The 114,136-nt window shown below is 72.9% G+C and carries 93 protein-coding genes, 4 tRNA genes and 1 pseudogene (2 of these 98 cut by a window edge); 54 read left to right on the top strand and 44 right to left on the bottom strand.

The genetic code is table 11. From position 1 onward, the window contains the following. From ACIGEZ_RS05175 to ACIGEZ_RS05155, 5 genes are all read left to right on the top strand, one after another. Positions 1-445 carry the 3' portion of a winged helix-turn-helix transcriptional regulator gene (locus tag ACIGEZ_RS05175; RefSeq protein ID WP_399825835.1) on the top strand. It extends 86 nt beyond the left edge of the window, so the window shows 445 of its 531 coding nt (coding positions 87-531); the start codon falls outside the window, past its left edge; its stop codon occupies positions 443-445. A gap of 74 nt (positions 446-519) precedes the next feature. Then, positions 520-849, top strand: a complete 330-nt coding sequence (locus ACIGEZ_RS05170) for a DUF6412 domain-containing protein (RefSeq protein WP_399825833.1) — start codon at positions 520-522, stop codon at positions 847-849. Positions 850-936: 87 nt separating this feature from the next. Beyond that, positions 937-1,656 (top strand): YidC/Oxa1 family membrane protein insertase, encoded by a 720-nt coding sequence (locus tag ACIGEZ_RS05165; RefSeq protein WP_399825831.1) that lies wholly within the window; start codon positions 937-939, stop codon positions 1,654-1,656. A gap of 137 nt (positions 1,657-1,793) precedes the next feature. Then, entirely contained in the window at positions 1,794-2,651 is an 858-nt protein-coding gene (locus ACIGEZ_RS05160) for a fumarylacetoacetate hydrolase family protein (RefSeq protein ID WP_399825828.1), read from the top strand. A gap of 23 nt (positions 2,652-2,674) precedes the next feature. Further along, entirely contained in the window at positions 2,675-3,232 is a 558-nt protein-coding gene (locus tag ACIGEZ_RS05155; protein ID WP_399825826.1) for a Uma2 family endonuclease, read from the top strand. A 21-nt stretch (positions 3,233-3,253) separates the two neighbouring features. On the opposite strand, the gene ACIGEZ_RS05150 is transcribed toward ACIGEZ_RS05155, so the two are convergent. Continuing rightward, the gene (locus tag ACIGEZ_RS05150; RefSeq protein ID WP_399825824.1) at positions 3,254-4,345 is read right to left on the bottom strand and encodes a Gfo/Idh/MocA family oxidoreductase; all 1,092 of its coding nucleotides are present in this window, start codon (positions 4,343-4,345) and stop codon (positions 3,254-3,256) included. A 56-nt stretch (positions 4,346-4,401) separates the two neighbouring features. On the opposite strand from ACIGEZ_RS05150, the gene ACIGEZ_RS05145 reads away from it, so the two are divergent. The 6 genes and pseudogenes from ACIGEZ_RS05145 (at position 4,402) to ACIGEZ_RS05120 (ending at position 9,581) form a co-directional block, all read left to right on the top strand. After that, a complete protein-coding gene (locus ACIGEZ_RS05145) occupies positions 4,402-5,544 on the top strand; it encodes an ROK family protein (protein ID WP_399825821.1) in 1,143 nt (380 codons plus the stop codon). 117 nt (positions 5,545-5,661) lie between these two features. Beyond that, on the top strand, positions 5,662-6,714 hold the full coding sequence (locus ACIGEZ_RS05140; RefSeq protein ID WP_399825818.1) for a hypothetical protein: 1,053 nt from the start codon (positions 5,662-5,664) through the stop codon (positions 6,712-6,714). Between the two features lie 165 nt (positions 6,715-6,879). Beyond that, positions 6,880-7,248, top strand: a pseudogene (locus ACIGEZ_RS05135) (nucleotide pyrophosphatase); the annotation flags it as partial. Between the two features lie 80 nt (positions 7,249-7,328). Then, positions 7,329-8,108, top strand: a complete 780-nt coding sequence (locus ACIGEZ_RS05130; RefSeq protein WP_399825815.1) for an HAD-IIA family hydrolase — start codon at positions 7,329-7,331, stop codon at positions 8,106-8,108. Positions 8,109-8,270: 162 nt separating this feature from the next. Continuing rightward, a complete protein-coding gene (locus ACIGEZ_RS05125) occupies positions 8,271-8,903 on the top strand; it encodes a hypothetical protein (RefSeq protein WP_399825813.1) in 633 nt (210 codons plus the stop codon). A 36-nt stretch (positions 8,904-8,939) separates the two neighbouring features. Next, positions 8,940-9,581, top strand: a complete 642-nt coding sequence (locus ACIGEZ_RS05120) for a class F sortase (RefSeq protein WP_399825811.1) — start codon at positions 8,940-8,942, stop codon at positions 9,579-9,581. Positions 9,582-9,826: 245 nt separating this feature from the next. Here the strand turns inward: ACIGEZ_RS05120 and ACIGEZ_RS05115 are convergent. Then, a tRNA-Lys gene (locus tag ACIGEZ_RS05115) sits at positions 9,827-9,900 on the bottom strand. A 183-nt stretch (positions 9,901-10,083) separates the two neighbouring features. Here ACIGEZ_RS05115 and ACIGEZ_RS05110 point away from each other — a divergent pair. The 6 genes from ACIGEZ_RS05110 (at position 10,084) to ACIGEZ_RS05085 (ending at position 19,428) form a co-directional block, all read left to right on the top strand. Further along, a complete protein-coding gene (locus ACIGEZ_RS05110; protein WP_399825809.1) occupies positions 10,084-11,706 on the top strand; it encodes a peptidoglycan-binding protein in 1,623 nt (540 codons plus the stop codon). A 1,740-nt stretch (positions 11,707-13,446) separates the two neighbouring features. Then, complete coding sequence (locus ACIGEZ_RS05105) at positions 13,447-14,889, top strand: SPFH domain-containing protein (RefSeq protein WP_399825807.1); 1,443 nt, start codon at positions 13,447-13,449, stop codon at positions 14,887-14,889. Between the two features lie 174 nt (positions 14,890-15,063). Then, complete coding sequence (locus ACIGEZ_RS05100) at positions 15,064-15,654, top strand: lytic polysaccharide monooxygenase (RefSeq protein ID WP_399825804.1); 591 nt, start codon at positions 15,064-15,066, stop codon at positions 15,652-15,654. Between the two features lie 61 nt (positions 15,655-15,715). Continuing rightward, positions 15,716-17,401, top strand: a complete 1,686-nt coding sequence (locus tag ACIGEZ_RS05095) for an AMP-binding protein (RefSeq protein ID WP_399825802.1) — start codon at positions 15,716-15,718, stop codon at positions 17,399-17,401. Positions 17,402-17,473: 72 nt separating this feature from the next. After that, positions 17,474-18,835, top strand: coding sequence for a sensor histidine kinase (locus ACIGEZ_RS05090; RefSeq protein WP_399825800.1), 1,362 nt, complete (start codon positions 17,474-17,476; stop codon positions 18,833-18,835). Further along, complete coding sequence (locus tag ACIGEZ_RS05085) at positions 18,766-19,428, top strand: response regulator (RefSeq protein ID WP_399825798.1); 663 nt, start codon at positions 18,766-18,768, stop codon at positions 19,426-19,428. The genes ACIGEZ_RS05090 and ACIGEZ_RS05085 overlap by 70 nt, the downstream gene beginning before the upstream one ends. Before the next feature lie 63 nt (positions 19,429-19,491). On the opposite strand, the gene ACIGEZ_RS05080 is transcribed toward ACIGEZ_RS05085, so the two are convergent. Together ACIGEZ_RS05080 and ACIGEZ_RS05075 are read right to left on the bottom strand one after the other, a co-directional pair. Then, positions 19,492-19,565: transfer RNA gene (locus tag ACIGEZ_RS05080), tRNA-Lys, on the bottom strand. Between the two features lie 105 nt (positions 19,566-19,670). After that, the gene (locus ACIGEZ_RS05075; protein WP_399825796.1) at positions 19,671-20,429 is read right to left on the bottom strand and encodes an IclR family transcriptional regulator; all 759 of its coding nucleotides are present in this window, start codon (positions 20,427-20,429) and stop codon (positions 19,671-19,673) included. Positions 20,430-20,757: 328 nt separating this feature from the next. Between ACIGEZ_RS05075 and ACIGEZ_RS05070 the strand changes: the two genes are divergently transcribed. Then, complete coding sequence (locus ACIGEZ_RS05070; RefSeq protein ID WP_399825793.1) at positions 20,758-21,867, top strand: LLM class flavin-dependent oxidoreductase; 1,110 nt, start codon at positions 20,758-20,760, stop codon at positions 21,865-21,867. Between the two features lie 255 nt (positions 21,868-22,122). After that, the gene (locus ACIGEZ_RS05065) at positions 22,123-23,826 is read left to right on the top strand and encodes a glycosyl hydrolase family 18 protein (protein ID WP_399825791.1); all 1,704 of its coding nucleotides are present in this window, start codon (positions 22,123-22,125) and stop codon (positions 23,824-23,826) included. A gap of 196 nt (positions 23,827-24,022) precedes the next feature. Here ACIGEZ_RS05065 and ACIGEZ_RS05060 read toward each other — a convergent pair whose 3' ends face one another. Continuing rightward, entirely contained in the window at positions 24,023-25,870 is a 1,848-nt protein-coding gene (locus ACIGEZ_RS05060) for a putative bifunctional diguanylate cyclase/phosphodiesterase (protein WP_399825788.1), read from the bottom strand. Between the two features lie 324 nt (positions 25,871-26,194). Here ACIGEZ_RS05060 and ACIGEZ_RS05055 point away from each other — a divergent pair, with 324 nt between their 5' ends. After that, positions 26,195-27,484, top strand: a complete 1,290-nt coding sequence (locus ACIGEZ_RS05055; RefSeq protein WP_399825786.1) for a M6 family metalloprotease domain-containing protein — start codon at positions 26,195-26,197, stop codon at positions 27,482-27,484. A gap of 68 nt (positions 27,485-27,552) precedes the next feature. Here ACIGEZ_RS05055 and ACIGEZ_RS05050 read toward each other — a convergent pair. From ACIGEZ_RS05050 to ACIGEZ_RS05020, 7 genes are all read right to left on the bottom strand, one after another. Beyond that, a tRNA-Lys gene (locus ACIGEZ_RS05050) sits at positions 27,553-27,626 on the bottom strand. Beyond that, positions 27,617-28,249, bottom strand: a complete 633-nt coding sequence (locus tag ACIGEZ_RS05045; RefSeq protein WP_399825784.1) for a bifunctional DNA primase/polymerase — start codon at positions 28,247-28,249, stop codon at positions 27,617-27,619. Before ACIGEZ_RS05045 ends, ACIGEZ_RS05050 begins: the two co-directional genes overlap by 10 nt. 132 nt (positions 28,250-28,381) lie before the next feature. After that, positions 28,382-28,738, bottom strand: coding sequence for a hypothetical protein (locus ACIGEZ_RS05040; protein ID WP_399825782.1), 357 nt, complete (start codon positions 28,736-28,738; stop codon positions 28,382-28,384). A 210-nt stretch (positions 28,739-28,948) separates the two neighbouring features. Continuing rightward, positions 28,949-30,292 (bottom strand): AAA domain-containing protein, encoded by a 1,344-nt coding sequence (locus tag ACIGEZ_RS05035; protein ID WP_399825780.1) that lies wholly within the window; start codon positions 30,290-30,292, stop codon positions 28,949-28,951. Continuing rightward, positions 30,289-31,878 (bottom strand): hypothetical protein, encoded by a 1,590-nt coding sequence (locus tag ACIGEZ_RS05030; protein ID WP_399825778.1) that lies wholly within the window; start codon positions 31,876-31,878, stop codon positions 30,289-30,291. Before ACIGEZ_RS05030 ends, ACIGEZ_RS05035 begins: the two co-directional genes overlap by 4 nt. After that, positions 31,869-32,990, bottom strand: coding sequence for a hypothetical protein (locus tag ACIGEZ_RS05025; protein ID WP_399825775.1), 1,122 nt, complete (start codon positions 32,988-32,990; stop codon positions 31,869-31,871). Before ACIGEZ_RS05025 ends, ACIGEZ_RS05030 begins: the two co-directional genes overlap by 10 nt. Then, positions 32,923-33,780: a phosphatase PAP2 family protein gene (locus tag ACIGEZ_RS05020; protein WP_399825773.1), complete on the bottom strand. Its 858-nt coding sequence runs from the start codon at positions 33,778-33,780 to the stop codon at positions 32,923-32,925. Before ACIGEZ_RS05020 ends, ACIGEZ_RS05025 begins: the two co-directional genes overlap by 68 nt. A 165-nt stretch (positions 33,781-33,945) precedes the next feature. On the opposite strand from ACIGEZ_RS05020, the gene ACIGEZ_RS05015 reads away from it, so the two are divergent. Further along, a complete protein-coding gene (locus ACIGEZ_RS05015; protein ID WP_399825771.1) occupies positions 33,946-34,539 on the top strand; it encodes a histidine phosphatase family protein in 594 nt (197 codons plus the stop codon). A gap of 58 nt (positions 34,540-34,597) precedes the next feature. Here the strand turns inward: ACIGEZ_RS05015 and ACIGEZ_RS05010 are convergent, their stop codons facing one another. After that, the gene (locus ACIGEZ_RS05010) at positions 34,598-35,884 is read right to left on the bottom strand and encodes a tetratricopeptide repeat protein (RefSeq protein ID WP_399825768.1); all 1,287 of its coding nucleotides are present in this window, start codon (positions 35,882-35,884) and stop codon (positions 34,598-34,600) included. Positions 35,885-36,106: 222 nt separating this feature from the next. Between ACIGEZ_RS05010 and ACIGEZ_RS05005 the strand changes: the two genes are divergently transcribed. Both ACIGEZ_RS05005 and ACIGEZ_RS05000 read left to right on the top strand, forming a co-directional pair. Next, complete coding sequence (locus tag ACIGEZ_RS05005) at positions 36,107-36,544, top strand: hypothetical protein (protein ID WP_399825766.1); 438 nt, start codon at positions 36,107-36,109, stop codon at positions 36,542-36,544. Between the two features lie 88 nt (positions 36,545-36,632). Further along, positions 36,633-37,499: a spermidine synthase gene (locus ACIGEZ_RS05000; protein ID WP_399825764.1), complete on the top strand. Its 867-nt coding sequence runs from the start codon at positions 36,633-36,635 to the stop codon at positions 37,497-37,499. 150 nt (positions 37,500-37,649) lie between these two features. Here the strand turns inward: ACIGEZ_RS05000 and ACIGEZ_RS04995 are convergent, their stop codons facing one another. Then, a complete protein-coding gene (locus ACIGEZ_RS04995; RefSeq protein WP_399825761.1) occupies positions 37,650-38,180 on the bottom strand; it encodes a hypothetical protein in 531 nt (176 codons plus the stop codon). A gap of 43 nt (positions 38,181-38,223) precedes the next feature. On the opposite strand from ACIGEZ_RS04995, the gene ACIGEZ_RS04990 reads away from it, so the two are divergent. The 3 genes from ACIGEZ_RS04990 to ACIGEZ_RS04980 all read left to right on the top strand — a co-directional run bounded on the left by ACIGEZ_RS04990 (position 38,224) and on the right by ACIGEZ_RS04980 (position 41,976). Then, complete coding sequence (locus ACIGEZ_RS04990; RefSeq protein ID WP_399825758.1) at positions 38,224-38,925, top strand: response regulator transcription factor; 702 nt, start codon at positions 38,224-38,226, stop codon at positions 38,923-38,925. After that, the gene (locus ACIGEZ_RS04985; RefSeq protein ID WP_399825755.1) at positions 38,922-40,322 is read left to right on the top strand and encodes an ATP-binding protein; all 1,401 of its coding nucleotides are present in this window, start codon (positions 38,922-38,924) and stop codon (positions 40,320-40,322) included. Before ACIGEZ_RS04990 ends, ACIGEZ_RS04985 begins: the two co-directional genes overlap by 4 nt. Before the next feature lie 160 nt (positions 40,323-40,482). Continuing rightward, positions 40,483-41,976, top strand: coding sequence for a cellulose binding domain-containing protein (locus ACIGEZ_RS04980; RefSeq protein ID WP_399825752.1), 1,494 nt, complete (start codon positions 40,483-40,485; stop codon positions 41,974-41,976). Positions 41,977-42,058: 82 nt separating this feature from the next. Here the strand turns inward: ACIGEZ_RS04980 and ACIGEZ_RS04975 are convergent, their stop codons facing one another. The 5 genes from ACIGEZ_RS04975 to ACIGEZ_RS04955 form a co-directional block, all read right to left on the bottom strand. Then, positions 42,059-42,856 carry an alpha/beta fold hydrolase gene (locus ACIGEZ_RS04975; RefSeq protein WP_399825749.1) on the bottom strand — a complete coding sequence of 266 codons (798 nt, stop codon included), beginning with the start codon at positions 42,854-42,856 and terminating at the stop codon, positions 42,059-42,061. 85 nt (positions 42,857-42,941) lie between these two features. Then, positions 42,942-43,014: transfer RNA gene (locus tag ACIGEZ_RS04970), tRNA-His, on the bottom strand. A 131-nt stretch (positions 43,015-43,145) separates the two neighbouring features. Then, positions 43,146-43,748: an oligoribonuclease gene (gene orn, locus ACIGEZ_RS04965; protein WP_399825747.1), complete on the bottom strand. Its 603-nt coding sequence runs from the start codon at positions 43,746-43,748 to the stop codon at positions 43,146-43,148. Positions 43,749-43,869: 121 nt separating this feature from the next. Next, entirely contained in the window at positions 43,870-45,039 is a 1,170-nt protein-coding gene (locus ACIGEZ_RS04960; protein WP_399825745.1) for a helix-turn-helix domain-containing protein, read from the bottom strand. Positions 45,040-45,346: 307 nt separating this feature from the next. Next, positions 45,347-45,787: a hypothetical protein gene (locus ACIGEZ_RS04955; protein ID WP_399825742.1), complete on the bottom strand. Its 441-nt coding sequence runs from the start codon at positions 45,785-45,787 to the stop codon at positions 45,347-45,349. Positions 45,788-46,128: 341 nt separating this feature from the next. Here ACIGEZ_RS04955 and ACIGEZ_RS04950 point away from each other — a divergent pair, with 341 nt between their 5' ends. Both ACIGEZ_RS04950 and ACIGEZ_RS04945 read left to right on the top strand, forming a co-directional pair. Then, a complete protein-coding gene (locus tag ACIGEZ_RS04950; protein ID WP_399825740.1) occupies positions 46,129-46,650 on the top strand; it encodes a universal stress protein in 522 nt (173 codons plus the stop codon). A 204-nt stretch (positions 46,651-46,854) separates the two neighbouring features. Beyond that, on the top strand, positions 46,855-47,418 hold the full coding sequence (locus ACIGEZ_RS04945) for a GPR1/FUN34/YaaH family transporter (RefSeq protein WP_399825737.1): 564 nt from the start codon (positions 46,855-46,857) through the stop codon (positions 47,416-47,418). A 173-nt stretch (positions 47,419-47,591) separates the two neighbouring features. On the opposite strand, the gene glmS is transcribed toward ACIGEZ_RS04945, so the two are convergent. Beyond that, positions 47,592-49,409: a glutamine--fructose-6-phosphate transaminase (isomerizing) gene (gene glmS / locus ACIGEZ_RS04940; RefSeq protein ID WP_399825735.1), complete on the bottom strand. Its 1,818-nt coding sequence runs from the start codon at positions 49,407-49,409 to the stop codon at positions 47,592-47,594. A 33-nt stretch (positions 49,410-49,442) separates the two neighbouring features. Next, positions 49,443-49,718: a hypothetical protein gene (locus tag ACIGEZ_RS04935; RefSeq protein WP_399825733.1), complete on the bottom strand. Its 276-nt coding sequence runs from the start codon at positions 49,716-49,718 to the stop codon at positions 49,443-49,445. A gap of 185 nt (positions 49,719-49,903) precedes the next feature. Between ACIGEZ_RS04935 and ACIGEZ_RS04930 the strand changes: the two genes are divergently transcribed. Further along, entirely contained in the window at positions 49,904-51,511 is a 1,608-nt protein-coding gene (locus ACIGEZ_RS04930; RefSeq protein WP_399825730.1) for a beta-N-acetylhexosaminidase, read from the top strand. Between the two features lie 76 nt (positions 51,512-51,587). On the opposite strand, the gene ACIGEZ_RS04925 is transcribed toward ACIGEZ_RS04930, so the two are convergent. From ACIGEZ_RS04925 to ACIGEZ_RS04880, 10 genes are all read right to left on the bottom strand, one after another. Next, positions 51,588-53,357, bottom strand: a complete 1,770-nt coding sequence (locus tag ACIGEZ_RS04925; RefSeq protein WP_399825727.1) for an IucA/IucC family protein — start codon at positions 53,355-53,357, stop codon at positions 51,588-51,590. Further along, positions 53,354-53,893 (bottom strand): GNAT family N-acetyltransferase, encoded by a 540-nt coding sequence (locus ACIGEZ_RS04920; protein WP_399825724.1) that lies wholly within the window; start codon positions 53,891-53,893, stop codon positions 53,354-53,356. The genes ACIGEZ_RS04925 and ACIGEZ_RS04920 overlap by 4 nt, the downstream gene beginning before the upstream one ends. Next, complete coding sequence (locus ACIGEZ_RS04915; protein WP_399826231.1) at positions 53,890-55,158, bottom strand: lysine N(6)-hydroxylase/L-ornithine N(5)-oxygenase family protein; 1,269 nt, start codon at positions 55,156-55,158, stop codon at positions 53,890-53,892. The genes ACIGEZ_RS04920 and ACIGEZ_RS04915 overlap by 4 nt, the downstream gene beginning before the upstream one ends. 1 nt (position 55,159) lies before the next feature. Beyond that, a complete protein-coding gene (locus ACIGEZ_RS04910) occupies positions 55,160-56,599 on the bottom strand; it encodes a pyridoxal phosphate-dependent decarboxylase family protein (protein WP_399825721.1) in 1,440 nt (479 codons plus the stop codon). A 165-nt stretch (positions 56,600-56,764) separates the two neighbouring features. After that, positions 56,765-57,664 carry a siderophore-interacting protein gene (locus ACIGEZ_RS04905; protein ID WP_399825719.1) on the bottom strand — a complete coding sequence of 300 codons (900 nt, stop codon included), beginning with the start codon at positions 57,662-57,664 and terminating at the stop codon, positions 56,765-56,767. 4 nt (positions 57,665-57,668) lie between these two features. Further along, on the bottom strand, positions 57,669-58,718 hold the full coding sequence (locus ACIGEZ_RS04900) for an ABC transporter substrate-binding protein (RefSeq protein ID WP_399825716.1): 1,050 nt from the start codon (positions 58,716-58,718) through the stop codon (positions 57,669-57,671). 161 nt (positions 58,719-58,879) lie between these two features. Continuing rightward, positions 58,880-60,040: an acyl-CoA dehydrogenase family protein gene (locus ACIGEZ_RS04895; RefSeq protein ID WP_399825714.1), complete on the bottom strand. Its 1,161-nt coding sequence runs from the start codon at positions 60,038-60,040 to the stop codon at positions 58,880-58,882. Positions 60,041-60,048: 8 nt separating this feature from the next. Then, entirely contained in the window at positions 60,049-60,981 is a 933-nt protein-coding gene (locus tag ACIGEZ_RS04890) for a hydroxymethylglutaryl-CoA lyase (RefSeq protein WP_399825712.1), read from the bottom strand. Then, the gene (locus tag ACIGEZ_RS04885) at positions 60,978-62,912 is read right to left on the bottom strand and encodes a biotin carboxylase N-terminal domain-containing protein (protein ID WP_399825709.1); all 1,935 of its coding nucleotides are present in this window, start codon (positions 62,910-62,912) and stop codon (positions 60,978-60,980) included. Before ACIGEZ_RS04885 ends, ACIGEZ_RS04890 begins: the two co-directional genes overlap by 4 nt. 14 nt (positions 62,913-62,926) lie before the next feature. Then, a complete protein-coding gene (locus ACIGEZ_RS04880; RefSeq protein ID WP_399825706.1) occupies positions 62,927-64,534 on the bottom strand; it encodes a carboxyl transferase domain-containing protein in 1,608 nt (535 codons plus the stop codon). A gap of 87 nt (positions 64,535-64,621) precedes the next feature. On the opposite strand from ACIGEZ_RS04880, the gene ACIGEZ_RS04875 reads away from it, so the two are divergent. Beyond that, positions 64,622-65,224 carry a TetR/AcrR family transcriptional regulator gene (locus tag ACIGEZ_RS04875; RefSeq protein ID WP_399825703.1) on the top strand — a complete coding sequence of 201 codons (603 nt, stop codon included), beginning with the start codon at positions 64,622-64,624 and terminating at the stop codon, positions 65,222-65,224. A 46-nt stretch (positions 65,225-65,270) separates the two neighbouring features. Further along, positions 65,271-66,053 (top strand): phosphatase, encoded by a 783-nt coding sequence (locus tag ACIGEZ_RS04870; RefSeq protein ID WP_399825701.1) that lies wholly within the window; start codon positions 65,271-65,273, stop codon positions 66,051-66,053. Positions 66,054-66,155: 102 nt separating this feature from the next. Here the strand turns inward: ACIGEZ_RS04870 and ACIGEZ_RS04865 are convergent, their stop codons facing one another. The 3 genes from ACIGEZ_RS04865 to ACIGEZ_RS04855 form a co-directional block, all read right to left on the bottom strand. Continuing rightward, positions 66,156-67,025 carry an acyl-CoA thioesterase gene (locus ACIGEZ_RS04865; protein WP_399825699.1) on the bottom strand — a complete coding sequence of 290 codons (870 nt, stop codon included), beginning with the start codon at positions 67,023-67,025 and terminating at the stop codon, positions 66,156-66,158. Next, on the bottom strand, positions 67,026-68,183 hold the full coding sequence (locus ACIGEZ_RS04860; protein WP_399825696.1) for an acyl-CoA dehydrogenase family protein: 1,158 nt from the start codon (positions 68,181-68,183) through the stop codon (positions 67,026-67,028). A 73-nt stretch (positions 68,184-68,256) separates the two neighbouring features. Next, entirely contained in the window at positions 68,257-69,723 is a 1,467-nt protein-coding gene (locus tag ACIGEZ_RS04855; RefSeq protein WP_399825693.1) for a PucR family transcriptional regulator, read from the bottom strand. A gap of 185 nt (positions 69,724-69,908) precedes the next feature. On the opposite strand from ACIGEZ_RS04855, the gene ACIGEZ_RS04850 reads away from it, so the two are divergent. The 6 genes from ACIGEZ_RS04850 to ACIGEZ_RS04825 all read left to right on the top strand — a co-directional run bounded on the left by ACIGEZ_RS04850 (position 69,909) and on the right by ACIGEZ_RS04825 (position 80,182). After that, a complete protein-coding gene (locus ACIGEZ_RS04850; protein WP_399825691.1) occupies positions 69,909-71,390 on the top strand; it encodes a sodium:solute symporter in 1,482 nt (493 codons plus the stop codon). An 87-nt stretch (positions 71,391-71,477) separates the two neighbouring features. Then, positions 71,478-72,449 carry an agmatinase gene (speB, locus tag ACIGEZ_RS04845; protein ID WP_399825689.1) on the top strand — a complete coding sequence of 324 codons (972 nt, stop codon included), beginning with the start codon at positions 71,478-71,480 and terminating at the stop codon, positions 72,447-72,449. A gap of 111 nt (positions 72,450-72,560) precedes the next feature. Then, a complete protein-coding gene (locus ACIGEZ_RS04840) occupies positions 72,561-74,243 on the top strand; it encodes a thiamine pyrophosphate-binding protein (protein WP_399825686.1) in 1,683 nt (560 codons plus the stop codon). 163 nt (positions 74,244-74,406) lie between these two features. After that, entirely contained in the window at positions 74,407-78,153 is a 3,747-nt protein-coding gene (locus ACIGEZ_RS04835; protein WP_399825684.1) for an ABC transporter ATP-binding protein, read from the top strand. 132 nt (positions 78,154-78,285) lie between these two features. Beyond that, positions 78,286-78,675: a hypothetical protein gene (locus tag ACIGEZ_RS04830; protein ID WP_399825682.1), complete on the top strand. Its 390-nt coding sequence runs from the start codon at positions 78,286-78,288 to the stop codon at positions 78,673-78,675. A gap of 88 nt (positions 78,676-78,763) precedes the next feature. Beyond that, a complete protein-coding gene (locus ACIGEZ_RS04825) occupies positions 78,764-80,182 on the top strand; it encodes an aminopeptidase (protein ID WP_399825679.1) in 1,419 nt (472 codons plus the stop codon). A 66-nt stretch (positions 80,183-80,248) separates the two neighbouring features. Here ACIGEZ_RS04825 and ACIGEZ_RS04820 read toward each other — a convergent pair whose 3' ends face one another. Then, positions 80,249-82,036 (bottom strand): glycoside hydrolase family 3 protein, encoded by a 1,788-nt coding sequence (locus ACIGEZ_RS04820; protein WP_399825677.1) that lies wholly within the window; start codon positions 82,034-82,036, stop codon positions 80,249-80,251. 475 nt (positions 82,037-82,511) lie between these two features. Here ACIGEZ_RS04820 and ACIGEZ_RS04815 point away from each other — a divergent pair, with 475 nt between their 5' ends. Beyond that, positions 82,512-83,069, top strand: a complete 558-nt coding sequence (locus tag ACIGEZ_RS04815) for an AAA family ATPase (RefSeq protein ID WP_399825674.1) — start codon at positions 82,512-82,514, stop codon at positions 83,067-83,069. Positions 83,070-83,129: 60 nt separating this feature from the next. Here ACIGEZ_RS04815 and ACIGEZ_RS04810 read toward each other — a convergent pair whose 3' ends face one another. Next, positions 83,130-84,851, bottom strand: a complete 1,722-nt coding sequence (locus ACIGEZ_RS04810; RefSeq protein WP_399825671.1) for a hypothetical protein — start codon at positions 84,849-84,851, stop codon at positions 83,130-83,132. 231 nt (positions 84,852-85,082) lie between these two features. Further along, a complete protein-coding gene (locus ACIGEZ_RS04805; protein ID WP_399825668.1) occupies positions 85,083-86,252 on the bottom strand; it encodes a LacI family DNA-binding transcriptional regulator in 1,170 nt (389 codons plus the stop codon). A gap of 130 nt (positions 86,253-86,382) precedes the next feature. Here ACIGEZ_RS04805 and ACIGEZ_RS04800 point away from each other — a divergent pair, with 130 nt between their 5' ends. The 3 genes from ACIGEZ_RS04800 to ACIGEZ_RS04790 are packed head-to-tail and all read left to right on the top strand — an operon-like array spanning position 86,383 to position 89,557. Next, complete coding sequence (locus tag ACIGEZ_RS04800) at positions 86,383-87,534, top strand: Gfo/Idh/MocA family protein (protein WP_399825665.1); 1,152 nt, start codon at positions 86,383-86,385, stop codon at positions 87,532-87,534. Continuing rightward, a complete protein-coding gene (locus ACIGEZ_RS04795) occupies positions 87,531-88,757 on the top strand; it encodes a dihydrodipicolinate synthase family protein (protein ID WP_399825663.1) in 1,227 nt (408 codons plus the stop codon). Before ACIGEZ_RS04800 ends, ACIGEZ_RS04795 begins: the two co-directional genes overlap by 4 nt. 26 nt (positions 88,758-88,783) lie before the next feature. Continuing rightward, positions 88,784-89,557, top strand: a complete 774-nt coding sequence (locus tag ACIGEZ_RS04790) for a sugar phosphate isomerase/epimerase family protein (RefSeq protein WP_399826228.1) — start codon at positions 88,784-88,786, stop codon at positions 89,555-89,557. A gap of 49 nt (positions 89,558-89,606) precedes the next feature. Here ACIGEZ_RS04790 and ACIGEZ_RS04785 read toward each other — a convergent pair whose 3' ends face one another. Next, on the bottom strand, positions 89,607-90,068 hold the full coding sequence (locus ACIGEZ_RS04785; protein ID WP_399825661.1) for a DUF937 domain-containing protein: 462 nt from the start codon (positions 90,066-90,068) through the stop codon (positions 89,607-89,609). A 108-nt stretch (positions 90,069-90,176) separates the two neighbouring features. On the opposite strand from ACIGEZ_RS04785, the gene ACIGEZ_RS04780 reads away from it, so the two are divergent. From ACIGEZ_RS04780 to ACIGEZ_RS04770, 3 genes are all read left to right on the top strand, one after another. Continuing rightward, on the top strand, positions 90,177-90,323 hold the full coding sequence (locus tag ACIGEZ_RS04780) for a hypothetical protein (RefSeq protein WP_399825658.1): 147 nt from the start codon (positions 90,177-90,179) through the stop codon (positions 90,321-90,323). Between the two features lie 54 nt (positions 90,324-90,377). Next, a complete protein-coding gene (locus ACIGEZ_RS04775) occupies positions 90,378-92,681 on the top strand; it encodes an ATP-dependent RecD-like DNA helicase (protein WP_399825656.1) in 2,304 nt (767 codons plus the stop codon). A 133-nt stretch (positions 92,682-92,814) separates the two neighbouring features. Then, on the top strand, positions 92,815-94,104 hold the full coding sequence (locus ACIGEZ_RS04770; RefSeq protein WP_399825653.1) for a citrate synthase: 1,290 nt from the start codon (positions 92,815-92,817) through the stop codon (positions 94,102-94,104). A 426-nt stretch (positions 94,105-94,530) separates the two neighbouring features. Here ACIGEZ_RS04770 and ACIGEZ_RS04765 read toward each other — a convergent pair whose 3' ends face one another. From ACIGEZ_RS04765 to ACIGEZ_RS04755, 3 genes are all read right to left on the bottom strand, one after another. Then, positions 94,531-96,768: a heavy metal translocating P-type ATPase gene (locus tag ACIGEZ_RS04765; protein WP_399825651.1), complete on the bottom strand. Its 2,238-nt coding sequence runs from the start codon at positions 96,766-96,768 to the stop codon at positions 94,531-94,533. A gap of 72 nt (positions 96,769-96,840) precedes the next feature. Next, positions 96,841-97,074 (bottom strand): heavy-metal-associated domain-containing protein, encoded by a 234-nt coding sequence (locus ACIGEZ_RS04760; RefSeq protein ID WP_399825649.1) that lies wholly within the window; start codon positions 97,072-97,074, stop codon positions 96,841-96,843. Between the two features lie 205 nt (positions 97,075-97,279). Beyond that, a complete protein-coding gene (locus ACIGEZ_RS04755) occupies positions 97,280-97,933 on the bottom strand; it encodes a TetR/AcrR family transcriptional regulator (RefSeq protein ID WP_399825647.1) in 654 nt (217 codons plus the stop codon). Between the two features lie 162 nt (positions 97,934-98,095). Between ACIGEZ_RS04755 and ACIGEZ_RS04750 the strand changes: the two genes are divergently transcribed. Continuing rightward, positions 98,096-100,336 carry an MMPL family transporter gene (locus ACIGEZ_RS04750; protein WP_399825645.1) on the top strand — a complete coding sequence of 747 codons (2,241 nt, stop codon included), beginning with the start codon at positions 98,096-98,098 and terminating at the stop codon, positions 100,334-100,336. A 76-nt stretch (positions 100,337-100,412) separates the two neighbouring features. Here the strand turns inward: ACIGEZ_RS04750 and ACIGEZ_RS04745 are convergent, their stop codons facing one another. Both ACIGEZ_RS04745 and ACIGEZ_RS04740 read right to left on the bottom strand, forming a co-directional pair. After that, positions 100,413-100,610 carry a helix-turn-helix transcriptional regulator gene (locus ACIGEZ_RS04745; protein WP_399825642.1) on the bottom strand — a complete coding sequence of 66 codons (198 nt, stop codon included), beginning with the start codon at positions 100,608-100,610 and terminating at the stop codon, positions 100,413-100,415. Between the two features lie 213 nt (positions 100,611-100,823). Beyond that, positions 100,824-101,732, bottom strand: a complete 909-nt coding sequence (locus tag ACIGEZ_RS04740) for a sugar phosphate isomerase/epimerase family protein (RefSeq protein ID WP_399825640.1) — start codon at positions 101,730-101,732, stop codon at positions 100,824-100,826. 165 nt (positions 101,733-101,897) lie between these two features. Between ACIGEZ_RS04740 and iolC the strand changes: the two genes are divergently transcribed. The 7 genes from iolC (at position 101,898) to ACIGEZ_RS04705 (ending at position 109,964) form a co-directional block, all read left to right on the top strand. Continuing rightward, complete coding sequence (gene iolC, locus ACIGEZ_RS04735; protein ID WP_399825637.1) at positions 101,898-102,899, top strand: 5-dehydro-2-deoxygluconokinase; 1,002 nt, start codon at positions 101,898-101,900, stop codon at positions 102,897-102,899. Next, a complete protein-coding gene (locus ACIGEZ_RS04730) occupies positions 102,896-103,918 on the top strand; it encodes a deoxyribose-phosphate aldolase (RefSeq protein WP_399825635.1) in 1,023 nt (340 codons plus the stop codon). Before iolC ends, ACIGEZ_RS04730 begins: the two co-directional genes overlap by 4 nt. Positions 103,919-103,936: 18 nt before the next feature. Continuing rightward, positions 103,937-104,761 (top strand): 5-deoxy-glucuronate isomerase, encoded by an 825-nt coding sequence (iolB, locus tag ACIGEZ_RS04725; protein WP_399826225.1) that lies wholly within the window; start codon positions 103,937-103,939, stop codon positions 104,759-104,761. Further along, positions 104,758-106,629: a 3D-(3,5/4)-trihydroxycyclohexane-1,2-dione acylhydrolase (decyclizing) gene (iolD, locus tag ACIGEZ_RS04720; RefSeq protein ID WP_399825633.1), complete on the top strand. Its 1,872-nt coding sequence runs from the start codon at positions 104,758-104,760 to the stop codon at positions 106,627-106,629. Before iolB ends, iolD begins: the two co-directional genes overlap by 4 nt. Positions 106,630-106,651: 22 nt before the next feature. Beyond that, positions 106,652-108,154, top strand: a complete 1,503-nt coding sequence (gene mmsA / locus ACIGEZ_RS04715) for a CoA-acylating methylmalonate-semialdehyde dehydrogenase (protein ID WP_399825630.1) — start codon at positions 106,652-106,654, stop codon at positions 108,152-108,154. A 73-nt stretch (positions 108,155-108,227) separates the two neighbouring features. Next, positions 108,228-108,830 carry a DUF4291 domain-containing protein gene (locus ACIGEZ_RS04710; RefSeq protein ID WP_399825627.1) on the top strand — a complete coding sequence of 201 codons (603 nt, stop codon included), beginning with the start codon at positions 108,228-108,230 and terminating at the stop codon, positions 108,828-108,830. 36 nt (positions 108,831-108,866) lie between these two features. Then, complete coding sequence (locus tag ACIGEZ_RS04705) at positions 108,867-109,964, top strand: magnesium and cobalt transport protein CorA (protein WP_399825625.1); 1,098 nt, start codon at positions 108,867-108,869, stop codon at positions 109,962-109,964. Positions 109,965-110,042: 78 nt separating this feature from the next. Here ACIGEZ_RS04705 and ACIGEZ_RS04700 read toward each other — a convergent pair whose 3' ends face one another. Further along, the gene (locus tag ACIGEZ_RS04700; protein WP_399825622.1) at positions 110,043-111,221 is read right to left on the bottom strand and encodes a S8 family serine peptidase; all 1,179 of its coding nucleotides are present in this window, start codon (positions 111,219-111,221) and stop codon (positions 110,043-110,045) included. 237 nt (positions 111,222-111,458) lie between these two features. Between ACIGEZ_RS04700 and ACIGEZ_RS04695 the strand changes: the two genes are divergently transcribed. Further along, the gene (locus tag ACIGEZ_RS04695) at positions 111,459-114,104 is read left to right on the top strand and encodes an alpha/beta fold hydrolase (protein WP_399825619.1); all 2,646 of its coding nucleotides are present in this window, start codon (positions 111,459-111,461) and stop codon (positions 114,102-114,104) included. After that, positions 114,101-114,136: the start of an ABC transporter permease gene (locus ACIGEZ_RS04690; protein WP_399825617.1), read on the top strand. The gene runs 822 nt beyond the window's last position; 36 of the gene's 858 nt are visible here — the first part of the coding sequence; its start codon is at positions 114,101-114,103; its stop codon lies off the right edge, out of view. Before ACIGEZ_RS04695 ends, ACIGEZ_RS04690 begins: the two co-directional genes overlap by 4 nt.

Genomic DNA, 114,136 nt, shown 5'->3' with positions numbered 1-114,136 from the left:
CGTGCGGGACGCCTTCTACGGCGTGCGCCGCTACAACGACTTCCTCGTCCACCTCGGCGCCCCCCGGGCCGTCCTCGCCACCCGCCTCCAGGCGCTCGTCGAGGCCGGGGTCCTGGACAAGCGCCGCTACCAGGAGTCGCCGCCGCGCGACGAGTACGTGCTCACCGAGCGCGGCGTCGCCCTCTGGCCGGTCATCCGCTCGCTCGGTCTGTGGGGGCGCGAGAACGTGCCCGGCACCCTGCCCATGCGGCACTTCCACCACGCCGAGTGCGGTACCGAGGTCGGCTCGTACGGCGAGTGCCCGGCCTGCCGGCTGCCCGTCCACCCCGCCGACATCGAGATGCGGCCCGGCGCCGGCCTCGACCCCGACCCCGCCGACCCCGTCAGCCGCGCCCTCCTGGCCCCCCGCCGGCTCCTCGTTCCCTTGGAGGGCGACCGGGTGTGAGCGATCCTGTATAACGGTCGGAAGGCCGGAAGACGCCAAACGGTCGACGTGAACGGATGGGAAAGGAGGAAGGCATGCCCCGCGGACTCAGCGCACTCGGCGGCCCCGGCGGGCTCCTGCTGCGCGTCCTCGCGCCGCTCCTCTTCCTCCTCGCCCTCGCCGACCTGCTGCTCTCCGACGGCTCCGCCGGCGGCGGCCTCTCCGCCGCGTTCGCCATGGCCGCGACCGCCTTCGTCTGCACCCTGATCGGCGCCCGTACGGCCCTGCCCGTACCGCCCACCCGGGTCCGCACCGCCCTGCGCGACCGCGCGCGGCGCACCGCCTTCCTGCCGCAACGCGACCCCGACGCCTCGGGTCGTCGCAGGCCCCGGGCACCCGGCCGTCCCCTCCCGACGGCCGCGTAGGGGCACCACCACCGAGCGCTCTCCACGCGGTTCCGTCCTGCCGAGCTCCTGCATCTTTGGCACGACGAGACCCCTCGGAGGGCTCCCATGTCCGTTTTCGCGTCCCTGGTCGAGCGCATCGCCGACCTGCTCCACCCGCTCTTCGGCGCCACCGCGACCGCCGCCGCGATCGTCCTGTTCACGATGGCCGTACGGCTGGCCGTCCACCCCCTCTCCCGGGCCGCCGCCCGCGGCCAGAAGGCCCGTACCCGGCTCGCCCCGCAGCTCGCCGAGCTGCGCAAGAAGCACGCCAAGAACCCCGAGCGGCTGCAGAAGGCGGTCATGGAGCTGCACGCGGCGGAGAAGGTCTCGCCGTTCGCCGGCTGCCTGCCGAGCCTGCTCCAGGCGCCCGCCTTCTTCCTGATGTTCCACCTGTTCTCCAGCGGGCGGATGGCCGGCCACAGCCTCTTCGCCGCGCCGCTCGGCGACCACTACGCCGACGCCCTCGCCCACGGGGGCGTGCTCGGCCCGGCCGGCCTGGTCTACCTCGTGCTCTTCGCGATCGTCGCCGCCGTCGCCACGTACAACTTCGTCCGCGCCAAGCGGCAGCCCGCCCCGACCGTGGACACCGACCAGCCCGGCGCCGGAGCCGTCGCGGGCCTGGTGCGGTTCATGCCGCTGCTCTCCTTCGCGACCCTGATCTCGGTCGCCGTCGTGCCACTGGCCGCCGCGCTCTACATCGTCACCAGCACCACCTGGACCGCCGTCGAGCGGGCCTTCCTCTACCGGGACATGCCCGCGGCCGGCGGACTGGTTACCGCCGCGTAAGGGTCCAGGGTGTGAACGGGGTCTTGCAGAGTGCCCCTTTGTCTTGGAGGATCGACCAATCCTCCGATGGCCGCACTCCATCGGCCGGGGCTCACCACGGCCCGCCCCCGGGCCACCTCGACCACAGGGAGAAGACCATGAAGCTGCTGCGTGTCGGCCCGGCGGGGGCCGAGCGGCCCGCCCTCCTCGATGAGGACGGAACGCTGCGGGACCTGTCCGCGCTGGTCGACGACATCGACGGCGGTCTGCTCGCCGACGCCTCCGCGCTCGACCGCGTCCGCGCCGCGCTCAGCGCGGGCGTGCTGCCCGCGCTCGACGCGACCGGGCTGCGCGTCGGGCCGCCGGTCGGCCGGATCGGCAAGGTCGTGTGCATCGGGCTGAACTACCACGGCCACGCCGCGGAGATCGGCGCCGCGACCCCGGAGGAGCCCGTCGTCTTCCTCAAGGCCCCGGACACCGTCGTCGGGCCGGACGACACCGTGCTCGTACCGCGCGGCTCGGTGAAGACGGACTGGGAGGTCGAGCTCGCCATCGTCATCGGCCGCACCGCCCGCTACCTGGAGACCGACGAGCAGGCCCTCGCCCACGTCGCCGGGTACGCGCTCGCCCACGACGTCTCCGAGCGGGAGTTCCAGATCGAGCGCGGCGGCACCTGGGACAAGGGCAAGAACTGCGAGACCTTCAACCCGCTCGGCCCGTGGCTGGTCACCGCCGACGAGGTGCCCGACCCGCAGGACCTCGGCCTGAAACTGTGGGTCAACGGGGAGCTGAAGCAGGACGGCCACACCTCGGACCAGATCTTCCCGGTCGCCGAGGTGGTCCGCTACGTCAGCCGGTTCATGACCCTCTACCCCGGCGACATCATCAACACCGGCACGCCGGCCGGCGTCGCCATGGGCCAGCCCGAGCCCAAGCCGTACCTCCGGGCCGGCGACGTCGTCGAGCTGGAGATCGAGGGCCTGGGAAGGCAGCGGCAGGAGCTGAAGGACGCGTAGGCTGGTGCCCCGAGGAGGGCACCATGACCGTTACGCAGTCCGGAGTGACACTCGACGAGTTCGAGGCGTTCGATGCCGCGTCGCCCGAGGGCCTTCACGTCGAGCTGATCAACGGGAGGCTCTTGGTGACTCCGGCTCCGGACGGGGACCACGACGAGAACGTGATCTCGATCGGTGACCAGGTGCGCGCTCATGATGCGGGCCTGCGTATCTACCAGGAGCGCGGTCTCGCGGTGCCCGCGTACCGTGCGGGGCGTGCGCGCGTCGACGGCGCCGTTGCTCCCGTCGGATACTTCCGAGGGCAGCCGTCCTGGTCGGACCCCTCGGGAGTGCTCCTCGTCGTCGAGGTGACGTCGGGGCGGGAAGCGGACGCCGAAGTCGACCGGATCGACAAGCGCGACGCCTACGCCCAGGCCGGGATCCCGGCCTACCTGCTCATCGACCGGCACCGGGGCGAGGCAGTCGTGCACTGGGAGCCTTCGGCAGGCCGCTATCTGCACGAATGCCGTGCGGTGTTCGGCGCGAAGCTCGCGCTGCCCGAGCCGTTCGGGTTCGACCTGGACACGTCCGAGCTGGCGTAGGTCTCTCAGGCGTAGGGCCTCTCAGGAGAGCCGGACCGCTACGCCCTCGCGGGCGGACCGCTTCGCCGCCTCCAGGACGTCGAGCGCGGCGGCCGCCTCCCGTGCCGTCACCGGGTTCTCGCCGGTGCCGCGCAGGGCGGCGGCGACGGCCGTGTAGTAGGCGGGGTAGTCGCCCGGCAGGGTCTCGACCGGGGCGCCGCCGCCGGTCAGCGGGGACTCGCCCGAACCGATCCGGCCCCACACGCCCTCCGGCTCCAGGCCCCAGACGGCGCCGGGCTCCGGCCGCAGGCCCTCGCGCAGCGCGGCCTCCTGGGGGTCGAGCCCGTACTTGACGTAGCCGGCGGTGCTGCCGAGGACCCGGAAACGGGGGCCGAGCTGGGCGGTGGTGGCGCTCACCCAGAGGTGCGAGCGCACGCCGTTCGCGTGGGTGATCGCGAGGAAGGTGTCGTCGTCGGCGGTGGCGCCCGGGCGGCGCACGTCGGACTCCGCGTACACGCGGACGGCCGGGCCGAAGAGGACCAGGGCCTGGTCGACGACGTGGCTGCCGAGGTCGTAGAGGAGCCCGCCGATCTCCTCCGGGGCGCCGGATTCGCGCCAGCCGCCCTTCAGCTGCGGACGCCAGCGCTCGAAGCGGGACTCGAAGCGCTGGACCTCGCCGAGCGCGCCCTCCGCGATGAGCGAGCGCAGCGTGCGGAAGTCGTTGTCCCAGCGGCGGTTCTGGAAGACGGAGAGCAGCAGACCGCGCTCGTCGGCGAGGGCGGCGAGGGTGCGCGCATCGGCGGCGGTGCCGGCCAGCGGCTTGTCGACGACGACCGGCAGGCCGGCCTCCAGGGCGGCGGTGGCGATCGGGACGTGGGTCTTGTTGGGGGAGGCGACCACGACCAGGTCGAGCTCGTCCGCGCGTGCCCACAGCGCCTCGGGCGAGTCGTCGACCCGAACGCCCGGGTGCTCGGCGCGGGCCTGGGCGGCGCGCTCCGGGTTGCCGGTGGTGACCGTGTCGAGGACGAGGTCGGGGGAGGCGGCGATCAGCGGGGCGTGGAACACGGAGCCCGCGAGGCCGTAGCCGACGAGTCCGACGCGGAGGGGGGCGGGTTCGGAGGTGGTGCCAGTCATGCCCACCACTTTGGCAACGCTGTTGCCAAAGTGCAAGCGACGGGGACAATGGCCTGGTGAGGACTGATACGAGTGGGGTGAACCTGCCGGCCCTGCGCAGCCACAACGCGGCGCTGGTGCTCGATCTGCTGCGCGTGGCGGGGGAGGACGGGCTCAGCCGCCCCGAGCTGGCGGAGCGGACCGGCCTCACCCCGCAGGCGGTCAGCAAGATCACCGCACGGCTGCGGGCCGAGGGCCTGGCGGCGGAGGCCGGACGGCGCGCGTCGACGGGCGGCAAGCCGGCCACGGCACTGCGGCTCGTGCCGGCGGCGGCGTACGCGATCGGCCTCCAGCTCGACCGCGACGAGCTGACCGCCGTCCTGCTCGACCTCGCGGGCGAACGCGTCGCCGCCCGCCGGACCCCGCTGGACCTCGGCGGGGGCGCGGAGCCGGTCCTCGCCACGGCACAGGCGGAGGTGGCGGCCCTGCTGGCGACGGCGGCCGCGACCGGAACCGCCGTCGGCGGTGTCCTCGGCGGCGTCCTCGGTGTCGGCGTCGCCATGCCCGGGCCGCTCGACCACCGGTCCGGAACCCCCGGCCGCGTCACCGGGTTTCCCGAGTGGGACGGCTACCCGCTGCGCGACGAGCTGGCGCGGCGGCTCGGCCGGCCGGTCGTGCTCGACAAGGACACCAACGCCGCCGCCCTGGGCCTCGCCCTGCGCCCCGGCGCGCCCGGCTCCTTCGCGTACGTCCACCTCGGTACGGGCCTGGGCGCGGGCCTCGTCCTCGGCGGGGCGGTGCTGCGCGGCGGCAGGACGGGCGCCGGTGAGCTCGGGCACCAGACGGTGCAGCTCGACGGGCCGCCCTGCGACTGCGGCGGGCGCGGCTGCCTGGAGGTGCTGTGCCTGGCGGCGCTGGCGCGCGGGGACCTCGGCGGGGCCGCCCGCATCCTCGGCACCGGCGCAGCGAACCTGGTCCGGCTGCTCGACATCGACCGGGTCCTGCTCGGCGGCCGGGCGGTCCTCGCGGACCCGGAGGCGTACGCGCGCGGCGCCCGGGAAGTCCTGGGCGAGCTGGGGCTTCCGGCGGACGTGGCGGTGGCGGCTGCCCCGTACGCGGTGGCGGAGGGCGCGGCCCAGCTGATCCTCGCCCCGGTCTTCGGCAAGGAACCCCCGGTCGCGGAGCCCACGCCCCCATCCGACCATCCGAAAATAGTCTGATCGGGCGGAATGTCCGGGTGTACGGGGTGCCCGGCCGCGTCGCTGCCGCCCCCACCCCGCCCCGCGTGGCAGCGTCGCGGCCATCCGCACGTCCGCGAGCAGCAAAGGCACCGCCCCATGCGACTGCGCAAGGCCCTCGCCCTCGCCGCCCTGACCACGGGCGCCACCGTCCCGGTGGCCCACGCCCTGGCCGCCCCCGGCCTCGCCGCCGCCCCCTTCCCCGTACCGGCGGTCCGCGCGCCCGCGCCCAGCTGCGGCCAGGAGGACGCCCCGGACTTCCCCCTCGGGACCCGGATCCACGGTGGGCCCGAGGCGTACACGGCGGGCGCGGACTTCCGTACGTGGAACCTCGACCTCACCAACACCACCGCCGAGCCCTGCCGGGGCATCCACCCGGTGCTCGTCCTCGTCGACCGCGAGCGGACGCTTCGGCCCGCCCAGATCCGGGCGGAGTTCTTCGACGCGGCGGCGGGGCTGTGGCGGCCGGTCGCGTTCGAGGGGACCGAGCAGGCGGAGAGCGTGGGCGTGTTCAGCGCCGCCCCCGCCGCCCCGAGCGCGTCGGCCGCACCGGGAGCGTCTCCCCAACCGCCCCCCGCCCCCGCCTTCCCCGGCTTCGCCGTGCCCGCCGGCGGCACCCTCACCGTGCCCGTACGGCTCGCCTTCAGCGCCGACACCGCGCCCGACGAGGTGACCGTCAACGCCGCCGTCGTGCAGCGGCGGGGCGACGACGGGGACTGGGTCGGCGAGTCGGGCGACTACCTGCTGACCGTCGGCCCCGCCGACCCGGACACCGCCCCGGACACCGACCCGCCCCCGACCACCACGCCCCCCAAGGACCCCGCCCGCCCCACCGCCCCAAGCGCGACCCCCGGCCCGAGCCTGCCCGAACTCGCCGGTACGGGAGCCGACACGGGAGCCGACTGGGGCGACGGCCCGGGAGCCGGTGGCGCGGCCGGCCCGGGAGCCGGCGCCGGACGCGGCCCCGGAGCCGGCGCCACAGCCGGCCCGGCCCCCGACACACGGGCCGACCCGGGTCCCGGCGCCGAAGCCGACACCAGAGCCCGTACGGGCCGCGAGACCGCCCTCCGCCTCGCCCCCCTCTCCGCGGCCCTCCTCCTCGCGGGCGCGGCGCTGCTCTACGTCGCCCGCCGTCGCCGACGGCACCCGTAAGCCATGCCGCGTACACCCTCCCGTTCATTCCGGTCTGCATCGATCATCGGGTGAACAACCCGAGCAGCCACAGCAGTTCCGGCCACCCCGGCGCCCCGATCCGCTCCGGCATCCCCGAGCACGGCCGCATCCCCAAGTACTACGCCGTCAAGGCGAAGGTCGCCGCTCAACGTCCGCTCCCGTGGCGTCTTCGCCGTCGCCGACTCCGACGAGTGGGCGGACAAGTCCTTCTCCGGCACGCACGACTCCACGCTGGTCACCCCTGCGTACGGCGTCTCCGGCGCGGCCCGGGTCACCCTGGACTTCACCACCTTCTACCGCCAGGAGGGCAGCCAGCGCGCCGAGATCCTGGCGAGCTTCAACGGCGGTACGCCGACGGTCGTGAAGAGCTACACCGCGGACGTGATCTCCCGTCCCCAGTCGCTCACGCTCGACGTCCCCACCGGCGCGTCCAGCGTGAGCTTCCGCTTCCGCTACACCGGTTCCAACAACTGGTACTGGGTGATCGACGGGGTCAAGGTCAGCACTTCCTGATTAGGCTGGGGGCGTCGCCACAGCGCTGTCGCGTCGCCCCCAGCACACCGCACGTCTTGTACGGCAGGAGTCCCGCACCCATGGCAGAACGCAAGCCGATCGAATCCTGGCTCACCGACATGGACGGCGTCCTCATCCACGAGGGCGTGCCGATCCCCGGCGCCGACGCGTTCATCACGAAGCTGCGGGAGACCGGGAAGCCCTTCCTGGTCCTCACCAACAACTCGATCTACACCGCCCGCGACCTCCACGCGCGCCTCGCCCGCATGGGCCTCCAGGTCCCGGTCGAGAACATCTGGACCTCCGCGCTCGCCACCGCCGAGTTCCTCGACGACCAGCGCCCCGGTGGCACCGCGTACGTCATCGGCGAGGCCGGCCTCACCACCGCGCTGCACGACATCGGCTATGTGCTCACCGACCACGACCCGGACTACGTGGTGCTGGGCGAGACCCGTACGTACTCCTTCGAGGCCATGACCAAGGCGGTCCGGCTGATCAACGCCGGTGCCCGCTTCATCTGCACCAACCCCGACGAGACCGGCCCGTCCCTTGAGGGCCCGCTGCCCGCCACCGGCTCGGTCGCCGCGCTGATCACCAAGGCGACGGGCAAGGAGCCGTACTTCGCGGGCAAGCCGAACCCGCTGATGATGCGCACCGGCCTGAACGCGATCGGCGCCCACTCCGAGTCCAGCGCCATGATCGGCGACCGGATGGACACCGACATCCTGGCCGGCCTTGAGGCGGGCATGCAGACCTTCCTGGTGCTGACCGGGCTGACCACGCAGGCCGATGTGGACCGCTACCCGTTCCGCCCGTCCAAGATCGTCAAGTCGATCGCGGACCTGGTCGACCGCGTCTGAGGCGGGCGGCGCCTGAGGCCGGCGGCGTCTGAGGCCGGCGGCGTCTGAGCCGACGGCGCCGAGGTCGACCCCAGCGGAATCCCGGGGCCGGCCTCCCGGTCGGACCCCTGCGGATGCGAAGCGAGCGGAACCGGGTGACCCTGCCAGTACCAGGAGGTCACCATGCGTTCAGGTCCCATCGCTCTCCGTGCCGCGGGAGCGGCAGTGGTGCTGGTGCTCGCGCCCACGGCGGGCACCGCCCTCGCCGACGACGGGGTGAAGGCCGCCGTCACCCCGTCCACCGCCTCGCCCGGCGCCGACGTCGACATCCGCGTCGACGGCTGCAAGGGCACCACCGGCTCCGCCAAGTCCCACGCGTTCGTCGCGGACGCCGAGCTCACCGGCCGTGACGGCGGGAAGTCCCCGCTGTTCGGCGACACGACCCTCAAGGTGGGCCTCGACGAGGGCACGTACCACGTCAGCGTGACGTGCGACGGCCGCAAGCACGCCGACGTCGGCACGGTGCACGTGAAGCGCCACCACGAGCCCACGCACGAGCCCACGCACCAGCCGACCCACCAGCCGGCCCACCATCCGTCGCCGATCGCGCCGGTGCGGGCCGGCGGCGGTGGCACGGCCGCCTTCGCGGCCCCCGCGGCGCCCGGCGTCGCTCAGACCGCCGACGAGGCGGGCCTTGGCACCCCGTACACCCTCCTGGGCCTCGGCCTGGCCGCGGTCGCCGCGGTGGCCGTCGCCTTCCGCAGCGCGCGCCGACGCGGCAGTGACGGCGCGGGTGCGGGCCAGGGCGCGGACTGACCGCATGGGCCACGGACCGGCGCACGGAGCGATCGCGTGACGTCGGGGCGGGCGCTGACCGGAACGGCCTGGGCGGTGCTGCTGCTCGGCCTGTGGGTCTGGGGCCGGGACGGCGATCTCCCGTCCGGCGGCTCGGCGCCCACGACCGGCGACGTCGCCGCCGTCGGCCGCCCCCTCGGCGTACCCCTGCCCCCGGCGCACGCCGCCCTGAAGCCCGCCGAACCACGCCGCGTGGAGGTCCCGTCCCTGGGCCTCAGCGCCCCCGTGGTGGCCCGCGGCCTGGACGCCGAGGGGGCGATCGACCCGCCGCCGTACGAGATGCCGCAGACCGTCGGCTGGTACGGCGCGGGCACCCGCCCCGGCGCGGACGGCGCCGCCCTGTTCGTCGGCCACGTCGACACGAAGACCGGCCCCGCCGTGTTCTACGGTCTGAGCGCGGCCCGGCCCGGCGCCACGGTGAACGTGACCCGTTCGGACGGAAGCGTCGCGGAATTCACGATCGATGACGTCCAGGTGGTGGAGCGGACGGCGTTCGACGCCCGGAAGGCGTACGGCCGGCACCGGCCGGCGGGGGCGGAACTGCGCTTGATCACGTGCGGGGGGACGTTCGACCGGGAGGCGGGGGCGTACACGGCGAATGTGGTGGTGTCGGCGTACCTGACGGGGGTGCGGGGCTGAAGGCGCGGGCTGTTGCCGCCGACCGGGCTCCGGCCGGCGGGCCTTGTCCCTCCGTCCGCCGGCCGGACCGGTCCTCGACCGCGGGCTCACGGGCCGCGGGAGGAGCCCGGCGCCGACGCGGGAGGTCGGGATTCCGCTCACTGTAGGACCCTGGGGCTCGCTGTGGACCGCTGTGGACCGGGGAAACGACGACCGACGACACGACTGAGGCCCTTCACCTGATGGTGAAGGGCCTCAGTTTCGCGTGCGCCGCCAGGGACTCGAACCCCGGACCCGCTGATTAAGAGTCAGCTGCTCTAACCAACTGAGCTAGCGGCGCCTGCTGACCTGCATAACTCTACAGGACCCCGAAGGGTGCTCCTGACCATTTACGGTCCCGCCCGGCCTGTCGGATGGTCGTATTGAGACTTCGATCCGTCAAAATGCGATTTGTCCAGACAGTTGAGAAACTGGCGCCCGTGCAAGAGCGCCAAAAGATCTTGACGAGTGTGGAGGGGAACGCATGAGTGTGCCGGTCTTCGAAGAAATCGAACCCGCTGCCGACTGCGGCTGCGCGGGCTGCGCCCAGCATCGGCGCGATCTCGCCCTGGGCCTCCCCGTACGCGCGGGAGGTCACCCGGCAGCGCACGGGGCCCGCCGCGCGCTGGTCCTGGTGACGGCAGCGGGGGTGGTCCTGGGCGGAGGTACGGGAGTGTCGTCGGCGCTGGACGGGGCGCCGGAGGCGGAGGGCGGTGGGGGTGCCGGACTGGCGACCGCCCTGGCCGCGCCGCCGGTGGCGGAGGGCGGCGCGACCGCGAGGCCGGAGCCGGGGATCCCGGGCGGCGGCCCGGAGGCGACCGCGCTTGAGGAGCAGCCGGTCAGGGTCGAGGACCTGGAGGCGACCGGCCTTGTGGAGCGGAACGTCACGGGGCGGACGGTCACGGGGCCGGACTCAGAGGCGACCGCGCCTTGGGAGGGGGCCATCACCGGCCCGGGCCGCCCGGAGGCGTCCTCGGCTCGGGAGCGGGCCGTGACCGGCCCCGGCCCGGAGACCCCGCAGGGCGGCACGGGCCCGCTCCACGGGGCGCCCGGCCCCGGCTCGTCGCCGTCCCCCGACGCGACCCCGACGACCAGTCAGATCTCCACCCAGGCCCTGCGGAAGACCACCCGGGCCGAGATCATCAACCGGGCGAAGACCTGGATCTCGGCGCAGGTCCCGTACTCGATGGAGAGGTACTGGAGCGACGGCTACCGCCAGGACTGTTCCGGCTACATCTCCATGGCCTGGAACCTGCGGAGCAACGAGTGGACCGGCAGCCTGGACCGCTTCGCGGACCGGATCGACCGCGACGAGCTGCAGGCCGGCGACATCCTGCTCTTCCACAACCCGGCGAACCCGACGCGCGGCTCGCACGTCACGATCTTCGGCGGGTGGACGGACTACACCCACACCTCCTACATCGCGTACGAGCAGACGAAGCCCCGCGCGCGGAAGCAGGCGACGCCGCTCGCGTACTGGGAGAACTCCGACCGTTACGTGGCCTACCGCTACAAGGGCGTGGTCAGCGGCGCGATCGGTGGTACCGGCGCCGGCGGCGCCGGTACCACCGCCACGGCGACGCCCTACCCGGGTTCGTCGAGCTTCGGCAAGGGCGCGAACAACGCGTACGTGACGCAGCTGGGGACGCTCCTGGTGGAGCGCGGTGGCAAGAGGTTCTACAGCCAGGGCCCCGGCCCCCGCTGGGGCGAGGCGGACCGCAGGGCGACCCAGGCCTTCCAGCAGGCCCAGGGCTGGAAGGGCAGCGAGGCGGACGGCATGCCGGGCCCGCGGACGTGGGCGCTGCTGGTGAACGGCCAGGGCAAGGACATCGGCGGTTCGAGTGGTTCGGGCGGGTCGAGCGCATCTGCGAGCGGGTTCCCCGGGCGTGGCTACTTCCGTCCGGGCCAATCCAACGCATATGTGGAGAAGCTGGGCAAACAACTGGTGAAGCGCGGCTTCGGCAAGCACTACACGTCGGGCCCCGGTCCGCGGTGGACGGAGGCGGACCGTCGCAATGTCGAGGCCTTCCAGCGGGCCCAGGGCTGGCGCGGCGGCGCGGCCGACGGCTACCCGGGTCCGGAGACCTGGCGGCGCTTGTTCCGATGACCCCGAGAACATGAGGTGGACCGAATGACGGCATCGACCCCGAACCCCCCGGACTCCGGCCCGGCCGCCACCCGAGACGCGGCCCGCACGGCCCGCCGCCTCACCGACGGCCGCCTACGCCCTGCGGGTCCGCCGGGCGGCGGAGGCACGGGCCGACCGCCGTCCGAGCAGACCGCTCCGGGTCAGCCCACTCCCGCTCCGGGTCAGCCCACTCCCGCACCGGTCGCTGACGCGCCGGTCGCCGACGCGCCGGGCGCCGACGCACCAGGCGGCTCCGGGGCGGGTGCGGGTCCTGCGCCGGGCGGGGCGGGTGGCTCCGTGGCCGGCCCTGGCCCTGCGCTCGGCGGGCCGGAGGCGGCTGCGGCCGGTCTGGGCTCGGTACCGGGCGGGGCGGACGCCGTTGGGGTCGGTCCCGGTCCTGCGCCGAGTGGGGTGGACAGCCCTGGAGCTGGTCCGGACCCTGCGCCGGGAGGGTCGGGCGTCTCTCTGATGGGTGCGGGCTCCGCGCCGGTCGAGCCAGGCACTGCCACGGTCGGAGCAGGTCGGGCGTCGGTCGGGGCGGACACGCCCGCCGACGGTGCGGGTCCCGTGGCGGGTGGGGCGGGCACGCCGGTGGACGGTTCGGGTTCCGTGCCGGTCGGGGCGGGTGCGCCCGTGGCCGGTGCGGGTCTTGCGCCGGTCGGGCCGGAGTCGCCCGTGGCCGGTGCGGGCCCTGCGCCGGGTGGGGCGGGCCTCTCCGAGGCCGGCTCGGGTTCCGTGCCGGGCGGGCCGGAGTCGCCCGTGGCCGGTGCGGGCCCTGCGCCGGGTGGGCCAGGCATCTCCATGGTCGGCTCGGGCCTCGTACCGGGATCGCCGCAGGCGCCCCCGCCGGGCCGGGAGGCCGGTTCGGCATCCGCGGACGACTCGGCGCCGCCCACCGCAGCCGCGACCGGTACGGGGCCCGAGGACCTCGAACGCCCGGCTTGCGACCAACCAGGTGGGCACCCGTCCGGCGAAGCCCGTCCCGGCGCATCCGCCCTGCCGCCGTCGGGCCTGTCGGTCAGGACGGCCGGTTCCGCGTCGCAGGAGCCCCACCCGGCCTCCGCGCCAAGCGCGTCCGCCCCGCTCCAGGCGGCCGCCGGAGCCGGGGCCGACCAGCCGGGACGGGAGGCCGGTTCGCTGTCGAGCCCCGCCGGCGCGGCCGGCTCGCCGCAGGCGGGCCAGGCGGACCATGGAGCCGACACGGCCCGGGGCGGTTCGACGGCCGCAGGCGCTACCAGCGCGCCCAGCCGTGGGCCGGATTCGCCGACCCGCGCCGGTGCGGCTGAGCGGGCGAGGCGTTCCGCCGGCACCAGCACTTCGCCGTGCGGCGAAACCCTGCCCGCCGGCTCCGGTGCGCCCGGCGCGGCGCAGGCGACGGCCGCAGTGGCGCGGGGGCAGTCGTCTGCGTCGGCCGCACCGGGGGTCGGCCCGTCCGCCCCCGGGGCCGGTACGCCGGGGCTCGCGCGCTCGGCGGCGTCCGGCCCGGCCGATGCCGGTCCCGGTCACCGGTCCGCAGCGCCCGGCCGCGCGAGCGAGGCCGCCCCAACCCACCCGTCCGCCCAGGCCGGCGGCCCGGGCTTGGCCGCCTCCCACCCGTCCGCCCAGGCCGGCGGCCCGGGCTTGGCCACTTCGGCTGAGCGCTCCGCGGCAGCCGCCGGCGTCGGTCCCGCAGCCGCCCGCCCCACCACGCCGCCGGCGAACCGCCCGGGCTCGTCCGCCTTGGCCCAACCCTCCATCCAGGCCGGAGGCGCGGGCTCGTCCGCCGCGGCCCGACCCTCCACCCCGGCCGGCGGCCCGGGCCCGGTCACCCCGGCTCACCACTCCCCGGCAGCCGGCGGCGTCACCCCCGGTCACCCCTCCCCGGCGCCCGGCTCGGCGCCCACCCCCCACCCGAAGCGCGGCCCCATCGACCCGGCCTGGATCGCGGGTGCCCGCGTCAACGCCCTCGCCGTCCCCGTTGCCGCGTCCGCCGCGGAGCCCGACGGCCGAGCAGCGGCGGCAGGCACCGCGCCCGGAACCGCCGGGGCAACCCCCCGCCGCCGTACGGTCATCGGCACGGACACCACCGGGAGCATTCCCGTCCACCTCCTCTTCCGCGACGCCAAGGACGCCAAGGACGCCAAGGACGGCGCGGCCGGTGCCGACGACGGTGGGCCCGCCACCGTGCCCGTGCCCAAGGCGAAGGTGCCGAAGGGGGCGGGCAAGGCCGCCGTCCCGGTTCCCGCGCGGGCTGGTTCCCGGCCCGCGCCCACCGCCGACCCCAAGCTGGTCGAGCGGCCGGGGCCGGTGCTGCCGGGGTGGGTCGGTGTGGTCGGCGGGGTGCTCGCGCTGCTCGCCTGTGCCGTGTTCGTGTGGTGGGCCGGGGCCGTGCCCCAGGAGGCGGCGCGGATGCTGGGGCTGCCCTCGCGGCCGTACCACGGGATCCATCTCGGCCAGTGGGCCCTGCTCGCGCTCGGCGTCGTGACCGTCCTGTTCTTCTTCGGCGGCCTCGGCCGCGGCCGGGTCGGCTACGCCCTGGTCCTCAGCCTGTTCGGCGACTACCGCGGCACCGTCCGCCGCACCGGTCTGCTCTGGGTGAGTCCGCTGCTGCTGCGCCGCCGGGTGGACGTGCGGCTGCGGCACTGGCGCAGCGAGCCGCTGCCGGCGGTGGACGCCAAGGGCACGGCGCTCGACGTCGTCGTCCTCGTCGTGTGGCGGATCCGCGACACCGTCCGCGCCGCGCTCGGCGTCGACCGCCACGAGGAGTACCTGCGCGAGCAGGTGGAGGCCGCCATGGCCCGCGTGCTCTCGCAGCTGCCGGCCGACGCGTTCCACGAGGACGCCCCCACCCTGCGTGACTCCGAAGCGGTCGGCGAGGCCCTGACGCGCGTGCTGTCGGCGGAGTGCGCGCCGGTCGGCATCGACGTGTTCTCGGCGCAGCCGACCCGGATCGAGTACGCCCCCGAGGTCGCCGCCGCGATGCAGCGCCGCCGGATCGCGGCGATCGACGCCAAGCACCGGGACAGCGTGCTGACCTCGGTCGTCGACGCGGTGGACGATGTGGTCCACCGGCTGACCTCCCGTGGTCTGGTGGAGCTGGACGACTACGACCGCAAGGCGCTGGTGAAGGACCTGACGGTGGCCTTCTACACCGGCCGCACGGCCCCGGGCGACGGCGCGTGAGCCCGCGCCCGTACCCGCCCGCGGGAAGCGGGTGAGCCGCCGCCGTTGGTATGGACATGTTCAACTTCCGGCCATACCTTGGAACTTGGTCTAGACCGGAACCAGTCAGTAACCCGCACGCGTGCACCGCACCACACCCCACAGAACACCCCCACGTTCTTCTGGAGCGACAGCATGCGCAAAAAGACAGGCGTGGCGGCGGTGGCGCTCGGCGTCGCCGCCGCCGGACTCTTCGCCACGACCAGCGCGAGCAGCCACGGCTACACCGACTCGCCGATCAGCCGTCAGAAGCTCTGCGCCAACCGCACCGTGAGCAACTGCGGCGACATCCAGTGGGAGCCGCAGTCGGTCGAGGGGCCCAAGGGCTTCCCGGCCGCAGGGCCCGCCGACGGGAAGATCTGCGCCGGCGGGAACTCCCGCTTCGCGCAGCTCGACGACCCGCGCGGCGGCGCCTGGCCCACCACCAGGGTCTCCGCGGGCCAGAGCTACGGCTTCCGCTGGCAGTTCACCGCCCGCCACGCGACCACGGACTTCCGCTACTACATCACCAAGAACGGCTGGGACTCGTCCAAGCCCCTGACCCGGGCCGCCCTCGACACCCAGCCCTTCCTGGTCGTCCCGTACAACAACCAGCAGCCGCCCGCCACGCTCTCGCACTCCGGGACCATCCCGGCGGGCAAGAGCGGCCGCCACCTGATCCTGGCGGTGTGGACGATCGCGGACACGGGCAACGCCTTCTACGCGTGCTCGGACGTGCAGTTCTGACGTGGTTTCAGGTCTGACGGCAACTTCAGTTCTGACGTAGCGTCAGTTAGCATCCGGCCGCATGAGGACCGTCGCGGAACTCGTACGACGCCAGTGGGGCGACCACAGGACCGGACTGAGGGACGAGCACACCACCCTCACCCACCACCAGGTCGCCGCCGGTGCCGCCGCGCGCGCCGCACTGCTCACGGAGCTGATGCCCGACCGGCCGGGGCGCGAGCCGCACCTCGGCCTGCTGCTCGACAACACACCGGAGTACCCGCTCTGGCTCGGCGCGGCGGCCCTCGCGGGGGCCGCCGTGGCCGGGATCAACCCCACCCGGCGCGGCGCCGAACTCGCCCGGGACATCCGCCACACCGAGTGCCGGGTCCTCGTCACCCAGCGCGCCCACCTCCCCCTACTGGACGGGCTTCCCCTCCCCGGCGTACGCGTCCTCGTCACCGACACCGACCCCTACCGGGCCCTCCTCGCCCCCTACGGGACCGCCCGCCCCGACGACACCTTCCTCCGCCCGGTACGCCCCGACACCCGGCTCCTCCTCTACTTCACGTCCGGCTCCACCGGCGCCCCCAAGGCCGCCGTCTGCAGCCAGGGGCGGCTCGCCGCCGCCGGAGCCTCCCTGGCCGGACACTTCGGCGTACGCCACGACGACACCCACTACATCTGCATGCCCATGTTCCACGGCAACGCTGTGATCGCCGACTGGGCACCCGCCCTCGCCGCAGGCGCCGGGGTCGCGCTCCGCGCCCGGTTCTCCGCCTCCCGCTTCCTCCCCGACGTACGCCGCTTCGGCGCCACCTACTTCACCTACGTGGGACGGGCCGTCCAGTACCTCCTCGCCACCCCCGAGACCCCCCACGACCGCGACCACCACCTCCGCCTCGGCTTCGGCACGGAGGCGGGCGCCGTGGACGCGGCCCGCTTCCAGGCCCGGTTCGGCGCGCGACTCGTCGAGGGGTACGGCTCCTCCGAAGGCGGGGCCGCCATCCAGCGGACCCCCGACACCCCCACCGGGGCCATCGGCCGGGCCGCACCCGGCGACGACCTGGCGGTGGTCGACCCCGACACCCGCCGCACCTGCCCGCCGGCCCGCTTCTCGCCCACCGGCGTCCTCCTCAACGCCGACGACGCCATCGGCGAACTCGTCAACCGCGGCCGCAGCCCCTTCGAGGGCTACTGGCGCAACCCCGAGGCCGACGCCGCCCGGCTGCGCCACGGCTGGTACTGGACCGGCGACCTCTTCTACCGGGACACCGAGGGCTTCCTCTACTTCGCCGGCCGCACCGACGACCGGCTGCGGGTCGACAGCGAGAACCTGGCCGCCGCCACGATCGAGAACATCCTGGCCCGCTGGGACCGCGCCGCGGGCGTCGCCGTCTACGCGATACCCGACCCCGTCTCAGGCGACCAGGTCATGGCCGCCCTCGCCCTCCGCCCCGGCGCCGCCTTCGACCCCGCGGCCTTCGCCGCGTTCCTGGCCGACCAGAGCGACCTCGGCACGAAGATGCCCCCGCGCTACGTACGGGTCGTCCCCGAGCTCCCCCTCACCGCCACCAACAAGATCCACCGCGTGGCCCTCCGCCGCACCGCCCTCGCCTGCGCCGAACCCGTCTGGTGGCGCCCCACACCCACCGCCCCGTACGAGCCACTGACCTCGGCCGCACGCGAGACCCTCCGCCGGCAGTACGAGCAGCAGCACCGCCCCTTCCCCGGCGACCAGGGCGCGCACGGCCACCCGAAGGGGTAGTGCCTGCCCCACCCCCGACCCACCGCCCACACCCATGGCCCCGCCCCCGCATCCGCGCCTAGCGTGATCGCCATGGACCCCCGTACCCCCTGGCAGGCCCTGGCCCGGCCCCGTTTCCTCCGCACCGCCTGGGCGAGCCGGGCCGTCGGCTACCTCGCGACCGGTGCGGTCACGGGCGCGGTCGTGCTGCTCGTCCTCCTCGTACTGGCCGGGTTCTCGGCCGTGCTCGTCGGCCTGCCCCTGCTGCTCCTCGCCGGGGTCGCACTCGGCGGGCTCGAACGGAGACGGCTCCGCCTCGTCGACCGCGACCCGATCACCGACCCGCACCGCGTGCCCGACACCCCCGGCCTCTCCGCCTGGCTCCGGTTGCGGGTGCGGGAACAGGCCACCTGGCGGGAGCTCGCGTACGCCGTCCTGCACGCCACCGTGCTGTGGCCGCTCGACCTGCTCGTGCTCGCCGTGGCCCTCGGCCTGCCCGCCGCCCTGATCAGCGCGCCGGTCCAGCTCGCCATCGACGGCCAGGAGGCGAAGGTGGTCAAGTCGTACCTGGTCACCTCCTACCCGCAGGCCCTCGCCGCCGCCCTCCTCGGCCTGGTCCTGCTGCCGCTCCTGCTCTACCCGCTCACGGCCCTCGCGGGCGCCCGCGCCGCCGTCGCCCGGGCCCTGCTCGCCCCGCGCGAGGCCGAACTGCGGGACCGGATCGGCGAGGTCACCGCCTCCCGGGCGCGGCTCGCCGCCGCCTTCGAGGCCGAGCGGCGCCGGATCGAGCGCGACCTGCACGACGGCGCCCAACAGCGCCTCGTCGCCCTCACCCTGACCCTCGGCCTCGCCCGCTACGGCGCCCCGCCGGGCCCGCTCGCCGACCAGCTGGCCAAGGCCCACGAGGAGGCGGGGCAGGTGCTCACCGAACTCCGCGAGCTGATCCACGGCATCCACCCCCAGGTCCTCGCCGACTACGGCCTCGCCGCCGCCCTGACCGACGCCGCCGACCGCGCCACCACCCCCGTGGACACCGACACCGGCGCCGGCCACCGCACCGACATCGCCACCGACATCCGCACCTACGCCGACGCCGACACCGCCCTGCCCCGCCTGCCCGTCCCCGTGGAAAGCGCCGGCTACTTCGTCGTCCGCGAGGCGCTCGCCAACATCGACCGGCACAGCGGTGCCGCCCGCGCCCGGATCACCGCGCGCCACACCGACGGAGCGCTCCACCTCCGGGTCGAGGACGACGGCCGCGGCGGCGCCGATCCCGCCCGGGGGAGCGGGCTGACCGGTCTCGCGGACCGGCTCGCCGTCCTCGGTGGCACACTTTCGATCACCAGCCCGCCGGGCGGGCCGACCGTTCTACGAGTGGAGATCCCGTGCCGACCGCTGCCGCAGCCCTCCGCGTCGTCCTCGCCGAGGACAGCGTCCTCCTCCGCGAGGGCCTGATCGGGCTCCTGGCGCGTTTCGGCCACGAGGTGGTCGCGGCGGTGGGCGACGCCGAGGCACTGCCCGCAGCCGTCGCCGCGCACGAACCGGACATCGTGGTCACCGACGTCCGCATGCCGCCCGGCTTCCAGGACGAGGGGCTGCGCGCCGCGGTCGCGCTGCGGGCGGAGCGCCCGGCGCTGCCGGTGCTCGTGCTCAGCCAGTACGTGCAGCGCTCGTACGCCGCCGATCTCCTGGACGCCGGCGACGGCACCGGCGTCGGCTACCTGCTCAAGGACCGGGTCGGCCAGGTGGAGGAGTTCCTGGACGCGCTCACCCGGGTCGCCGCGGGCGGCACGGTGGTCGACCCGGAGGTGGTGCGGCAGCTGCTGCGCCGGCACCGTGACCCGCTGGCGGCGCTGACCCCGCGCGAGCGGGAGGTGCTCGGCCTGGTCGCCGAGGGGCACTCGAACGGGGCGATCGCCCGCAGGCTGGTCGTCACGGAGGCGGCCATCGGCAAGCACATCGGCAACATCCTGGCGAAGCTGGACCTGCCGCCGGCCGACGACACCCACCGCCGGGTCCTCGCGGTCCTCACCTACCTGCGGGCATGACCGAGCAGGAGGAGTCGGGACAAGCAGAAGGCCCCCCGCTTCCGCGAGGGGTCTTCCTGTCTGTGCGCCGCCAGGGACTCGAACCCCGGACCCGCTGATTAAGAGTCAGCTGCTCTAACCAACTGAGCTAGCGGCGCCTGCTGACAGAGAAAATACTACCTGGTCCCGAGGAGTGCTCATGACCACCCCCGGGACCCCCGGTGTTCACCGGGCAGCCGTACGGCCGGACTGCCGGTCCGTCCTCAGATCGCCAGCGAGAGCACCACGGGTGCGGCCCGCCGGTTCAGCGTGTCGGCCGCCGAGCGCAGTCGGTGCGCGTGCTCGATCGGCAACGACAGGGCCAGGCAGCCCACGGCCGAGCCCGCCGTCAGCGGGACCGCGGCACAGACCGTGCCCACCGCGTACTCCTGGAGGTCGAGCACCGGGACGGTCGGCGGCTGGCTGTCCAGCTTGGAGAACAGCACCTTCTCGTTGGTGATCGTCCGGGAGGTCAGCCGGGCGATCTTGTGACGGGAGAGGTGGTCGCGCCGCCCGTTCTGGTCGAGCTGGGTGAGCAGGCACTTGCCGACCGCGCTGGCGTGCGCGGCCGAGCGGAAGTCCACCCATTCGTTGACCTTCGGGGTGCGCGGGCCGTCGGCGAACTGGGTGATCTTCACCTCGCCGTCGATGTAGCGGCTGATGTAGACGGCGGCACCGACCGAGTCGCGCAGTTCGGTCAGCGTCTCCTGGAGCTTGCGCTCCAGGGCTTCCCGGCGGGTCGTGCCGGAACCCAGGAGCACCAGGGAGTCGCCGATCATGTAGGCGCCGTCGGAGACCTGCTCCACGTATCCCTCGCGCCTGAGCATCAGGAGCATGGACGACAGATGGGCGACGGGCAGTCCGGTCTCCCGTGCGATCTGCACGTCCGTCACGCCGCCACCGTGCCGTGAGACCGTCTCAAGCACGCGCAGGGCGTATTGCACCGAGTGGAACGGTGCGGTGGGCTCGGGCTTCAGCGCCACGGTTTCCCCCTACCAGGTTGTGACCGCAAGCTTCCGTACCACGATAGCCGCCAAGGGCCCGCTACGGGGCGGCTGTTGGCGAGATTGATTCGGTGCTTCAGTGCCATACGCTGGGGCGCGCCACTCTGGCATATGCCACGGTCACAGCCCTGCGAGAGAGGCTGAGGTCAGGGCCCTGCGACCCGCCGTCCGCACGACCGTTCGGACCATTCCGGACGTGAAGATTTTTCCTGAGCACCCCCTCCGGGGGCGGGGCGGAGGAATAAGCGGAGACCGCCTCCTGTTAGTTCACCCGTACTGATGTCCCTGCGCAGGAAGGCCGGCCACGGTGAGCGACGCGATTCGAGGAGAGGCGACTCGAGGAGACGCGATTCGGGGAGAGGTGCGCGGGACCGCGCCCGTACCCCTGTCCGTACTGGATCTCGTGACGGTCGGCAGCGGGCGCACCGCGAGCCAGGCGCTGGCCACCAGCGTCGAGATCAGCCGGCTCGCCGAGCGGCGCGGCTACCACCGCCACTGGGTGGCCGAGCACCACTCCATGCCCGGTGTCGCCTCCTCCTCGCCCGCCGTGATCCTGGCCCACCTGGCGGCCCACACGCGCCGCGTCCGGCTCGGCTCGGGCGGCGTGATGCTGCCCAACCACGCCCCGCTGGTGATCGCCGAGCAGTTCGGCACCCTGGAGGCGCTCGCCCCGGGCCGGGTGGACCTCGGTCTCGGCCGCGCTCCCGGCACGGACGGGGCCACCGCCGCCGCCCTGCGCCGTACGGACACGCTGAACGAAGGCGCGGACGACTTCCCCCAGCAGCTCGCCGAGCTGACCCGCTTCCTGGACGACGACTTCCCGGACGGGCACCCCTACGCCCGGATCCGCGCCGTGCCGGGGCCGGTGCAGGGGCCGAAGGGGCGGCCGCCGATCTGGCTGCTCGGCTCCTCCGGCTTCAGCGCGCGCCTCGCCGGCATGCTCGGGCTGCCCTTCGCCTTCGCCCACCACTTCTCCGCGCACAACACGATCCCGGCGCTCGACCTCTACCGGGAGTCCTTCCGGCCGTCGGCGGTGCTCGACGCGCCGTACGCGCTGATCGGGGTCGCCGCGCTCGCCGCCGACGACCCGGAGGAGGCCCGCCGCCAGGTGCTGACCGGCGCGCTGTCGATGCTGCGGCTGCGCACCGGCCGGCCCGGCCTCATCCCGACGCCCGAAGAGGCGGAGGCGTACGCCTTCAGCCCGGCGGAGCGGGAGTTCGTCGAGAGCCGGCTGGCGGACATCGTGTACGGCTCCGCCGACGAGGTGCGCGCGGGCCTGGACGGGCTGCAGAAGCGGACCGGCGCCGACGAGCTGATGATCACGGCCAACGCGCACGGTGGCGACGTCCGGGTGCGCAGCTACGAGCTGATCGCCGACGCCTACGGACTGCCGGAGCTGCCCGCGGACCCCGCCTGAACCGGAAATCCGCGGGGCGTTGGTTCACCTTCGAACCGGGCGCCTCGCGCTCCCTAAGTGAACCTTAAACCGCTCGTCACCTGTGGTGGCGAGCGGTTCCGTTTTCTGCTGCACGGCTCTGACAAGGGCTTTCCCGCACCAATTGGTCTAGTCCTCAATCTGGTTCAGACCATTGACGTGCCGTTGGCACTCCGGTTATCACTTCTCCAACTCCTGTACGGCACATCCCCAGTTCTTCCCCCACGGAGGCCGCACGTGCACCCCCGCAGACCAGTGATCGCCGCAGTTCTCAGCTCCGCCCTCGCCGCAGGCGCGCTCGCCGCGACCGTCGGCCTCGGCTCCGCGCAGGCAGCCGACACCGCCGCCGCGGCCTCCACCGGAGGCGTGAAGATCGCCTACTACGACCAGTGGAGCGTGTACGGGAACGCCTTCTACCCCAAGCACCTCGACGAGCGGGGCATCGCGGCCAAACTGGACATCATCAACTACTCGTTCGGGAACATCCACCCGACCGACCTCACCTGTTTCGAGGCCAACAAGGCGGCCGGCGACGACGCCAACCCCAACGCCGGTGACGGCGCGGGCGACTCGTACGCCGACTACCAGAAGTCCTTCTCGGCCGCGGACAGCGTCGACGGCGTGGCCGACAAGTGGGACCAGCCGATCGTGGGCGTCTTCAACCAGTTCAAGGAACTGAAGGCGAAGCACCCCAACCTGAAGATCAACATCTCGCTCGGCGGCTGGACCTACTCCAAGTTCTTCTCGGACGCGGCCAAGACGGACGCCAGCCGCAAGAAGCTCGTCGCCTCCTGCATCAAGCAGTACATCCAGGGCGACCTGCCGGTCGAGGGCGGCTACGGCGGCGCCGGCACCGCCGCGGGCATCTTCGACGGCATCGACATCGACTGGGAGTACCCCGGCTCGCCCGACGGCCACCTCGGCAACCACTACGCCGCCGAGGACAAGCAGAACTTCACCCTCCTGCTCGCCGAGTTCCGCAAGCAGCTCGACGAGTACGGCGCCGCGCACGGCGGCAAGAAGTACCTGCTGACCGCCGCCCTTCCGGCCGGCCAGGACAAGATCAAGAACATCGAGACGGACAAGATCGGCGCGTACCTCGACTACGCGAACATCATGACCTACGACATGCACGGCGCCTGGGACGGCGACGGGCCGACGTACCACCAGTCCCCGCTCTACTCCGGCACCAACGACCCGACCGACGTCATCAAGCCGGGCACCGAGAAGTACTCGATCGACAACGCCATCGACTCCTGGATCGACGGCAAGCCCGCCTACGGCATCACCGGCGGCTTCCCGGCGAACAAGCTGACCCTCGGCTACGAGTTCTACTACCGCGGCTGGAAGGGCGTCCCCGCCGGCACCGCCAACGGCCTCGCCCAGCCCGCCACCGGCGCCTCCGGCGCCCGTCCGCTCAGCCAGCAGCCCGGCATCGCCCACTACAAGGAGCTCGGCGGCATCGTCGACAACGCGGCGACCACCTTCTGGGACGACCAGGCCAAGTCCGCGTACTTCTACAAGGACGGCGAGTTCTTCACCGGCCTCGACCAGCGCACCATCCAGGCCCGCGCCGACTACGCCCATCAGCGCGGTCTCGCCGGCGCGATGATGTACTCGCTGCTCGGCCTGGACGCCAACGCCACGCTCTTCAACCAGATCGTGACCGCGGTCGGCTCGTCCCCGACGTCCCCGACGACCCCGCCCACCACCCCGCCGACGACGCCTCCGACCACCCCGCCGACCACCCCGCCCACGACCCCGCCGACGACGCCGCCCACGGGCTGCACGGCCCCGGCGTACGTGGCCGGCACGGTCTACACCGGTGGCCAGCTCGTCTCCCACAAGGGCCACACCTGGAAGGCCCAGTGGTGGACCCAGAACGAGGAGCCGGGCACAACCGGCGAGTGGGGCGTCTGGAAGGACCAGGGCGCCTGCTGACCCCGAGGTGAGCGCGCTCGAACCCCGACGTGAGCGCGATCCCCGCGTGACCTCCACCCCATGAACCGCTGCCCCCGCCCGGAATGTCCCTCCGGCCGGGGGCAGTTCCATGCCCGCTCGTGCGGCCCGGCCCGTGCCGGCCCGGCTCGTGCGGCCCGGCCCGTGCCGACCCGGCCCGTGCCGACCCCGGGCCGCGTCACACGTGCAGCGGTGCGACCCCGATCAGCTCCGCGATGCGCTCCGGGGCCACCGCCCGCGAGTAGAGCCAGCCCTGCCCGGTGTCGCAGCCGATCCGGCGCAGCCGGGTGGCCTGGCCCGCGGTCTCCACGCACTCGGCGGTGACCGTCAGCCCGAGCCGGTGGGCGAGCTGCACCAGCGCCTCGACGATCAGCTCGTCCGCCGGGTTGGCGTGCGCCTCGTCCTGGAAGCCGCGCACGAACGATCCGTCCAGCTTCAGGACCGAGACGGGCAGCCGGCTCAGGTAGGCGAGGTTCGAGTAGCCGGTGCCGAAGTCGTCGATGGCGATCCCCACGCCCATGTCGCTGAGCGCCTGCAGCGCCTGGAGCGGCCGGCCGGCGGAGCCCATCACCGCGGACTCGGTCAGCTCGAGCTGGAGCAGGTGGGGTGCGAGCCCGGTCTCGGCGAGGATGCCGGCGACGTCGGCGACCAGGTCGGAGTCCCAGACCTGACGCACCGCCACGTTGACGCTGACGAAGATCGGCCGGTCGCTCGGGTGGTCCTTCTGCCACTGCCGGGCCTGGCGGCAGGCGGTGTGCAGCACCCAGCGGCCGAGCTCGACGATCGAGCCGTCCTCTTCCGCAATTCCGATGAACCGATTCGGCGCGAGCGAGCCGAACTGCGGGTGGTTCCAGCGCACCAGCGCCTCGACCCCGCGCACCGCCCCGTCGGCGAGGTCCACCAGCGGCTGGTACTCCAGGGCGAACTCGCCGCGCTCCACGGCCGGCCGCAGAGTGGAGGAGAGCGCCTGCCGGGTCATCCGGTGGGCGTTGCGCTCGGGGTCGAAGAGCGTCCAGCGGGCCTTGCCGTCGGCCTTCGCCCAGTACAGCGTGGTGTCGGCGGCCTGCATCAGGCAGGTCGCGGAGGAGCCGCGGGCGGTGCGCTCGACCACCCCGATGGAGGCGGAGACCGAGAGCCGTTGTCCGGCCAGGTCGAAGGGCTGCTGGAGCGCGGTGAGGACGGCCTGCGCGAGATCGGCCAGCTGCTCGGTGCCGGTCGAGTCCTCGACCAGGATCGCGAACTCGTCGCCGCCGAGCCGGGCGACGAGATGGCCCCCGCTGCGCGTGTAGCCGTAACTGTCGGCGCACTCGGTGAGCCGGGCCGCGACGGCGGCGAGGAGACGGTCGCCGACCCGGTGGCCGAGCGTGTCGTTGACCGCCTTGAAGCCGTCGAGGTCGAGGTAGCAGATGCCGATCCGCCCTGTTCCGCCATGCCCATACGACCGGTACGACTCGTACGACCGGTCCTGGGGCTCGTCGTCCGGGGCGTCCAGGGCGGCGCTCTCCAGGGCGGCGGTGAGGCGCTCGAAGAACAGGGTGCGGTTGGGCAGCCGGGTGACCGGGTCGTGCATCTGGAGGTGGCGCAGGCGTGCCTGGAGTTCACGCCGGTCGCTGATGTCGGCGACCGAGAGCAGCACGCGCGGACCGTCGGGCACGGGGGCGACGGTCACCTCGGCCCACAGGGAGCGCCCGTCGGGGTGCTTGAGCCGGCGGGTGCAGCGGAAGCGGGAACGCCGGCCGCGCAGCACCTCGCTGTAGGCGTGCCAGGTGCGACCGTCCGAGGCGAGGTCGACGAGGTCGGCGGCTGCCTGGTCGCGCAGGGCGGCGGCCTCGGTGCCGAGCAGGGTGCCGAGCGCGTCGTTGGCGGCGACGACGACACCGTCCTGGTCGACGAGGGCCATCGCGAGCCGGGAGACGCGGAAGGCGGCGCGGTAGTCCCGGAGTTCGGGATCGGATACGGATGCGTGACGCTCTGTGAGCACCGGCTCCGCCGACGGAGGCACCGGTTCTTCGGGGGTTCCGCTCACCGCTCGCTCCCGTAGTGCGTTCGGGCCGTACAGATGTGGTCGGAATGCTCGGCCAAGGAAAGTGCGCCGATCATAGAGGCTGGCCCGGGGGGCGTTCCAGCTCCTGGGCCCGCCATGGGGCCCGTGGGTGCTGTGAGGCCGCCCACCCGGCACCCCGCCCGATCGTTTCTGCGCGGGTCTGACACGGGTCGTCGGCACCCTGACCGAATGTGACTTTCCGTGAGCTGCTGCGCGTCCGTGTCGCGTCGACCCGGCGGGTCGCGCTCACCCGACCGGGGCAGCGGAAAGGTGCGAAACACCGCAAACCATCACAAGGTGGGTGAGGTGTCCCGCATTCCGGAGCCGGAGGTCCACGTGAGGGGTCAGCAGCCACCCGGGGGAGTGCCACGCTCCCGCCTGCGCGCCGGTGCGGCCGCCTTCACCTCCCTCGCGGCGCTCGCCGCGACCGGGCTCGTGGCCGGCCCCGCCGTCGCCGCGGCCTCGGCGGGCCCGTGCGCCCTGCCCCGTACCGCCGCGCACCACTCGCTCGGCCTCGACAGCTGGAACGGGGCCTATCCCAAGCCCGACCGCGCCCTCGACGCGGTCATGATCTTCCTGTCCTTCCCGGACTCCGCGCCGCTGACCACGACCGCGGAGCTGACCGCCGACCACTTCCCCGGCACGTCGGAGTTCTTCGCGCGCGCCTCCTACGGCCGGTTCGCCTTGCGCCCCCATGTCCAGACCGGCTGGACCCGGATGCCGCGGGGCTCCGCCGAGTACGGCATACGGCGTGACTGGAGCGCCGAGAACCGCGCGGCCTATCTGCGCGACGCCGTCCGGGCGGCCGACGACTCCGTCGACTTCTCCCGCTACGACGTCGTCTACCTGGTCGCCGATCCCGACGCTCCCGGCGTGGACTCCGATGCCACCAAGGTGGTCAACCTGGAGCGCCCGCTGGAGGCCGACGGTACGGAGATCAAGCGGGTCGTCACCGTCTTCGAGCGCCACCCGCCCGACCGCAACGTCCTCGCGCACGAGACCGGACACGTCTTCGACCTGCCCGACCTCTACCACCGGCCCGTGGACGGCAAGGGCGACTGGGACACCCATGTGGGTGACTGGGACGTCATGGGCAGCCAGTTCGGCCTCGCCCCCGACCTCTTCGCCTGGCACAAGTGGAAGCTGGGCTGGCTCGACCGCGCCCAGATCGCCTGCGTACGGGGCCCCGGCACCCGCGTGGTCAGCCTGGAGCCGGTCGCCGCCGCCCCGGTCCCCGGCGGCACCCTCGGCACCCGGCTCGCGGTCGTCCGTACCGGCGAGGACAGCGTGCTGGCGATCGAGGCCCGCGCGGCCACCGGCAACGACCGCGACACGTGCACCGAGGGCGTGCTCCTCTACCGGGTGCGCAACGAGGCGGCGTCCGGCGAGGGCCCGGTGGAGGTCGTGGACACCCATCCGCACACCGAGGCGTGCTGGGACCGTTCGGTCTACCCGCCGCTCGCGGACGCCCCGCTGACGGTCGGGGAGTCCTTCACGGTGCCGGACACGGGTGTACGGGTGGAGGTGGCCGACCGGACGAAGGCCGGCATGTGGACGGTTCGCGTCACGGGCCCGGCGGCGACGCGCGTGCGCTGACCCACGGCGTCACCACGCCCCGGCACACGAAGAAGCCCCCCGCTTCCGCGAGGGGCTTCTTCCGTCTGTGCGCCGCCAGGGACTCGAACCCCGGACCCGCTGATTAAGAGTCAGCTGCTCTAACCAACTGAGCTAGCGGCGCCTGCTGACGTCGTAGACATTAGCATCCTGGTCCGCGGGAGGAAAAATCGATACCCGCACGTCGGCGCCGGAGGCCGCCCGTACGGCCCGCACGCAGGCCCACAGCAGCACCTCGGGACCGGGCAGCCACGGGCTGCGGGTGTCGGGGGCGACGAGCCAGCGGGGGCCCGCGGAATCGTGCTGGGTGAGCGGCGGGATCGTCACGGCGTCCCCGGTGCCGTGGCAGAGCGGGCGCGGCACGGCGGTGCCCCACTCCTCCCAGTCCAGCAGCGACGGTAAGCGCTGGGCGGTGCCCGGGGCGGCGAAGAGCAGCATCCGGCCGCGGTGCGTGGCCACCGGCCCGGAGCCGGCGCCCTCGGCCCACAGCCGGTCGAGCATCCGGCGCCCGAAGATCGGTTCCACGTTCACCACGTCGAAGACGGAGCCGCAGGGCAGCACGGCCGGAGCGGAGGGCCGCTCCTCCCACTGCGCGAGCGTGTCGTACGGATCGGCCGCGGCGGAGGCGAGCCAGGCGGCCCCGTCCTCGGTGACCTGTGCGGCCTGGTGCCGCCCCTCGTCCAGATCCCGCAGCACACGGAGGATGTCGTGCGGGGTGGTCGTCTCGTCGCGCAGCCATGTGGTCATACGAGAAGATCTACCGGGTGTGACCGTTCCGTTTCAGCGGGTTGCCGAAAACCCGGACAGGGTGGGGTCCGGGGGAGTATCTTGCGCCTCGGCATATGCCAGGGCGCTGGGCGGCGGGGGTAGACCCGCGGCTCACTCCTCGCGGTCGCGGCCGCCCGTCCTGATCAGGTCGCGGCCGAACTCGATCATCTTGCGGGCGTAGTCCTCGGTCCACTCCGCCCGCTCCGCGACGTCCGCCGGCGTCAGCCGGTCGAACCGGCGCGGGTCGGAGAGCTGGGCCGCCGCGATCGCCTGGAACTCGATCGCCCGGTCCGTCGCCGCCCGGAACGCCAGCGTCAGCTCCGTCGCCCGCGACAGCAGCTCCCGCGGATCCTCGATCGACTCCAGGTCGAAGAAGTGCTCCGGGTCGGCGGTCGCCTCGGCAGGCTCGAAGATCAGCGGGGCCGGCCTGACCCGCCGCTGTCCGCTTCGCTCCGCGGATTCCGCCATCGTCCTTCTCCTCCTCGCACACACGCGGCCCGGACTCCCGGGCCGTCTTCCATTCTCCCGCGCCTGGCAAGAGCGCCCCAAGGCCACGGCTTCAAGGCGCCGCCTCTCGCCGCCCCGCCTCTCGCCGCCCCGCCTCTCGCCGCCCCGCCTCTCGCCGCCCCGCCTCTCGCCGCCCCGCCTCTCACCGCCTCGCCCTCACCGCCTCGCCCCTCACGGCGCCCAGTCCACCCGGTGCTCCGCCAGGTGCGACAGGACCGCGTGGTTCGCCTCCCAGCCGTCCGGGAACTTCACCGTCACGCCCAGCTGGACCGGCTCCGTCGAGGGGTGCTCGTCCAGGAGGTCGGCCACGCCCGCGCGGCAGACGACGATGCAGGCGTGGCGGTGCCGGGAGGCCAGCACGCACAGGCGGCCGGTCTCCAGGTGGAAGGCGGTCGCGTCCGGGCGGCCGGACAGCGGGTGCAGGACGACCGTCACGTCGTACTCCCGGCCCTGGAGGCGGTTCGCCGTGTCCACCGTCACGCCCGGCGCGCCGAGGTCCGCGAGCGCCGCGCGGACCGCCGCCGCCTGGTCCCGGTGGGCCGTGCCGACCGCGATCCGGTCCGCGGTGAGCGGCACGGGGTCGGGTGACGCCTCCGAGACCGCGGCGCCGCCCCGGTCCAGGAGCCGGCGCACGACGAGGGCGACCGCGTGGACCGCCTCCGGGTCGGTGCGCGGGGTGCGCCGGGCCGGCAGTTCGAGGAGCCCCCAGCCGGACTCCGCCGCCTCGTCGAGGACCCGGTCCGGGCCGGAGCCGTCCGAGGGCACGCCGAAGGAGAGCCGCCGGTCCCCGTGGTCCGTGCCGCTGCGGAAGGGCGTGTACGGGTAGAAGGCGTCGGACACGAGCGGGGCGGCCGACGCCGGAAGGCGCCAGGACACCGGGAGGCGGTGCTGCGGCAGTTCCGGGTTGTGGGCGAGGAGCGTCGACACCGCGCTCGCCGACGGGTCGTACGACAGACCCGCCCACTGCTCCGCTCCCACCACCGAGAACGGGTCGAGCTGCCCCGGGTCGCCCACGAACAGCGCCCGCTCGAACAGGCCCGCCACCCCGAGCAGCGCGTCCGAGCGCATCTGGTACGCCTCGTCCACGATCGCGTGCGCCCATGGCTCGACGTTCTGCACATGCGCCCACTTCGCGGCGGTCGAGACGACCACGGGCAGCCCCGCGAGCTCGCCGGCCTTCGCCGACTTCCGTACGTGTTCGAGGTCGTCGAGCGCCTTGTCGTACGGGTCGCTGTCGTTCGAGTGCAGCCGGCCCACCGCCAGCTCGGGCTCCTTCGCCGCGAGCCGCAGCACGAGGTCGTCCACCTGCGCGTTGGTCTGCGCGACGACCATCAACGGCCGCCCGGCCGCGGCCAGTTCGAGAGCGGCCCGCACGACGAGGGTCGACTTGCCGGCGCCCGGCGGGGAGTCCACGACCACGCCACGGGCCGTGCCGTGCAGGGTGCTCTCCAGGATGGCGGCCGTCGCCCGCGCGGCCTCCGCGGAAGGGTCGAAGGTCACGGAACCGCGGCTCACAGCACGTCCTCCGGTGTCACGGCATCGGGCAGCTCGACGACGTCCGTCCGCGGGGGACCGCCGTGCGTCCAGGGCGTCTCCTCCGGGTCCGGCAGCTTCGCGCCCACCCGCTGGTCGTGCTCGAAGAGCGTCCAGGCGATCCGCTCGCCCTTCTCCGGCACCGAGCCCTCCGCGGGCTCCTTCGACCGGCCCATCCTGTCCATGACCCGCAGCACCAGCGCCCCGTCCTCCTCGTACCGGACGAACTCGGCCGTCTGCGGCTTGCCCTCCAGCGAGCGGTACACCTTCACGCCCGCGCCGAGGTGCGGCCGGTCCTCGGTGCGGACGGTGAGCAGCGGGCGCGGCGCCGGGCGCTTCGCCTCCGACCAGGCCATCGTCACCTCCACCACCTCCGCGACGAAGGCCTCGCCCGCGAGCCGCCGCCCCGCCAGGACCAGTGGGTCGTCCAGGGCCTCCTGCGCCTCCAGCTGGCCCTGCGCCTGCTCGCGTGCGGCCAGCTTCCGGGCCGCGGTCACGGCGTCGTCCCGGCGCGGCTGCGGTGGCTCGCCCGCGGCGATCCGGTCCCGCTGGCCGGTGAACGACCAGCGGTCCCGGGTCCAGCGGTCGGCGACCCGCGCCCCCTGGGGAAGCTCCCGCAGCAGGTCGAGGGCCCGCCACACCGCGTCCCAGGTCGGCTTCAGCTGGGCGGCGAGCAGCCGGCGGAGCTCCCGCTCGGCGCCGTGCAGTGCGGTGAGCCCGTCCTCGGCCGCCCCGCCGTCCTCGGCGGCTCCCAGCGCCTGCCGGGCCCGGTCGTAGCGCTCGATCGCGGGCGCGAGCACCCGGTTGTCGAAGGCCGGATCGGTCGCCGGACCGGCCGGCGGGCACAGCAACAGGCCCTGCGCGTCCCGCCCGAGCTCCGCCCGCAGCGCCGCCTCCGCGCCCGAGGCGCCCTCCTCGGCGTCGATCCAGGCGAGCAGCGCTCCCAGGTGCTGGTCCTCCAGGGACGACTGGCCCGTCGCCCAGTGCCGGTTCAGCAGATCCGTCGCGGCGACGAGCAGCGAGGAGCCCGGCACCCGGGCCCGCTCGCCGAAGTGGGTCAGCCAGCGGCCGAGCAGCGGCACCCGCGGCGGCGCCGGGAACGGTGTCTCCGGATCCTGCTCGGCCGTCCGCCTGAACCGCGTGGAGCGCCCGAGCAGGCGTACGTACTCGATGCCCGCGCGGCTCGGCACCACCAACTGCGGCGCGTCCGTGCACAGCTCGACCTCGACCCTGACCTTCTTCCCGGTCTCGGGGTCGGTCTCGTTGCGCTCGGCCGCCTCCACGAGCTCCGCGAAGGAGTCGACGTACGGCAGGACCGCGTCGGCCAGCTCGGCGAGGAACGCGAACCGCAGGTCACGGTCGCGCGGCTGCGGTACGACGAGCAGCCGCGGCTCCTCGGGGTCGGTGCCGACCAGCGCGCCGAGCGGCGCACCGGCCTCGCCCGCGGTCGTCAACGGTACGAAGACCAGCGGCCGTTCCGACAGGTGCCGGTGGCGGACCGTGGCCAGGGGCTGTGCCCGGCCCGACTCGACGGCCTCCATCCGGGCGAGCGTGGAGATCAGCGACATCCCGCGGCCTCCAGCGCCTCGCCGCGCAGCGCCTGCGCCCGGCGCAGCGCGTCGACCGCGGGGTCGTCAGGATCGCCCTCCTCGCCGCGCGCCGCCGCCAGGACCGCGCCGATCGTGGTCAGGCCGCCGAGCTCGCCCCGTACCGAACGGCCAAGCGACTCCACCACATCCGCCGCCCGCGCCCGCTCACGGCAGTGGAAGGCCAGCTCGCACGCGGCCAGGCACTCCGGCGCGTACGCGTGCGGCACCGACTCCACCGCGGCCGCCAGCTGCTCGGCCGAGCACCCGACCACGTCGAAGGTCGTGCCCTCGGGCAGCGCCTCCGCGATCTCCTCGATCCGGGTGAGGCGGGTCAGCTGCCGCCGGGTCACCGACAGCTGCTTGCGCACGTCCACCGCCGAAGCGGTCGGCAGGTTGGAGAAGTCCCTCGGGCAGACGAGCAGCACCGAGTGCGCCACCCGCGCGCCGTCCGTGACGGCCGCGACCCGCTCGAGAGCCAGCACGTACACCGCCGCCTGGCGGGCGGCCGCGCCGACCTTCGCCGCGTCGGCGGCCCCGTCGACCATGGGGAAGGACTTGATCTCCACCACGGTCCACCGCCCGTCGGGGTGGACCACGACCGCGTCCGGCTCCAGATAGACGGGGGAGCCCGCCACCTCAAGGGCCAGCATCGGGTGGTCGAGCAGCGCCCAGCGGCCTGCCGCCGTCGCCTCCCGCAGCGCGAGTGCCGTCCGGGCCGCGCGGCCCTCGGGCCCGGCCGCCGCGAGCTCCGGCAGGTCCACGGCCGTCGGCTCCTCGATCCCGAGCAGCCCGAGCAGCTCACGGCCGCCGTCCGCCTTCACCTTCGCCTCGAAGGCGTTGCCCCGCGCGATCGCGAACTGCGACTGGCCGAAGCCCGAGGGCGCGCCCAGCTTCGCGGCCAGCGCGGTCTTGTCGACCCCGGCGCCGTCGAGGATCGCCCGCCGCCGGCAGCCCGGGTTCGCGGCCAGGGCGGCCAGCGCCCGCGCGTCCAGCGGACGCGGCACGGAGGCCGGTCCGCGCAGCTCAGCGAGCTGATGCCGGAGTGTCGTCTGCGGCGGTCGGCGCGGACCGCTGTCCAGGGATGCGCTCACCCGCGGAAGTCTCCCATCCGCCGCTGACAACCGGGGAGCTTCGCGGGGATTCGCCCCCGATGGTCCGACCCGTGACCCGGTCCGCCAGGCGCAGCGCGTACGGCGCGAGCAGCAGACCGGCCCCCATCACGGCCGCCCCGGCGACCGCGTCGAGGAAGTAGTGGTTGGCCGTGCCCATCACCACGAGCACGGTCAGCAGCGGGTACGCGACACCCAGGGCCTTGAACAGCGGCGTCCGCCCGTACCGCCACAGCATCACCCCGCACCACAGCGCCCATCCGACATGGAGGCTGGGCATCGCTGCGTACTGGTTGGTGAGCCCGCCCATCCCGCGCGGCGCGCTCGCCTCCCCGCCCCACCAGCCGTACGCGCTGAACCGGGCCATCGTGTCGACGAAGCCGTGGCTCGCGTCGAGCAGCCGGGGCGGGCAGGTCGGCAGCAGGGTGAAGCCGACGAGCCCGAGGAGCGTGGAGACCATCAGCCAGGTGCGGGCGGCCCGGTAGTGCGCGGGCCGGCGGCGGAACAGCCAGACCAGGACGGCCGGCGTGACCAGGTAGTGCAGGGAGGCGTACGCGAAGTCGGCGGGGACGCCGAGCGCGGGTGTCGACGTGAACAGCCGGTTGAGCGGGTGCTCGGCGTCGATCGCCAGGGCCTGCTCGATCCGCAGGATGGCGAGCCCGTGGTCGACCGCGGCGCTCACGTCCCCGCGCGCGAGCAGCCGCCCGCAGGAGTACGCCGCGTACACCACGGCGATCAGTATCAGCTCCGCCCACCAGCGTGGCCTGCGCATCCGTGGTCCCCCCAGTTGTCTCCGACCTCGTGAGGACGCCCGCAGCCGGTGGGAGGTTGCCCGGGGGTCACCCGGAATTCAGGTGGGCGATGATGGGAGGGCACCCCAGGTGTTGCCCCGACCTGTCGCCCGACTTCGGTCCCGATGAAGAACCAGGGAGCCTTCATGGCACCGCGCATCCTGCTCGCCCGGCACGGCCAGACCGAATGGTCGCTGCTCGGCCGCCACACCGGCAGGACGGACATACCCCTGCTCGACGAGGGCCGGCGCGGCGCCAAGCTGCTCGGCGACCGGCTCGGCCGCGGCCCCTGGGCGGAGCTCGACGGGCTCGAGGTGCGCACCAGCCCGCTGGCGCGGGCGCGCGAGACCTGCGAGCTGGCCGGCTTCGGCGAGCGCGCGGAGAACTGGGACGCGCTCATGGAGTGGGACTACGGGGCGTACGAGGGCATGACCCCGGCCCAGATCCAGGCGATCCGTCCGGGCTGGCTCATCTGGCGCGACGGGGTGCCGGAGGGGGAGACGCTCGCCGAGCTGTCGGCGCGGGCCGACCAGGTCGTGGAGTGGGCCCGCTCGGCCGACCGCGACGTGCTGGTCTTCGCGCACGGCCACATCCTGCGGTCCATCGGCGCGCGCTGGCTGGGTGAGGACGTCTCGTTCGCCGCCCGGATCCGGCTCGACCCGACGAGCCTGTCCGTCCTGGGCTGGGCGTACGGGGCTCCGGCGCTCGAGCGCTGGAACGACACCGGGCACCTGGCGTAGCCGTCCGTACGAAGCGTCAACCCGGCCCGTAGGCGGGGTCGGTACGCGGCGAGGACCGTCAGTAGGCGGCGAGCACCCGGCGGGTCTGGGCCAGCATGCTGCGGATGCGGGCGGAGTCGACGCCGTCCAGGGAGTCCTCCACCCGCTGCACCTCCGCCGCGGCCTCCTCGGGCCGGCCCGCGTGAGCGAGGTCCCCGGCCAGCTGGGCCCGGTACAGGGCGAGGTTGCGGGCGAAGTGCGGGCTCTGCAGGACGGTCGCCCGGTGGGCGTGCCGGGCCGCGCGGGGCCAGTCGCCCAGCATCGACCAGCACTGGGCCTCCAGGGCCTCCAGCTCGGGCTCGCCGAAGAAGGACATCCACTCGGGGTCGCCCTCGCCGGGGCCCCGCTCGAACAGGGCGTGCGCGCGGCCGAGGGCCTGGGTACAGGCGGACCGGTCGCCGAGCCCGGCCCAAGCCCCGGCCTCCCGCAGGGTGAGCAGGGTGAGCAGCCGGGCGGAGGCGAGCGGCTGCGCGGCCCGGAGCCCCGCCTGCGCCGCCCGTACCGCCTCGCGGTAGCGGCCCGCGTCCCTGGCCAGGAACGAGGTGTTGCAGAAGGCGTGCGCCTCCAGCGCCGCGTCCCCGGCCACGCGGGCGGTGGCGAGGGCCTCGGCGTAGTGGGAGCGGGCGTCGTCGAGGCGGCCCGAGTCGTGGGCGAGCCAGCCGACGGAGATCGCGAGCTCGCCGGCGCCGCTGTGCAGCCGGTCGGCGGTGGATCGGCGGGCGGTGACGCCCGCGTCGAGCAGGGCGTAGGCGGTGCGCAGCGGCTGGGTGGCGCGCTGGTAGAGGCCCTGGGCGCCGTGCCGGTCGTCGAGCAGCCGGATCTGCCGTACGGCGTCCTCGACGGCGCGGACCTCGGCGTCGCCGATCCGGTGGACGCCACGGGGGGCGGGGATCGTGGCGGTGGGGCCGTCGAATCCCAGCGAGGCGGCCGCCAGGGTGGCGGTGCCGCCGGTCATGAATGCGCGACGCAGCACGTCGCTCTCCTCATCGTTCCGGGTGGTGATGGCGAGGGGCGGCGGTGCCCCGGCCGTGACGGCCGGCCGCCGGCCGCGAACGGCCTCCCGCGCCGAGAACCCCAGATCCGCAAGGCTCAGTCCGGGGAACATGTGCAGGAAGACCCGCTCGTAGGCGTAGTTGGGGCAGCGGATCTCGCCGGCCTCCACGCGCCCGATGTAGCGGGCGTCGCATGCGACCTGCTCGCCGATCTCCCGGGCGGCCCGGCGGACCGTCGCGGCGAACTCCGCCGGCGAGCGCTGTCCGCGGAGCCTGCGGAAGGCGAGATTGGGAACTGCCCGTGACGACGCCATGGCCGAGCCCTCTCCTGGTGCTGCCGGTGTTCCGGCGCGGCATGAACGTACCTGCTGTGACCGGATGCGTACGCAGGGTTTGGCAACAAATCGGATATCTCGCCTGCGATCTGCCATGAACTGCCATCCTTTGCGGCGGCGTGCCGCCGTAGCTGTTGACGCGTGGGGGCGTTGAACCATGCGGAGAGACGGAACGTGTCTCCTGGAGTGAGGAGGGGTCCCATGGCGGAGACCGGATCGCAGTCCACCGCTCGGCACGCGCCCACGCAGGACGCGAGCGCGTCCCCGGGCGGGCCGTGCGACCTCGTGACCGTGCCGGCCCGGCAGGGCCTGGAAGCCGTGGACATCCTGCGGCGCGGCGGCGCTCCCGCGGTCGGCCCGGTGCTGCACGACGGCGCCTGCGACACGCTCGGCTTCCTGGTCCCGCCCGGCACGGCCGCCGCCTGGGACATGCCCGGCAGCGCGTGTACGCGGACCGACGGCCGGGGCCTGCGCCTTCCGGAGCTGCCGGAACTGCCCGGCCCCGACGGTGTCACCCCCCGCCCCGCGGACTGGCTGCTGCCCCCCGGCGACACCGGCGCGGTGACCGACCCGGCGATGCTCCGCGACGCCCTCGGCCAGGCGGCCCGCCTCATCGAGGCGGCGGACGGCTGCCGCTAGGGATGTCCTGGCGCCGGTCCGGCCCGCCCCCGCACCGGCCGGACCCTCGTCGGGCGGGTGTCGCGTCGCTGCCCCGATAATGGGGCACGTGGCCAGGAACAAAACGCGCGAACGGGCGGCGGCGGCCGTCGCCGTCGTCGAGACCGTCGACGGCGGTCTCGCCGAGCTCATACCCGACCGTGAGCGCCCCCGCGGCTGGACGCTGCTGATAGACGGCGCCCCGCAGTCGCACGTCGACCTCGACGATCCCGCCCGCCTCTCCTTCGAGTACCAGCGGCGCCTCGGCCACATCGCCGACCTCGCCGCCCCGCCGAACCGGCCGATCCAGGTCGTGCACCTCGGCGGCGGCGCCTTCACCCTCGCCCGGTACGTCGCCGCGACCCGGCCCCGCTCCACCCAGCAGATCGTGGAGCTCGACGGGCCGCTCGTGCAGCTGGTCCGCCGCGAACTGCCGCTCGACGCCGGGGCCCGCATCCGGGTCCGCTCCACCGACGCCCGCGCCGGGCTCGGCAAGGTGCAGGACGGCTGGGCGGACCTGATCATCGCCGATGTGTTCAGCGGCGCCCGCACGCCCGCGCATCTGACGTCCACGGAGTTCCTGGCCGAGGTACGGCGGGTGCTGCGGCCCGGTGGCTTCTACGCGGCCAACCTCGCCGACGGCCCGCCGCTGACCCACCTGCGCGGCCAGATCGCGACCGCCGCCACCGTCTTCCCGGAGCTGGCGCTGACCGCCGACCCCACCGTGCTGCGCGGCCGCCGCTTCGGCAACGCCGTGCTGCTCGCCTCCGACCGAGAGCTGCCGGTGGCCGAGCTGACCCGGCGGGTCGCGACCGACCCCCACCCGGGGCGGGTCGAACACGGGCGGGAGCTCGCCGACTTCACGGGTGGCGCGGTGCCGGTCACCGACGCGAGTGCCAAACCCTCGCCCGTTCCGCCCGCGTCCGTCTTCCGCTGAGCGCGGGACTTCCGTAGCGGGGCCGGGACTTCCGTAGCGGGGCCGGGGCGTCCGTAGCGGGCCGGGACTTCCGTAGCGGGCGGGGGCGTCCGAAGCGGGCCCGGGACTTCCGTAGCGGGCGGGGGCGTCCGTAGCGGGCCGGGGCCGCGCTCAGCGCTCCTCGATCTCCACGCGCGGCGCGGTGTCGTGCCAGACACAGAAGACCGAGATCTCCCGGCTGTCCCTGGTGAAGGTCACCCGGATCCAGCTCGGCTGCTTCCACACCTGCATCTGCCACCCCGACCCGGGGGTCGCGGAGACCAGCTCGGCCGAGGTCGGGCCGAGGTCGAACACGACCCGCCCGCCGTCCGTTCCGTAGCTCTTGACGCTGCCCGAGCCGGGCGGGCTGCTCGCCGCGGACTTGGGGGTGGCGGGCCGGGGCGTGGGGCGGGCGGTGGTCGGCCTGGCCGGGGGTGTGGTGGTGCCCGGGACGGCCGAGGGCGTCGCGGAAGGGGACCTGGTGCCGTGGGTCGAGGAGGCCAGCGGATCGGTGTCGCTGCCGGCGGAGGCCGGGAGGGGCAGGGCGCGCGGCGGGTCGTAGACCGTGCCCGCGAGCACCGTGTGCACCCCCCACCACGAGAGCGTGACCGCCGCGCCCGTGGCGAGCGACCACGCCAGCGCGTGAACGAGTCCTCTTCGCATCCGGCTCATACTGCCATCCCCCGAATGGCGTACGGTGCGGGCCATGGCAAGTGTGCTCGTGGTCGAGGACGACCAGTTCGTGCGCTCCGCCCTCATCCGGCATCTGACCGCCGCCTCCCACACCGTACGGAGCGTCGGCACGGCCCTGGAGGCGCTGCGCGAGGTCGCCCATTTCCGCTTCGACGTGGTCATCCTCGACCTCGGACTGCCCGACCTGGACGGGTCCGAGGCGCTGAAGATGCTGCGCGGGATCACCGACGTGCCGGTGATCATCGCGACCGCCCGCGACGACGAGGCGGAGATCGTACGGCTCCTCAACGACGGGGCCGACGACTACCTCACCAAGCCGTTCTCCGTGGAGCACCTGTCCGCCCGGATGGCCGCCGTGCTGCGGCGGGCCCGGTCGGCCGCCGGGGACGCGCCGCCCTCGCGGGAGATCCGGGTCGGCGGGCTCGCCATCGACCCGCTGCGCCGCCAGGCGGCGCTCGACGGAACCGCCCTCGACCTGACCCGGCGGGAGTTCGACCTGCTGGCCTTCCTCGCCGGCCGCCCGGGGGTGGTCGTCCCGCGCAAGGAGCTGCTCGCCGAGGTGTGGCAGCAGTCGTACGGGGACGACCAGACCATCGACGTCCATCTGTCGTGGCTGCGGCGGAAACTGGGTGAGACGGCTGCCCGGCCGCGCTATCTGCACACCCTGCGCGGGGTGGGCGTGAAGCTGGAGCCGCCCGGGGAGCCGCAGCCGTGAGATGGGCACTGGTCAAGGTGTCGCTCGCCGTCACCGTGATGGTCGTGGTCGCGTTCGCCGTGCCGCTCGGCCTTGTCGTCAAGGAGATGGCCAGGGACCGGGCGTTCTCCAACGCCGAGCGGCGGGCCGGCGGTCTCGCGCCGGTCCTCGCGATCACCACCGACCGCGAGCAGCTGGACCGGGCCGTCGCCACCACCGACGACGGCGCCGAGGGCCGGCTCGCCGTCCACCTGCCGCCGGCCGAGCCGGGCGGCAAGGGCCTGACGATCGGCAGCCGCCGCGCCCGCGACGAGGACCTGGCCACCACCCGGTCGCTCGGCCGGGCCAGCATCGCCGAGGTGCCGGGCGGCTCCGTGCTGCTCCAGCCGACCGCGGTGAGCTCCGGGCAGGTCGCCGTCGTCGAGTTGTTCGTCCCCGAGGGCGAGGTCAGCAACGGGGTGGCGACGGCCTGGCTGGTGCTCGCCGCGGTCGGCCTCGCGCTGATCGCCGGCTCGCTCGCGGTCGCCGACCGGCTCGGCGTACGGATGGTCAGGCCGGCCCAGCGTCTCGCCCGCGCCGCCCACGAGCTGGGCGAGGGCAAGCTCGGCGCCCGGGTCCGCGAGGAGGGCCCGCCCGAGCTCAAGTCGGCCGCCATCGCCTTCAACTCGATGGCCGACCAGGTCGTGCAGCTGCTCGCCAACGAGCGCGAGCTCGCCGCCGATCTCTCCCACCGGCTGCGCACCCCGCTGACCGTGCTGCGGCTCAACGCGGCCTCGCTGGGCTCGGGCCCCGCCGCCGACCAGACCCGGGCCGCCGTCGAGCAGCTGGAGCGCGAGGTCGACACCATCATCCGCACCGCCCGGGACGCCAAGCCGCAGACCCGGGCGACCGCGCCGGTCATCGGCTGCGACGCCTCCGAAGTGGTGCGGGAACGGATGGAGTTCTGGTCGGCGCTCGCCGAGGACGAGGACCGCAAGGTGCGCGTCGCCGGGGTGGAGCGCCCGGTGCGCATCCCGGTCGCCCGGCCCGAACTCGTCGCCGCGCTCGACGCGTTGCTCGGCAACGTCTTCCGGCACACCCCGGAGGGCACCGCCTTCTCGGTCGACCTCCACAACGGCGACGACGCCGTGATCATCCTGGTCTCCGACGCGGGCCGCGGCATCGCCGACCCCGCCGCCGCTCTCGCCCGCGGCAACAGCGGCGGCCGGGACGGCTCCACCGGACTCGGCCTGGACATCGTGCGCCGCATGGCGGAGTCGACCGGCGGCGACGTACGGATCGGCCACTCGGTGCTCGGGGGCACCGAGGTCCGCATCTGGATCGGCCTCGACGGGCGCCGCTCGGACGGCGGTGCCGGCCGGCGCGCCCGCCGGACCGAGGCGGGTCCGGGGCGCCGCGGACGGCGCCCGAAGAGCTGACCCGCCCCCGAGGGGGCCCGAACCTTTAATCGCTCCGATGCCATCCTTAAGCGGAGCCTAAGGATCCTCAACCCCCGCCTCCTCGTGGGCATTTGTCCGATTCCCTGTCGCTAGCGTGCTGCCCCGCACCCCACCCCCGGCACACAGAGGCAGGCACTCGATGGGCACGAGTTCGCACCGGCGCAGGACGAGCGGCAGGACCAGGATCGTCGGCGCGGTCGTCGCCGCCGCGGTGATCGGCGGCGCGGCCTTCGCGCTCTCCGGCACCGCCCAGGCCGCCGCCGTCGGCGCCGCCTACACCAAGACGAGCTCCTGGACCGGCGGCTACACCGGCCAGTACGTCATCACCAACGAGACCTCCGCCCCGCAGTCCGACTGGACCCTGGAGTTCGACCTGCCCGCCGGGACCACCATCGGCTCCCTCTGGAACGGCGAGCACACCGTCTCCGGCCGCCACGTCACCGTGAAGCCCGCCGACTGGAACCGGCAGCTCGCCCCCGGGCAGTCCGTCACCGTCGGCTTCGTCACCTCCGCCTCCGGCGCGGCCGGCGACCCCGTCAACTGCCTCATCAACAAGGCCGCCTGCTCCGCCGGCGGAGCCACCCCCACCCCGAGCGGCCGCCCCACCGGGCAGCCCACCGCCACGGCCACCCCCACGGCCACGGCGACCCCCACGAAGACGGCCACCCCCACCCAGAGCGCCACCCCGACCGCCACGGCCACCCCGACCACCACCCCGACCACCACCCCCGCGCCGGGCGCGGCCGCCAAGTACGCCCCCTACGTCGACACCTCCCTCTACCCGGCCTACGACCTCCTGGCCACCGCCGACCAGACCGGGGTGAAGGAGTTCAACCTCGCCTTCATCACCTCCGGCGGCGCCTGCGCGCCGCTGTGGGGCGGGGTCACCGACCTCGCCTCCGACAAGGTCGCCGCCCAGATCGGCGCCCTGCGGGCCAAGGGTGGCGACGTGCGGGTCTCCTTCGGCGGCGCCGCCGGCCACGAACTCGCCCTGAACTGCTCCTCCGTCGCCGACCTCGCCGCCGCGTACGGCAAGGTGATCGACCAGTACAAGCTCACCAAGGTCGACTTCGACATCGAGGGCGCGGCCCTCCCCGACACGGCCGCCAACACCCGCCGCTCCCAGGCCATCGCCCAGCTCCAGAAGTCCCACCCCGGCCTGAACGTGTCCTTCACCCTGCCCGTCATGCCCGAGGGCCTGACCCAGCCGGGCGTGGACCTGATCGCCGACGCCAAGCGGAACGGGGTCCGCGTCGACGCCGTGAACATCATGGCGATGGACTACGGGCCCGCCTACAGCGGCGACATGGGCCAGTACGCCATCTCGGCCGCGACCGCCACCCAGGCCCAGATCAAGGGCGTGCTCGGGCTCTCCGACGTGGCCGCGTGGAAGGCCGTCGCCGTCACCCCGATGATCGGCGTCAACGACGTCGCCTCCGAGATCTTCAAGGTCGACGACGCCACCCAGCTCGTCGACTTCGCGAAGTCCAAGGGCATCGGATGGCTGTCGATGTGGTCCTCGACCCGCGACAAGCAGTGCGCGGCCGGCGCCGTGAACTACGCGGACGCCACCTGCTCCTCGATCCTCCAGCAGCCCCTCGCCTTCACCAAGGCGTTCGCCGCCTACAAGTAGGCCCCCGTACCGCGCGTCCCGGCCGGATCCACCCCACCACCGGCCGGGGCGCGCCTTCTTGTCGCCCCGCCGGCCCGGCCCGTCAGCCCTCGAGCCCGTCCAGGAACCCGACGATCAGCTTCCCCCACGCCGCCGGGTTCTCCGCGAACGGCGCGTGACCCGTGGTCAGTTCGGTCAGGCGGGCGCCCGGGATACCGGCGGCGACCGCGCGGTGCAGGGCGGGGGAGACCAGGCGGTCCTCGGTGGTGGATATGACGAGGGCCGGCACGGCCACCCGGGCCAGGTCCTCGCGGACGTCCGCCCGGGTCACCAGGTCCGTGTGCTCGGGCGTCCCCTCCGGGATGGACCCGGTGGTCAGACGGACGACGCCCTCGACGACCTCGGGGGTCATCGGGTCGAGCATGGCCGGGCTGAACACGAGCGGCACCAGCAGGCGCGCCACCAGCTCGTGCTGCCCGCTGGCGGCGAGGTCCCGCCAAACGTAGGAGGCCTGGCGCAGGGCGTGGTCCGCCCACGCGAACGGGGCGGTCAGGACCAGGCCGGTGACCCGCTCGGGGTGGCGGGTCGCGGCCCGTACGGCGACGGTCGTCCCCAGCGAGTACCCGGCCACGGCGAACCGCCCCACCCCCGCCGCGTCCGCCTCGGCCACCAGTCCGTCGGCCAGCGCGTCCAGGTCGAGCGGGGCCGTGGCGCGCGGCGCGGCCCCCGTGCCCGGCAGGTCGAAGCCGACGACCCGGCGCCCTCCGGCGGTCAGGGCGGCGCGGACCGGCCCGTAGTGGGAGTCGATGCCACCACCGGAGCCGTGCGCCAGGAGCAGTGCGTGAGCGGGCGCGTCCCCGCCCGTCGTCGCGTCCGCGGTGGTCGTCGTCTTCGTGGTCATGGAACAGTCCCCCGTCTTCCTCGCCCGCACCCGGGAAACGACCAAGGGCCGACCTGATCTCTCAGGTCGGCCCTTGGTCCGAAAGGGTGAGTAACGGGACTCGAACCCGCGACATCCTGGACCACAACCAGGTGCTCTACCAGCTGAGCTATACCCACCACGACCGGCGGTTTTCCCGAAGGTTTCCCCGACCGGCCGAGAAGAAGTCTACAGGGTCCCGGAGGGTGCTCGCGCACACGTTTTCCCCAAGGGGTCCGGCGGGCGCGAGCAGGGGGCTACCGGCGGATGGTCACTCGGCCGGGACGACGTGGCGGGCCGCGATCTGCTTCGCGGTGTCCGAGTCGGGGCCGGGCTGCGGGACGAAGATCGCCTCGCGGTAGTAGCGGAGCTCGGCGATGGACTCGCGGATGTCGGCGAGCGCCCGGTGGTTGCCGTTCTTCTCCGGACTGTTGAAGTACGCCCTCGGGTACCAGCGGCGGGCCAGTTCCTTGACCGAGGAGACATCGACGATCCGGTAGTGGAGGTGGTTCTCCAGGGCCGGCATGTCACGGGCGAGGAAGCCGCGGTCCGTGGAGACCGAGTTCCCGCACAGCGGAGCCTTGCCCGGCTCCTTGACGTGTTCGCGGATGTAGGCGAGCACCTGGGCCTCGGCGTCGGCAAGGGTGGTGCCCCCGGCGAGCGCGTCGAGGAGACCGGAGGCCGTGTGCATCTGGCGCACGATCTCCGGCATGGTCTCCAGGGCGGTGTCCGGTGGACGGATCACGATGTCCACGCCGTCGCCGAGTACGTTCAGTTCCGAGTCGGTGACCAGTGCGGCCACCTCGATGAGTGCGTCGTCCGTCAGCGAGAGCCCGGTCATCTCGCAGTCGATCCACACCATGCGATCGTTCATGCGTCCTACCTTATGGCCTGCCCGGCGACAGGCCCTATGGCCGAAGGGCGACCGGGGAGGTGTCCCAGGTCGCCCTTCGGTTTCTCGGTGCGCGGCTTGTGGCGGCGCCGTACGGGTGCCCCTACGGGGCGCTGCGCTGGCCCGGCAGGGCGGGGCGGCCCTGTGCGAAGGCGTCCGACGGGGGCTTGCCGGGCTCCAGCGGGCTCACCGGTCGCCGGTGCCCGGACGGGCCCTGGGCCGGTACGACCGCGTCGAGGACCGCCGTGCCGCCCTCGCCCTGCGGCCGCCTGGCGCGGTACGCGGCCCGGTACGCCGCCGGCGAGGAGCCGAGCTGGCGCCGGAAGTGGCCGCGCAGTGCCACCGGGGAGCGGAAGCCGCAACGGCCCGCGACCTCGTCGACCGAGTAGTCGGAGGTCTCCAGGAGCCGCTGCGCCTGCAGCACCCGCTGGGTGATCAGCCACTGCAGCGGCGCGGAGCCGGTCAGCGAGCGGAAGCGGCGGTCGAAGGTCCGCCTTGACATGTACGCGCGGGCGGCCAGCGTCTCCACGTCGAACTGCTCGTGGAGGTGCTCCAGCGCCCAGGCGACGACCTCGGCCAGCGGGTCGGCGCCGATCTCCTCGGGCAGCGACCGGTCGAGGTAGCGCTCCTGGCCGCCGCTGCGCCGCGGCGGGACGACCAGCCGGCGCGCCAGGGCGCCCGCGGCCTCCGTGCCGTGGTCGCTCCGCACGATGTGCAGACACAGATCGATGCCGGCCGCCGTGCCGGCGGAGGTCAGCACGTCGCCGTCGTCGACGAAGAGCTCCCGCGGGTCCACGTGGACCGACGGATAGCGCTTGGCGAGCGTCGGCGCGTACATCCAGTGCGTGGTCGCCGGTCGGCCGTCGAGCAGGCCGGCCGCGGCGAGGACGAACGCCCCGGTGCACAGGCCGACGATGCGCGCGCCCTCCTCGTGCGCCCGGCGGAGCGCTTCGAGCGCCTCCGGGGGCGGCGGCGAGGTGATCGAGCGCCAGGCCGGCACCACGACGGTGCCCGCGCGGCTGATCGCCTCCAGGCCGTACGGTGCGGTGAGTTCGAGTCCCCCTGTGGTCCGCAGGGGCCCGTCCTCGCCGGCGCACACCAGAAGTCGGTAGCGGGGTACGCCCGCGTCCTGGCGGTCGATGCCGAACACGGAGAGCGGGATGGAGCTCTCGAAGATGGGACCACCGCTGAACAGCAGTACCGCGACGACTTCGCGACGGCGGCGCCCGGACAGTTTCCGTGCCGCCTCCGGTGCGGCGGAGTCCTGGCTCATGACGCTAAGCCCCCCTCGGTGTTGGCGTCTCCCTGGTCGTGTCGCTGTGCCACGTTTCCCCTCGGTTTTGCACGAGACCCCAGTCTTCGGTATCCATGATCGAATCTACTGCGTCCCGTGGCGCCGGCGTGACAAGTTCTCCTTCCGGCACATTGTCGACATGGCCACTTGGCGTGAAGCATTCGATCGTGAAGCGCAGCCCAGACCGGTCACGCCTGGACCTACGCGGGTTGAGCGGTCTTCGGCCAAGGGTTCGCCGGTGGCAGGAACTTGGCTGAAAACATACGGGATCGGTTGTACGACCCTGTCAACTCGGGGGGTATCCGCGCCCTGTGCGCGGGCGCGTGCGCTCGGCGCGCAGGCCGCGCTCGGAGTGCCGGAGCAGCACCCGGCAGGCCGCCGTCACGGCGGCGAGCCCGAGGGCCGTGCCGGCCGCGCCGCCCAGTGAGGTCCCGTAGACGACGAGGACGACCGGGACGAGGGCGCAGCAGAAGACCGCCCAGCGCACCACGTCGCTCGCCGCGTCCTGCCCCGGGCCCCCGGACGCACCGGAGCGCCCGGAGACACCGGAGCGCCCGGACGCCCCGTGCGCTCCCGGGCCGGCCGGCCCCGTCGCGCGGCGGCGCCCGCGCGCGGCGGGGGTGCGGGCGGCCGCGGCCGGGACGGGGGCATCGGTGCCGCCGTCGGTGACGGCGGCGGCGGTGATCGTCTCGGCGGCGGCGATGTCGGCGGGCGACGGTGCGGGCACGGGCGGGCTCCCTGCGACGGTGGCGTGACCTGTGGAAACGAGGAGCGGAACGTTCCGGTCACTGCGCGGGGCGTCCGTTCGGCTCCCGTGGGGACACCTGTAGGGCACAACCGGCATTGCGCTATCGCGCGGGGCTCGTGCATGCTCCCCTGAACGCCGTGCGCGTCCCCGATGCCGCGCGGCCGTCCGCCATGGACGCCCCTGGGCAGGAGAGGAGTGTCGCCGTACCCTTGGGGGTATGGGCTTGGGAAGATGATTCCCGGACACAGCTCCGCCGCCAACCGTTGCTCCTCTCCGTCCTTTCCGTCCCTCCCAAGAGGACCTTCTTCGCCGAGACACCGATGGCCGGTCACGAATTCCCCGAACCCGCGGACCGCAAGCGCGTCGCCGACTCCACGGTCGACCCCCTCGCGGTGGAACAGCCACGTACCTCCTGCGACCCGGCCTTCCGGCACGGGGTGGTCGTCGGCTTCGACGGCTCCACGTCCAGTGAGCGCGCCCTCGCGTACGCCATCGGTATGGCCCGCCGCTCGGGCTCCGGCCTGATCATCGTGCACGTCGCCAACCGGCTGCCCACCACCGTGTGGGCCGGCTGCGAGCCGCCGGTCTTCGTCGACGTGCCGGACCACCGCACCGAGGTGCTGGGCCTGGAGCTCGCCTGTGCCGACCACCTCTCCGAGGTGCCGTGGATCCTGGTCGAGCGCGGCGGCGACATCTGTCACGAACTGGAGGAGGTCGGCCGGGAGTACTCGGCCGACGCGATCGTGGTCGGCTCCACGCACGGGATCGTCGGCCGGATCTTCGGCTCGGTGGCCGGTCGGCTCGCGCGCCGCGCCCAGCGCCCCGTCGTCGTCATCCCGTGACGGCCGCCCGATCCCGCTGACGCACATCCCGTGACTCCCGCCCCGCCAGGCGCCGTTCGCCTCGGGTGTCACACCCTCAACTCCCTTGATCCGGCCATAATTTCGGCCTTCCTCAGGTGAATTGTGCGCTTGTGAAGGGTAGCTAAAAGGCACCGGAACAAAGCAGCCCAAGCAGCACAACCGCACACCTGAAGGGAGCCCGCCGTGGACAACGAAGTCGCCGCGGGAAACACCACCTCCACCCTCGGACACCTCGCACTCGGACTGACCCTGCTCGCCTTCGGCATCGGCTCCACCGGCGTGATCGACCACGTCGGTCCGGGCAGCGCCGCGGGCCTGGCCACCTTCGTCGGCGGCGTGACCCTCTTCCTCGTCGGCCTGCTCGCCCTGCGCGCGGGCGACAAGGGCGCGGGCACGGCCTACGCGGCGCTCGGCGCCTTCTGGTTCACCTGGGGGACCGGGGCGGGCGACGACGCGTCGGCCGAGGCCACCGGGCTCTTCCTGCTGCTGTGGGCGCTGCTGGCGCTCACTCTGACCCTCGCCTCCGGCGGCAGCGGACTCTTCGGACAGGGCGTGTACGGCCTGTTGTTCGTCGCGCTGCTGCTGCTCGGCATCGGCGCCCTCGCGGACAACTCGGGCCTCGGCAAGGCGGGCGGCTGGGTCGCCGCGGTCGCCGGACTCGCGGCCTGGTACGGCGCGACGGCGGCGGTGGCCGGCTGGCCGACCTCCCTGGCCCGCGCGGGCCGCGGGGCGGCCGCCGCGAGCTGAGGCCGGACGCGTACCGGAGACCGGACGCGCACCGGAGACCGGACGCGTACCGGAGAAGAGGAAAGCAGCGGTCCCCGTGCACCTGGGATGCACGGGGACCGCTGTGGTGTCCGGTCGACCGCCGGGGGACAGGCCCGGCGTGCGGATCCTCGGGGGACAGGCCCGGGGAACCGCTACTCGACCGTGACGGACTTGGCCAGGTTGCGCGGCTTGTCGATGTCGCGGCCCATGGCGAGCGCCGTGTGGTAGGCGAGGAGCTGGAGCGGGATGCCCATCAGGATCGGGTCGAGCTCGTCCTCGTTCTTCGGCACGACGATGGTGTGGTCGGCCTTCTCCTGCGGCTGGTGCGCGACCGCGAGGATGGGGCCGCTGCGGGCCTTGATCTCCTCCAGGGCGGCGCGGTTCTTCTCCAGGAGGTCGTCGTCGGGGACGATGGCGACCGTCGGCAGGGCCGGCTCGATCAGGGCGAGCGGGCCGTGCTTCAGCTCGGAGGCGGGGTAGGCCTCGGCGTGGATGTAGGAGATCTCCTTCAGCTTGAGGGAGGCCTCCAGGGCGACCGGGTAGCCCCGGACACGGCCGATGAACATCATCGACTGGGCGCCGGCGTACTCCTTGGCCAGCTTCCTGATCTCGTCCTCGGTCTTGAGGATCTCCTCGATCTGGCCGGGCAGCTTGCGCAGGCCCTCGATGATCCGCTTGCCGTCGGTGACGGACAGGTCGCGGATGCGGCCGAGGTGCAGGGCGAGCAGGGCGAAGGCGACCACCGTGTTGGTGAAGCACTTGGTGGAGACGACGCAGACCTCGGGGCCCGCGTGCACGTACACGCCGCCGTCGGCCTCGCGGGCGATGGCGGAGCCGACCACGTTGACCACGCCGAGGACGCGGGCGCCCTTGCGCTTGAGCTCCTGGACGGCGGCCAGGACGTCGTAGGTCTCGCCGGACTGGGAGACGGCGATGTAGAGGGTGTCGGGGTCCACGACCGGGTTGCGGTAGCGGAACTCGGAGGCCGGCTCGGCGTCGGCGGGGATGCGGGCCATGCCCTCGATCAGCGAGGCGCCGATGAGTCCCGCGTGGTACGAGGTGCCGCAGCCGAGGATCTTGATCCGGCGGATGGAGCGGGCCTCGCGGGCGTCCAGGTTGAGGCCGCCGAGGTGCACGGTGGAGAAGCGGTCGTCGATCCGGCCGCGCAGCACGCGGTCGACCGCGTCGGGCTGCTCGGAGATCTCCTTGTGCATGTACGTGTCGTGGCCGCCCATGTCGTACGAGGCGGCCTCCCACTCCACGGTCTCCGGGGTGGCGTTGGTGGACGCGCCCGACGTGGTGTACGTGCGGAAGTCGTCGGCCTTCAGGGTGGCCATCTCGCCGTCGTCGAGGGTGACGACCTGGCGGGTGTGGGCGACCAGGGCGGCGACGTCGGAGGCGACGAACATCTCCTTCTCGCCGATGCCGAGGACGACCGGGGAGCCGTTGCGGGCCACCACGATGCGGTCGTTGAAGTCGGCGTGCATCACGGCGATGCCGTAGGTGCCCTCGATGTGCTTGAGCGCCTCGCGGACCTTCTCCTCCAGGGAGTCGGCCTGGGAGCGGGCGATCAGGTGGACGATGACCTCGGTGTCGGTCTCCGAGACGAAGACGACGCCCTCGGCCTCCAGCTTGACGCGCAGCTCGGCGGCGTTGTCGACGATGCCGTTGTGGACGACGGCGACCTTGTTCTCGGGGTCGAGGTGCGGGTGCGCGTTGACGTCGCTGGGGGCGCCGTGGGTGGCCCAGCGGGTGTGCGCGATGCCGGTGGTGCCCGCGAAGCGCTTGGGGACGCGGGCCTCCAGGTCGCGGACCCGGCCCTTCGCCTTGACCATCTTCAGGCCGGCGGCCTTCGGGCTGGTGACGACGATGCCGGCGGAGTCGTAACCCCGGTACTCGAGCCGCTGCAGGCCTTCGAGCAGCAGCGGTGCGACGTCACGCTTTCCGATGTAACCGACGATTCCGCACATAAAGGTGTCAGCCCTCCAAGTAGGTAGGTGTGCTCAGCCGTAGACGATCCGGCGCAGCTGCCGGAGCGAGAGCTCCGGTGGCGCCACGGCGCGGTGCGGCAGCTCGGCCGCGATCCGCTCGAAGATCTCGGCGTTCACCGAGCCGCCGGACTGGAGCTCGCGGTGGCGGCGCCGTACGTAGTCCTCGGTCGACTCGTCGAAGTACGCCAGCACGTCGAGCACCACCCGGGCGGCCTCACCGCGCTGGAGCGCGGTGCTGCGGACCAGATGGTCGATGAGGTCGTCGTGCGACGGTCGGCGTTCGAGCACCCGTGAATATTGCGGGGTGTGGGCGAGGCTTTGCAAGAATCCTGCCCGATTTCGGGCAGGGGTGGTCATGATCACGCACTCGAACGGGCTAATTGGTCTACACCTTGACCGCTGATGAGGCGCACGGTACGCATAGCGACTGTTCGGATACGCACCGCTCGTCGAAACCGCTCGTCGAAAAGGACATGCCTGTGAGACAGCGCAGAACGTTTCCGCTCCTCCTCTCCTCCCTGTTCCTCGTCACCGCCGCCCTCTCCGGTCCGGGCGCCGCCGCCGAGACCGCCGCGCCCGGCGTACGGCCGCTGGGCGCCGTCGTCCCGGCGCCCGCCTCCGTGACCCCAGGCGGGACCCCGTACACCCTCACCCGCGGCACCGCCGTCCGGGTCGACTCCGGCGACGCCGAGTCCCTCGACATCGGCCGCTACCTCGCCGGGGTGCTCCGCCCCTCCACCGGCTACCCGCTGCCCGTCGTCGACGACGCCGCCGCCCCCGGTGGCATCCTGCTGCGGATCGACGCCCGGGCCGGCGCGCTCGGCGAGGAGGGGTACGAGCTGCGCTCCGGCCGCGGCGGGGTCGTCCTCACCGCCCACCGGCACGCCGGCCTGTTCCGCGGCGTCCAGACCCTGCGCCAGCAGCTGCCCGCCGCCGTCGAGAAGCGGACCGTGCAGGCCGGGCCCTGGAAGATCGCCGGCGGCACCGTCACCGACACCCCGCGCTTCGCCTACCGCGGCGCGATGCTCGACGTCTCCCGCCACTTCTTCACCGTCGACCAGGTCAAGCGCTACATCGACCAGCTCGCCCTCTACAAGATCAACAAGCTGCATCTGCACCTGAGCGACGACCAGGGCTGGCGGATCGCGATCGACTCCTGGCCCCGGCTCGCCGCGTACGGCGGCTCCACCCAGGTCGGCGGCGGCCCCGGCGGCTCCTACACCAAGGACGACTACCGGGAGATCGTCCGCTACGCCGCCTCGCGCTACCAGGAGGTCGTCCCCGAGATCGACATGCCGGGGCACACCAACGCCGCCCTCGCCTCCTACGCCGAGCTCAACTGCGACGGCGTCGCCCCGCCGCTCTACACCGGCACCAACGTCGGCTTCAGCTCCCTGTGCGTGCCGAAGGACGTCACGTACGACTTCGTGGACGACGTCATCCGCGAGCTGGCCGCGCTCACCCCGGGCCGCTACCTCCACATCGGCGGCGACGAGGCGCACTCGACCAGCCACGCCGACTACGTCGCCTTCATGGACCGGGTGCAGCCGGTCGTCGCGAAGTACGGCAAGACCGTCGTCGGCTGGCACCAGCTGACCGGAGCCACGCCCGCCCAGGGCGCGCTCGCCCAGTACTGGGGCCTCGACGGCTCGTCGGCGGCCGAGAAGGAGCAGGTCGCCGCGGCGGCGCGGGCCGGGACCCGGGTGATCCTCTCGCCGGCCGACCGGGCCTACCTCGACATGAAGTACACCAAGGACACGAAGCTCGGCCTGTCCTGGGCCGGGTACGTCGAGGTCAGGCGGTCCTACGACTGGAACCCGGCGACGCTCCTGCCGGGGCTGCCCGAGGCGTCCGTCGCGGGCGTCGAGGCGCCACTGTGGACCGAGACGATCTCGCAGAGCGCCGACATCGACCAGATGGCCTTCCCGCGCCTGCCGGGCATCGCCGAACTCGGCTGGTCGCCGGCCGCCACCCACGACTGGGAGGCGTACCGGCTGCGGCTCGCCGCCCAGGGGCCGCGCATGAGCGCGCTCGGCATCGACTACTACCGCTCGCCGCAGGTCCCGTGGGCCGCTGAGTAGCCGTACGGAAAAGAGCGCGGGCCCTGGCGGAGGACCGTACTCCGCCGGGGCCCGCGCCCGGTCTTCCGGGCGACCGTCAGGCGAACCGCGCTATCGGGTTCACCAGGTCGCCGACGAGCTGGAGCGCCGCCGACGGGTCCGCAAGGTCCACCATCTGCCTGTTGTTGCGCAGCTGGAGCCGGTTGAGCGCGGACAGCGCAAACGTTTCGGCGAACATGTCGTACTGCTCGAACCGGTCCGCGAGCTCGGGCTTGGAGTCCTGGTAGTCCTTCACGCACGCGGCGACCGTCCGCCAGAAGTCGTCCTCGCCGAGCACGCCCTCGGCCGCCAGGGTGGCCCCGAGGAAGCGGAAGAAGCAGTCGAAGACGTCCGTGAAGACCGAGAGCAGCTTCATGTGCTCGGGGACCTCGGCGCGGACCCGCTCCACGGCCGGCGGCAGCACCGCGTCCGGGTCCATGACGCAGATCTCCTCGGCGATGTCCTTGAAGATCGCCCGGGACACCGCGCCCTGCTCGTCGAGGACGAGGATCACGTTCTCGCCGTGCGGCATGTAGACCAGGTCGTACGCGTAGAAGCAGTGCAGCACCGGCAGCAGGTACGCGTCCAGGTAGCGGCGCAGCCACGCGGCCGGGGCGAGGCCCGAGTCCTTGATCAGGGCGCCCGCGAAGGACGCGCCCGCGTGGTCGACGTGCAGCAGCGAGGCCATGGTGGCGAGCCGCTCGCCCTCGCCGAGGGACGCCACCGGCGACTCGCGCCACAGGGCGGCCAGCATCTTGCGGTACGGCGAGTAGCGGTCGGTGGCCGCCTCGTACTCCAGGTGCCGGTAGCCGACCGCAGCGCGCTCGCGGATGATCGAGAAGCGGGCCGCCCTGAGGACGGAGTCGGCCTCGACGAGACCGGCCAGCCAGTCGTTGATGGCCGGCGTGGCCTCCATGTACGCGGCCGAAAGGCCCCGCATGAAGCCCATGTTGAGGACCGAGAGCGCCGTCTTCACATAGTGCTTGGCCGGGTCGGCGGTGTTGAAGAAGGTGCGGATGGACTGCTGCGCCAGGTAGGCGTCGTCGCCCTCGCCCAGGAAGACCAGGCGCTCCTGGGCGACCTCGGCGGCGAAGGTGACGGACAGCTTGTTCCACCACTGCCAGGGGTGGACCGGCACGAGCAGGTAGTCGGCCGGGTCCAGGCCGCGGGCGGCGAGGGTGGCGGCGAAGCCGTCGACGGCCTTGTCGCCGAGCTCGGCCCGGACGAAGGTCTCGTAGTCGATGCCGGCACCGGCGGTGAAGGTGGTGCGGTCGCGGTGCGCTGCCAGCCACACGAGGTGGACCGGGGTGGCCGCCTCGGGGGCGTAGGCCCGGTACTCGTCGACGCCGAAGCCGAGCCTCCCGTTGTTGGCGACGAAGCAGGGGTGGCCCTCGGTCATCCCGGTCTCGATCGCCTGGAAGTCCGCGCGGGCCAGCTCCGCGGCGGTGACCCGCGGCTTGGTCGCCTTGTACGCCGTACCGGACAGGGTGGAGGAGATCTCCTCCAGGTAGACCGGCAGGATCTCGTCGCTCAGGCCGAGGGCGCCGCGCAGTTCGGTGATGAACTGCAGGGCGTCCAGCGGGAGCTGCTCGCTGCCGCGGTGCCGGCTGATGGAGTCCGGGTAGATCTGCCAGTGGTCGAGGGCGAACCGGTCCGCGGTGAAGCGGTACTCGGTGCGGCCGTCGTCGCTGAGCACCTGGTAGCGGCCCTCGCCCAGCTCCTGCGGGTCGAGCAGGCGCTCGTGGGTGAACTCGGCGAGGCCCTTGCGGATCAGGGCGCGGTTGGCGTCGGCCCAGCGGGTCGGGGTGAGGTGGTCGACGGCGCTCATGCGGCGGCTCCCGTGGCGGCCTCGAAGCGGGCGCGGGTGCAGAAGCTCAGCAGGGCGTTCTTCTCCGGCTTGCGGATCTCGCGGTCGGGGGTGAACCCGACGGCCTCGTTGAGGGCGTGTACCGCCGTGTTGCGGACGTCGGGCTCGACGACCACGCGGGCGGTGGCCGGGTCGGCGAACAGCTCGCGCATGACGGCGGTGATCACCGTGCGGGTGAAGCCGTGCACGGGGGTGTCGGTGGGGGCGACGAGGAAGTGCATGCCGACGTCGCCGGGCTGCGGTTCGTAGAGCCCGACCAGCTCGACCCGGGACGGGTCGTACCGCTCCATCAGGAAGGCGGGCTCGCCGTCCACGCTGCCTATGAAGGCGTCGTGGTGCGGGTTGGCGGCGATCGCCATGTATTCGCGCTCGACGTCCTGGAGTTGGGCCTCCTGCATCATCCAGAAGGCGGCCTTGGGGTGGGTGACCCAGGGGTGGATCAGTTCCGCGTCCTTGAGGGGATCGAGGGGGCGGATGCTGATGGCGGGGACGGTCATACGGCGAACTCCTGGAACGCGATGGTCTTCTCGACGGGGTAGTACTCGGTCCCCAGCATCTCGCCGATGATGTACGCGTTGCGGTACGCGCCCATGCCCAGGTCGGGCGAGGTGATCGAGTGGGTGTGGACGCCGGCGTTCTGGAGGAAGACGCCGCGACCGGTGGTGTCGATCGTGTAGTTGCGGGCGACGTCGAAGCGGCCCTGAGAGTCCCAGCGCAGGCGGTCCTTGACCGGCTCGAGGAAGGCGGGGACGGCGTACTTGTAGCCGGTCGCGAGGATCAGGCCCTCGGTCTCCAGGGTGAAGTCCTTCTCCTGCTCCTCCTGGCGGAAGCCGAGCGTGTAGCTGCCGGAGGCCTCGTCGTACGCGGCGGAGCGCAGCGCGGAGTTGGTGAGCAGGCGGGTGGGGACGGGGCCGGCCAGGTTCTTCTGGTAGAGCAGGTCGAAGACGGCGTCGATCAGCTCGCCGTCGATGCCCTTGAACAGGCCCTTCTGCTGGGTCTCCAGGCGGTAGCGGGTCTGCTCCGGGAGCGCGTGGAAGTAGTCCACGTACTCGGGGGAGGTCATCTCCAGGGTGAGCTTGGTGTACTCCAGCGGGAAGAAGCGCGGGGAGCGGGTCACCCAGTTGAGCCGGTAGCCGTGGACGTCGATCTCGGCGAGGAGGTCGTAGTAGATCTCGGCGGCGCTCTGGCCGCTGCCGACCAGGGTGATCGACTTCTTCTTCTGGAGCGCTTCCTTGTTCGGGAGGTAGCGCGAGTTGTGGATCAGGTCGCCGCCGAGACCCTGGCAGGACTCGGGGACGTACGCCGGGGTGCCGGTGCCGAGCACGATCCGGCGGGACCGGAACGTTTCCCCGGCCTCGGTGGTCACCACGTACTCCTCGGCGGACTCGTCGTACGAGACGTTCGAGACGGTGGTGTCGAAGCGGATGCTGGAGAGCTTCCCGGCGGCCCAGCGGCAGTAGTCGTTGTACTCGGTCCGCAGCGGATAGAAGTTCTCGCGGATGTAGAACGAGTACAGCCGGCCCTTCTCCTTCAGGTAGTTGAGGAAGGAGTACGGGGAGGTCGGGTCGGCGAGCGTGACCAGGTCCGACATGAAGGGCGTCTGGAGGTGCGCGCCCTCCAGGAACATGCCCGAGTGCCACTCGAAGTCCGGCTTGGACTCCAGGAACACGCCGTTCAGCTGGTCGATGGGCTCGGTCAGGCAGGCGAGGCCGAGGTTGAAGGGACCGAGGCCGATGCCGATGAAGTCGTGGGTCCGAGGCATCTCAGGCGTGGACAAGGTTCTCTCCCAGGTACTGCTCGGCGTGGCCGGCGATCAGGTCGAGGACGGCGGCGATGTCGGCGACCGTCGTCTCGGGGTTGAGCAGGGTGAACTTGAGGTACTGCTTGCCGTCGACCTTCGTGCCGGCGACCACGGCCTCGCCGGAGGCGAACAGGGCCTTGCGGGCGTGGAGGTTGGCGCGGTCGATGTCGGCGGGCGAGGTGACGGTCTCGGGGATGTAGCGGTAGACGAGGGTGGACAGCTGCGGCTCGACGACCACGTCGTAGCGCGGGTCGGCGGCGAGCAGCTCGAATCCGGCCCGGGCCAGGTCGCAGACCTCGTCGAAGAGCTCGCCGATGCCGTCGGCGCCCATGACGCGCAGGGTCATCCACAGCTTGAGGGCGTCGAAGCGGCGGGTGGTCTGGAGGGACTTGTCGACCTGGTTGGGGATCTGCTCGGTCACCGTGCGGCGCGGGTTGAGGTAGTCCGCGTGGTACGTGGCGTGGCGCAGGGTGGCTCCGTCGCGGACCAGCACGGCCGAGGAGCTGACCGGCTGGAAGAAGGACTTGTGGTAGTCGACGGTGACGGAGTCGGCCAGTTCGATGCCGTCCAGGAGGTGGCGGCGGGTCGGCGAGGCGAGCAGGCCGCAGCCGTAGGCCGCGTCCACGTGCATCCAGGCGCCGTACTCGGCGGCCAGGGCGGCGATCTCGGGCAGCGGGTCGATGGAGCCGAAGTCGGTGGTGCCGGCGGTGGCGACGATCGCCATCGGGACCAGGCCCTCGGCGCGGCAGGTCTCCAGCTCGGCGGCGAGCACGACGGACTGCATGCGGCGGTCGCGGTCGACCGGGATGGAGATGACGGCGTCGGCGCCGAGGCCGAGGAGGGTGGCCGACTTCTGGACGCTGAAGTGGCTGCACTCGGAGGAGAAGACGCGGAGCCGGGACAGGTCCGTGGTCCCCGCCTCCTCGCGGGCCAGCAGCAGCGCCTGGAGGTTGGACTGGGTCCCGCCGCTGGTGAACACGCCGTCGGCGGACGGGCCGAGGCCGATCCGGCCGGTGGTCCAGTCGATCAGCCTGCGCTCGATGAGGGTGCCGCCGGCGCTCTGGTCCCAGGTGTCCAGGGAGGAGTTGACGGCGGAGAGCACGGCCTCGCCGACGACGGCGGGGATGACCACCGGGCAGTTGAGGTGCGCCAGGTAGCGGGGGTGGTGGAAGTACACCGCGTCGCGGAGGTAGACGTCCTCCAGCTCGTCGAGGGCGGCGGAGACGTCGCCGAGCGGCCGGTCGAGGTCCACGGCGTCGACGACCGGGGCGAGCTCGGCGGGCGTGACCCCGGTGAACGGGCCGCGTGTCGTGACGAGTTTCCGCGCCACCCGCTCCACTCCTTCGGTGGCGGAGCGTCGATAGCTCTCCGCCGTCGTGTCGTTGAGCAGGTGCGCACGCATGTGGGGGCCCTTCCGGGAGTGGGGGACACGGTCAACCCCGTTGAGGTCGAAGTAAGGTTAGCCTAACCTAAGTCCACTTACAACAACGGCCCCCCGACCCGTGAGGGTTCGAGGGGCCGTCGTCGTGTGTGGGGACGGGGTGGTGCGTTCGGGGCGCGGTCGGGGTTACGCCTCTGCCCGGGCCGCTGCCCGGGCCGTTGCCTCGGCCTCCGCCTGGGCCTCTTCCTGCGTCTCGTCCGGGACTTCGCGCAGGGCGTCCTCGGACAGGCCCTTGCGCCAGTAGCCCACGAACGTGACCCGGCGCTTGTCGAGAGCGCGCTCGCGCACGAAGTGCCGGCGCAGCGCCTTGACCGCGCCGGACTCGCCCGCGATCCAGACGTACGGGGCCTCGCCGGGCAGCTCGGCGCCCGCGATCGCCTCCGGGCCGGTGGGCGCGCCCTCCTCCCGTACCAGCCAGGTGACCGTCGCGTCGGCCTCGGTCGCGAGGTCCATGCGGTCGCCGGAGTAGGGGACTTCGAGGTAGACGTGGGCGCGGGTCTCGGCCGGCAGCCACTCCAGGATCGCGGCGGCGGCCGGCAGGGCCGTCTCGTCGCCCCAGATCAGGACGGAGTCGGCGTCCTCGGGGAGCTGGAAGCGCACGGCCGTGTTGGCGGCCACGGCCGGGCCGAGGACGACCACCCGGTCGCCCGGCCGGGCGTGCTGGGCCCAGCGGCAGGCGGGACCGCCGTCCTCGTGCACCGCGAAGTCGATGTCCATCTCGGCGACCGGCTCGGTGCGCTGCGCGCGGACGGTGTACGAGCGCATCACGGCCCGCTCGTCGTCCGGCATCGCCCGCCAGGCGCCCAGGATCGCGTACATGTCCGGGTTGTCGAGCGGCGGCAGCACCGGGGCGTCCTGGCCGGGGTGGGGCAGGAAGAGCGAGAGCGACTGGTCGCGGCCACCGGAGGCGAGGTTCTTCAGGTCGTCACCGGTGAAGGTGACGCGGACCAGCGACGGGCCGAGCCGCCTCGTCCGGTCGACCTGGAGGCTGAAGAACTGGAACGGGGCGGTCTCGGCGTTCGTCATCGGGTCAGGACACCTTCTTGGCGTTCTCGAGGGCCTTGGCCAGGTCCTCCAGGAGCGGGGCGCACTTGGCGTACGAGTAGATCGGCTCGGTCACGCGCGGGATCACCTGGCCGGCCTTGACGGCGGGCAGCGCGGCCCAGGTGGGCTTCGCCTTCAGGGCCTCGGGCTGCAGGGCCGAGGTGCGGTTGTCGAGCATGATGATGTCGGCCTGGTACTTGTCGACGTTCTCCCAGCTCAGGCCCTCGAACCAGCCGCCCTGGTCGAGCTTGGTGGGCGTGACGATGTTGACGCCGAGCTCCTTGAAGTAGAGCGTGTCGGTCGGCCGGACCGGGGTGGAGACGTAGAAGAGGTCCGGGGAGCCGGAGCCGATCAGCACCTTGATGTCCTTCTTGCCCTGGGCGGCCTTGCGGACGCGCTCGGCGGCGGCCTCGAAGCGGGCCTTGTCCGCCTTGATCTGCGCCGTCCGGACGTCGGCGCCGAGCGAGGCGGCGAGGTCGGCGTGCCGCTGCAGGACGGCCGGCATCGACTTGTCGGCGGCCCACAGGGCGACGCTCGGGGCGATCTTGAGGATCTTGTCCTTCTGCTCGGCCGGGACGTACCAGAGGTCGTTCTTCTCCCACATGTCCGTGATGAGGAGCTCGGGCTGGAGCTTCAGGTACTCCTCGATCTTGAACTCGCCCCAGACGTTGCCGATGATCTTGACCTTCTTGACGTCGAGGTCACCGGCCTGGACGTCCGGGGCCTCGGCGCCGGTCTTCGGGTCCTTGACCGTGGTCGGGCCGAAGACGCCCTTGACCTCGATGCCGAAGTCCTTGAGGGCGGCGGCCGTTCCGGTGAAGGCGACGATGTTCTTCGGGGTGGCCTTCGCCTGGACGGCGGTGCCGCGGTCGTCGGTGAACTTCCACGGACCGGCCTTCTCCGAGGCCTTGGCGGGGGAGTCGCTGCCCTTGGTGTCGCTGCCGCAGGCGGCGAGCGCGGCGCCGAGCCCGAGGGCGCCGCCCGCGGCGAGCAGGCCGCGACGGGTGAGGGAGGTGGCTCGGGCGTTGCTGGGCATGGCGGAGTCGCTTTCGGTACGTGCCGGGGTCGGCCTGGGCAAGTCGAGGGTAGGTTAGCCTAACCTCATCAGGATCAACAGGGGCGGGGTCCGAACCGTGACGGCACACGACGGAGCCCGCCGCCCCGGGACGGGGCGACGGGCTCACGTTCGTCACGATGCTAGGCGGACAGGCCCAACTCCCGTGCGATCAGCATGCGCTGGACCTCGCTGGTGCCCTCGCCGATCTCCAGGATCTTGGAGTCGCGCCACATCCGGGCCACCGGATACTCGTTCATGAAGCCGTAGCCGCCGTGGATCTGGGTCGCCTCGCGGGCGTTGTCGACCGCCACCGTCGAGGAGTACAGCTTCGCCAGCGCCGCCTCCTTCTTGAACGGCTCGCCGAGCACGAGCCGGGAGGCCGCGTCGCGCCAGCCGACCCGGGCCATGTGCGCCCGCATCTCCATGTCGGCGATCTTGAACTGGATCGCCTGGTTGTCACCGATCGGCCGGCCGAAGGCGTGACGTTCCTTCGCGTACTTCACCGACTCGTCCACACAGCCCTGCGCGAGGCCCGTGGCCAGCGCCGAGATGGCGATCCGGCCCTCGTCCAGGATCCGCAGGAACTGCGCGTACCCGCGGCCCTCCTCGCCCAGCAGGTTCGCCGCCGGGACGCGTACGTCGTCGAAGGCGAGCTCACGGGTGTCCGAGGCGTTCCAGCCGACCTTCGAGTACGGCGCCGCGACCGTGAAACCGGGCGTGCCCGAGGGCACGATGATCGAGGAGATCAGCGGACGGCCGTCCGGCTTGCGGCCGGTCACCGCGGTCACCGTGACCAGACCGGTGATGTCCGTACCGGAGTTGGTGATGAAGCACTTCGAGCCGTTGATGACCCAGTCGTCGCCGTCCCGGACGGCCGTCGTGCGCGTACCGCCCGCGTCGGAGCCGGCGCCCGGCTCGGTCAGGCCGAAGGCGCCGAGCATCTCGCCGCTGCACAGCCGCGGCAGCCACTCCTGCTTCTGCTCCTCCGTGCCGAAGCGGTACACCGGCATCGCGCCCAGCGAGACGCCCGCCTCCAGGGTGATGGCCACCGAGGAGTCGACCCGGGCGAGCTCCTCCAGGGCGATGCCGAGGGCGAGGTAGTCGCCGCCCATCCCGCCGTACTCCTCCGGGAAGGGCAGGCCGAACAGGCCCATGCGCCCCATCTCGCGGACGATCTCGTAAGGGAACTCGTGGCGCTCGTAGTAGTCGCCGATCTTCGGGGCGACGACGTCGTGGGCGAACTCCTCGACGGTACGGCGGAGTTCCTCGTGCTCTTCGGAGAGCCGGTGGTCGAGGGACATGGGTTTCGTCACTCCTTGTGGGAGAGGGCGCGGACGGTACGGGACGGGCTCGGGCGGCCCAGCTGTTCGGCCATCCACCCGCTCGTGGCGGTGAGGGCGGCCAGGTCGACCCCGGTCTCGATGCCGAGGCCGTCGAGCATCCACACCAGGTCCTCGGTGGCGAGGTTGCCGGTGGCGGACTTGGCGTACGGGCAGCCGCCGAGGCCGCCGGCGGAGGCGTCGACCGTGGTCACGCCGTGCCGGAGTGCGGCGAGCGTGTTGGACAGGGCCTGCCCGTAGGTGTCGTGGAAGTGCACGGCGATGCGGGAGGTGGGCACCCCCGCCTCGTTCAGCGCGGTCAGCAGCGCCTGGACGTGGCCCGGCGTGGCGACGCCGATGGTGTCGCCGAGGCTCAGCTCGTCGCAGCCCATCTCGGCGAGGGCCTTGGTGACGCGGACGACCTGCTCGATCGGGACGGCGCCCTCCCAGGGGTCGCCGAAGCACATCGACAGATAGCCGCGGATGGTGAGGCCCTGCTCTATGGCGCGGGTCACGACCGGCTCGAACATCGCGAGGGCCTCGTCCACGGTGCGGTTGAGGTTGGCCTTCGCGAAGGACTCGGTGGCCGAGGCGAACACGGCGACGTGGCGGGCGCCGAGCGCAAGCGCCCGGTCCAGGCCGCGCTCGTTCGGCACGAGCACCGGCAGCCGGACCGGCAGGTCGCGCACGGCCGGGAACAGCTCCTCGGCATCGGCCAGCTGGGGCACCCACTTCGGGTGGACGAAGCTGGTCGCCTCGACGGTCGACAGTCCGGCGGCGGCGAGGCGCCGCACGAACTCGGCCTTCACGGCGGTCGGGACGACCGTCTTCTCGTTCTGCAGCCCGTCCCGGGGACCCACCTCGTGGATCCGGACCCGCGCCGGGAGCGACGGGTCGGCCACGGTCATCGGCAGCCCGCTCATGCCTCGTCCTCCTCGTGGGGCGTCACGACGGCCAGGACCTGGTCCATGGCGACGGTCGTGCCGGGCGTGACGTCCAGTTCGGTGACGGTGCCGGCGTGCGGAGCGGAGATGACGTGCTCCATCTTCATCGCCTCCACCACCAGCAGACTCTGACCCGCCTCCACCTCGTCCCCGACCGCCACCTTCACCACGGTCACGGTCCCCGGCATGGGCGCGGCAAGCGTGTCCGCCCCACCGAGCCGGGCCCCGCTGAGGGCGGCGGCGACGGGGTCGTGGTCCAGCACGTGCCAGGAGTCGCCCTCGCGGCCGAGCCAGCCGTCGGCCCGGTGGAAGTGGTGGGTCACCCCGTCCACCGCGACGGTGACCGAACGGTCCGTCACCGTGGCGCTCGCGGGTGCCTGCGCCGTGACGGGTTCGAGTCCCGGTACGCGCAGCGGGAACACGGGCGGGTTCGGGGTGCCGCCCAGACGCCAGCCGCTCGGCACCGAGAACGGGTCGGTCCAGCCGGCGCGGGGCTCGGGGTCCAGCCCCGCGAGCCGTACGGCCGCCGCCGCCGCGTACACCTCGTCCGGAACGCCCTGCGGGACCAGGCTCTCCGCGTCCCGTTCCACGAGACCCGTGTCCAGGTCGCCCGCGACCACGTCCGGGTGGGCCAACAGGCGGCGGAGGAAGCCCGCGTTGGTGGGGATGCCGAGGGTGACGGTGTCGGCCAGGGCGGCGCGGAGCCGCCGCAGGGCCGTCGGGCGGTCGGGGGCGTGGACGATGACCTTCGACAGCATCGGGTCGTACAGGCTGGAGACCTCGGTGCCCTCGCTCAGGCCCGAGTCGGTGCGCGCCCCCGCGCCCTGCGGCTCGCGCAGGGCGAGGACGGTGCCGCCGGACGGCAGGAAGCCGCGCGCCGGGTCCTCCGCGCAGATGCGGGCCTCGATCGCCCAGCCGTCGAGGCGGATGTCCGACTGCCCGAAGGGCAGCGGCTCGCCCGCGGCCACCCGCAGCTGCCACTCCACCAGGTCCACGCCCGTGATCAGCTCCGTCACCGGGTGCTCGACCTGGAGGCGGGTGTTCATCTCCATGAAGTAGTACGAGGACGGGTCGCCGCCCGGCACGATGAACTCGACCGTGCCCGCGCCCACATAGCCGCAGGAGCGCGCCGCCTCGACCGCCGCCGCGCCCATCGCCGCCCGGATCTCCGGGGTCAGCAGGACGCTCGGCGCCTCCTCGATGATCTTCTGGTGGCGGCGCTGGAGCGAGCACTCGCGCTCGCCCAGGTGCACCACGTTCCCGTGCGCGTCGGCGAGGACCTGGATCTCGATGTGCCGGGGCCGGTCGATCCACCGCTCCACGAGCAGCGTGTCGTCGCCGAACGAGGACCGCGCCTCGCGCCGCGCCGCCGCGATCTCCTCCTCCAGGACCGACAGGTCCCGCACCAGGCGCATGCCCTTGCCGCCGCCGCCCGCCGAGGGCTTCAGCAGCACCGGGGCGCCCAACTCGCGGGCCGACTTCTCCAGTTCGGGGTCGGCCGCGCCCGGGACCACGGGCACGCCCGCGGCCTGGACCGTGGCCTTCGCCCGGATCTTGTCGCCCATCAGGGAGATCGCAGAGGCGGGCGGCCCGATGAAGACGAGCCCCGCGTCCGCGCACGCCTGCGCGAAGCCCGCGTTCTCGGCGAGGAAGCCGTAGCCGGGGTGGACGGCCTGCGCGCCGGTGCGGGCCGCCGCGTCGAGCAGGGCCGGAACGGAGAGGTAGGACTCGGCCGCGGCCGGCGGGCCGATCCGTACCGCCGTGTCCGCCTCCCGTACGTGCCGGGCGTCGGCGTCCGCGTCGCTGTACACGGCCACCGAGCGGACGCCCATCTCCCGCAGCGTGCGGATGACGCGGACGGCGATCTCGCCCCGGTTGGCCACGAGGACGGTGTCGAACATGTGCTGCATCGTCTGGGGTCCCCTCACATCCGGAAGACGCCGAACTGGGGGTCACCCAGGGGCGCGTTGGCACAGGCGGTCAGGGCCAGCCCCAGCACCTGCCGGGTCTCCATCGGGTCGATGACCCCGTCGTCCCACAGCCGGGCCGTCGCGTAGTAGGCGCTGCCCTGCGTCTCGTACTGCGCGCGGATCGGGTCCTTGAAGGCCTCTTCCTCCTCGGCGCTCCACGTGTCGCCGAGCTGGTCGCGCTTGACCGTGGCGAGGACGGAGGCGGCCTGCTCGCCGCCCATCACCGAGATCTTGGCGTTCGGCCACATCCACAGGAAGCGCGGGGAATACGCCCGGCCGCACATCGAGTAGTTGCCCGCGCCGTACGAGCCGCCGACGACCACGGTCAGCTTGGGCACCCGCGTGGTGGCCACGGCCGTGACCATCTTCGCCCCGTGCTTGGCGATGCCGCCGTGCTCGTACGCCTTGCCGACCATGAAGCCGGTGATGTTCTGCAGGAACACCAGCGGGATGCCGCGCTGGTCGCACAGCTCGATGAAGTGCGCGCCCTTCTGGGCGGACTCGGCGAACAGGATGCCGTTGTTGGCGACGATGCCGACCGGGTGGCCGTGGATCCTGGCGAAACCGGTGATCAGCGTCTGCCCGTACTCCGCCTTGAACTCCTGGAAGCGGGAGGCGTCCACGACCCGCGCGATCACCTCGCGCACGTCGTACGGGGTGCGCGAGTCCACCGGCACCGCTCCGTACAGCCCCGCCGGGTCGACCTTCGGCTCCTCGGCCGGCTCGACCGACCAGGGCAGCGGACCGCGCTCGGGCAGGGTGGCGACGATGTTCCGGACGATGCGCAGGGCGTGCGCGTCGTCCTCCGCCAGGTGGTCGGTGACGCCGGAGATCCGGGAGTGGACCTCGCCGCCGCCGAGCTCCTCCGCCGTCACGACCTCGCCGGTCGCGGCCTTCACCAGCGGCGGGCCGCCCAGGAAGATCGTGCCCTGGTTGCGGACGATCACGGCCTCGTCGCTCATCGCCGGCACGTACGCGCCGCCCGCGGTGCAGGAGCCGAGGACCGCCGCGATCTGCGGGATCCCGGCGCCCGACATCCGGGCCTGGTTGTAGAAGATCCGCCCGAAGTGCTCGCGGTCCGGGAACACCTCGTCCTGCATGGGCAGGAAGGCGCCGCCCGAGTCGACCAGGTAGAGGCAGGGGAGACGGTTCTCCAGCGCCACCTCCTGGGCGCGCAGGTGCTTCTTGACCGTCATCGGGTAGTACGTGCCGCCCTTGACGGTCGCGTCGTTGGCGACGATGACGCACTCGCGGCCGGAGACCCGCCCGATGCCCGCGATCACTCCGGCCGCGGGGGCCTGGTCGCCGTACATCCCGTTCGCCGCGAGCGGGGCCAGCTCCAGGAAGGGTGAGCCCGGGTCGAGCAGCGTGTCCACGCGGTCCCGCGGCAGCAGCTTGCCGCGCGCGGTGTGCCGGGCGCGGGCCTTCTCGCCACCGCCGAGCGCGGCCGCGGCGAGCTTGGCGCGCAGGGTCGCGGCCAGCTCGTGGTGGGCCGCCTCATTGGCCTGCCAGGCCGGCGACGCGGGGTCCGCCGCGCTCGTCAGCACAGGTGCCTGCTGCATCCCTCGAGCTCCCTTGCTCGGTTAATGAGCGTTAACGTATGTCCTTCAGGTTAACGACCGCTAACCGGGTTGTCTAGAATCGAATCCATGACCACCACGCCGACGACCCGGACGGGCCGGACCGACGCCACGACGCGACGCGAGCAGATCCTCAAGGAGGCCGCCCGCCTCTTCGCCGAGCGCGGCTTCCACGGTGTGGGCGTCGACGAGATAGGGGCGGCCGTCGGCATCAGCGGGCCCGGGCTCTACCGGCACTTCCCCGGCAAGGACGCCATGCTCGCCGAGCTGCTCGTGGGCATCAGCGAACGGCTGCTCGACGGCGGCCGGCTGCGGGTGGTCGAGTCGGACGGCGACCCGCGGGCCGTGCTCGGCTCCCTCATCGACGGGCACATCGACTTCGCCCTCGACGACCGGCCGCTGATCACCCTCCACGACCGCGAGCTGGACCGCCTCAAGGACGAGGACCGCAAGCGGGTGCGGCAGCTCCAGCGGCAGTACGTCGAGCTGTGGGTCGCCGTCGTCCGCGAGCTGTACCCGTCCGCGGCCGAGTCCGAGGCCCGCGCGGCGGTCCACGCGGTCTTCGGCCTCCTGAACTCGACCCCGCACCTCGCGGCGCTCGGCCGCCGGCCCATGGAGGAGCTGCTGCGCCGCCTCGCCCACGGAGCGCTGGGAGCCCTGGGCGCCCAGTAGCCGGACGGTGACGGCGTGGAGGGGGTCGCGGGGTTAAATGGGCCCCATGCCGATACTCAGCCGCGCCGCCCTCGTCGAGCACCTCGTCCGGACCCGTATCGCCGGGGACGTCGCCACCCCCCGCGACAACAACCTCAGCCACTACAGGAAGCTCGCCAACGGCGACCGGCACTACTGGCTGGGCCTGGAGCTCGGCGACCGGTGGACCGACGAGCAGGACGTGCTCGCGGTGATGGCGGAGCGCTGCGGGGTCGTGGACGACCCCGCGCACCGCGTCGGGCAGGACACCATCGACCCCGAGCTGACCGTCGACGCCCTCGACCGCATGGCCGCGCGCCTCGCCAAGGCCGCCGCCGCGCAGGAGCGGGTGCTGTTCGCCACCGGGCACCCGGGCGCGCTGATCGACGCGCACAGCCGGGTGGCGGGGGCCCTGCGGGCGCGGGGCTGCGAGATCGTGCGGATCCCGGGCGGGCTGACCGCCGACGAGGGGTACGTCGTGCAGTTCGCCGATGTCGCCGTCTTCGAGCGGGGCGCCAGCCTGTGGCACACGCACTCGCCGGAGCCCATGAACGCGATCCTCGACGGGCTCGCGGCGCTGGGTGAGCCCGCGCCGGATCTGGTGGTCGCGGACCACGGGTGGGCCGGACGTGCGGCTCAGCGGGGCGTCGACTCGGTGGGGTACGCCGACTGCAACGACCCCGCGCTGTTCCTCGCGGAGGCGGAGGGGACGATGCAGGTCACCGTTCCGCTGGACGACCACGTGGTGGACCCGCGGTCGTACGAGCCGCTGACGGCCTACCTGCTGGACGCGGCCGGGCTGGTCGGCTGACGGCCGGTGGTCCGACGGCTGATGATCCGACGGTGGCGAGGCCCCCTTCCCGCCGGCGGTGAACGCCGGCGGGAAGGGGGCCTCGCCCACCATGTCCGATGATCAGCGCGGGACGCGAACGACACCCTCCTGGATGACGGAGATCGCCAGTCGGCCGTCCTGGGTGTAGATCCGGGCCTGGCCCAGGCCGCGCCCGCCCGAGGCGGTCGGGGACTCCTGGTCGTACAGGAGCCACTCGTCGGCCCGGAAGGGGCGGTGGAACCACATCGCGTGGTCCAGGGAGGCGCCGACCACGTCGCCGACCGCCCAGCCGCCGCGTCCGTGCGCGAGGAGGATCGAGTCGAGCAGGGTCATGTCGGAGACGTACGTGGCCAGGACGACGTGGAGCAGCGGGTCGTCGGCCAGTTTGCCGTTGGTGCGGAACCAGACCTGGGAGCGCGGCTCGCGCGGCTGTCCGACCGAGCCCCACGGGGGCACCTCGGCGTAGCGGAGGTCGACGGCGGCCCTCGCCTCGATCAGCCGGTCCGCGACCTCGCGGGGGAGGTGGCGGGGCAGCATCTCGTCCGGTGTCGGCAGCGACTCCGGGTCCGGTGCGGGCGGCATGTCCGCCTGGTGGTCGAGCCCCTCCTCGTACGTCTGGAAGGACGCCGAGAGGTGGAAGATCGGCTGGCCGTGCTGGACGGCCACGACCCGGCGGGTGGTGAAGGAGCGGCCGTCGCGGATCCGGTCGACGGTGTAGACGATCGGCGCGCCCGGGTCCCCGGGGCGCAGGAAGTACGCGTGCAGGGAGTGGGCGAGCCGGTCCTCCGGGACGGTCCGCCCGGCCGCCACCAGCGCCTGGGCGGCCACCTGGCCGCCGAAGACGCGGGGGACGAGCGCCGAGCGGGACTCGCCCCGGAAGATGTCCCGCTCGATCCGCTCCAGGTCGAGCAGATCGAGCAGGGCATCCAGAGCACTGTGCGCTTCGGGCACTTACAGGCCCATCGACTTGGCGATGATCGACTTCATGATCTCGCTGGTGCCGCCGTAGATGCGGTTGACGCGGTTGTCCGCGTACAGGCGGGCGATCGGGTACTCGTTCATGTAGCCGTAGCCGCCGTGCAGCTGGAGGCAGCGGTCGATGACGCGGTGGGCGACCTCGGTGCAGAAGAGCTTGGCGCTCGCGGCCTCGGCGGGGCTCAGCTCGCCCGCGTCGAGGGCCTCCAGGGCGCGGTCGGCGACGGCCTCGGCGGCGTCGACCTCGGCCTGGCACGCGGCCAGCTCGAACTTGGTGTTCTGGAAGTGCGCGACCGGCTTGCCGAAGACCGTGCGGTCCGTGACGTACTGCTGGGCGAACCGGACGGCGGCCTTGGCCTGCGCGTACGCGCCGAAGGCGATGCCCCAGCGCTCGGAGGCCAGGTTGTGGCCGAGGTACGAGAAGCCCTTGCCCTCCTCGCCCATCAGGTCCTCGACGGGCACCTTGACGTCGACGAACGCGAGCTCGGCGGTGTCGGAGGTGCGCAGGCCCAGCTTGTCCAGCTTGCGGCCTATCGAGTAGCCCTCGGACTTGGTGTCCACGGCGAAGAGGGAGATGCCGAAGCGGCGGTCCTCGGCCGACGGGGCGGAGGTGCGGGCGCAGACGATCACGCGGTCGGCGTGGACGCCGCCGGTGATGAAGGTCTTGGCGCCGTTGAGGACGTAGTGGGTGCCGTCCTCGGAGAGCTTGGCGGTGGTCTTCATGCCCGCGACGTCGGAGCCGGTGCCCGGCTCGGTCATCGCCAGCGCCCACATCTCCTCGCCGGTGACGAACTTCGGCAGGTAGCGCTTCTTCTGCTCGTCGGTGGCGAGCATCTTGATGTACGGGAGCGCCAGGAGCACGTGCACGCCGGAGCCGCCGAACTGGACGCCCGCGCGGGCGGTCTCCTCGTAGAGGACGGCCTCGAACTTGTGGGTGTCCAGGCCGGCGCCGCCGAACTCCTCCGGCACGTTGATGCCGAAGATGCCCAGCTCGCCGAGCTTGCCGTAGAAGTCGCGCGGCGCCTGACCGGCGGCGAACCACTCGTCGTAGACCGGGACGACCTCGGCCTCGATGAAGGCGCGGATGGTCTCCCGGAACGCCTCGTGGTCCTCGTTGAATACGGTACGGCGCACGAGCCGCCTCCTTCGGGTCCGGTCGCTTTGTCTAAGCGCTTGCTCAGGCTCTGGAGACGAAGTTACCGACCGGTCAACCCGTCTGTCCAGAGTCGGCCACCGAGTGCAATGCGAACCACATCTCCATCCGCACGTCCGCGTCGTCCAGATCACACTCCAGGAGGGCTCCGCAGCGGGCGATCCGCTGGCGGACGGTGTTGCGGTGGATGCCGAGGGCCACCGCCGTCCGGTCCCAGCTGCCGTGCAGGGAGAGCCAGGTGCGCAGGGTCTCGGCCAATGCGGGGGAGAGCGGGGCGAGGAGATCGCGGGCGTACGCCGCCGCCTCGTCCCGGTCCACGAGGCCGGTGAAGCCGGCCGCCCGGTGCCGGACCAGGGGTGACCGGGTGGCCTCCGCCCTGCGCAGGGCCCGCCCGGCCTGCGCGTCGGCGGCGGAGAGCGCCTGGGCTTCGGCGGGCGCGCTGGCGCCCAGTGTCCAGCCGGGCTGGGCGGTGACCGGGGCGGAGGCGGGCAGGACGAGGCGTACCGGGCCGGGTGGGGCGGCCGGCTCCGCGCCCCCGTCCACCAGCGCGGTCCCCAATGACGCCGCCAAGGACGCCGCCGCGAACGGCGTGCCGTCGCCGCCCGTCGCGTGGACGACCGTCCACGGACCCTCGCCCAGGGTGGCGGCGGCGTCCGTCGGGGTGGCGCCCAGGAGGAGGCGGACCAGGGCCGTGTCGCGGGAGGTGACGTCGGCGGCGCGGTGAGGGGCCGTCAGGAGGGAGAGGAGGACGACCGCGACGCCCGCGATCGTGTGGTCGCCCGGATCGCGGCGGTCGGTCGCCACGCCCAGGATCAGGCCGTCGCCGCCGCCGAGCGCGTACGCGGCCAGGCGCAGTCCGCCACCGTCGCCGCTCGCCGAGGCCGGGCCGCCCGGTCGCGGGCCCACCACGCCGGCGAGGTCCGCGAGCGCCCGCCCGGCCTCCGCCGGGATCTCGCGGCCGGCCGCCGCCGACTCCGTACCGTCCGGGGAGAAGAGGGCCGCCCGGCCGCCGAGCCTGGAGGCGAGCGCGCCCAGGACCGCCGGGACCGGGGCCGGCCGGGCCGCGGCCGTGGCGAGGGACTGCTGGGCCTCGCTCACCCGGCGCAGCTCGTGCAGCCGGGCCTCCGCCATCAGCCGCCACAGCGCCCGGGCCACCGCCGTGAACGGGGTCGCGGGCGGCACCTCGATCAGCGGCAGCCCGTGCCGCTCGCACGCCTCGACGAGCGCCGGCGGCACCGTGTCGTACACCGGGGCCACCCCGAAGCCGAGCGCCGCCGCCCCCGCCTCCACGACGCGCTCCACGTACCGCGCCGGGTCCGTGAGCTGCACGCCCGCCGTCATCAGCAGTTCGCCGCCGAGGAGATACGGATAGGGGTCGGCCATCTCGGAGGTGTGCACCCAGTGCAGCGAGACGTCCCCGGGCCCCGCGAGCAGCCGGAGTCCCAGCTCCTTGCGGGCGAGCAGTGCGGCCAGTGGGACGGGTGGTGCGGGCGGGGTGGGGGTGGGCTCCGGTGCGGGCATGGGGTGGACCCTTCGTATATCCGCAGGGGTGCGTGGTGGAGGAAACGTACACTTCAGCGTCGCATTCCGGCCACCTACTGTCGTCCCATCCAGAGGCCGCGGGTACGGGCGGATGTCCCCGCGATCCGCCTCTGGTCACCTTTCCCCTGCACGACACGCCACCGAGGTGCGCGAAGGAGGGCCCCATGGCCGTCGACTACACAGTGATCGTCCTGTATCTGGCCGGCATGCTCGCGATGGGCTGGTGGGGCATGCGCCGCGCCAAGTCCAAGAGCGAGTTCCTGGTCGCCGGACGCCGCCTCGGGCCCTGGATGTACTCCGGGACGATGGCCGCCATCGTCCTCGGCGGCGCCTCCACCATCGGCGGCGTCGGCCTCGGCTACAAGTACGGCCTGTCCGGCGCCTGGATGGTCTTCACCATCGGCCTCGGCCTGCTCGCGCTCAGCGTCCTCTTCTCCGCGCGCATCGCCCGGCTGAAGGTCTACACCGTCTCCGAGATGCTCGACCTGCGCTACGGCGGCACGGCCGGCGTCATCTCCGGCGTCGTCATGTGGGCGTACACCCTGATGCTCGCGGTCACCTCGACCATCGCGTACGCCACGATCTTCGACGTCCTGTTCGACCTGCCCCGGACGGTCGCGATCGTCCTCGGCGGCACCATCGTGGTCGCCTACTCGACCCTCGGCGGCATGTGGTCCATCACGATCACCGACATGGTGCAGTTCGTGGTGAAGACCGTCGGCGTGCTCCTCCTGCTGCTGCCCATCGCCGTCGTCAAGGCGGGCGGCTTCGCCGAGATGAAGGCCGCGCTGCCCACCTCGTACTTCGAGCCGCTCGGCATCGGCGGCGAGACGATCTTCACGTACGTCCTGATCTACACCTTCGGCATGCTCATCGGTCAGGACATCTGGCAGCGGGTCTTCACCGCCCGCACCGACAAGGTCGCCAAGTGGGGCGGCACCGTCGCCGGCACCTACTGTCTGGCGTACGCGCTCGCCGGCGCCGTCATCGGCACGGCGGCCAAGGTGCTCTACCCCAAGCTGCCCAGCGCCGACGACGCCTTCGCGACCATCGTCAAGGACGAGCTGCCCATGGGCGTCCGGGGCCTGGTCCTCGCCGCCGCGCTCGCGGCCGTGATGTCCACCTCCTCCGGCGCACTCATCGCCTGCGCCACCGTCGCCAACAACGACATCTGGTCACGTCTGCGCGGCACCGTGGCGAGGAAGGGCGAGGCCGGCGGGTCCGAGCACGACGAGGTCAAGGGCAACCGGGCCTTCATCCTGATCATGGGCATCGCCGTGATCGGCATCGCCATCGCCCTCAACGACGTCGTCCAGGCCCTCACCGTCGCCTACAACCTGCTGGTCGCCGGCCTGCTCGTACCGATCCTGGGCGGTCTGCTCTGGCGCCGCGGCACCGTCCAGGGCGCACTCTCCGCGGTGATCGTCGGAGGTGTCTCCGTCATCGGCCTGATGTGGACTTACGGAATCCTTGCAAATGAGCCTGTTTACTATGGTTTGTTGGCCTCGCTCGCCGCATATGTGATCGTTTCTCTGGCGACCCCGCCGACGGACGCGGCCGTGCTCGCCCACTGGCGGGCCCGGCTGGCAGGGCAGGACACCCCGACCGAGCCCGAGACCGAAGAACGGGCGCCCGTGACCGCCTGACGGCGGCCGCACCCAGACCTCCGGCAGGGCCCCGCGACCCGGGGCCCGCCGGAAACCCACCGAGATTCACCCCAGGAGGACCCGACCATGAGCAGCAGCGACCAGAACACCCCGCGCGGCCCGATCGACTCGTCCCGCATCCCGCGGTACGCCGGTCCCGCGACGTTCGCCCGGCTGCCGCGGCTCGACGAGGTCGGCACCGCCGACGTCGCCGTGGTCGGCATCCCCTTCGACAGCGGCGTCTCCTACCGCCCCGGCGCGCGCTTCGGCGGCAACGCCATCCGCGAGGCCTCGCGCCTGCTGCGCCCCTACAACCCGGCGCAGGACGCCTCCCCGTTCGCCCTCGCCCAGGTCGCCGACGCCGGCGACATCGCGGCCAACCCGTTCAACATCAACGAGGCCGTCGAGACCATCGAGGCCGCCGCCGACGACCTGCTCGCCACCGGCGCCCGCATGATGACCCTGGGCGGCGACCACACCGTGGCCCTGCCGCTGCTGCGCTCCGTCGCCAAGAAGCACGGCCCGGTCGCCCTGCTCCACTTCGACGCCCACCTCGACACCTGGGACACCTACTTCGGCGCCGAGTACACCCACGGCACCCCGTTCCGCCGGGCCGTCGAGGAGGGCATCCTCGACACCTCCGCCCTCTCCCACGTCGGCACCCGCGGCCCGCTCTACGGCAAGCAGGACCTCACCGACGACGAGAAGATGGGCTTCGGCATCGTCACCTCCGCCGACATCTACCGCCGCGGCGCCGACGAGGTCGCCGACCAGCTCCGCCAGCGCATCGGCGACCGCCCGCTCTACATCTCCATCGACATCGACTGCCTCGACCCGGCCCACGCCCCCGGCACCGGCACCCCCGAGGCCGGCGGCATGACCTCGCGCGAGCTCCTGGAGATCCTGCGCGGCCTGTCCTCCTGCAACCTGGTCTCCGCCGACGTCGTCGAGGTCGCCCCGGCCTACGACCACGCCGAGATCACCGCCGTCGCCGCCTCCCACACCGCGTACGAGCTGACGACGATCATGTCGCGCCAGATCGCGGCGAGCCGCGCGTAACGCAGACACCGTCAGGGTCGTGTCCACTCGCCGCAGGGCGGAACGGGTGGGCACGACCCCGACCGCCGGGCCGCACCCGACCGACCACGCCACGCCCCCGAGGGACCGTTCATGACCCACGACCACGACCTGGTCCTGCGCCCGACCGCCGCACAGACCGCCGCCGCGCTCAACCCGCCCGCCGGTCGCAACGGAGGCGACCTCGTCGTCGAGACCCTCGCCGGTCTCGGTGCCACCACCGTCTTCGGCCTCCCCGGCCAGCACGCGCTCGGCATGTTCGACGCCCTGCGCCGCTCCGCGCTCCGCTACGTCGGACTGCGCGTCGAGAACAACGCGGGCTTCGCCGCCGACGCGTACGGCCGGATCACCGGCGAGGCGGCCCCGCTGCTGCTGTCCACCGGGCCCGGCGCCCTGATGTCGCTCGCCGCGCTCCAGGAGGCCGCGGCCGCCTCCACGCCCGTCCTCGCCATCGGCAGCCAGGTCCCCGTCGCCGGACTCGGCGGCGGCCGGCACGGCTATCTCCACGAGCTGCGCGACCAGCAGGCGTCCTTCCGGGACGTCGTGAAGTCCGTGCACACCGTGCGGACCCAGTCCCAGATCCCGTCCGCGATCGCCGCCGCCTGGAAGTCGGCGCTCACCGCGCCGCACGGCCCGGTCTGGGTGGAGATCCCGCAGGACGTGCTGCTCGCCGAGACCGCGCTGCCCGTGGTCACGGCGATGGACGCGACCCCGGAGGAGGTCGTCCCGCGCCCCGAGCTGACCGCGCTGGCCGCCCACCTCCTGCAGAACGCCGAGCGCCCGGCGATCATCGCGGGCGGCGGGGTCGTCCGCTCCGACGCCTCGGGCAAGCTGCTGGCGCTCGCCGAGCAGCTGAACGCCCCGGTCGTCACCACCTTCGGCGGCAAGGGCGCCTTCCCCTGGGAGCACCCGCTGTCGCTCCAGTCCTGGCTCGAGGACCGGCACACCACCGACTTCCTCGAGGACGCCGACGTCCTTTTGGTGGTCGGCTCGGGCCTCGGCGAGCTGTCCTCGAACTACCACACCTTCGCCCCGCGCGGCCGGGTGATCCAGATCGAGGCCGACCCCGGGAAGCTGGAGTCCAACCACCCGGCCCTCGGCATCCACGCCGACGCGCGCCTCGCCCTCCAGGCCCTCCTGGAGACCGTGGACGTACGCGAGGACGCCACCGCCCCGGAGCGGGTGCGGGCCGTCCTGGCGAAGGTGCGGGACCGCATCCGGGCCCAGGACCTCGGTCTGGAGCAGCAGGTCGTCGCCGCCGTGCGGGAGGCCCTGCCGGACGCGGCGCCCAGCTTCTGGGACATGACGATCCTGGCCTACTGGGCCTGGTCCGCCTTCGACGCCCGCCGCCCCAACACCATGCACTCCGCCCAGGGCGCCGGCGGCCTCGGCTACGGCTTCCCGGCGGCGCTCGGCGCGGCCGCGGCCGACCCGAGCCACCCCGTGCTCGCGGTGTCGGGCGACGGCGGCGCGATGTACTCGATCGCGGAGCTGGCGACGGCGAAGCAGTACGGCCTCGACGTCACGTGGCTGATCGTCGACGACGGCGGCTACGGCATCCTGCGCGAGTACATGACGGGCGCCTTCGGCGAGGCCACGGCGACCGAACTGGCCCGCCCGGACTTCGTCGCCCTCGCCGAGTCCTTCGGCGTCCCGGCCGCCCTCACCACCCCGGACACCCTCACCGCGGACCTCGCCAAGGCCCTGGCGACCCCGGGCCCGTCGGTCGTGGTGCTGCCGGCCCTGCTGCGGATGTTCGAGCCGACGCACCTGTGAGGGACGGGCCCGACCGTTCCGGGGTCCTAGGACCCCGGAACGGCCAGGCCGGGACCTCCGGCCGGTCTTCGGCCCGGGATTGTTGCGGCGGGATGAAATCGCACGTCGGCCGTGTTGGGGCTTCCGGTAGAGCAGTACGGACGGGAGGCGCCTCGTGGCGGCGGTGGGGCAGAAACAGGCCAAGCGGGAAGAGGCCGGGCAGCGGCGGCAGGGCTGGGCGCGCCGGCTGTGGGGCTACGCCTGGCGGTACCGGACCAACGTCGTGCTCGCGCTGGGGTCGTCCCTGGCGGGCATGGCCGTGCTCGCGCTCGTCCCGCTCATCACCAAGGTCGTCATCGACGAGGTCATCGGCTCGAAGACCGGGTCCCTGGGCCTGTGGACCGGGCTCCTGATCGCCTCCGCCGTCGTCGTCTACGGCCTCACCTACGTCCGGCGCTATTACGGCGGCCGCCTCGCCCTCGACGTCCAGCACGACCTGCGCACCGAGATGTTCGGGACGATCACCCGGCTCGACGGGCGGCGGCAGGACGAGCTGTCCACCGGGCAGGTCGTCGGACGGGCCACCAGCGACCTCCAGCTCATCCAGGGGCTGCTCTTCATGCTCCCGATGACCATCGGGAACGTGCTGCTGTTCCTCATCTCGCTCGGCGTGATGGCCGCCCTCTCGCTGCCCCTGACCCTGATCGCCCTGGCCCTCGCCCCCGCCCTGTGGTGGATCGCCCGACGCAGCCGTACCCGCCTCCACCCCGCCACCTGGTACGCGCAGGCGCAGGCCGCCGCCGTCGCCGGCGTCGTGGACGGCTCCGTCACCGGGGTCCGGGTCGTGAAGGGCTTCGGACAGGAGGAGCAGGAGACCGGCAAGATCCGCGAGGCCGGCCGGAAGCTCTTCGCGGGCCGGCTGCGCACCATCCGGCTCAACTCCCGCTACACCCCCGCGCTCCAGGCGGTCCCTGCCCTCGGCCAGGTCGCCGTCCTCGCCCTCGGCGGCTGGCTCGCCTACCGCGGCCAGATCACCCTCGGCACCTTCGTCGCCTTCTCCTCCTACCTCGCCTCGCTGGTCGGCCCGGTCCGCATGCTCGCCATGGTCCTCACCGTCGGCCAGCAGGCCCGCGCCGGCGTCGAGCGGGTCCTGGAGCTCATCGACACCGAGCCGACCATCGAGGACGGCACCAAGGAGCTCCCGGCCGACGCGCCCGCCACGGTCGAGTTCGACGACGTCTCGTTCGCCTATGAAGACGGCCGCCCCGTCCTCGAGGGTTTCTCGCTGGAGATCCGGCCCGGCGAGACCGTCGCCGTCGTCGGCGCCTCCGGGTCCGGCAAGTCCACCGTCTCGCTGCTGCTGCCCCGCTTCTACGACGTGAGCCACGGCGCCGTCCTCGTCGGCGGCCTCGACGTCCGCGAGCTCACCCTGGACTCGCTGCGCGCGGCGATCGGCCTCGTCCCCGAGGACAGCTTCCTGTTCTCCGACACGGTCCGCGCCAACATCGCGTACGGCGCTCCCGACGCCACCCAGGAGCAGATCGAGACCGCCGCCCGCGCCGCCCAGGCGGACCGGTTCATCGCCGAGCTGCCCGCGGGCTACGACACCAAGGTCGGCGAGCACGGACTCACCCTGTCCGGCGGCCAGCGCCAGCGCATCGCGCTCGCCCGTGCCATCCTCACCGACCCTCGGCTGCTCCTCCTCGACGACGCCACCTCCGCCGTCGACGCCCGGGTCGAGCACGAGATCCACGAGGCCCTGAAGTCCGTCATGGCGGGCCGCACCACCCTGCTCATCGCCCACCGTCGCTCCACCCTCGGCCTCGCCGACCGGATCGCCGTCCTCGACGAGGGCCGGCTCTCCGACATCGGCACGCACGAGGAGCTGGAGCAGCGCTCCGCCCTCTACCGGCGGCTGCTCACCGACCCCGACGAGCTGGGCGCCGTCTCACCGGGCCACGCCCTGCCGGTCGAGGTGCCCGAGGACCGCACGCTGCGGGCCGAGCTGGACGCCGAGTTCGACGCCGAGCGGGGCATCACGCCCACCCTGTGGGTGCGCGAGGAGACCGACGACCGGGAGACCGCGGCCCCGGGGGCCACGCCCGAGCTGCTCGCCGCCGTCGAGGCCCTGCCGCCCGCGACCGACACCCCGGACGTCGACGAGGACCGCGCCGTCGCCCCCGAGACCTCGTACGGGCTGCGCCGTCTGCTGAGCGGCTTCGGCCTTCCGCTGCTGGTCAGCCTCGGCCTGGTCGCCCTCGACGCGGGCATGGGCCTGCTGCTGCCGGTCCTCATCCGGCACGGCATCGACGAGGGCGTCAACCGGCTGGCCATCGGCGCCGTGTGGGCCGCCTCCGCGCTCGCCCTGGTGACCGTCCTGGTCCAGTGGGCGGCGCAGACCGCCGAGACCCGGATGACCGGCCGCACGGGCGAGCGGATCCTCTACTCGCTGCGGCTGAAGATCTTCGCCCAGCTCCAGCGGCTCGGCCTGGACTACTACGAGCGCGAGCTCACCGGCCGGATCATGACCCGGATGACCACGGACGTCGACGCCCTGTCGACCTTCCTGCAGACGGGTCTGGTCACCGCGTTCGTCTCCGTCGTCACCTTCTTCGGCATCATGGTCGCCCTGCTGGTGCTCGACCTCCAGCTGGCCCTGGTCGTCTTCGCGACCCTGCCGGTGCTCGCGGTTGCCACGTACTTCTTCCGCCGCTCCAGCGTCAAGGCGTACGAACTGGCCCGCGAGCGGATCAGCGTGGTCAACGCCGATCTCCAGGAGTCGGTCGCCGGACTGCGGATCGTGCAGGCCTTCCGGCGCGAGCGCACCGGCGCCCAGCGCTTCACCGACCGCAGCGTGGAGTACCGCGAGGCCCGCGTCCACGGCCAGTGGCTGATCTCGGTCTACTTCCCCTTCGTCACCCTGCTGTCCTCGGTGGCCGCCGCGGCCGTCCTGATCGTCGGCGCGAACCGCATCGAGGCCGGCACGCTCACGACGGGTGCGCTGGTCGCCTACCTGCTCTACATCGACCTGTTCTTCGCGCCCGTGCAGCAGCTGTCCCAGGTCTTCGACGGCTACCAGCAGGCCGCCGTCTCGCTGAAGCGGATGCAGGAGCTCCTCCAGGAGCCGACCTCCACCGCCGCCGCGGACGCCCCGCGGGAGGTGCGGTCGCTGCGCGGCGAGATCGCGTTCGAGGGCGTCTCCTTCGCCTACGGGGATGAGGAAGAGGCCCTGACGGGCATCGACCTGCGCATCCCGGCCGGCCAGACCGTCGCCTTCGTCGGCGAGACGGGCGCGGGCAAGTCGACGCTGGTCAAGCTGGTCGCCCGGTTCTACGACCCGACGGGCGGCCGGGTCACCGCCGACGGCACCGACCTGCGCGAGCTCGACCTCACCTCGTACCGCCACCGGCTCGGCGTCGTGCCCCAGGAGGCGTACCTCTTCGCCGGGACGATCCGCGACGCCATCGCGTACGGCCGCCCCGACGCGACCGACGCCGAGGTGGAGGCCGCGGCCCGCGCGGTCGGCGCGCACGACATGATCGCCACCCTCGACGGCGGCTACCTCCACGAGGTCGCCGAACGCGGCCGCAACCTGTCGGCGGGCCAGCGCCAGCTGATCGCCCTGGCCAGGGCCGAACTGGTCGACCCCGACGTCCTGCTCCTGGACGAGGCCACCGCCGCGCTCGACCTGGCGACCGAGGCCCAGGTCAACGCGGCCACCGACCGTCTGGCCGGCCGCCGTACGACCCTGGTCGTCGCGCACCGCCTCACCACCGCGGCCCGCGCCGACCGGGTGGTCGTCATGGACCACGGCCGCGTCGCCGAGGACGGCACGCACGACGAGCTCCTCGCCCTCGACGGCACGTACGCGGAGCTCTGGCGGACGTTCATCGGCGAGGACATAAGCGAGGAGGAGCCCGAGCGGGTGTAGTGCGCGCGGGCAACCGCGGGCAACCCGCAGCCGACTCGCAGGCGACTCGCAGGCAACCGAACCCGGCCCGGCTGCGTCGTATGCACGTACGACAGAGTCAGGGGAGGGGTGCAGGTGTTCGGTGGGGCTGGAGTGACGTCGAGAAGACGACGGCTGTGCGCTTACCTGCTCGCCCTGGTCGTCGCCGCGGGCGGACTCGTGCTCGCCGGACCCGGCGCCGGGTCCGCCGATGCCGTCTCCGTGTGCCAGGGTCGTCCCACCCGCACCATCGGATTCTCCACCGGTGAGCTGCGGCTCTACCGGACCCGGCACTACGTGTGCGCGGTCGCCGTCGCCAAGCGGCCCGGCGGGCCGCGGGCGATGTCGGTGTCGCTGCAGCCGCGCGGCGGGCGGGCCGCCGTCGTCGCCGGGCGGCTCTCCCGGCAGGCCGGGCCGGTCACGGTGCACGCCCTCAACCGCTGTGTGCGCGCCTCCGCCTCCGTCGCCGGCCGGGGCGCGTCCACCGGCTGGATCCTGTGCTGAGCCGTATGTAAGTCCCAACCGGGTCTGGCGGTCCGCACGTTGACCCCGCTAGGTTCACCGCGACGTTGTGAACCAATGGGGAGGGTGCATGCGCAAGGCGCTGAGATGGCTGCTGTCGCTCGTGGTGCTCATAGGCACCATCAGCACAGCCGGAGCGGCCACCGCCGCCGAATCGGCCACCGGCACGGACATCAAGGACCGCATCCTGGCGATCCCCGGGATGAGCCTGATCGAGGAGAAGCCGTACGCCGGCTACCGCTTCTTCGTCCTGGACTACGTCCAGCCGGTCGACCACCACCGCCCGTGGGCGGGCACGTTCAAGCAGCGGATCGCGGTCCTCCACAAGGACACGAACCGCCCGACGGTCTTCCGCACCAGCGGCTACGGGCTCAGCACCACCCCGAGCCGGAGCGAGCCGACCCGGATCGTCGACGGCAACCAGATCTCCATGGAGTACCGCTTCTTCACGCCGTCCCGGCCGCAGCCGGCCGACTGGTCGAAGCTGGACATCTGGCAGGCCGCGAGCGACCAGCACCGCATCTTCACGGCGCTGAAGGGGATCTACGGCAAGAAGTGGCTCTCCACCGGCGCCTCCAAGGGCGGCATGACGGCCACGTACTACGAGCGCTTCTACCCGCGCGACATGGACGGCGTCGTCGCCTACGTGGCGCCCAACGACGTGGTCGACAACGAGGACTCGGCGTACGACCGCTTCTTCGCGAACGTCGGCACCAAGGAGTGCCGCGACCGGCTGAACGCGATGCAGCGCGAGGCGCTGGTCCGCCGTGAGCCGCTGGAGAAGAAGTACCAGGCGTGGGCCGAGGGCGAGAGCGCCACCTTCACCACGGTCGGCTCGCTCGACAAGGCCTTCGAGGCCGTCGTCCTCGATTTCGTGTGGGGCTTCTGGCAGTACTACGGCGAGGACGTCTGCGACCAGATCCCGGACGCGGCGACCGCGAGCGACGACACCGTCTACGAGACGATCGACGCCTACTCCGGCTGGTCCGCCTACACCGACCAGGGCCTGGAGACGTACACCCCGTACTACTACCAGGCGGCGACCGAGCTCGGCTCGCCCACCATCAAGCAGCCGCACCTGGCCGGCCTGAGCCGCTACGGCTACCAGCCCGCCCGTAACTTCGTGCCGCGCGAGATCCCGATGAAGTTCAAGCCGTGGGTCATGCGGGACGTCGACCAGTGGGTGCGCAAGAACGCCCACCGGATGCTCTTCGTCTACGGCGGCAACGACCCGTGGGGCTCCGAGCCCTTCCACGTCGGCAAGGGCGCGCGCGACAGCTACGTGTACGTCGCGCCGGGCGCCAACCACGGGGCCAGCGTGGCCGGTCTGGTCGAGGCCGAGAAGGCCAACGCCACCGGCCGCATCCTCGCCTGGGCCGGGGTCGACGCCCCCGCCGTGCAGGCCGCCGAGCCGCTGGCGCGCTTCGACGCCCGCCTCGACAAGGCGGTCGACGAGGACGCGACCCGGGAGCACGGGCTGCGCCCGTAGTCCCGGTTCGCCCCGCGTAGGACGTGGGCCGGTACCCCTCCGGGGGGTGCCGGCCCACCGGCGCGCCTAGCGGCGGTACGACAGGCCGTAGCCCACCGGGTACAGCACCTTCGCCGGGTCCTTCGCGCTCTGCACGGGGACGGGCAGCCGGCCGCGCGGATTCGCCCGGCCCGCGAGCACCCGTACGGCGGCGCGCAGTTCGACGTCGGTCCAGGAGTACGCGGCGAGCGTCGCCCGCTGACCGGTGACGTGGGCGACGTCGTACGGGTTGCGGATCGCGATCGTCACCACGGGCACGCCGGTCGCCACGAGCCGGGCGACGAGGGTGCGCTGTGGGCTGGCCGCCGAGAGGTTGTACGTGCCGACGACGACCAGGTCCTGGCCGGCCGCGGCGGCCACCGCCTCCTCGATCCGCGCGGCGGTCGGGGTGATCCCGGTCGACAGGGCCCGGGCCGTGAAGCCCAGTTCCGTGAGCGCCCCGGCGAGGGTGGTGGTCGGCGGGCCGGTGGTGCCGGACGGCGAGGCCGGGTCGGCGCCGACGACCAGGACCTTGGGGTGGCTGCGCCGGCTCACCGGCAGGAAGCCGCCCTCGTTGACCAGCAGGGTCGTGGTGTCCTCGGCGATCCGGTCCGCCAGGGCGAGGTGCGCGGCCGTGCCGACCGTGCGGTCCACGCCGGCGTGGGTGACGTACGGGTCGTCGAGCAGGCCCAGCTTCGCCTTGAGCCGCAGGATCCGCAGGATCGATTCGTCGAGCCGGGCCTCGGTCAGCTCGCCCGCCTGTACGGCCCGCAGGACCGCGTTCCAGGCCACGTCGAGGTCGGGCGGGTTGAGCAGCTGGTCCACTCCGGCCTTGAGCGCGAGGACGGGGACGCGGTCGTCGCCGTACTTGGTCCGTACGCCCTCCATGCCAAGGGAGTCGGTGACGACCACGCCGTCGTAGCCGAGCTGTTCGCGCAGGATGCCGGTGAGGATCGGCCGGGACAGGGTCGCCGGGTCCTCGCTCGGGTCGAGCGCCGGGACGACGATGTGCGCGGTCATGATCGAGTCGATGCCGGCGGCGATCGCGGAGCGGAACGGCGGGGCGTCGAGCCGCGACCACTGCTCGCGGGTGTGGGTGATGGTCGGCAGGCCGTAGTGGCTGTCGGTTGCCGTGTCGCCGTGACCGGGGAAGTGCTTGGAGGTCGCCGCGACCCCCGCCCGCTGGTAGCCCCTGACCTGGGCGGCGACCAGTCCCGCGACGGCCTCGGGGTCGGCGCCGTAGGAGCGGACGCCGATGACCGGGTTGGCCGGGTTGACGTTGACGTCGGCGACCGGCGCGTAGTTCTGCCGGATGCCGACGGCCGCGAGCTCGGCGCCCGCGATCTGCGCCGCCTTGCGGGCGTCGGAGGGCGAGCCGCCGGCGCCGAGCGCCATCGCGCCGGGCAGCAGGGTGGCGGGCTCGCCGACCCGGCAGACGATGCCGTGCTCCTGGTCCGTGGAGACGAGCAGCGGGAGCGGGGTGGGCTGGGCGAGACCGGCCCGCTGGATGCCGTTGGAGAGGTCCGCGATCTGGTGCGGGTCGCGGGTGTTGTGCGCCCAGGAGAAGTAGATGATGCCGCCGACGTGGTAGCGCTCGATCAGCTCGGCGGCGGTGCGGACGCCGATCTCCTGGAGGTTGGCGTCGATGTCGGCCTGGTCGGGTGCGGTGGCGGAGTGGCCGTAGACCCGCATGACGAAGAGCTGGCCGACCTTCTCCTCCAGGGACATCCGGGAGAGGAGGGCGGTGAGCCTGCGCTCGCCGTGGCGTCGCTCGTCGGCGTGGGCGACCGGGATCGTCCCGCCCGTGACGGCGGCGGCTGCTGCCGCGGCGGTCACGGTGAGAAGAGTGCGTCGGGAAGGGGAGGGCGAAGGGGAGGCGGAGGGGGAGGCGGAGGCGGAGGGCGAGGGGGACGGGGCGCGGTGGTGCACTGATGCTCCTTCCGGCCGTGCGTGGTGGGAGGAAGAGGTGAAGGAAACTTCCAAGGTGCCACGGATAGCCCGAAAGTAACTGCCAGGTCAAGGATCCGCGCAAGAAACGCTGGTCTTCACCCGGTCGACGCGACCTCGGGCCACAGCTCCTGGAGGGCCCGCACCGTCTCGGTGACCCGCGGGCCGCCGCGCCGCCCCCGTCCGCCACAGCGCCCGCAGCCGCAGGGAGGCTCGTGCGAGTCTCGAGTACCGCGTCGCGGCCCAGCCGCCCTGCGGGCCGGCCGACTACCTCTGCGCGCGGAATACCTGATCGACGCGCCGGGGGAAGCCGGGCTACCGTGTCACGCCCGTGTGACCGTACGGTGCTGAGAGGCCGCCCCGCATGACCTTCGAGGACATCACCGTCGACAGCCCCGAACCCGCCCCCGGAACCGTCCTGTTGGCCGGAATCCCCGGCAGCGGAAAGAGCACCGTCGCGGCGGCCCTCGCGGCCCGGTTCGCGCGCTCCGCGCACATCGAGGTCGACCGGCTCCAGGAGCTCATCGTCAAGGGCTGCCACTGGCCCACCATGGACGGCGACCCGGAGGCCGACCGCCAGATCCTGCTGCGCGCCCGCCATGCCTGCCTGCTCGCGGACAGCTTCGTCGCGGCCGGCTTCCTGCCGGTCCTCGACGACGTGGTCGTACGCCGCTCCCACCTCGACTTCTACCGCGCCCAGGTGAGGACAGGACCGCTCCGTGTGGTCGTCCTGGCCCCCGGCCCCGAGAAGGCCTGGGAGCGCAACAACGCGCGCGACAAGCGCCTGACGACCGACTGGGGCCCGCTCGACGAGGCCATGCGGGCCGAGCTGTCCGGCGAGGGCGTGTGGATCGACAACGCGGAGCAGACGGTCGAGGAGACGGTGGCGGCGGTGCTCGCCGCCACCGGGCTCACCGCGTAGGGACCGGCGTGCGCAAGGACCGGCGTCCGACTGCGGGCGCCGGTCCTCCGTACGGCAGGCTCAGTTCACCCGGGAACGGACGGTCGCCGAGTTGTTGACCGGCCTCGGGTCGGGGGTCGTGCTGCTCACCTGCGCCGTGTTCGTGACCGTGCTGCCGGGGTTGGCCTTGACCGTGACGACGATCGTGGCGGTCCTCGACGTGTTCGCGGAGAGGGTGCCCAGGTTGCACGTCACCGTGTCGGTGGTGCCGGTCAGCGGGACCTTGCAGGTGCCCTGGCTCGGCTGGACGGTGACGAACTCGCCCTCGGCGGGCAGCGTGTCGTCGAAGATCACGTTCTCGGCGGCGGACGGGCCGTGGTTCGTGACCGCGATCGTGTAGGTCAGGTTCGCGTTGGCCGCCACGGGGTTCGGGGAGGCCTTGAGCGAGACCGCCAGGTCGGCGCTCGGCTTCGTGGTGACGTAGGTGGCGGAGAAGCCCGTACCGAGCGCCCCCACACCGTCCAGGTTCCGGGTGCAGGGCGCGGTGTCGCCGGGGGCGCAGACCCTGACGGGGACGGTGCTCTCGGTGATCGTGCCGTCGCCGAGCTGCCCGCTGAAGTTGCTCCCCCAGGCGCGGACGGAGCCGTCCGAGCGCAGGGCCACGCTGTGCGAGAAGCCGCCGGAGACGTTCGTGACCCCGGTCAGGAAGCTGGCGCAGGGGTTGGTGGTTCCGGGCGCGCAGACCTGCACGGGGACGCTGCTGTTGGTGAGAGTGCCGTTGCCGAGCTGGCCGTTGGAGTTGCTGCCCCAGGCGCGAGCGGTGCCGTCGGCCGGTACCGCCAGGCTGTGGTTCGCACCGGCGGCGATCGAGGTCACCCCGCTGAGCCCGCCCACCTGGATCGGGATGTTGCTGTTGGTGTTGCCCCCGTTGCCCAGCTGGCCGGCGGTGTTGGATCCCCAGGTCAAGACGGTGCCGTCTGCACGCAGCGCCATGCTGTGCGACCCGCCCCCGGCGAGGGCCCGGATGTTGCTGACGGCCGTGAGGCCGGGGAAGCTGCTGTCGATGTTGCCCCCGTTGCCGAGCTGGCCGGAGAGGTTGGCTCCCCAGCTCGCGACCTGGCCGTTGGCGAACAGCGCCAGACTGTGGGCGTCGCCGGCGGCGAGTGCGACCACGTTGCCGAGGCCGCTGGAGGCGACGGGCACGTTGGTGCTGGTGGTGGTGCCGTCGCCGAGCTGACCGCTGAAGTTGCCGCCCCACGCGATCACGGTGCCGTTCGCCCGCAGGGCCAGGTTGAAGGAAGCGCCCGCGGCGATGGCCGTCACATCGGTGAGGAAGTCGTCGCAGGGTGCCGTCTCGCCGACGGCGCAGACCTGGACCGGGGTCGTGCTGAAGGTGAAGGAACCGTTGCCCAGCTGTCCGTTGAAGTTGGCTCCCCAGGTCCAGACGGAACCGTCCGCGCGCAGCGCGATGCCGTGCCCGCTGCCACCGTCGACGGCGATCACGTCGTCGAAGGGCGTGGGGCACGGGGCGCCGCCACAGATCCCGGCCGGGGTGGTGCTGCGCACGACCGTGGTGCCGGTGCCGAGTTCGCCGTTGCCGTTGGTGCCCCAGGCGAGGCCGGTCCCGGGCTCGGTGGCCCGCGCGTCGGCCGGCCGGGCGCCGGCGGTGCGCCCGTCCGGCGCCGGCCCGGCCGCGGCCTGCGCCGTGACCGGAGCCAGGCCGCCCCATAGCAGTGCCGCCAGGCCGATGGCCGCGGCGCTTCTTCGCGCGGTCCGACCGGGCGACAGGAGACTTGCTCTCATGATCACCTCTCGAAAGGGGGTGCGTCTTTGAGCGAAGCCTTTGCGCACGGCGGCCGGTGTGCGACCTGCGCGGGGCATCCGGCTGATCACTCCGATGCCATGCGCGTACTCCTCTTGGGTGCAGGGCGGTTGCCCCGCGGGGTGCCTCGCCGGTGCATTGCCGGTGCCCCGGCACCGGTGTATTGCCGGTGTCCCGCCCCCGCCCGATGCTGAGGCCGCGTCAGCCGTACGTCATGCCCGTGGCGCCGCCGTCGACCCCCGCACCACCAGCTCCGCCGGGATCGTCGTCAGGCCGCCCGGGGGCGCCGCCTCCGCACCGAGGGCCAGCCGGCCGGCCCGCGCCCCCGCCTCGTACAGCGGCAGCCGTACGGTGGTCAGGGCGGGCATCGCGTCCACCGAGAACGGCAGGTCGTCGAAGCCGGCCACCGATACGTCGCCGGGGATGCTCAGGCCCCGCTCGCGCAGGGCGGCGCACACGCCGAGCGCGACCGTGTCGTTGGCGGCCACGACGGCCGTCAGGTCCGGGTCGAGGCGAAGCAGTTCGGAGGTCGCGTCGTAGCCGGAGGGCCGGTCGTAGCGGCCGTGCACCGTGGGCCCCTCGGCCACACCCGCCGCCGCGAGGGCCGCCTGGTGGCCCTCCAGGCGGTGCCGGGTCGTCGTACGGTCCGCGGGCCCGGCCACGTAACCGATCCGCCGGTGCCCGAGGGACAGCAGGTGCTCGGTGAGCCGGCGCGCCCCCGTCCGGTTGTCGAAGGCGAGGGTCGCCGCGCTCACGTCCCCCGAGAGCGGCGGCCGTCCGCACAGCACCACCCGGGTGCCCGCCTCCGTGAGCCTGGCCAGCTTCGCGGCGGTGGCCGCCAGGTGCCCGGGGTCCTCCAGGGAGCCGCCGGTGAGGATGACGGCGGCGGCGCGCTGCCGCTGGAGCAGGGTCAGATAGGTGAGCTCGCGCTCCGGCGAGCCGCCGGTGTTGCAGACGACGGCCAGCTTCTCGCCGCCCCCGGCCTGCGCGCCCCCGGCCTGCGCGCCCCCGGTCTGCGCACCCGCGGCATGCGCACCCACGGCCTGCGCGCCCCCGCCGGGCCCGGTCCCGCCCCGCCCGGTCCCGGTCTGCCCCGGCCCGCCCCGTCCGGCCCCGCTCTCGCCGATCGCGCCCTGCGCCGCGCCCGCGATGATCCCGAAGAAGGGGTCGGCGATGTCGTTGACGAGGATGCCGACCAGATCGGACGTGGCGGCGGCGAGCGAGCTCGCGGGGCCGTTCGGGACGTAGTCCAGCTCCGCGACCGCCCGCAGCACCCGTTCCCGGGTGGAGGCGGCGACCGGGTAGTTGCCGTTCAGGACGCGCGAGACGGTCGCCGGGGAGACCCGCGCGCGTGCGGCCACGTCCGCCAGGGTGACGGTCATCGCGTACGTACCTCCAGGGCCTTGTCGGCGGTGATGTCGGCAGGCTAGCGTCCTCACGGATAGAAAGCGCTTTCTGTCTCGGTCTCCGTACCGACGCCGAAGCGCGGAACAGCCGGGGAGAGGAACCTTCGTGACACGCAGAACGGTCCGTATCGCCATGAACGGCGTCACGGGACGCATGGGCTACCGCCAGCACCTCGTCCGCTCGATCCTCGCCCTGCGCGACCAGGGCGGACTCGACCTCGGCAACGGCGAGACCCTGTGGCCCGAGCCGGTCCTCGTCGGCCGGCGCGAGCCCGCCCTGCGCGCCCTCGCCGAGCGGCACGGGCTGACCGAGTGGTCCACCGACCTCGACGCCGTCCTCGCCGACGACACCGTCGATATCTACTTCGACGCCCAGGTCACCTCCGCCCGCGTCGAGGCGCTCACGAGGGCGATCGCGGCGGGCAAGCACGTCTACACCGAGAAGCCCACCGCCTCCGGCCTCGCCGGCGCCCTGGAGCTCGCCCGCCTCGCCCGGGCGGCCGGCATCCGCCACGGCGTCGTCCAGGACAAGCTCTTCCTGCCCGGCCTGCTGAAGCTGAAGCGGCTGATCGAAGGCGGCTTCTTCGGCGAGATCCTGTCCGTGCGCGGCGAGTTCGGCTACTGGGTCTTCGAGGGCGACTGGCAGGACGCCCAGCGCCCCAGCTGGAACTACCGCGCCGAGGACGGGGGCGGCATCGTCGTCGACATGTTCCCGCACTGGGAGTACGTGCTCCACGAGCTGTTCGGCCGGGTCACCAGCGTCTGCGCGCACGTCGCCACGCACATCCCGCAGCGCTGGGACGAGCAGGGCAAGCCGTACGCCGCCACCGCCGACGACGCCGCGTACGGCGTCTTCCAGCTGGAGGGCGGGGCGATCGCCCAGATCAACTCCTCCTGGGCGGTACGGGTCAACCGCGACGAGCTCGTCGAGTTCCAGGTCGACGGCACCCACGGCTCCGCCGTCGCGGGCCTGCGGAACTGCCGCGTCCAGCACCGCTCGGCCACCCCCAAGCCGGTCTGGAACCCGGACATCCCGGCGACCGAAGCCTTCCGAGACCAGTGGCAGGAGGTCCCGGACAACGACGCCTTCGACAACGGCTTCAAGGCCCAGTGGGAGCTCTTCCTGCGCCACGTCGTCCTCGACGAGCCGTACCACTGGGACCTGCTGGCGGGCGCGCGCGGCGTGCAGCTCGCCGAACTGGGCCTGCGCTCGGCCGCCGAGGGCCGCCGCCTGGAGGTCCCGGAGGTGACCCTGTGATCCGGCTGCCCCGAGCAGGCGGCGGGATACGGGAGTACGAGCCGCGCACCGAGCCCGCCGCCTTCGGCGCCGGGGTTCCGCCGGTCTCCCGTACCGTCTTCTCCGCCGCGCACGTCGTCGCCGACCCGCTCGCCGACACCGGCCCCGACGCGCCCGCCGCCGTCGACTGGGACGCCACCCTCGCCTTCCGCCGCCACCTGTGGTCGCACGGGCTCGGCGTCGCCGAGGCCATGGACACCGCCCAGCGCGGCATGGGCCTGGACTGGGCCGGCGCCGCCGAGCTGATCCGCCGCTCAGCAGCCGAGGCGAAGGCGGAAGGCGGCCGCATCGTCTGCGGCGTCGGCACCGACCAGCTCACGGGCGCCGGCACGGACCGGATCGCCGGTGGCGCCGGCACCGACCGGATCGCCGGTGGCGCCGGCACGGACCGGATCGCCGCCGGCTCCCTGGCGGGGATCCGCGTGGCGTACGAGGAACAGCTCGCCGTCGTCGAGGAGTCCGGCGCCCAGGCCGTCATCATGGCCTCCAGGGCGCTCGCGGCCACCGCGAAGGGCCCCGAGGACTACCTGGAGGTCTACGGCCACCTCCTGCGCCAGTCCGCGCAACCGGTCATCCTGCACTGGCTCGGCCCGATGTTCGACCCGGCGCTCGAAGGCTACTGGGGCTCCACGGACCTGGACACGGCGACGGACACCTTCCTGGAGGTCATCGCCGCCCACCCCGACAAGGTCGACGGCATCAAGGTCTCGCTGCTCGACGCGCGCCGCGAGGTCGAGCTGCGCCGCCGGCTCCCGAAGGGCGTGCGCTGCTACACCGGCGACGACTTCCACTACCCCGAGCTGATCGCGGGCGACGAACAGGGCTTCAGTCACGCACTCCTCGGCATCTTCGACCCGCTCGGCCCGCTGGCCGCGGAGGCGGTCCGGATCCTCGACACGGGTGACACGGCCGCCTTCCGGAAGCTCCTCGACCCCACCGTCGCCCTCTCCCGCCACCTCTTCCAGCCCCCGACCCGCTTCTACAAGACGGGCGTCGTCCTCCTCGCCTGGCTCGCCGGCCACCAGGACCACTTCACGATGGTCGGCGGCCTGCAGTCCGCCCGTTCCCTGCCGCATCTCGCCCACGCCTACGAACTCGCCGACGGCCTCGGCCTGTTCCCCGACCCGGCGCTCGCCGAGGCCCGGATGCGGTCCCTGCTCACGGTGTACGGAGTCGCCCGGTGAACCCCGACCGCTTCAGCATCAACCAGATGACGGTCAAGCAGCTCCCGCTGCCCGAACTGGTCGCCCACTGCGTCCGCCTCGGCATCCCCGGCATCGGCCTGTGGCGCGAACCCGTCCGGGAGTACGGGACCGAGGGCGCGGCCGCGCTGGTACGGGACGCGGGCCTCACGGTCACGACGCTGTGCCGGGGCGGCTTCTTCACGGCGGACGGCTGGGAGCAGGACAACCGCGCGGCGATCGACGAGGCCGTCACCCTGGGCACCGACACCCTCGTCCTGGTCTCCGGCGGCCTCCCCGCAGGCAGCCGTGACCTGCCCGCCGCCCGGGCCCGGATCGCCGACGCCATCGCCGAACTGGCCCCGTACGCGGGGGAGCGCGGCATCCGGCTCGCCATCGAGCCCCTCCACCCGATGTACGCCTCCGACCGCTGTGCCGTCTCGACCCTGGACCAGGCCCTGGAGATCGCCGAACCCTTCCCGCCCTCGCAGGTCGGCGTCACCGTCGACACCTACCACCTGTGGTGGGACGACCGCGCCCCGGCGGCCGTCGCCCGCGCGGGAGCGGCCGGCCGCATCCACTCCTTCCAGCTCGCCGACTGGACCACCCCCCTCCCTGCCGGAGTCCTCGACGGCCGCGCCCAGTTGGGCACGGGCGCGATCGACCTCGCCGCCTGGGCCGCCCTCGTCGAGAAGGCCGGCTACGCGGGCCCGGTGGAGGTCGAACTCTTCAGCGACGAGCTCTGGGCCAGGGACGGGGTCCAGGTCCTGGAGGAGACCTTGGAGGCGTTCCTGGCGGTGTGAGGAGCCGCGGCCCTGGAAGGGCCTTGGACGGCCCGGATAGCGCCGCCCTCTACTTCTTCTGGCCGCCGCCCAGGATGTCGCCGAGGCCGCCGGTCCTGCCGCCGGCCGCGCGCTTGGTGATGACGGCGAGGACGACGGGGACGAGAAGTTCGAGGGCGCGGTTGACGGTGGTGGCCGGGAGGCCGGTCTTGCGGGCCACCGCGTCGGCGGCGGGCTTGGCCAGTTTGGCGAGGACGCCGGCCATCAGGCCGCCGCTCACCAGGCCGCCGAAGGCGGCGACGCCCTGGAGCGGGGGTTCGGCCGTGGAGACCTCGACGACGGCGGCGCGGACCTCGTCGGCGCTGACGGGCTCCGCGGCGGCCGTGCGCAGTTCGCCGGAGAGCTCCGAGACCGAGCTGCCGACGAGTTCCTGGGCCCCGGCCGGGTCGGTGCCGAGCACTCCGGCGATCTCCTGGAGCCTGTCGTCGCCGAGCTCCCGCAGGACGTCGTCTTCGAACGAGGAATCACTCATATCGGAAACGCTACGATCCGGCCGTTCGGTCGGCATGCCGAGCGCGGCCCGGAACGCCGGAACCGCCGGGGCAGGGGCGGCCGTCCTGTCCCTCGGGGGGTGACGGGCATGCCGGAGTGGTTGATCGCGGTGCTGATACCCGTCGGGTTGACCGGGCTCGGGGCGGTCGCGTTCCTGGTCTGGGCGCGGCTGGGGACCGACCGGCCGGTGGAGCACGAAGGCAGCATGCCGGAGGAGTGGAACCCGGGCGGCTGAGCCGGTTGTCCACAGGGCCCGCGGACTGTCCGAGGGGTTCGCTACCGTCTGATCATGTCCAGCGAAGTTCGCAGTCTCGCAGTGGTCGAAGGGGTCCTGGAGCGGATCACCTACGCCAACGAGGAGAACGGATACACGGTCGCCCGGGTCGACACCGGCCGCGGTTCCGGTGATCTCCTCACGGTCGTCGGGTCGCTGCTCGGTGCCCAGCCGGGGGAGTCGCTGCGGATGGAGGGACGCTGGGGCTCGCACGCGCAGTACGGGCGGCAGTTCACCGTGGAGAACTACACGACGGTGCTGCCGGCCACGATCCAGGGCATCCGGCGGTATCTCGGCTCCGGGCTCATCAAGGGCATCGGCCCCGTCTTCGCCGATCGCATCACGCAGCACTTCGGTCTCGACACTCTCGACATCCTGGAGGAGGCCCCCGGGCGCCTGATCGAGGTCCCGGGCCTGGGCCCCAAGCGCACCAAGAGCATCACCGCCGCCTGGGAGGAGCAGAAGGCCATCAAGGAGGTGATGGTCTTCCTGCAGGGCGTCGGGGTGTCGACCTCCATCGCCGTGCGGATCTACAAGAAGTACGGCGACTCCTCGATCTCCGTCGTGCGGAACGAGCCCTACCGCCTGGCCGCCGACGTCTGGGGCATCGGCTTCCTCACCGCCGACAAGATCGCCCAGGCCGTCGGCATCCCCCACGACAGCCCCGACCGCGTCAGAGCGGGGCTGCAGTACGCCCTCTCGCAGTCCAGCGACCAGGGGCACTGCTTCCTGCCCGAGGAGCGGCTCATCACCGACGCGGTGAAGCTGCTCCAGGTCGACACCGGCCTGGTCATCGAGTGCCTGGCCGACCTCGCCGCGGACCCGGAAGGGGTCGTACGCGAGACGGTGCCGGGGCCCGAAGGGCTGCCGGTCACCGCCGTGTACCTGATCCCGTTCCATCGGGCCGAGCTGTCCCTCGCCGGGCAGATCCGGCGGCTGCTCGGTACGGAGGAGGACCGGATGCCGGCCTTCCAGGACGTGGCCTGGGACAGGGCGCTGGCCTGGCTCGCGGAGCGTACGGGGGCCTCGCTCGCGCCGGAGCAGGAGGAGGCGGTGCGCCTCGCCCTGACCCGTAAGGTCGCCGTGCTCACCGGTGGCCCGGGGTGCGGCAAGTCCTTCACGGTCCGCTCGATCGTGGAGCTGGCCCGCGCCAAGCGGGCCAAGGTGGTGCTCGCCGCGCCCACCGGCCGGGCCGCCAAGCGGCTCGCCGAGCTGACCGGGGCCGAGGCGTCCACCGTGCACCGGCTCCTCGAGCTGAAGCCCGGCGGCGACGCGGCCTACGACCGGGACCGGCCGCTCGACGCCGACCTGGTCGTGGTAGACGAGGCCTCCATGCTCGACCTGCTGCTCGCGAACAAGCTGGTCAAGGCGGTGGCACCGGGTGCCCACCTCCTCCTGGTCGGCGATGTGGACCAGCTGCCGTCGGTCGGCGCGGGCGAGGTCCTCGGCGACCTGCTATCCCCGGGCAGCCCGGTGCCGGCCGTCCGGCTGACCAGGATCTTCCGGCAGGCCCAGCAGTCCGGAGTGGTCACCAACGCCCACAAGATCAACGCGGGCGTCCCGCCGGTCACGACCGGCCTGCCGGACTTCTTCCTCTTCGCGGAGGAGGAGACCGAGGACGCCGCCCGCGTCGCCGTGGAGGTCGCGGCCCGCCGGATCCCCGCCAGGTTCGGTCTCGACCCGCGCCGCGACGTCCAGGTCCTCGCCCCCATGCACCGCGGCCCTGCCGGGGCCGGCGCGCTCAACGGGCTGCTCCAGCAGGCCATCACCCCGGCCCGCCCGGACCTCCCCGAGAAGCGCTTCGGCGGGCGGGTCTTCCGCGTGGGCGACAAGGTCACCCAGATCAGGAACAACTATGACAAAGGAGCTAACGGGGTCTTCAACGGCACCGTCGGCGTCGTGGTCTCCCTCGACGGCGACGAGCAGCGCCTCGTCGTGCGGACGGACGAGGACGAGGAGGTGCCGTACGACTTCGACGAGCTGGACGAGCTGGCCCATGCCTACGCTGTGACCATCCACCGCTCCCAGGGCAGCGAGTACCCGGCCGTGGTGATCCCCGTCACCATGAGTGCCTGGATGATGCTCCAGCGGAACCTGCTCTACACGGCCGTGACCCGCGCCCGGAAGCTGGTGGTGCTGGTCGGGTCACGCAAGGCCATCGCCCAGGCGGTGCGCACGGTTTCGGCCGGACGGCGCTTTACCGCACTCGCGCATCGGCTCGCAGGGGGCGATGCGCCCTCCGTTCCGGGGACGAATAGGCGGAAATCCGGCGAAAGATCACAGCGGACTACCGGAACCGGGGCGAAGGGGGCAGGATGAGCAGGTTGACGGCACTGAGTGCCGCCAATTGGCCCAATGGTCGACCCCGAGTGCACTCTCCTGAGCCAAATGGGGGATGGTAGAGACAGTCAGGGCACCTCGAAGAAGAGGCACTACGTCGGTGAGGGATGACGTGAGCGACAACTCTGTAGTACTGCGGTACGCGGACGGTGAATACACCTACCCGGTGGTCGAGAGCACCGTCGGCGACAAGGGCTTCGACATCGGGAAGCTTCGAGCCCAGACCGGTCTGGTCACCCTGGACAGCGGATACGGCAACACCGCCGCCTATAAATCCGCCATCACCTACCTCGATGGTGAGCAGGGCATTCTGCGGTACCGCGGCTACCCCATCGAGCAGCTGGCCGAGCAGTCCACCTTCCTCGAGGTGGCCTCGCTACTGATCAACGGTGAGCTTCCCAAGGCCGACGAGCTCTCGGCCTTCCAGAACGAGATCACCCAGCACACGCTGCTGCACGAGGACGTCAAGCGGTTCTTCCAGGGCTTCCCGCGGGACGCCCACCCGATGGCCATGCTGTCCTCCGTGGTCTCGGCGCTGTCCACCTTCTACCAGGACAGCCACAACCCGTTCGACGAGGAGCAGCGGCACATCTCCACGATCCGGCTGCTCGCGAAGCTGCCGACGATCGCGGCGTACGCGTACAAGAAGTCGATCGGCCACCCCTTCGTCTACCCGCGCAACGACCTCGGGTACGTCGAGAACTTCCTGCGCATGACCTTCTCGGTCCCCGCCCAGGAGTACGAGCTCGACCCGGTCGTGGTCTCCGCGCTCGACAAGCTGCTGATCCTGCACGCGGACCACGAGCAGAACTGTTCGACCTCCACCGTGCGTCTGGTCGGCTCCTCGCAGGCGAACATGTTCGCCTCGATCTCCGCCGGCATCTCGGCCCTGTGGGGTCCGCTGCACGGTGGCGCCAACCAGTCGGTCCTGGAGATGCTCGAGGGCATCAAGACCAACGGCGGCGACGTCGACTCCTTCATCAACAAGGTGAAGAACAAGGAGGACGGCGTCCGCCTGATGGGCTTCGGCCACCGGGTGTACAAGTCCTTCGACCCGCGCGCCAAGATCATCAAGGCTGCGGCGCACGATGTCCTCTCGGCCCTCGGCAAGTCCGACGAGCTGCTCGACATCGCGCTGAAGCTCGAGGAGCACGCGCTCTCCGACGACTACTTCGTCTCGCGCAACCTGTACCCGAACGTGGACTTCTACACGGGTCTGATCTACCGCGCGATGGGCTTCCCGACCGAGATGTTCACCGTGCTGTTCGCCCTGGGCCGGCTCCCGGGCTGGATCGCCCAGTGGCACGAGATGATCAAGGAGCCGGGCTCCCGCATCGGCCGCCCGCGCCAGATCTACACGGGCGTCGTCGAGCGCGACTTCGTCCCGCTCGAGGCCCGCTGACCCGAGGCCCCACCGGCGCCCGCCGGCCTGCCGGCCCGAGGTCTGCCGACCCGGGCCCGCCGTCGCGGCCCCGCCAAGCGAAAGCGCCCCGCCGCCGATCCCCCCACGGGTCGGCGAACGGGGCGCTTCCCATATCCCCGGTGCGGATTCCCCCCACGGGATCCGGGCCGGGCGTCTGCTCGCGCGGTCTGCCGGGGTACGTACGGGAGGGCCGCTCAAAGCTCCCCGAGCACGTGCCCCGGCCGCGCTTGCCTGGGACGTCCCCCAAGACATCCCATGAACGTCCCCCAAGACGTTCTCGGCATCGCCCACTTAGACTCGCGAACAGCCCAGATGGTTACCCCCAAATATCTGTGATCTAGGTCTCTTTGTGAAGGTCCTGTGCATCACGTGTAGGTGAATTCGAGTGATCATCCGGCGCGGGGCTCAGCGGAAGCGCCGCAGCCGCAGGCTGTTGGTCACCACGAAAACGGACGAAAAGGCCATCGCGAATCCGGCGATCATCGGGTTGAGCAGCCCGGCAGCCGCCAGCGGGAGGGCGGCCACGTTGTAGCCGAAGGCCCACCCCAGGTTCCCCTTGATCGTCGCGAGGGTGCGCCGGGAGAGCCGGATGGCGTCCGCCGCGACCCGCAGGTCTCCTCGTACGAGAGTCAGGTCGCCCGCCTCGATCGCCGCGTCCGTGCCGGTGCCCATCGCGAGTCCCAGATCGGCGGTCGCCAGGGCGGCGGCGTCGTTCACCCCGTCGCCGACCATCGCCACCGTGTGCCCCTCCGCCTGGAGGCGCTTCACCACGTCCGCCTTGTCCTGCGGCAGCACCTCGGCGATCACCTCGTCGATGCCGACCTCCGCCGCCACCTTCTCCGCGACGGACCTGCTGTCCCCGGTGAGCAGCACCGGCCGGAGCCCCAGACCGCGCAGCCGGGCCACCGCCTCCGCGCTGGTCTCCTTGACCGCGTCGGCGACCGTCAGGGTCCCGCGGGCCCGCCCGTCCCAGGCGACGTGCACGACCCCCGGCGCCGGGGCGCCCGGAACCTCGATCCCCTCGGCCGCGAGCAGCGCGACGCGCCCGACGAGCACGAGGTGGCCGTCGACCGAGCCGCGCACCCCGAGCCCCGGCACGTTCTCGAAGGACTTCGGTACGGGCAGCTCGCCGGTCCTCGCGGCGGCGCCGGCCGCCACGGCGCGGGCGACCGGGTGCTCGGAGGCGTGCTCCAAGGCGCCCGCGAGGCGCAGCAGTTCGGCCTCGTCCGTGCCGCCGGTGCCGTAGGCGCCGCCGTACACGTGCACGCCGACGAGCTCCATGTGGCCCGTGGTGACCGTGCCGGTCTTGTCGAGGACGACGGTGTCGACGCGCCGGGTGGACTCCAGGACCTCGGGCCCCTTGATGAGGATGCCGAGCTGGGCGCCGCGGCCGGTGCCGACCATGAGGGCGGTCGGGGTGGCGAGGCCCAGGGCGCAGGGACAGGCGATGATCAGGACGGCTACGGCGGCGGTGAACGCGGCGGTGGTGTCGCTGGTCACGAGCAGCCAGGTCACCAGGGTGCCGAGGGCGATGAGCAGCACCACGGGCACGAAGACGGCGGAGATCCGGTCGGCGAGCCGCTGCACCTCGGCCTTGCCGTTCTGGGCCTCCTCGACGAGCCTGGCCATCCGGGCCAGTTGGGTGTCCGCGCCGACCCGGCCGGCTTCGACGACCAGTCGGCCGGAGGCGTTGACGCAGCCGCCGGTGACGGGGTCGCCGGGGGTCACCTCGACGGGTACGGACTCGCCGGTGAGCAGGGACGTGTCGACGGCCGAGGCGCCTTCGGCGACGGTGCCGTCGGTGGCGATCTTCTCCCCTGGCCGTACGACGAAGAGGTCGCCGACCCGCAGCGCGGTGACCGGGATCCGTACCTCGGCACCTTCGCGCAGCACGGCCACGTCCTTGGCGCCGAGGTGCATCAGGGCACGGAGGGCGGCACCGGCCTTGCGCTTGGCGCGGGCCTCCAGGTAGCGGCCGAGGAGGAGGAAGGTGACGACTCCGGCGGCGACCTCCAGGTAGATGGTGGAGGAGGCGTGGTCGCGGGTGACGGTGAGGTCGAAGTCGTGCCGCATGCCGGGGATGCCGGCGTCGCCGAGGAAGAGCGCCCACAGCGACCAGCCGAAGGCGGCGAGCGTGCCGACCGAGACGAGGGTGTCCATGGTGGCGGCGCCGTGCTTCAGATTGGTCCAGGCGGCGCGGTGGAAGGGCAGCCCGCCCCAGACGACGACGGGGGCGGCGAGGGTGAGCGAGAGCCACTGCCAGTTGTCGAACTGGAGGGCCGGGACCATGGCGAGCAGCACGACGGGCAGAGAGAGGACGGCGGAGACGGTGAGCCGCCGGCGCAGCGCGGCGAGCTCGGGGTCCTCGTCCCGTACGGCTCCGGGCTCGCCGTCCGGCTCCGGCTCGGGCTCGGGCGGCGGGGGTGCCTCGGCGGTGTAGCCGGTCTTCACGACGGTGGCGATGAGCTCGTCGACCCCGACCCCCGCCGGATGTTCGACCCGGGCCTTCTCGGTGGCGTAGTTGACGGTCGCGGTCACGCCGTCCATCCGGTTGAGCTTCTTCTCGACGCGGGCCGCGCAGGAGGCGCAGGTCATTCCGCCGATCGTCAGCTCGGTGACCGTGAGGGTGGGGATCGAGGTCATATGCCGTTTCCAAAGGGGAGCAGGGCCGCACCTCAACGGTACGACCCTGCACGGCCGGGAGCGGCGCCTTGGTCAGACGAGACCCACGAGCTCGTAGCCGGCCTCGTCGACGGCGGCGCGGACGGCCTCCTCGTCGAGGGGGGCGGCGGAGACCACGGTGACCTGGCCGGTGGAGGCCACGGCCTTGACCGAGGAGACCCCGGCGATCTCGGAGATCTCACTGGAGACCGCGCCCTCGCAGTGCCCACAGGTCATGCCCTTGACCTGGTAGACGGTGGTGAGTCCGGTCTTCGTCTCGGCGGTCATGAACGTTCTCCTCTTCGAGGCGGTGTGCTGCGGTGCGGGGTCCTGCTGGTGACGCAGGGCCGTACGCCGTACTAGAGCACAGTCTATACCCCTAGGGGGTATGAATTCCATCCCCGCCCCGCCGTTGCCGGGCGAGCCGAGGGGGCGCCCGGTCGTGTGCCGGGGCATCCCCGACCCTGCCGTCGGCAGGCCGTGTGGCCGGGGCCTACGGGCTCGGGGTCGTGGTGAGCCGCGCGCCGATGACCGGGTCGAGGTAGCGCAGCACGACCTTCTTCATCTCGGCGATCGTCGCCTCGCGTTCGGGACCCTCGGGTGCGGCCAGCACGAGGGCGAGGCCGGCCTTGACGACGGCGAAGGTCATGTCGGCGATCCGGGCCCGCTCGGCGGCTTCGCTCTCGGGCAGGTAGTGCGCGAGCAGATCGCCGACCCGGGCGAGCAGCGAGGCGTGCAGGGCGTCGTGCTCCTCGGCGATCCTGCCGGGGATCTCCGAGCCGTGCATGAGGGCGAGGAAGACGGGGTTGCGGCAGTTGAACTCGACCATCGGGTCGAGGACGGCGTCGATCAGCCGCGGCAGTGGCAGCGCCAGGTTCTCCGGGGTGAAGGCCTGCCCGTGGGCCTCCCGCATCTCGGCGAGGAGCCGGTCGCCGAGCTCGACGGCGATGGCCTCCTTGTTGGGGAAGTACTGGTAGAGCGTCCCGGGGGAGACGCTCGCCTCGCGCGCGATCGCGTTGGTGCTGGTCGCCGTGTACCCGTTGGTGCAGAAGACCTTCGCGGCGGCCTGCAGCAGCTGCGCGATACGGCGCTCGCCGCGGGCCTGGCGGCGGCGCGGCCTCGGTTCCTCGGACGTGACCTCGGACATGACTGTCCCCAGCTCTCTCAACACGTTTGACAAACACGAGACATCGCTCGCATTCTTGTGAAACGCGAGCGATCACTCGTGTTTGCCAGTCTATGGCAATGGACGACCCCTGCGACCTGCCGGGAAGCGAGCGCGGGGTCACGGTGAAGGGGACACCGCGTCATGGCCGAAGTCAAGAAACCAGCCCCCGTCCGGGGTGGGGGGTGGACCCGGTTCGTCACGGCGAGGCCGCGCCTGTCCTTGCTGGTCGCGCTCGTGATCACCGCGCTCGCGGTGCTCGCGGGCAGCGGCGTCGGCGACCGGATGGGCAGCGGCGGCTGGGAGGACCCGGACGCCGAGTCCACCTACGCGCTGGAGGTCCTGGAGCGGGAGTTCCCCGCCTCGCAGCCCAACCTGCTCCTGCTCGTCGACGCGGGCACCGCCGGGGTCGACTCCCCGGCCGTGGCCGCCGAGGCCGGGCGGCTCGCCGAGCGCCTCGAAGCCCAGCCCGGCGTCGGCGGCGTCGGCTCGTACTGGCAGACCGGCTCGCCGGCCCTGCGCTCGGAAGACGGCCGCACGGCCGTCATCTCCGCCCGGATCGACGGCGAGGAGAAGTCCGCCGGCGAGACCCTCGAGCGCATCGCCCCCGAGTTCCGCGGCTCCCACGGGCCGGTCGAGGTCTCGCTGGGCGGACCGCTCGCGGTGCGCCACGAGATGCAGACGATCATCCAGGAGGACCTGCTCAGGGCCGAGATGATCGCCCTGCCGATCACCCTCGTGCTGCTCGTCATGGTCTTCGGCAGCGCCATCGCCGCCCTGCTCCCGCTCGGCATCGGCATCGTCGCCATCCTCGGCACCAACGCCGTGCTGCGCGGCCTCACCGAGTTCACCGACGTCTCCGTCTTCGCGCAGAACCTCACCACCGCCCTCGGACTCGGACTCGCCATCGACTACGCCCTGTTCGTGGTCCGCCGCTTCCGCGAGGAGCTCGCCGCCGGCGCCGACACGAGGACCGCCGTCGCCACCACCCTGCGCACCGCCGGGCGGACCGTGCTCTTCTCCGCCCTCACCGTCGCCGTCTCGCTCGCCGCCATGATGGTCTTCCCGCAGTACTTCCTGCGCTCCTTCGCCTACGCCGGCATCGCGGTCGTCCTGCTCGCCGCGGCCGCCGCCCTGATCCTGCTGCCGGCGGCGCTCGTGCTGCTCGGCGACCGGGTCAACGCCCTTGACCTGCGAAGGCTGCTGCGCCGCAAGGCCGGGGCCGCAGCGGGGGAGAGCGGGGCCGCCGAGCCGGAGACCGGCGCCGGCTGGGCGCGCACGGCGGGTCTCGTGATGCGGCGGGCGCCGCTGTTCGCCGTGGCCACGGCCACCGGGCTCGTCCTCCTCGGACTGCCCTTCCTCGGCGTGAAGTTCGGCACCGCCGACCACCGTCAGCTCCCCACCACCGCCGAGTCCCGCGTGGTCCAGGACCGGCTGCGGGACGCCTTCGCCGGCAACCCCGGCGGCGGCATCACCGTGCTCGCCGAAGGCTCGGCCACCCCCGGGCAGTACGCGGCCTACCGCGACCGGATCGCCACCATCGACGGGGTCGGCCGGGTCGACGGACCGGTCACCTCCCCGGCCGGCGAGCGCACCCACGCCTACTTCACCGTCGTCCCCGAGGGCGAGACCGTCGGAGCCGGCGCCCAGCACGTGGTCTCCGAACTGCGAGCGGAGACCGCCCCGTTCGACACCTCCGTGACCGGAGCCGCCGCCGTCCTCGTCGACTCCAAGGACGCCATAGGGGAGCGTCTGCCCTGGGCCGCCGCCATCATCGTCGTCGTGACCCTGGTGCTCGTCTTCCTGCTCACCGGCAGCCTGCTGATCCCGCTCCAGGCGGTCCTGCTCAACGCACTCAGCCTCACCGCGATGTTCGGCGCCGTCGTCTGGGTCTTCCAGGAGGGCCATCTGGCCGGCCTCCTGGGCTTCACCCCCACCGGCGACATCGAGACGACCCTGCCCGTGCTGATGTTCTGCGTGGCCTTCGGACTTTCCATGGACTACGGGGTGTTCCTGCTCTCCCGGATCAAGGAGGAGTACGACGCCACCGGCGACCACGAGCACGCGGTCCGGTTCGGACTGCGCCGCACCGGCGGGCTCATCACCGCGGCCGCCGTCATCCTGGCCGTGGTCATGGTGGCGATCGGCACCTCCCGGGTCACCAACACCAAGATGCTGGGCCTCGGCGTCGCCCTGGCGGTCCTGATGGACGCCATGGTGGTGCGCAGCCTGCTCGTCCCCTCCGTGATGAAGCTGACCGGACGCCTCACCTGGTGGGCGCCGGGGCCGCTGCGCCGCCTCCACGACCGCTTCGGCATCAGCGAGGGCGGGATACCCGAGCCGCCGGACCCCGCCGCCGCCCGCGAGAAGCAGCACGTGGGATGACCTGACGGGACATCGCCGAGGGCCCCGCACCACGGATGCGCGGTGCGGGGCCCTGTGGATGGCGGCGGGGGAGAGGTCAGTCCCGGCGGCTCCGGTTCCCGGGACGGTTCGCGACCCAGATGCGGATGGTGTCCGGGTACCAGTACGGCTTGCCCGACTCGACGTGGTCGGGCGTCGGCAGCAGTCCGTGCTTCCGGTAGGAGCGGACCGTGTCCGGCTGCACCTTGATGTGCGCGGCGATGTCCTTGTACGACCAGAGCCTTCTGTCCGTCATGCGTGGCACCTCTCCTGCGTGCCCGGCAGCGGCGGCGGGGGTGCCGTCGGGGGAGCTGCCGGGCGATCACTGGCGATCACTGAGCCTGTGCCCGGACAACGACCCCTTCTGACGGGAAGAGAGCGGCTGTCGAACGCCTGTGACGGAAAACCCGTGTAACAGAGACATGCGTGACGAAGAGGTGATGGATGTGACGTAAGTGATGCATCGTCATCAGGCGCCGCAGGAGCGGAGGAAGTCGCGGGTGCGCACCGCGATGGGGTAGGGCCGGTCCGGCTCGCACGGGTACATGTCCTGCTCCACGATGGCGAACAGGTCCACGTCCAGGGCCTGGGCGGCCGCGAGGACCGGCTCGAAGGCCGGTACTCCCGACGGAGGTTCGCACATCACGCCCTGCGCCACAGCGGGGCCGAACGGCACCTCGTCGGCGACCACCCGGGCCAGCACCCTCGGGTCGACCTGCTTGAGGTGGAGATAGCCGATCCGCTCCCCGTAGGTCTCGATCAGCTTGACGCTGTCCCCGCCGCAGTACGCGTAGTGCCCGGTGTCCAGACAGAGCGAGACGTGCTCCGGGTCGGTGGCGTCGAGGAAGCGGGTGACGTTCTCCTCGGTGTCGATATGGGTGTCGGCATGCGGGTGGACGACGATCCGCAGCCCGTAGCGCTCCTTCACCTCCTGGCCGAGCCGCTCGGTCAGACCGGCCAGATCGCGCCATTGCCGCGCCGTGAGCGTGCGGTCCTCCAGGACCTCGCCCGTCTTGTCGTCGCGCCAGAAGGAGGGGATCACCACCAGATGTCGCGCACCCATCGCCTGGGCGAGGGCCGCGTTCTCGGCCACATGCGCCCAGGTGCGCTCCCAGACGTCCGGACCGCGGTGGAGACCGGTGAAGACGGTCGCGGCGGAGACCTTCAGGCCCCGCCGGCCGGTCTCCTCGGCGAGGACCGCCGGATCCGTGGGCAGATAGCCGTACGGGCCGAGCTCGATCCACTCGTAGCCGGCGCCGGACACCTCGTCGAGGAAGCGCTGCCAGGGCACCTGCAGCGGGTCGTCCGGGAACCAGACGCCCCAGGAATCGGGGGCGGAGCCGATGTGGATACGGGACAGCGGCGACGGTTTCGTCATGAATGCCACCTTGGCCGCGGTCTTCCGGGGGCGTCAATACGGCGGCGGCCCGCTGTTGCGTCGCGCGTCCGCCCGCCACGTCCGAATGTAAGGACATACCGTTGACAGGGTTCCCGGGCGACTACTAGACCTGGGGGCGGGGCCGAGGGCGAGAGGTGACGTGGCATGACGGCGGAGCCGTACGACCTGATCACGACGGGCCGCATCGGCGTGGACCTCTATCCGCTGCAGACCGGGGTGGAGCTGGGCCGGGTCGAGACCTTCGGGAAGTTCCTCGGCGGCTCCCCGGCCAACGTCGCCGTCGCCGCCGCGCGCCTGGGCCGCAGGACCGCGCTCGTCAGCCGCACCGGGGCCGATCCCTTCGGTGTCTATCTCCACCGCGAACTACGGGCGTTCGGGGTGGACGACCGCTGGGTGACGGACGTGGCGGAGTACCCCACGCCGGTCACCTTCTGCGAGATCTTCCCGCCCGACCACTTCCCGATCCACTTCTACCGCCGCCCCAAGGCCCCCGACCTGGAGATCCACCCCCACGAGCTGGACCTGCCCGCCCTGCGCGCGGCCCGCGCCTTCTGGATGACCGGCACCGGTCTCAGCGCCGAGCCCAGCCGCACCGCCACGCTCGGCGCGCTGCGGGAACGGGCCGGAGGCGCCGCCCGGGACGCGCTCACCGTGTTCGACCTGGACTGGCGGCCCACCCTGTGGGAGGCGCCGCAGGACGCTCCCGCGCTCTACCGGGAGGCCCTGCGGCACGCCACGGTCGCCGTCGGCAACCTCGACGAGTGCGAGGTGGCCACCGGCGAGCGCGAGCCGTACGCCGCCGCCCGGGCGCTGCTCGCCGCGGGCCCCCGGCTCGCCGTGGTCAAACAGGGCCCCAAGGGCGTCCTCGCGCTGGCCGCCGACGGCACCGGCGCCGAGGTGCCGCCGCTGCCCGTCGACGTGGTCAACGGCCTCGGCGCCGGCGACGCGTTCGGCGGCGCGCTCGCCCACGGACTGCTCGACGGCTGGGACCTGGAACACGTCCTGCGGTACGCCAACGCGGCGGGCGCGATCGTCGCCGGCCGGCTCGCCTGCTCACCCGCGATGCCGTACGACGAGGAGATCACCCTCGCCCTGGAGACCGGCACGGGGTCGATCCCGGAATCCCGCGGGGAGCGCACGCCATGACCGGCCCGACCGGCGCTCGACCGACGCCACGGCCCGACCCCGACCCCCACCCCGACGCCGCGCTGCCCCCGCTCGCGCCGCCCGCGTCGCTCGCGCCCGTGCAGCCCCCGCCCCGGCTCGCCCCCGTCGACGTCGAGTGGCTCGTCGCCGTCCGGGCCGAGCGGCCGCGGGCCGTAGCCGAGGCGGCCGCTCGGCGGCGCCGGCGGGCGTTCCTGGGGGAGCGGGGGCGGCTGCTCATCGTCGCCGCGGACCATCCGGCGCGGGGTGCGCTCGGGGTCGGCGGACGGCCGCAGGCGATGGCGAACCGGGCCGATCTGCTCGCGCGGCTCCGGCTCGCGCTCTCGCGCCCCGGCGTCGACGGGGTCCTCGGCTCCGCCGACATCCTCGACGACCTGCTACTGCTCGGCGCCCTGGAGGACCGGCTCGCGGTCGGTTCCATGAACCGGGGCGGTCTCGCGGGCGCCGCGTTCGAGCTGGACGACCGGTTCACCGGCCACCGCCCCGAGGACCTGGCCCGGTTCGGCTTCGACGCCGGGAAACTGCTGCTCCGCATCGACCCCGACGACCCCGGCTCGCTCACCACCCTGCACTCCGCCGCCCGCGCGGTCGACGCCATGGCCGCGCTGCGGCTGCCCGTCTTCGTCGAACCGTTCCTGTGCCGCCGCGACGCCGACGGGGCGCTGCGCACCGACCTGTCCGCCGAGGCCGTCACCACCTCTCTCGCGATCGCCTCCGGGCTGGGCGGCAGCTCCGCGTACACCTGGCTGAAGGTCCCCGTCACCGAGGACCCGGACGACATGGCCCGGGTGATGGCCAGTTCGACCCTGCCCGCCGTCCTGCTCGGCGGCGACCCGGGCCCCGGCCCGGCTGCCCAGCAGGCCGCGTACGAGCGCTGGCGCCAGGCGCTCGCGCTGCCCACCGTCCGCGGTCTGGTCGTCGGCCGCTCGCTGCTCTACCCGGCCGACGGCGACGTGGCAGCCGCCGTCGACACGGCGGTGAGCCTGCTGGACAAGGGGTAGGCACAGACCATGGACCCGATGCTCTCCACCCGCTCCCTCCACCTGCCGGCCGGGTCGGCCGCCCGCGGCCCGTACGCCGTCGACATCGACCCCGAGCAGGCCGGCTGGAGCCACGCTTCGCTGCGCGTGCTCGACCTGCCGCCCGGCGGGACCCACACGTTCGGGACAGGGAACAGCGAATGGGTGGTGCTTCCCCTGTCCGGTGGGGGTACGGTGCGCGTCGACGGGGAAATTCTCGAACTCGTGGGCCGCGCGAGCGTGTTCGACGGGGTTTCGGACTTCGCCTACGTACCCAGGGACGCCCACGCCCAGATCGCCTCCGGTGCGGGAGGCCGCTTCGCTTTGGCAGGAGCGAAGTGCGAGCGACGACTCCCCGCCCGCTACGGCCCCGCGCCGGAGGTTCCCGTCGAGCCCCGCGGCAGCGGCAACCGCTCCCGGGAGGTACGGAACTTCGCCGCGGCCGGCTCCTTCGACTGCGACCGGCTGATCGCCGTCGAGGTGATCACCCCCGGCGGCAACTGGTCCTCCTACCCGCCGCACAAGCACGACGAGCACCGCCCCGGCGAGGAGTCCGTCCTGGAGGAGATCTACTACTACGAGGTCGCGGCCCCACCCGGCCACGGCTACGGCTACCAGCGGATCACCCCCTCCCGTCCCGGCGGCGCCGAGCTGCTCGCCGAGGTCAGGACCGGCGACGCCGTCCTCGTACCCGACGGGTGGCACGGCCCGTCCATCGCCCAGCCCGGACACCCGCTGTACTACCTGAACGTCATGGCGGGCCCCGGCCCCGAACGGGAGTGGCGGATCTGCTTCCACCCCGACCACACGGAGGGATACGCATGAGCGTCCGGCTCACCGTCGCCCAGGCCCTGGTGCGTTTCCTCGCCGCGCAGCACACCGAACGCGACGGCGTACGGCAGCGGCTGATCACCGCGACCTGGGGCATCTTCGGCCACGGCAACGTCGCCGGCATCGGCCAGGCGCTCGTCGAGTACCCCGACCTCATGCCGTACCACCAGGGACGCAACGAGCAGGCCATGGTGCACGCGGCCGTCGGCTACGCCCGCCAGTCCAACCGTCTGCGCGCGCACGCCGTGACCACCTCCATCGGCCCCGGCGCCACCAACCTCGTCACCGGCGCGGCCCTCGCCACCATCAACCGCCTGCCCGTCCTCCTGCTGCCCGGCGACACCTTCGCCACCCGCCCGGCCGACCCCGTCCTCCAGCAGCTCGAAGTCCCGTACGCGGGCGAGGTGTCCGTCAACGACTGCCTGCGCCCCGTGTCGCGCTACTTCGACCGGATCACCCGCCCCGAGGCGCTCGTCCCGGCCGCCCTCGCCGCCGTACGCGTCCTCACCGACCCCGCCGACACCGGGGCCGTCACCCTCGCCCTGCCACAGGACGTGCAGGCCGAGGCGTACGACTGGCCCGAGGAGTTCCTCGCCGAGCGGACCTGGACCGTACGCCGCCCGCGGCCCGACGCGGCCGAACTCGACGCGGCGGTACGGGCGGTCAGGGCCGCCAGGCGCCCGCTGGTCATCGCCGGTGGCGGGGTCAGGTACAGCGCGGCCGAGGACGCCCTGCGCACCCTCGCCGAGCAGGCCGACCTCCCCGTCGCCAGCACCCAGGCGGCCAAGGGCGTCCTCCCGTACGACCACGCCTGCGACGTCGGCGGCATCGGACACACCGGCACCGCCACCGCCAACGCCCTCGCCCGCACCAGCGACCTGATCATCGGCGTCGGCACCCGCTACACCGACTTCACCACCGCGTCCGGCACCCTCTTCCGCCCGGACACCCGGCTGCTCAACCTCAACATCACCGGCTTCGACGCCCACAAGCAGAGCGCCCTGCCGCTCGTCGCGGACGCCCGGGAGGGACTCACCGCGCTGAGCGAGGCGCTCGGGGGACATCGGCAAGGCGGGCGGCACAACCCCGAGCGGTGGATCTTCTCCAAGCAGGAATGGCAGGAGCGGACCGACACCGCGTACACGCCTGACAGCGAGGACGCCCGCCCCACCCAGGTCCAGGTCCTCGGCGCACTCGACACCCTGGTCACCGGGGACGACATCCTGATCAACGCGGCCGGCTCGCTCCCCGGCGACCTCCACAAGCTGTGGCGGGCGCGCTCCACCGACCAGTACCACGTCGAATACGGCTACTCGTGCATGGGCTACGAGATCCCCGCCGCCATCGGCGTCGCCCTCGCCGCACCCGGCCGGCCGGTCTGGGCGCTCGTCGGCGACGGTACGTATCTGATGAATCCCACCGAGATCGTCACCGCAGTCCAGGAGAGGCTGCCCATCAAGGTGGTCATCCTCCAGAACCACGGCTACGCGTCGATCGGCGGCCTGTCCGAGGCGGTCGGCGCCGAGCGGTTCGGCACCGACTACCGCTTCCGGGCACCCGACGGCTCCTTCACCGGGGAGCCGCTGCCCGTCGACCTGGCCGCCAACGCCGCCTCCCTCGGCCTGCGGGTGCTCCGTGCCCGCACCGTGCGTGACCTGCGAGAAGCCCTCGCGGACGCGCGAGAGGCCACGGTCCCCACATGTGTCTACGTCGAGACCGAAACGGCAGACAGTGTGTCGGGCGCGCCCCCCGCCCAGGCGTGGTGGGATGTGCCCGTGGCCGAGACCTCGACCCGCCCGTCGGCGGTCAAGGCCCGCGAGGAGTACGACCGGCACGTCACCGCCCGACGCCGCCACCTGTAACAGCCAGAAGGAGCATTCCGTCATGACGAAGACCGTCAACCACTGGATCGGTGGCAAGAGCGTCGAGGGCACGTCGGGCAACTGGGGCCCGGTCACCGACCCGGCCACCGGCGCCGTCACCACGAAGGTGGCGCTGGCCTCGGTCGACGAGGTCGACGCCGCGGTCGCCGCCGCCAAGGCCGCCTACCAGACCTGGGGCACCTCCTCGCTGGCCCAGCGCACCACGATCCTCTTCCGCTTCCGCGCCCTGCTCGACGCCAACCGCGACGCGATCGCCGAGCTGATCACCGCCGAGCACGGCAAGGTGCACTCGGACGCGCTCGGCGAGGTCGCGCGCGGTCTGGAGATCGTGGACCTGGCCTGCGGCATCACCACCCAGCTCAAGGGCGAGCTGTCCACCCAGGTGTCCAACCGGGTGGACGTGGCGGCGATCCGCCAGCCCGTCGGCGTGGTGGCCGGCATCACCCCGTTCAACTTCCCGGCGATGGTGCCGATGTGGATGTTCCCGCTCGCCATCGCGTGCGGCAACACCTTCATCCTCAAGCCGAGCGAGAAGGACCCGTCGCCGTCCCTGAAGATCGCCGAGCTGCTCGCCGAGGCGGGCCTGCCGGACGGCGTCTTCAACGTCGTGCACGGCGACAAGGTGGCCGTGGACCGGCTCCTGGAGCACCCGGACGTCAGCGCGATCTCCTTCGTCGGCTCGACCCCGATCGCGCGGTACATCCACACGACGGCCTCGGCGGCCGGCAAGCGCGTCCAGGCCCTCGGCGGCGCCAAGAACCACATGCTGGTGCTGCCCGACGCCGACCTGGACGCTGCGGCCGACGCGGCGGTCTCGGCGGCGTACGGCTCGGCCGGCGAGCGCTGCATGGCGATCTCCGCGGTCGTGGCGGTGGGCGCGATCGGCGACGAGCTGGTGCAGAAGATCCGCGAGCGCGCCGAGAAGATCAAGATCGGCCCCGGCAACGACCCGACCTCCGAGATGGGCCCGCTCATCACGGCCGTGCACCGCGACAAGGTCGCCTCGTACGTGCACGGTGCGGCGGACGAGGGCTGCGAGGTCGTCCTGGACGGCACCGGCCACACCGTCGACGGCTTCGAGGACGGCCACTGGATCGGCCTGTCCCTCCTGGACCACGTGCCGACCACCGCCAAGGCCTACCAGGACGAGATCTTCGGCCCGGTCCTGTGCGTGCTGCGCGCCGAGACGTACGAGGAGGGCGTAGCCCTCATCAACGCCTCCCCGTTCGGCAACGGCACCGCGATCTTCACCCGCGACGGCGGCGCGGCCCGCCGCTTCCAGCTGGAGATCGAGGCCGGCATGGTCGGCGTGAACGTGCCGATCCCGGTGCCGGTGGGCTACCACTCCTTCGGTGGCTGGAAGGACTCGCTCTTCGGCGACCACCACATCTACGGCAACGACGGCATCCACTTCTACACCCGCGGCAAGGTCGTCACGACCCGCTGGCCGGACCCCTCCGAGGCCCCGACGGGCGTCGACCTGGGCTTCCCGCGCAACCACTGACCGCAGCCGCCGAGCGGCCCGCCTGCCGAAAACGGATTGGCCCCCGGGGCGCGCGTCGCGCACCCTGGGGGCCATGTCCGTTCCTCCCAAGCACCAGATCCGCGCCCGGCACACCGCCGGGACGATCACCGTCTACCAGGCGTACAGGCCCTCCCTCGGCCTCCCGGCCGCCCGTGACGGTCGCTTCCCGCCCGCCTGGAAGCGCGAGCGGATGACCTGGATCAAGCCCTCTTTCCTGTGGATGATGTACCGCTGCGGCTGGGGCCTGAAGGACGGTCAGGAGACCGTCCTCGCCGTCGAGATCACCCGCGAGGGCTTCGAATGGGCACTGGCGAACGCCTGCCTCTCCCACTACGTGCGCGGCGTCCACCCCGACCGGGCCACCTGGCAGCGGGAGCTGAAGAGCTCGCCGGCCCGCGTCCAGTGGGACCCCGAGCGCGACCTGCACCTGCGGCCGCTGCCGTACCGCTCGCTCCAGCTCGGGCTGGCCGGCGAGGCGTCGCGGCGCTACGCCGACGAGTGGACGGTCGGCATCCGGGACGTGACGCCGCTCGCCCGGGAGATCCACGGCCTGGTGCGCGAGAAGCGTCTGGACGAGGCCGGGCGGCTGCTGCCCGAGGAGCGGCCCTACGCGGTGCGGGAAGGGATCCTCGGGCGACTGGTGCCGAGTGCCTGATGGCAGACTGGCCGCCCCTTCGTCCAAGGAGTCGGTATGTCTATGGTCGGCGGCCTGCGCAGGATGGCCCGTCTCGCCCGGCGCATGCGTCGCGTGGACCTCAGCCACCCCGCGCGCTCGCCGCTCGGCAGCACCGTGGTGAAGTGCGTCGTGTACCGCGACGGCCGCCGGCAGCCGGGTGCGGACGGCGTCGAGGAGTGTGTACGGCAGGTCCGTAAGCGCGGCGGCGGCGGTTTCGTCTGGCTGGGGCTGCACGAGCCGAGCGAGAAGGAGTTCGCGGGCGTGGCCGAGCTCTTCGGCCTCCACCCGCTCGCCGTCGAGGACGCGGTCCACGCCCATCAGCGGCCCAAGGTGGAGCGGTACGGGGACGTGCTGTTCGCGGTGTTCAAGACCGTCACCTACGTCGAGCACGAGGAGCTCACGGCCACGAGTGAGGTCGTCGACACCGGCGAGATCATGGTCTTCACCGGCCCGGACTTCGTCGTGACCGTCCGGCACGGCCGCCACGGCTCCCTCGGCCCGCTGCGCGAGGCCCTGGAAGCCGGGCCCGAGCAGCTCGCGCAGGGGCCGTCGGCGGTGCTGCACGCCATCGCCGACCAGGTCGTCGACGACTACCTCGCGGTCGTGGACGCCGTCCAGAACGACATCGAGCAGGTCGAGACCGAGGTCTTCGCCCCCCGCTCCAAGACGCCGCCCGACGCCGGCCGCATCTACCAGCTCAAGCGCGAGCTCCTCGAACTGAAGCGGGCCACCGTTCCCCTCGCCCGCCCCCTGGAGGCCCTGGCCACCCAGCCGCCGCCGGTCGTCGACCCTGCGATACGGCCGTACTTCCGGGACGTCACCGACCACCTCGCCCGCGTCACCGAGCAGATCAACGCCTTCGACGGCCTGATCGACTCGATCCTCCAGGCCCACCTCGCCCAGGTGACGGTGGCGCAGAACGAGGACATGCGCAAGATCACCGCCTGGGCCGCGATCGTCGCCGTGCCCACCATGGTCTGCGGCGTGTACGGCATGAACTTCGACCACATGCCGGAACTGAAGTGGCGCTACGGCTACCCGCTCGTCCTCGCCGTCATGGCGACGGCCTGCTTCCTCATCCACCGCGGCTTCAAGCGCAACGGCTGGCTCTGAGGCCCCGGGCCGGTGCGCCCCGGGCCGTCTGCGCCCCGGGCCGGTGACGGCCCGGGACCGGTCGGGAAGCCGCGTGGGCTACCAGATCGAGTGCAGGAGCTTGTTCGGGGAGCCGGTCCTCGGGTCCTGGACCTTGCCGCTCGTGGCGTTGTCCACCAGCGCGGTGCTCACCTGGGCCGGGGTGGCCGTCGGGTGGGCGGCGAGGTAGAGGGCCGCGACGCCCGCCGTGTGCGGGGTGGCCATCGACGTGCCCGAGATGGTGTTCGTCGCCGTGTCGCCGTCCTTCCACGCCGAGGTGATCGAGACGCCCGGGGCGAACAGGTCCACGCACGTGCCGTAGTTGGAGAACGAGGCCCGCTTGTCGGCGGAGTCCGTCGCGCCGACCGTGATCGCCTCGGGGACGCGGGCCGGGGAGTAGTTGCAGGCCTTCGCCGGCAGGCCGAGGAAGTTGCCGTTGCCGGCGGCGATCGCGTACGTGACGCCCGAGGCGATCGAGCGCTTCACCGCGTCGTCGAGCGAGGTGTTCGCCCCGCCGCCCAGGCTCATGTTGGCGACGGCCGGCTTGACCGCGTTGGCCGTCACCCAGTCGACGCCCGCGATGACGCCGGCGGTCGTGCCGGAGCCGTTGCAGTCGAGGACCCGGACCGCCACCAGCTTCGCGCCCTTGGCGACGCCGTACTTCGCGCCGCCGACCGTGCCCGCCACATGCGTGCCGTGGCCCTGGCAGTCCTGGCCGTTCTGCCCGCCGCCGACGGTGTCCGTGCCGACACTCGCCCGGCCGCCGAACTCACTGTGGGAGGTGCGGATTCCGGTGTCGATGATGTAGGCGGTGACGTTCGATGCGGTGGTGTCGTACGTGTACGTGGTCGACAGCGGCAGGTCCCGCTGGTCGATCCGGTCGAGCCCCCAGGTCGCGCCGGTCTGCGTGTCGGCGATCCTGACGGTCGCGTTCTGCTCGACGTACGCCACCCGCGGGTCGGCGGCCAGGGCGGCTGCCCTGGAGCGGGACATCGTGGCCGAGAAGCCCTTCAGGACCGAGCGGTACTCGTGCTTCGGCGTCACCCCCAGATCGGCGGCGCGGGTGGAGCCGTCCTTGAGGACGACGATCCAGCTGTCGTCGACCGCGAGCGAGGCCGGGGCGAGGCGGAGGTCGCCGACGGTGGCGCTCCGGGCGGTGGGGGAGGCGGCGAACTGCAGTCCGGCGGCGAGCGCGAGGACGGGGACGAGCGCTATCGCGCGGCGGCGGGTACGGATCATGTGGTGGGGCACCTGACCTTCCGTTTGTCCGGGTTACCGGCACGTAAGGGTGTGTGGTGCGCCACAGGTTCCCGCCTTGTCATGCGTCGTACAAGAGGATGTCCGGTCCCCTCACCGCTCCTTCACCTCATACCGCGGCTGGTGTACGCGGTATGTGCCGCGTACGACCTGGGAAGGCCGCCGAGTTCCGCCCCGAGGCAGCGGAGTCGGCGGCCTGCCTCCGCCTAGGCTCGACCCATGCAGCTGCGACTTCCCCGGAGGGGGCTTCCGCGGTGGGCCGCGGTCGTCGCCGTCCTCGCCGTGTTCGCAGGTGGCGCCGGTACCTATACCGCCGTCGCCTCCGACGACCCACCGGCCGTGCACCGCGCGGACCGGATGCTCGACCTCGACGGGGTACGCATCGACACCTCGTACTTCACCTCCGGGGGCCCGGGCCGCCGGCCCGCCGTCCTCGTCGGCCACGGTTTCGGCGGCTCCAAGGACGACGTCCGCGCCCAGGCCGAACGACTCGCCCGCGACGGATACGCCGTGCTGACCTGGTCCGCCCGCGGCTTCGGCGCCTCCACCGGGCAGATCGGGCTCAACGACCCGGACCGCGAGGTCGAGGACGTCCGCGGCCTCGTCGACTGGCTCGCCGGCCGGCCCGACGTGCTGCTCGACAAGGCGGGCGACCCGCGGGTCGGCGTCACCGGAGCCTCGTACGGCGGCGCGATCTCGCTGCTCGCGGCCGGGTACGACCCGCGCGTGGACGCCGTCGCCCCGCAGATCACGTACTGGAACCTCGCCGACGCGCTGTTCCCGAACGGCGTCTTCAAGAAGCTGTGGGCCGGCATCTTCTTCTCCGCGGGAGCGACGGACGGGGCCGGTGCCTGCGGCCGCTTCAGCCCCGAGGTGTGCGCCCTCAACCAGCGCGTCGCCGTCTCCGGAAAGCCCGACGCGGCCGCCCGCGATCTCCTGGAGGCCCGCAGCCCCTCGGCCGTCGGCGCCCGCATCAAGGTGCCCGCGCTGATCGTCCAGGGCCAGTCCGACTCGCTCTTCACCCTCGCCCAGTCCGATGCCATGGCCAGGACCATCGCCGCCAACGGCGCCCCGGTCGCCGTGGACTGGACGGTGGGCGGCCACGACGGCGGCGACCGCGAGACCGACCGCGTCGAGCGGCGCGTCACCACCTGGTTCGACCGCCACCTCAAGCGGGACACCTCCGTCGACACCGGGCCCGCCTTCCGCGTCAGCCGTACCGGAGGCGTCGACTCCACCGACGGCCAGGCCACCCTCCGCGGTGCCACCGCCGACCGCTACCCCGGCCTCGCCGCCGGGCCCGTCTCCGTGACCCTCGGCGGCCGCCCGCAGTCCTTCACCAACCCCGCCGGCGCCAGCCCGCCCGCCATCTCCGCCGTCCCCGGCGTCGGCGGCGGCCTCTCGCAGCTCTCCTCGCTCGGCGTGGGCCTGTCCCTCGACTTCCCCGGCCAGTTCGCCGCGTTCGACGCCCGGCCGCAGACCCGGCCGGTCCGCGTCACCGGCTCCCCGACCGTCCGCGTCAAGGTCACCTCCACGGCGGCCGACGGCTCGGCCGTCCTCTTCGCCAAGGTGTACGACGTGGGGCCGGACGGCCGGCAACAGGTGCTGCCCGCCCAGCTCGTCACCCCCGTACGCGTGGACGACGCCGCCAAGGGCAAGGCCGTCGACCTCACCCTGCCCGCCGTGGACCACGAGGTGGAGGCCGGCCACCGGCTGCGCCTCGTCCTCGCGGCCACGGACCTCGGCTACGCCTCGCCGGCCGCCCCCGCCACGTACACCGTCGCCGTCGAGAGCCTGCTGACCGTGCCGACCGCACCCGCCGTGACCACCCAGGCGGCCGGGCTGCCGTGGTGGGTGTGGGGCCTCCCGCTCGCCGGCCTGGTCGTGGCGGGTCTGCTGCTGCTGACGGCCCGGCGCAGGACGGCGGCGCCCGCTTCCGACCCGTCGCTCGCGGACGTCCCGCTCCAGATCACCGGCCTCAGCAAGAAGTACAAGGGCGGCGACCGGTACAGCGTCCGCGAGCTCTCCTTCCGCGTCGAACAGGGCCAGGTCCTCGGCCTGCTCGGCCCCAACGGCGCCGGAAAGACCACCACCCTGCGCATGCTGATGGGCCTGATCACCCCCGACGAGGGTGAGATCAGGGTCTTCGGGCAGGCGATCCGGCCGGGCGCCCCGGTGCTCTCCCGGGTGGGCGCCTTCGTCGAGGGCGCGGGCTTCCTGCCGCACCTGTCCGGCCGCGAGAACCTGGATCTGTACTGGCGCGCCACCGGCCGCCCCGCCGAGGACGCCCATGTCGACGAGGCCCTGCGGATCGCCAACCTGGGCGGCGCCCTCGAGCGCGCGGTCCGCACCTACTCGCAGGGCATGCGACAGCGGCTCGCCATCGCCCAGGCCATGCTCGGCCTGCCGGACCTGCTGATCCTGGACGAGCCGACCAACGGCCTCGACCCCCCGCAGATCCGGGAGATGCGCGAGGTGATGATCCGTTACGCGGCCGGGGGCCGGACCGTCATCGTCTCCAGCCACCTCCTCGCCGAGGTCGAACAGTCCTGCACCCACCTCGTGGTGATGGACCGCGGCGGCCTCGTGCAGGCGGGCCCGGTCGAGGAGATCACCGGCTCCGGCGACACCCTCCTCGTCTCCCTCGGCGCGCCCGTCCCGGACGCGCTCGTGGACAAGCTCGCCGCCGTGGAGGGCATCGCCTCCGCCGTACGCACCGACAACGGCCTGCTCGTACGGCTCGACGGCGCGAGCCCCACCGCTCTGATCGGCGAACTCGTCCGCCTGGACGTGCCCGTGACCGGCGTGGGACCGCACCGGCGCCTGGAAGACGCGTTCCTGACCCTGATCGGAGAGACCGCATGACCGCCGCCGCTCCTGTGGCGCCCGGCTACGCG

It is taken from the genome of Streptomyces sp. NPDC085481, from assembly GCF_044541845.1.
Lineage (GTDB): Bacteria > Actinomycetota > Actinomycetes > Streptomycetales > Streptomycetaceae > Streptomyces.
Note: the sequence above shows the minus strand (reverse complement) of the source record. Positions and strands in the feature narration are given on the sequence as shown.

Coding starts and splice junctions, on each gene's coding strand:
- ACIGEZ_RS05170 (WP_399825833.1), top strand. CDS start 520: ATGCCCCGCGGACTCAGCGCACTCGGCGGCCCCGGCGGGCTCCTGCTG.
- ACIGEZ_RS05165 (WP_399825831.1), top strand. CDS start 937: ATGTCCGTTTTCGCGTCCCTGGTCGAGCGCATCGCCGACCTGCTCCAC.
- ACIGEZ_RS05160 (WP_399825828.1), top strand. CDS start 1,794: ATGAAGCTGCTGCGTGTCGGCCCGGCGGGGGCCGAGCGGCCCGCCCTC.
- ACIGEZ_RS05155 (WP_399825826.1), top strand. CDS start 2,675: ATGACCGTTACGCAGTCCGGAGTGACACTCGACGAGTTCGAGGCGTTC.
- ACIGEZ_RS05150 (WP_399825824.1), bottom strand. CDS start 4,345: ATGACTGGCACCACCTCCGAACCCGCCCCCCTCCGCGTCGGACTCGTC.
- ACIGEZ_RS05140 (WP_399825818.1), top strand. CDS start 5,662: ATGCGACTGCGCAAGGCCCTCGCCCTCGCCGCCCTGACCACGGGCGCC.
- ACIGEZ_RS05130 (WP_399825815.1), top strand. CDS start 7,329: ATGGCAGAACGCAAGCCGATCGAATCCTGGCTCACCGACATGGACGGC.
- ACIGEZ_RS05125 (WP_399825813.1), top strand. CDS start 8,271: ATGCGTTCAGGTCCCATCGCTCTCCGTGCCGCGGGAGCGGCAGTGGTG.
- ACIGEZ_RS05110 (WP_399825809.1), top strand. CDS start 10,084: ATGAGTGTGCCGGTCTTCGAAGAAATCGAACCCGCTGCCGACTGCGGC.
- ACIGEZ_RS05100 (WP_399825804.1), top strand. CDS start 15,064: ATGCGCAAAAAGACAGGCGTGGCGGCGGTGGCGCTCGGCGTCGCCGCC.
- ACIGEZ_RS05095 (WP_399825802.1), top strand. CDS start 15,716: ATGAGGACCGTCGCGGAACTCGTACGACGCCAGTGGGGCGACCACAGG.
- ACIGEZ_RS05090 (WP_399825800.1), top strand. CDS start 17,474: ATGGACCCCCGTACCCCCTGGCAGGCCCTGGCCCGGCCCCGTTTCCTC.
- ACIGEZ_RS05045 (WP_399825784.1), bottom strand. CDS start 28,249: ATGACCACATGGCTGCGCGACGAGACGACCACCCCGCACGACATCCTC.
- ACIGEZ_RS05040 (WP_399825782.1), bottom strand. CDS start 28,738: ATGGCGGAATCCGCGGAGCGAAGCGGACAGCGGCGGGTCAGGCCGGCC.
- ACIGEZ_RS05030 (WP_399825778.1), bottom strand. CDS start 31,878: ATGTCGCTGATCTCCACGCTCGCCCGGATGGAGGCCGTCGAGTCGGGC.
- ACIGEZ_RS05020 (WP_399825773.1), bottom strand. CDS start 33,780: ATGCGCAGGCCACGCTGGTGGGCGGAGCTGATACTGATCGCCGTGGTG.
- ACIGEZ_RS05015 (WP_399825771.1), top strand. CDS start 33,946: ATGGCACCGCGCATCCTGCTCGCCCGGCACGGCCAGACCGAATGGTCG.
- ACIGEZ_RS05010 (WP_399825768.1), bottom strand. CDS start 35,884: ATGGCGTCGTCACGGGCAGTTCCCAATCTCGCCTTCCGCAGGCTCCGC.
- ACIGEZ_RS05005 (WP_399825766.1), top strand. CDS start 36,107: ATGGCGGAGACCGGATCGCAGTCCACCGCTCGGCACGCGCCCACGCAG.
- ACIGEZ_RS04995 (WP_399825761.1), bottom strand. CDS start 38,180: ATGCGAAGAGGACTCGTTCACGCGCTGGCGTGGTCGCTCGCCACGGGC.
- ACIGEZ_RS04990 (WP_399825758.1), top strand. CDS start 38,224: ATGGCAAGTGTGCTCGTGGTCGAGGACGACCAGTTCGTGCGCTCCGCC.
- ACIGEZ_RS04980 (WP_399825752.1), top strand. CDS start 40,483: ATGGGCACGAGTTCGCACCGGCGCAGGACGAGCGGCAGGACCAGGATC.
- ACIGEZ_RS04975 (WP_399825749.1), bottom strand. CDS start 42,856: ATGACCACGAAGACGACGACCACCGCGGACGCGACGACGGGCGGGGAC.
- orn (WP_399825747.1), bottom strand. CDS start 43,748: ATGAACGATCGCATGGTGTGGATCGACTGCGAGATGACCGGGCTCTCG.
- ACIGEZ_RS04960 (WP_399825745.1), bottom strand. CDS start 45,039: ATGAGCCAGGACTCCGCCGCACCGGAGGCGGCACGGAAACTGTCCGGG.
- ACIGEZ_RS04950 (WP_399825740.1), top strand. CDS start 46,129: ATGGCCGGTCACGAATTCCCCGAACCCGCGGACCGCAAGCGCGTCGCC.
- glmS (WP_399825735.1), bottom strand. CDS start 49,409: ATGTGCGGAATCGTCGGTTACATCGGAAAGCGTGACGTCGCACCGCTG.
- ACIGEZ_RS04930 (WP_399825730.1), top strand. CDS start 49,904: ATGCCTGTGAGACAGCGCAGAACGTTTCCGCTCCTCCTCTCCTCCCTG.
- ACIGEZ_RS04925 (WP_399825727.1), bottom strand. CDS start 53,357: ATGAGCGCCGTCGACCACCTCACCCCGACCCGCTGGGCCGACGCCAAC.
- ACIGEZ_RS04920 (WP_399825724.1), bottom strand. CDS start 53,893: ATGACCGTCCCCGCCATCAGCATCCGCCCCCTCGATCCCCTCAAGGAC.
- ACIGEZ_RS04915 (WP_399826231.1), bottom strand. CDS start 55,158: ATGCCTCGGACCCACGACTTCATCGGCATCGGCCTCGGTCCCTTCAAC.
- ACIGEZ_RS04910 (WP_399825721.1), bottom strand. CDS start 56,599: ATGCGTGCGCACCTGCTCAACGACACGACGGCGGAGAGCTATCGACGC.
- ACIGEZ_RS04905 (WP_399825719.1), bottom strand. CDS start 57,664: ATGACGAACGCCGAGACCGCCCCGTTCCAGTTCTTCAGCCTCCAGGTC.
- ACIGEZ_RS04900 (WP_399825716.1), bottom strand. CDS start 58,718: ATGCCCAGCAACGCCCGAGCCACCTCCCTCACCCGTCGCGGCCTGCTC.
- ACIGEZ_RS04895 (WP_399825714.1), bottom strand. CDS start 60,040: ATGTCCCTCGACCACCGGCTCTCCGAAGAGCACGAGGAACTCCGCCGT.
- ACIGEZ_RS04890 (WP_399825712.1), bottom strand. CDS start 60,981: ATGAGCGGGCTGCCGATGACCGTGGCCGACCCGTCGCTCCCGGCGCGG.
- ACIGEZ_RS04885 (WP_399825709.1), bottom strand. CDS start 62,912: ATGCAGCACATGTTCGACACCGTCCTCGTGGCCAACCGGGGCGAGATC.
- ACIGEZ_RS04880 (WP_399825706.1), bottom strand. CDS start 64,534: ATGCAGCAGGCACCTGTGCTGACGAGCGCGGCGGACCCCGCGTCGCCG.
- ACIGEZ_RS04875 (WP_399825703.1), top strand. CDS start 64,622: ATGACCACCACGCCGACGACCCGGACGGGCCGGACCGACGCCACGACG.
- ACIGEZ_RS04870 (WP_399825701.1), top strand. CDS start 65,271: ATGCCGATACTCAGCCGCGCCGCCCTCGTCGAGCACCTCGTCCGGACC.
- ACIGEZ_RS04855 (WP_399825693.1), bottom strand. CDS start 69,723: ATGCCCGCACCGGAGCCCACCCCCACCCCGCCCGCACCACCCGTCCCA.
- ACIGEZ_RS04850 (WP_399825691.1), top strand. CDS start 69,909: ATGGCCGTCGACTACACAGTGATCGTCCTGTATCTGGCCGGCATGCTC.
- speB (WP_399825689.1), top strand. CDS start 71,478: ATGAGCAGCAGCGACCAGAACACCCCGCGCGGCCCGATCGACTCGTCC.
- ACIGEZ_RS04840 (WP_399825686.1), top strand. CDS start 72,561: ATGACCCACGACCACGACCTGGTCCTGCGCCCGACCGCCGCACAGACC.
- ACIGEZ_RS04825 (WP_399825679.1), top strand. CDS start 78,764: ATGCGCAAGGCGCTGAGATGGCTGCTGTCGCTCGTGGTGCTCATAGGC.
- ACIGEZ_RS04815 (WP_399825674.1), top strand. CDS start 82,512: ATGACCTTCGAGGACATCACCGTCGACAGCCCCGAACCCGCCCCCGGA.
- ACIGEZ_RS04810 (WP_399825671.1), bottom strand. CDS start 84,851: ATGAGAGCAAGTCTCCTGTCGCCCGGTCGGACCGCGCGAAGAAGCGCC.
- ACIGEZ_RS04805 (WP_399825668.1), bottom strand. CDS start 86,252: ATGACCGTCACCCTGGCGGACGTGGCCGCACGCGCGCGGGTCTCCCCG.
- ACIGEZ_RS04790 (WP_399826228.1), top strand. CDS start 88,784: ATGACGGTCAAGCAGCTCCCGCTGCCCGAACTGGTCGCCCACTGCGTC.
- ACIGEZ_RS04785 (WP_399825661.1), bottom strand. CDS start 90,068: ATGAGTGATTCCTCGTTCGAAGACGACGTCCTGCGGGAGCTCGGCGAC.
- ACIGEZ_RS04780 (WP_399825658.1), top strand. CDS start 90,177: ATGCCGGAGTGGTTGATCGCGGTGCTGATACCCGTCGGGTTGACCGGG.
- ACIGEZ_RS04775 (WP_399825656.1), top strand. CDS start 90,378: ATGTCCAGCGAAGTTCGCAGTCTCGCAGTGGTCGAAGGGGTCCTGGAG.
- ACIGEZ_RS04765 (WP_399825651.1), bottom strand. CDS start 96,768: ATGACCTCGATCCCCACCCTCACGGTCACCGAGCTGACGATCGGCGGA.
- ACIGEZ_RS04760 (WP_399825649.1), bottom strand. CDS start 97,074: ATGACCGCCGAGACGAAGACCGGACTCACCACCGTCTACCAGGTCAAG.
- ACIGEZ_RS04755 (WP_399825647.1), bottom strand. CDS start 97,933: ATGTCCGAGGTCACGTCCGAGGAACCGAGGCCGCGCCGCCGCCAGGCC.
- ACIGEZ_RS04750 (WP_399825645.1), top strand. CDS start 98,096: ATGGCCGAAGTCAAGAAACCAGCCCCCGTCCGGGGTGGGGGGTGGACC.
- ACIGEZ_RS04745 (WP_399825642.1), bottom strand. CDS start 100,610: ATGACGGACAGAAGGCTCTGGTCGTACAAGGACATCGCCGCGCACATC.
- ACIGEZ_RS04740 (WP_399825640.1), bottom strand. CDS start 101,732: ATGACGAAACCGTCGCCGCTGTCCCGTATCCACATCGGCTCCGCCCCC.
- iolC (WP_399825637.1), top strand. CDS start 101,898: ATGACGGCGGAGCCGTACGACCTGATCACGACGGGCCGCATCGGCGTG.
- ACIGEZ_RS04730 (WP_399825635.1), top strand. CDS start 102,896: ATGACCGGCCCGACCGGCGCTCGACCGACGCCACGGCCCGACCCCGAC.
- iolB (WP_399826225.1), top strand. CDS start 103,937: ATGCTCTCCACCCGCTCCCTCCACCTGCCGGCCGGGTCGGCCGCCCGC.
- iolD (WP_399825633.1), top strand. CDS start 104,758: ATGAGCGTCCGGCTCACCGTCGCCCAGGCCCTGGTGCGTTTCCTCGCC.
- mmsA (WP_399825630.1), top strand. CDS start 106,652: ATGACGAAGACCGTCAACCACTGGATCGGTGGCAAGAGCGTCGAGGGC.
- ACIGEZ_RS04710 (WP_399825627.1), top strand. CDS start 108,228: ATGTCCGTTCCTCCCAAGCACCAGATCCGCGCCCGGCACACCGCCGGG.
- ACIGEZ_RS04705 (WP_399825625.1), top strand. CDS start 108,867: ATGTCTATGGTCGGCGGCCTGCGCAGGATGGCCCGTCTCGCCCGGCGC.
- ACIGEZ_RS04700 (WP_399825622.1), bottom strand. CDS start 111,221: ATGATCCGTACCCGCCGCCGCGCGATAGCGCTCGTCCCCGTCCTCGCG.
- ACIGEZ_RS04695 (WP_399825619.1), top strand. CDS start 111,459: ATGCAGCTGCGACTTCCCCGGAGGGGGCTTCCGCGGTGGGCCGCGGTC.